Here is an 83887-nt window from a genome sequence, read left to right as displayed (position 1 = left end):
TCTTTTTGGAAAAGACCGCGTCAGGGCCACCAGGTGCTCGCCACAACACCTTCAGCGCCTATGAGATCGAGCGCCGCCCGCGCGGCGCTTCGCGGGACAAGCCCGCTCCCACATTTGTTGCAACGTGCCGAACCTGCCAGGCCATGGTTGCCTGCCTTGGTGCATGTCTTGAGACTGGTGAGGCGGCGGCAGCCGAGAAATTGTGTCAGACCAACAAGGCTGACAACCATGGCCTAACAGACATGGCCACGTTGCAACAAATGTGGGAGCGGGCTTGCCCCGCGAAGCGCCGCGCGGGCGGCGCTCGATCTCATAGGCGCCAGAGGCGCAAAGACAGGCACCCTCCACAGCCAATACCATCTCAAGACAGGCCCATAGCCGCCCTGACGCACCCAACAATCAAAATCCAAACCCCAAAAACAAAGCGGGGAGGCCTGTCGGCCTCCCCGCTTCTGCTTCATCCCTTACAAACTAGGGAAGGCAAACTGCGAAGCCTCATGGCTGGCCCGCTGCGGCCAGCGCTGGGTGATCGCCTTGCGGCGGGTATAGAAGCGCACCCCGTCCGGACCATAGGCATGCAGGTCACCGAACAGCGAACGCTTCCAGCCACCAAAGCTGTGGTAGGCCACCGGCACCGGCAGTGGTACGTTCACACCGACCATGCCCACTTCGATCTCGTCGCAGAACAGGCGCGCCGCTTCACCGTCACGGGTGAAGATACAGGTGCCGTTGCCATACTCGTGATCGTTGATCAGCTGCATGGCCTGCTCCAGGCTGTTCACACGCACTACGCACAGCACCGGGCCGAAGATCTCTTCCTTATAGATGCGCATCTCCGGGGTCACCTTGTCGAAAAGGGTACCGCCGACGAAGTAGCCATCCTCATTACCGGCTACCCGCAAACCACGGCCATCCACCACCAGCTTGGCGCCAGCAGCCACACCATCATCAATGTAGCCCACTACCTTGTCACGGGCAGCAGCAGTCACCAGCGGGCCCATGTCCAGGCCGCACGAGGTACCGGCACCAATCTTCAGTGCCTTGATCTGCGGTTCCAGTTTGGCAATCAGGGCGTCAGCCACCTGATCCCCCACGCACACCGCCACCGAAATGGCCATGCAACGCTCGCCGCACGAACCGTAGGCCGCGCCCATCAGTGCACTGACGGCATTGTCCAGGTCGGCATCCGGCATCAGCACAGCGTGGTTCTTCGCACCACCCAGGGCCTGCACCCGCTTGCCGCGCTTGGTACCTTCAGCGTAGATGTACTCGGCGATCGGCGTCGAACCGACGAAGCTCAGCGCCTTCACTTCCGGCGCTTCGATAAGCGCATCCACCGCTTCCTTGTCGCCGTGCACCACGTTGAGGATACCCTTCGGCAGACCGGCTTCCAGCAGCAGCTGGGCGATGAACAAGGTCGAGCTCGGGTCACGCTCGGAAGGCTTGAGAATGAAGGCGTTACCGCAGGCGATGGCCAGTGGGTACATCCACAGTGGCACCATGGCCGGGAAGTTGAACGGGGTGATGCCGGCAACCACGCCCAGCGGCTGGAAGTCGGACCAGGCATCGATGTTCGGGCCAACGTTGCGGGTGTACTCGCCTTTCAGCACTTCCGGCGCGGCGCAGGCGAACTCGACGTTCTCGATGCCACGCTTCAGTTCGCCGGCGGCATCTTCCAGCGTCTTGCCGTGCTCTTCGCTGATCATCTGCGAGATACGTGCTTCGTTCTGCTCCAGCAATTGCTTGAAGCGGAACATCACCTGGGCACGCTTGGCCGGTGGGGTGTTGCGCCAGGCCGGGAAGGCCGCCTTGGCCGAGTCGATCGCTTCCTGCACGGTCGCGCGGCTGGCCAGCTCGACCTTGCGCACGGCCTGGCCGGTGGACGGGTTGAAGACATCGGCGGTGCGCTCGCCCTTGGTAACCAGTTCGCCGTTGATCAGGTGCTGAACAATGCTCATGCAAAACTCCAGATAAAGAAGGTTGAGGCGGGCGCGCGATGCGTTCACGCGCCTGCCATCAGAATCGGAAAGATCAGTCGATCAGGTTCAGGGTTTCGCCCACTGCGTCGAACAGGCGGTCCAGCTCCTGCGGCGTGGTGTTGAAGGTTGGGCCGAACTGCAAGGTGTCGCCACCGAAGCGTACATAGAAGCCTGCCTTCCACAGTTTCATCGCCGCTTCGTATGGACGCACGATGGCATCACCGTCGCGGGCAGCGATCTGAATCGCACCGGCCAGGCCGTAGTTGCGGATATCGACGATGTTCTTGGTGCCCTTCACGCCATGCAGTAGCTTCTCGAAGTGCGGCGCCAGCTCGGCGGCGGCCTGCACCAGGTTTTCCTTCTGCAGCAGGTCCAGCGCGGCGATACCGGCGGCGCACGCTACCGGGTGGGCCGAGTAGGTGTAGCCATGCGGGAATTCCACGGCGTACTCCGGGGTCGGCTGGTTCATGAAGGTCTGGTAGATCTCGCTGCTGGCGATCACCGCGCCCATCGGGATGGCGCCGTTGGTCACCTGCTTGGCGATGCACATCAGGTCCGGGGTCACGCCAAAGGCTTCGGAGCCGGTCATCGCGCCCATGCGACCGAAGCCGGTGATCACTTCGTCGAAGATCAGCAGGATGTTGTGCTGGGTGCAGATTTCACGCAGGCGCTTCAGGTAACCCTTCGGCGGCGGCAGTACGCCAGCCGAGCCCGCCAGTGGCTCGACGATCACGGCAGCGATGTTGGAGGCATCGTGCAACTCGATCAATTTGAGCATTTCGTCCGCCAGGGCGATACCGCCCTCCTCCGGCATGCCTTTGGAGAAGGCGTTCACCGGCAGCACGGTGTGAGGCAGGTGGTCGACATCCAGCAGCTGACCGAACAACTTGCGGTTACCGTTGACGCCACCCAGGCTAGTGCCGGCGATGTTCACGCCGTGGTAGCCACGGGCACGGCCGATGATCTTGGTCTTGGTCGCCTGGCCTTTCAGGCGCCAGTAGGCACGCACCATCTTCAGCGCAGTGTCGGCACACTCGGAACCGGAGTTGGTATAGAACACATGGTTCAGATCGCCCGGGGTCAGTTCGGTGATCTTCTCGGCCAGCTGGAACGACAGCGGGTGGCCGAACTGGAAGGCCGGGGAGTAGTCCAGGGTGCCAATCTGGCGAGCCACCGCCTCGGTGATTTCCTTGCGGGTATGCCCGGCGCCACAGGTCCACAAGCCGGACAGGGCATCGAAGATCTTGCGCCCCTGGTCATCGACCAGGTAGTTGCCTTCGGCCGCCACGATCAGGCGTGGGTCGCGCTGGAAGTTGCGGTTGGCGGTGTAGGGCATCCAGTGGGCATCCAGCTTGAGCTGGCTGGCGATACCCGCGGTAGCGGTTTCGGGCATGTTCATCGGCGGTTCCTCGGAAGACGATTAGGCAACGATGGATGTTGTTGCCGCTAAGGTGGCATGGCGATAAAGTCTGAAAAAGCCAACATTTCTAATCTTCAGACAGACCCTGACTAAACTAATGAGCCGACGCCCCGATCCACTCGCCCAAGTCAGCGATTTCGACATCCGCCTGCTGAAGATCTACCGCAGTGTCGTCGAGTGCGGCGGCTTCTCGGCCGCCGAGAACGTGCTGGGCATTGGCCGTTCGGCCATCAGCCAGCAGATGAACGACCTCGAGCAACGCCTCGGCCTGCGCCTGTGCCAACGCGGCCGCGCCGGGTTTTCGCTGACCGAGGAAGGCCGCGAGGTCTACCACTCGGCACTTCAACTGCTCAGCGCCCTGGAAAGCTTCCGCACCGAGGTCAACGGCCTGCATCAGCATTTGCGTGGCGAGCTGAACATTGGCCTGACCGACAACCTGGTGACTCTGCCGCACATGCGCATCACCCATGCCCTGGCCGAGCTCAAGGACCGCGGCCCCGATGTGCGCATCCAGATCCGCATGATCGCGCCCAGCCAGGTCGAGCATGGCGTGCTCGATGGCAGCCTGCATGTCGGCGTGGTGCCACAGACCAGCCCGCTGTCGGGCCTCGAGTACCAGCCTTTGTACAGCGAGCGCTCGCTGCTGTACTGCGCGGTCGGCCATCCGCTGTTCTATGCCGATGACCAGCAGATCGACGACGACCGCCTAAACAGCCAGGAAGCCATCACCCCCACCTTCCGCCTGCCGGCCGAAATCCAGGCGCATTACCAGGCGCTGAACTGCACGGCCAGTGCTTCGGACCGCGAAGGCATGGCGTTTCTCATCCTTACCGGGCGCTACATCGGCTACCTGCCAGACCACTACGCGACGTTCTGGGTGCAGCAAGGCCGCTTGCGTGCCCTCAAGCCCCGGCAACGCTTCTATGACCTGAGCCTCAGCTGGGTAACGCGCAAAGGCCGGCGGCCAAACCTGGTGCTGGAAAGCTTCCTCGAAAGCCTGGCTGCGACACGCTGATGCCAGTCTGTGCCGCAAACGCTTGTCACTTCGGCACAGGCAGGTAATCTTGTCCGACAGCCGCAGCCACTGACCCGTACGGAATCGTCCATGACCCTAGAAGTCCCTGCGCATCGCCTCTCCGCCTCGGGCAAGCCCGCGGGCCGCATCCGCCAGAAGAACGAACAGGCCATTATCCAGGCCGCCGAAGACGAGTTTGCCCGCCATGGTTTCAAGGGCACCAGCATGAACACCATCGCCCTCAAGGCGGGGTTGCCCAAGGCCAACCTGCATTACTACTTCACCAACAAGCTGGGCCTGTACATTGCCGTGCTCAGCAACATCATCGAGTTGTGGGACAGCACCTTCAACGCCTTGAGCGTCGATGACGACCCGGGCGAAGCCCTGAGCCAGTACATCCGCACCAAGATGGAGTTCTCCCGGCGCAACCCGCAAGCCTCGCGGATTTTCGCCATGGAAGTGATCAGCGGCGGCACCTGCCTTAGCGAGTACTTCAGTGCCGACTACCGCGAATGGTTCCGCGGCCGGGCCGCAGTGTTCCAGGCCTGGATCGAAGCCGGCAAGATGGACCCGGTCGACCCGGTGCACCTGATCTTCCTGCTGTGGGGCAGCACCCAGCACTACGCCGACTTCGCCACCCAGATCTGCCAGGTCACCGGCCGTAGCCGCCTGACCAAGCAGGACATGGAAGACGCGAGCAACAATCTTATCCACATCATTCTGAAGGGCTGCGGCATCAAGCCCGCTGCCTGACCGTCATTTATGCCTTCTACCCTGCTCGACCTCTGCGAATACCGCGAGGAAATCCGCAAAAGCCGCTTCATCACCCTCGCCGGGCCGATCAGCAGTGCCGCCGAAGCGATGAGTTTCATCGAACGCCATAGCGACCTGGCCGCGACCCACAACTGCTGGGCCTGGAAGCTCGGCGCTCAGTACCGCAGCAGCGATGACGGCGAACCTGGCGGTACCGCGGGGCGGCCAATCCTCGCGGCCATCGAAGCGCAGGACTGCGACCAGGTGGTAGTGCTGGTGATCCGCTGGTACGGCGGCATCCAGTTGGGCACCGGCGGCTTGGCCAGGGCCTATGGCGGCGGCGCCAACAAGTGCCTGCAACAGGCACCCAAGCGACTGCTGGTGCAGCGTAGCGAATTCACCTGCAGTTGCAGTTTCAGTGAACTGGCGCTGGTGAAGTTGCGCCTTGCAGAGGTTGACGGACTGGTCCTGGATGAACAGTTCACTGCAAACGGAGTGGACCTGCTGATTGCGCTCGGTGACGCCCACCTGGCGCCACTGCAGCAGCAATTGGCCGACTTGAGCCGCGGGCGCATTCTGCTCGAAGCACGCTGAACATTGCCCACAACAACTGTGGGTCGGCCTGTGGATAAGCTTGGGGCATTCGCTTGCAGGTCAATGCTTTCAAGGCCTACAGAGCTTTGATCATGTTTTGATCACCGTTTGATGACAGCGGCAAACTGCTGAAAGCCTAGAAGTTATCCCCAGCACGAGGCCAGAGGCGCCAGCCTGCTGCCTCTAGGTTTGCACACAATAACTGTGGAACAGCCTGTGGATAACCCGTGCGCCAACAGGCGAAGTGCCCGCCCAGACAAGGGCGCGGCGCGACTGGTCGTTTTTTAGCCAGCCCGCACGCCGAATTACCCACAGGAGAACGCGATCCTTTGTGGGAGCGGCCTTGCGTCGCGATAGGGCCGCAAAGCGGCCCCGGCAATTTATGGGGTGTTGCTGAAATCCTGGGGCTGCTTCGCAGCCCATCGCGACACAAGGCCGCTCCCACAGGTACTGCACCGCTTTTGAATGAAGGGCCGCAAATTGGCCCCAGTGCATTATCCTCAATACCTTTCCCTGCAAACTGATCACGGAGTGCGTCCACATGGCTAACGCAAAAACTGCACTTATCATCGGCGCCTCGCGCGGGCTGGGCCTGGGCCTGGTGCAGCGCCTGCACGAAGACGGCTGGAACATCACCGCCACCGTGCGCAACCCGCAGCAGCCCGGCGCCCTGGCCGATGTGCCCGGCGTGCGCATCGAGCAGCTGGAAATGAACGACACGGCTCAACTCGATGGCCTGAAGCAACGCCTGCAAGGTCAAGTGTTCGACCTGGTGTTCGTCAACGCTGGGGTCATGGGCCCCCTGCCACAAGACCTGGAAACGGTGCAGAACAAGGACATCGGCGACCTGTTCATGACCAATGCCGTGGCACCAATCCGTGTGGCCCGCCGCCTGGTCGGCCAGGTACGCGAAGGCAGCGGCGTGCTGGCCTTCATGAGCTCGATCCTGGGCAGCGTGACTATCCCCGACGGCGGCGAAGTCTGCCTGTACAAGGCCAGCAAGGCGGCGCTCAACTCGATGATCAACAGTTTCGTCGTCGAACAACAACGCCCCGACCTGTGCGTGCTGGCCATGCACCCGGGCTGGGTGAAAACCGACATGGGCGGTGAAAATGCCGAAATCGACGTGCTGACCAGCACCCGCGGCATGCTCGAACAGATCAAGGCGCAAAGCGGCAATGGCGGCCTGCGCTTCATCAATTACAAGGGCGAATCCCTGGTCTGGTGATTCATCAGGTCGCAGCCTGGCCGGGCGAAATGCCCGGCCAGGCTCTGTAGAATGACGACAACCGTACCTGATTGAGATGACCCCACTATGTATGACTGGTTGAACGCCCTGCCCAAGGCCGAACTGCACCTGCACCTGGAAGGCTCGCTGGAGCCCGAGCTGCTGTTCGCCCTGGCCGAGCGCAACAAGATCGCCCTGCCCTGGGCCGATGTGGAAACCTTGCGCGGTGCCTATGCCTTCAACAACCTGCAGGAGTTCCTCGACCTGTATTACCAGGGCGCCGACGTGCTGCGCACCGAGCAGGACTTCTATGACCTGACCTGGGCCTACCTGCAACGCTGCAAGGCGCAGAACGTGATCCACACCGAGCCGTTCTTCGACCCACAGACCCACACCGACCGCGGCATCCCCTTTGAAGTCGTACTCAACGGCATCAACCAGGCGCTCAAGGACGGTCGCGAGCAACTGGGCATCAGCAGCGGCCTGATCCTCAGCTTCCTGCGCCACCTGAGCGAAGATGAAGCACAGAAAACCCTCGACCAGGCCCTGCCGTTCCGCGATGCGTTTATCGCCGTTGGCCTGGACAGCTCGGAAATGGGCCACCCACCGAGCAAGTTCCAGCGCGTGTTCGACCGCGCCCGCAGTGAAGGCTTGGTCGCCGTTGCCCATGCTGGCGAGGAAGGCCCGCCCGAGTACATCTGGGAAGCCCTGGACCTGCTGAAGGTCAAGCGTATCGACCACGGCGTGCGCGCCATCGAGGACGAGCGCCTGATGCAGCGCATCATCGACGAGCAGATCCCGCTCACGGTGTGCCCGCTGTCGAACACCAAGCTCTGCGTGTTCGACCACATGAGCCAGCACAACATCCTCGACATGCTCGAGCGCGGCGTGAAGGTCACGGTCAACTCGGACGACCCAGCCTACTTCGGTGGCTACGTCACCGAGAACTTCCACGCCCTGTACACCCACCTGGGCATGACCGAAGACCAGGCCCGTCGCCTGGCCCAGAACAGCCTGGATGCCCGGCTGGCCTGAATGACAGACGGTGTTGCGGTCAACCGACCTGCAACGTCGGTACGCGGGCAATGCGATTGATCTGCTGGATACCCAGCGCAGAGATATGCAAGGCCCGCGAGTCCTCGGCCTCACGCATCCAGCCAGATTGCAGGAACAGCCGGAACAAGGCCTGACCCAGCACGCCGCCCAGGTGCGGCCCCTGGTCGTTCCGCTCGGTGCAGCGGCAGATCACACAGCCGCGTTGCTGATGCGGCGCCAAGGCATCGATGTAGACCCCGACCAAAGCCAGCTGCGCCCGCCCCTCCTCGCTCACCATCAGCTGTCGCCCACTACCCTCCAGCCAGCCGGCCACCACCAGACGGTGATACAGCTCACCGGCCAGTTCCCCGCCCAGGTGGTCGCCACAGCGACGCGCCCTGCGTATCGACATGGGCAGTGGTGACACCGGCGCTTTGCTCCGCTCCCCCCTGGCGCTCTCCAGCTGGACACTGGCCAGGGCCTCCACCGCCGCACCGACTTGTGGGGTGGCCAGCCTGAAGTAGCGCTTGCGGCCCCGCGCTTCGTGCCTGAGCAAACCGGCCGACGACAACAACGAAAGGTGAGCGCAAGCCGATGACGAGGTCAGGCCGGTCATTACCGCGAGCTCGTTGGCCAGCCTGGGCGTGCCATCGATCAATGCCCATAACATGGCACTGCGCTTGGGGTCGGCCATCAGGCTGGCGATCTGGCTGATACTGCTGGCTGCGTTCATGTCCCTGTCACTCCCTGCAAGTTCACTGTGTGGATGCGATGGCCAACCCTGGCAGGGAAGCGCCTCTCGCTGGCACTGGCCTGGCTCGCCAGTATATGCCGCAAAAAATGCCATTCAGGCAGCGCCGCGACAGTGGCACCGCAGGAAAAAAGCACTGGGTATGTCTACCCATGGCAAGCAGTGGAACAGTGCGTGAAACCTGCCCGGACCGCGCGGGCAAGCAGCCCGGCACACTTTGGCAGGGGCACGGCAATGACAGGCGGAGAAAACACCGAATGCAACTTCGGACGCGGCCGACAACCAATTTCCGCAAGTAGCGCAAGCCAAAGCGAAGGTTCCACGTGCTTGCGGGCATTGCGCCCCAGGTAGGAAAAAACGTGTCGAAAATGCTCCCGCCGACCGTCAGTCAGGACACTGATACAGGTCGTGGCAGGCAGAAGGGGCAGCGCTACACTTCATCCGCTCCCCCCCTTTGGAGGTATGCCCCGATGAAGATTGTCGTCAGTGCGTCGAGCCGAAACCCCGCCTGCCCCTGGCAGGTCCAGCTCGATCAACACGTGGTCAGTTTCCGCAGCGAGGCCGAGGCGCGTGCCTTCGTCGCCACGCTGGAAACCCGCCTGCAGGCACCCCACCCGCTTATGCGGGAGCCTTGGCCGGCAGGCGTCGGGTCAGCAGCGCGACACTGACCACCAGTGCGCCGCACAGGCTGATCACCAGCGCCATCGGCACTGCACTGCCATCATGCAGCAACCCGACCAGCGCTGCTGCGCCGGCGGCGACGCTGAATTGCAGGCAGCCCATCAGCGCCGAGGCACTGCCGGCCCGCGCACCCTGCCCACTCATGGCACAGGCAGAGGCGTTGGGGATGATGCAGCCGAGGCTGGAGATGCAGACGAAAAGCGGCACCAGCAGTGGCCAAAGCTGTGTGGGCCGCAATGCCGCCACGCCCAGCAACACCAGGCCCGCAGCCAGGTACAACCATACCGCACGCGTCAGCAGGAACGCCGGCCCACGCTTGGCCAGCAAGCGTGCATTCACCTGCGCCATCAGGATAAAGCCGGCAGCATTGGTACCGAACAACCAGCCGTAATGCTCGGCCGGCACGCCGTAGAGCTTGATAAATACGAAAGGTGAACCGGCGATGTAGGCAAACATGCCGGCAATGGCGATACCACCGGTCAAGGCATGGCCGACGAACACCCGGTCAGCGAGCAGGCGCAAGTACTGGCGCAAAGCGCCAGACAGCGGTTGCCGAGGTATGTGCTCGGGCAGGCTTTCCGGCAGGCCCAGGCTGACGGCCAGCAGGCAACTTGCACTGAACAGGCTCAGGGCGAGGAAGATCGATTGCCAACCGGCCAGGTTCACCAGCACTCCACCCAGCATCGGTGCCAGGATCGGTGCCAGGCCCATGACCAGCATCAATTGCGAGAACACCTTGGCCGAGGCCACCGGGTCGCACTTGTCACTGACGATGGCCCGTGACAGCACCATCCCGGCGCACCCGCCCAGCGCCTGGACGAAACGCGCCAGCACCAGAATGTCGAGGTTGGGGGCATAGGCACAGGCCAGTGACGCCAGGGTGAAAAGGGTCACCCCGAACATCAGCGGCTTGCGCCGGCCAAAGCGGTCAGCCACTGGCCCGTAGGCCAGTTGCCCGATGGACAGGCCAAGGAAATAAGCGGCCAAGGTGGCCTGGACGTGTTTTTCGTCGGTGGCGAACGCCTGCGCCATGGCCGGGAAGGCGGGCAGGTAGAAATCGATCGCCAAGGGCCCGAACGCACTGAGTGCGCCCAGGATGAGCACCATTCGCAGGTTCATCAGGGATCCATAGCAGGCTAAGCAAGTGCTTGATTCTACCTGCTGTGGACCCTATCAATGTGAAAACATTTGCAACAATCCCAAGGGCTGCCGCGCTCCTAAAGGTAGGTATTCAGGCAAGTTCGGCCTGATAACCTTCATCGCGAATTGCCGTGAGGATCTGCTCCTGCGCCAACTCACTCTGCACCCGTACCTGTCTCGCCGCCAGATCGACCTCCACCTTGGCTGCGGCATCCTGCTCCTGCACCGCCCGGGTCACGGCTTTCACGCAATGGCCACAGGTCATGCCTTGTACATTGAACACTTGCATGGGGTTACCTCCTTCAGGTTTTCCATGAGTCTCAAGCTTGCCATCGGGGCAAGGTCAAGACCTGCCGGCAACGGCCGGGGTGGAAATCCGCGCGCGGGTCGGCCAAGCTGCGCTTTTGATGATCAGGCAAGCAGGAGATTTTTCATGTTCAGGGCAGCATTGGGCGTCGTCGGGCTATTGAGCACGCTGGCTGCAGTGCCACCGGCCAACGCCGAGGGCAACTCGGACTACAGCGTGCTGATCATTTCCCGGGAGCGCCTGGAAGTGGCCACCAGTTGCGAAATCGGCGTCTACCTCAACGACCAGCTCTCCGGGCGCGTGTTCCAGGAGCAGTCCACCTCGTTCAACCTGCCGCCCGGCCCGGTAGACGTGCGCCTGCGCGTGCTGCCCGGACAAGTGCCGGGCTGCGCCGCGGGTATCGAGGACCAGCGCAGCACACGATTGAACCTGCAGGCGGGCCAGATCAACAAATACCGCATCGCCATGGGGCAATATGGCCTGGAGTTGAAGCGAGCCGGCCTGGGCTATTGACCTTACCTGCGTGGCAAGGTTGATGCTAGAGGCCTGTCCAAGGAGGAGAGCCATGCCCGCATCCACCACATACGACCTGCCGATTTCCGGCATGACCTGCGCCAGTTGCGCTGGCCGGGTCGAGCGCGCCCTGCGCAAGGTCAGCGGCGCTGAACAGGTCAGCGTCAACCTCGCCACCGAACAGGCCCGGGTCCAGGCCCCGGCCAACAGCCTGCCCGCCCTGGTCGACGCCGTACGCGAAGCCGGCTACGGCGTGCCCACCCGCACCGTCGAACTGCAGATTGGCGGCATGACTTGCGCCAGTTGCGTCGGCCGCGTAGAGCGCGCCATCGGCAAGCTGCCGGGGGTTGAGCAGGTCAGTGTCAACCTTGCCAGCGAGCGCGCGCACCTCGAAGTGCTCGCGGCCCTCGATGACAACCTGCTGATCGACGCCGTGCAAAAGGCCGGCTACAGCGCCAGCCTGCCGCAAACCGCCAAGGACGACCAGCCTGCTGCCCAACGCCGCCTGCGTAACGAACGCCTGGCGGTCGGCGCAGCGTTGCTGCTCGCACTACCGCTGGTGGTGCCAATGGTAGTGCAACCGTTTGGCCTGCACTGGATGTTGCCAGCGTGGGTGCAGTTCCTGTTGGCCACACCGGTGCAGTTCGTTCTCGGTGCGCGTTTCTACGTGGCCGCCTGGAAAGTCGTGCGCGCCGGCGCCGGCAACATGGACCTGCTGGTGGCCCTGGGCACCAGCGCCGGTTACGGTTTGAGCCTTTACCAGTGGGCACAGGCCCCCGCCGGCATGGCCCCGCACCTGTACTTCGAAGCCTCGGCGGTGGTGATTGCCCTGGTGCTGCTCGGCAAGTACCTGGAAAGCCGCGCCAAGCGCCAGACCGCCAGCGCCATCCGTGCCCTCGAAGCCCTGCGCCCGGAACGTGCCGTGCGCCTGGTCGATGGCCGGGAAGAAGACGTGGCCATTGCCCAACTGCGCCTCGGCGACCTGGTACTGGTCAAGCCCGGCGAGCGCTTCCCGGTCGATGGCGTGGTCGAAGACGGCAGCAGCCATGCCGATGAAGCCCTGATCAGCGGCGAGAGCCTGCCGGTGCCCAAGCAGCCCGGGGACAGCGTCACCGGTGGCGCCATCAATGGTGAAGGCCGGCTGCTGGTCCGGACACAGGCACTGGGTACCGAAACCGTGCTGGCGCGCATCATCCGCCTGGTGGAAGACGCCCAGGCGGCCAAGGCCCCCATCCAGAAGCTGGTCGACCGGGTCAGCCAGGTATTCGTCCCGGCCGTGCTGGTACTGGCGCTGATCACCCTGGTCGGCTGGTGGCTGGCCGGCGCACCGCTGGAAACAGCGCTGATCAATGCCGTCGCCGTGCTGGTCATCGCCTGCCCCTGTGCCCTCGGCCTGGCCACGCCGGCAGCGATCATGGCCGGCACCGGGGTCGCCGCCCGCCATGGCATCCTGATCAAGGATGCCGAAGCCCTGGAGCGAGCCCATGCGGTCAACCGTGTGGTGTTCGACAAGACCGGCACCCTCACCTCCGGCAGCCCACGTGTTGTCCACAGCCAGGCGCAGGTGGGCAGCAGCGCCGACCTGCACCGCCTGGCCGGCGCCCTGCAGCGCGGCAGCGAACACCCGCTGGCCAAGGCGGTACTGGATGCCTGTGCCGAACAGGGCCTTGACGTGCCTGACGTTGCCGACAGCCAGTCGCTGACCGGGCGTGGTATCGCCGGGCGCGTGGAAGGCCGAGAACTGGCCCTGGGCAACCGCCGCCTGCTCGACGAAAGCGCCCTGCCACCCGGTGACCTGGCCGCCAAGGCCCAGGCCTGGGAAGCCGAGGGGCGCACCCTGTCATGGCTGATCGAACGCGGCGCACAGCCGCGGGTGCTGGGCCTGTTCGCCTTCGGTGACAGTCTCAAGCCCGGCGCCGCGCAGGCGATCGATACCCTGCATGCACAACGCATCAGCAGCCATCTGCTGACCGGCGACAACCGCGGCAGCGCCAAAGTGGTGGCCGACGCCCTGGGTATCGACGACGTGCATGCCGAAGTGCTGCCGGCCGACAAGGCCGCGACCGTGGCCGCGCTCAAGCAGGATGGCGTAGTCGCCATGGTCGGTGATGGCATCAACGATGCACCGGCGTTGGCCGCCGCCGATATCGGCATTGCCATGGGTGGCGGTACCGACGTGGCCATGCAGGCCGCCGGCATCACCCTGATGCGCGGCGACCCACGCCTGGTGCCGGCCGCCCTGGAGATCAGCCGCAAGACCTATGCGAAGATCCGCCAGAACCTGTTCTGGGCGTTCATCTATAACCTGATCGGCATACCGCTGGCTGCGCTGGGTTACCTCAACCCGGTACTGGCCGGCGCCGCCATGGCCCTGTCAAGCGTCAGTGTGGTGAGCAACGCGCTGTGGCTCAAGGCCTGGAAACCTACCAGCAGCAACCAGGAGGCCCCATGAACATCGGCCAGGCCGCCCGCCGCAGCGGGCTCAGCACCAAGATGATCCGTTACTACGAGTCCATCGGCCTGCTAAAACCCGCCACGCGCAGCGAAAGCGGCTACCGCTTGTACCAGGCGGAAGACCTGCACAGCCTGGCCTTCATCAAGCGCTCCCGTGACCTGGGCTTTTCCCTCGAAGAAGTCGGCAAGCTGCTGACCTTGTGGCAGGACCGCCAGCGTGCCAGCGCCGATGTGAAAGCGCTGGCCATGCAGCACATCGATGAGCTGAACCGGCGCATCGAGGAGCTGGTAAGCCTGCGTGACACCCTCGGTGAGTTGGTTTCGCACTGCCAGGGAGACGACCGCCCGGACTGTCCGATCCTCAAGGACCTGGCCAACGGCGCTGCGGGTGGCTGCTGCCACTGAGCGGCCCACCCCCGCTGGTATGCCATATACGTCAAAACACGACCAAATAGTCACCAAAGACAACTTTCCCCAGTAATTACGGGCTTTCCCCTACATAAAACCCGGATCATGCCGATGCAGTTGCTAGCTGCTTCGTGTGTCGAAAAATAACAATCCGGGAGCGTCGATGAACATCAAACAGAAACTGACCTGGGCATTCGCGGTCATCGCCGGCTTGCCCATCGTCCTCGTGGCCACCCTGGTGGTCGTCAACCTGCGCGGCGAAGCTCGCGACGGATTCCTCGATGGCAGCAGCCGGGAAATTCGCCAGGTCAGCAATGCGATGAACATCTTCTTCCAGGGCATCAACCAGAATGTCGAGTACATGGCTGCACAGCCGCTGGTCGCCGCCACGGGGAGCGAGCTGAACAAGTACATGAGCGCTACCCCGTCCTACGAACTGGGTGACCAGGCCAGCAAACTGCTCGACTTCATGACCCGCCTGGCCAATACACATCCCGCCTATGCCTACCTTTCCTACGGGGTGAGTGACGGCGGTTACGTTGGCTGGCCGGCCGGGCAGAAGTTCGTCAATTACGACCCGCGCACCCGCCCCTGGTACCAACTGGCCATGGCCAACCCTGGCAAAACCTTGCGAACCGGCGCCTACTACTGGGCTGCCGACGACGCCGTGCTGGTCAGCACCGTACGCACCGTCGACAACCAACTGGGCAACCCCGGCGGCGTGGTCAACGTCGACGTTTCGCTCAAAGGCCTCACCGAAATCGTCCAGCAAATCAAGCTAGGCGAAAGCGGCTACGTGCTACTGGTGGAAAACAACGGCAACGTCCTGGTCGACCCCCGTGACGCCAAGCATAACTTCAAGCAACTGGCGAGCTTTGGCGACGGGTACGCCGAGCTGGCCAAGCACGGCAAGGGGCTGGCCGAAGTGGAGCTTGATGGCGTGCGCTACATGGCCAACATCTACCCGGATGAACAGTTGGACTGGACCTTGATCGGCCTGATCGAACAAAGCGAAGTGATGCAGACCACCACCCGTCTGACCTGGCTGATCGGCATCGTGGCCGTGGTGCTGGCTGCCCTGTTCGCCGTGGTCGGTGCCACGTTCGCCAAACTGATCGTGCGCCCGATCAACAGCGTCACCAACGGCCTGGAAGACATTGCCCAGGGCGAGGGCGACCTGACCCGCAATCTGGAAATCCGTGGCCGCGACGAAACCGCGCAACTGGCCAACTGGTTCAACCAGTTCCTCGGTGCCATTCGCAGCCTTATCCAGCACATCGGTGCTGCCGCCAGCAAGATCCTCAGCACCTCCAGCAGCTCGACCCGGGTTTCCAGCGACATGGCCGAAGCCGCAGGCCGCCAGCGCGAAGCGGTGGACATGGTCTCCACCGCTTTTCATGAAATGGTCGCCACGGCCAACGAAGTGGCACGCTCCTGCAGCCAGGCGGCGCAGTCGGCCGACAGCGGCCAGCAACAGGCGCGCGAAGGCCAGCAGCAGATCGATGCCGCAGTACATAGTGTCGACCGCCTGAGCCAGGAGATCGAGCAGTCAGCACAGTCGATCCAGCAGCTGGAGCGTGACAGCAACGCCATCCAGTCGATTCTTGGCACCATCCGCTCGATTGCCGAACAGACCAACCTGCTGGCGCTCAACGCCGCCATCGAAGCTGCCCGTGCCGGCGAGCAGGGTCGTGGCTTTGCCGTGGTCGCCGACGAAGTACGGGCGTTGGCCAAGCGTACTGCCGACTCAACCGCCGAGATCGACGGCCTGCTGGGCAACCTGGCCAGCCGCACTGCCGAAGTGGCTGCACAGATGCACGCCAGCCTGGAGGTTTCGCAGCAATCGGTGAGCCGCATCGGCCTGGCCCGTGACAGCTTCGGGCAGATCCGCGAGTCGGTGGATGTGATCCGTGACATGAACACCCAGATCGCCACGGCGGCCGAAGAGCAGCATCAGGTGGCGGAGGACATCAACCGGCACATCAGCCAGATTCACGGCGATGCGCAACTGGTGGCGGAACTGGCCCAGGCGGCGCAGGTGGACTCGGAGAGCCTGGCCGGTTTGTCCAATGAGCTGGATGCACTGGTGCGCAGGTTCCGTACCTGATGTGTTGCCTGCGCTGGCCTCTTCGCGGGTGAACCCGCTCCCACAGGGATCACCGCAGCTTTGCAAGCTGTGCAGTACCTGTGGGAGCGGGCGTGCCCGCGAAGAGGCCGGCACAGGCGACCGATCACTAAAGCTTCAATTCCCCCGGCGTCGCGCCGAACAATTGCTTGAATGCCGCAATGTAAGCCGAGGTGGAGTCATACCCACACCCCAACGCCGCCTCGGTCACACTCTCCCCCGCCTCCAGCAGCGCCAGCGATGACAACAGCCGCATGCGCTGCCGCCAGTTGCGAAAACTCAAGCCCGTCTCCCGCTGGAACAGCCGCATCAGCGTCTTCTCCGAGCACCCCAACTCCCGCGCCCACTGCTGCAAGGTCTGCGGCTGGTCCGGCGCAGCGATCAGGCCATTACACAGCTCCAGCAGCCCAGGGTGCCGTGGCAGTGGCAGCGAAAAACCGACCTCCGGCAGCGTACGCAACTGGTCGAGCAACACGGCCACCAGCCGCGCCTCGGCGCTGTCACCCTCCGGGTAGTCTGCCGGGAACAGGCAGAACTGCTTGATCAGTTCGCGCGCCAGCGGGGTCACTTCCAGCACACGGCACTGCTCCGGTGCCCACGGGCAGGCATCCCGGCGCACGTACAGGCTGCGCATTTCGGCCTGCATCGAGGTGACCACTTCGTGTTCGGCATCGGCAGGGATCCACACGCCCCACTGGGGCGGGGCGAAGTAGCTGCCTTCGTGGGTATACACCCCGAGGACGCCGCTGATGGCGTAGGAGAACTGCACCCAATCGTGCTGATGGCGAGTGGTCCAGGAGCCCGCGCCGAGGCTTTCGGCACGGGCATAGAGCGGCCTGGGCAGGTGGTCCAGCGCCGGGATGGCGCGGGGGTGTCCGATGATCGGCATGGCGGTTTCTTGTTGTGCTGACCAGACAAGCCTAACAGTTGATTCATGATCAAGGCAGGCGCGCGCTCCCACAGGGTTTGCTTCAGCGCTCGACGATAACCGTCACCCCCTGCCCACCCGCCGCGCAGATCGAAATCAGCCCTCGCCCCTTCCCTGCCCTCGCCAGCAACTTGGCCAGGTTGGCCAATATCCGCCCCCCGGTCGCCGCAAACGGGTGCCCGGCCGCCAGCGAACTACCCTTGACGTTGAGCTTGCTGCGGTCGATCGCCCCGAGCGGCGCATCCAGCCCCAACCGCTCACGGCAATAATCGGCATCTTCCCAGGCCTTGAGCGTGCACAGCACCTGGGCAGCAAAGGCTTCGTGAATCTCGTAATAGTCAAAGTCCTGCAGCGTCAGGCCATTGCGCGCCAGCAGCCGAGGCACCGCATACACCGGCGCCATCAACAGCCCTTCGCGGCCAGTAACGAAATCCACCGCAGCGGTTTCGCCATCGACCAGATAGGCCAGCACCGATAGCCCCTGCTGCTCGGCCCATTCCTCGCTGCCCAGCAACACCAGCGAAGCGCCATCGGTCAGCGGTGTGGAATTGCCCGCCGTCAGCGTGCCCTGCCCACTGCGGTCAAAGGCCGGCTTGAGCCTGGCCAGTTGCTCCAGGGTCAGGTCGGGACGCAGGTTGTTATCACGGGTCAACGACAGAAACGGCGTCAACAGGTCATCCTGCCAACCTTCGGCGTACGCGGCAGCCAGCGCCTGGTGGCTGAGCAGCGCCAGTTCGTCCTGTTCGGTACGGCCAATGCACCAGTCCTGGGCCATGCGCTCGCAATGCTCCCCCATCGACAACCCGGTGCGCGGTTCGCCGTTGCGCGGCAATTCGGGTTTCAGGTGGTGAGGGCGCAGCATGAGGAATGGCTTGAGCCGCTCGCCCAGGCTTTTGCCACGGTTAGCCTGCAGCAAGATGTGGCGCAAGCCTTCGTTGACCGCAATCGGTGCATCGGATGTGGTGTCCACGCCGCCGGCAATGCCGCAGTCGATCTGCCCCAGGGCAATCTTGTTGGCCACCAGCAGCGCCGCCTCCAGCCCGGTGCCGCAAGCTTGCTGGACGTCATAGGCCGGCGTCTGCGGCGACAGGCGCGAGCCCAACACGCACTCACGGGTCAGGTTCATGTCACGCGAGTGCTTAAGCACCGTACCGGCCGCCACCTCCCCCATGCGCAACCCGTGCAATCGGTAGCGCTCGATTAGCCCTTCGAGGGCGACGGTGAGCATCGCCTGGTTGCTGGCCGTGGCGTAGGCGCCATTGGAGCGGGCAAAGGGAATTCGGTTGCCGCCCAGGATCGCGACCCGGCGAAGTGAACGCATGCGTTTGTTCCTCCTGAAACAATCTGATCCGTACAGCCTAGGTGTTTTTACCGAATTCGAACGACCTTGCCACAAAGTTGGTCCACACTTTCTAGCTTGCCTTCCGGGAGACCCACTCATGAGCGATCGCTACCTCGGCTTTGCCAACTCCAACCTCGGCCGCCGTCTTGTGGATGCCCTTGGCCTGCCACGCCCGGCGCCGCTGGAGCGCTGGCAGGCCGGCCGCCTGCGCCCGGTCGAAGGCGCCCTGGTACTGGGTGGCGGGCCACTGGCGAGCCAGGTCGAAGCCATTGCCCCGCGCCTGACCGACACGCTTTACAGCTTCAATACCGACAACCTCCAGGCCGAGCCATGGGTGGCTGGCCTGGGACCGAAGATCAAGGCCGTGGTATTCGATGCCAGTCACTTGTCCGACAGCGACGCCTTGAAGCAGTTGCGCGAATTTTTCCAGCCACTGCTTCGCAGCCTGGCGCCGTGCGCACATGTGGTGGTACTGGGCCGTGCGCCAGAGAACCTCGACACCCCGTTGGCCTGCATTGCCCAACGAGCCCTGGAAGGCTTCAGCCGCTCACTGGCCAAGGAGCTGCGCAACGGTGCAACTGCGCAGTTGCTGTATGTCGGCCCCGGCGCGGAGGACCAGCTGGAAGGCGCCCTGCGCTTTTTTCTCTCGCCCAAAAGTGCCTTCATTTCCGGCCAGGTGCTGCGCCTGCAAGCCTGTGCCAGTCAGGTCGAGGACTGGACCCGGCCGCTGGCTGGCCGCCGCGCCCTGGTAACCGGCGCCGCACGCGGCATCGGTGCCGCCATTGCCGAAACCCTGGCGCGGGATGGCGCCGACGTGCTGCTGCTCGATGTGCCGCAGGCCAGCCAGGACCTCGACGCCCTGGCCGCGCGCCTGGGCGGCAAGGCGCTGCCCCTGGACATCTGCGCCAGCGACGCGGCAACGCAACTGCTCGCTGCCCTGCCTGACGGCATCGACATCGTGGTGCACAACGCCGGTATCACCCGTGACAAGACCTTGGCCAACATGACCCCGGAATACTGGGACGCAGTGCTGGCAGTCAACCTCAAGGCGCCACAGATGCTGACCCAGGCGCTGTACGACAACGGTGCCCTCGGTGAAAACACGCGCATCACTCTACTGGCCTCGGTCAGCGGCATAGCCGGCAACCGCGGGCAGGCCAACTATGCCGCCAGCAAGGCCGGGCTGATCGGCCTGGCCCAGGCGTGGGCGCCCCGCCTTGCCGAGCGCGGCGGCAGCATCAATGCCGTGGCACCCGGTTTCATCGAAACCCATATGACCGCCGCCATGCCCATGGGCCTGCGCGAGGCCGGGCGACGCTTGAGCTCGCTGGGCCAGGGCGGTCGCCCGCAGGATGTCGCCGAAGCCATCGCCTGGCTCAGCCAGCCGGGGTCCGGTGCAGTCAATGGCCAGGTGCTGCGGGTATGCGGCCAGGCCTTGATGGGGGCCTGAACATGAGCCTACATTGGCACGACCTGCACAGCCCCGCTTCGCGCGCCAGCCTGTACCTGCGCGCGGCCAGCAAGCGCACCATCAGCGGCGACCATCTGCCGGGCGACGGCCTGCGCTGTTTCATCCGCGTCCAGCCGGACAATCTGGCCGCCTACCGACGGCTGTGCCACTTCACCGACGATGGCCGCCTGCCGGGTACTTATCCACATGTCATGGCATTCACGCTGCAGTTGCAGTTGATGACCGCCACACACTTCCCCTTCCCGCTGCTCGGCCTGGTGCACCTGTACAACCGCATCGAAGTGTTGCGCCCACTGGGCGGTATCGAAGGGCTGCGTTTTGCGGTGTATGCGGACAATCTGCAACCGCACGCCAAGGGCGGCACCTTCGACCTGGTCACCGAGGCCGAAGACGGCATAGGCCTGCTCTGGCGCGAAACCAGCCGTATGCTGGTGCGCGGGCTGAAGCTGGAAAGCGAGGCCGGTGAACCTGCCGAGGACGAACCGCAAGCGTTGCCAGAGGCGACCCGCTGGTACGCCGACAGCGATATAGGCCGGCGTTATGCCAAGGTCTGCGGCGACTACAACCCGATCCACCTGAGCGCCGCCAGTGCACGGCTGTTTGGCTTCCCCACGGCCATTGCCCATGGCATGTGGAGCAAGGCCATGGCCCTGGCGGCACTGCGCGGGCACCTGCCGCACAGTGGCTATGCCTTCGAGGTGGATTTCCGCAAACCGGTGCGGCTGCCGTCGGAGGTGGTGCTCGGTGCCAGTGAAGCGGGGGCTGCGGGAGAGCTGCGGCTGGATGGGCATGGCGGGGTGCTGCACATGGTCGGGCGCTGGGACCGGCTTTGAATCGTGAGGCTGCTTCGCAGCCTTTTCGCGACACAAGGCCGCTCCCACAGGTACCGCATTCGGCTTGATGCCAGTGCCCTCCTGTGGGAGCGGCCTTGCGTCGCGATGGGCCGCAAAGCGGCCCCCTTGCTTTGCATCGGGCCTGCGCAGAAGCTATGCAGCATTAGGAGACCCCCGATGAACCTGCAAGAACTCACCCAACGCCTGCACCAGATCCGTGACAACAACGACTGGCGCGGCTTCCACAGCCCGAAGAACCTGGCCATGGCCGCCAGTGTCGAAATGGCCGAGCTGGTGGAAATCTTCCAGTGGCTGAGCGAAGACCAATCGCGCCAACTGCCCGCCGACAAGCTGGCCCACGCCGGCCAGGAAATCGGCGATGTGGTGCTGTACCTGTTGCTGCTGTGCAGTGAGCTGGGCCTGGACATGGACCAGGTTGTGCGAGCCAAGCTGGCCGACAGCGAGAGGCGCTTCGCCCGATGAACGACCGTCACTTCGATGAGCTGGCCACCCGCTTTGCCCAGAAGATCTACGGCGGCGCCAAGGGCGCGATCCGCCTGGCCGTGCTACAGGCCGACCTGGCCGAAGCCCTGCCCGACCGTCCGCTGCGCATCCTCGACATCGGTGCCGGGTTGGGCCACATGGCCTTGTGGCTGGCCCAGCGCGGCCACCAGCTGACCCTGGCCGAGCCTGCCGCGCCGATGCTCGACGGCGCACGGGCGCGCTTTGCCGAAGCCGGCCAACCGGCCACCTTCATCCAGGCCCCCTGGCAAGACCTGCTCGGCCAGCTGACCGAGCCCTACGACCTGGTGCTATGCCATGCCGTACTCGAATGGCTGGCCGAACCCGAAAGCATCCTGCCGGTACTGCACCAGCTCACGGCCCCCTCCGGGTGGCTGTCACTGGCCTTCTACAACCGCGACGCACTGGTTTATCGCAACCTGCTCAAGGGCCATTTCCGCAAGTTGCGCAGCAACCGGCTGGAGGGTGAAAAGCAGAGCCTGACCCCACAAAAACCGCTTGATCCACGGGAACTCAGGGCGCAACTTGATCCTATGTGGCAGGTTGAAAGCGAAAGTGGCGTGCGGGTGTTCCACGACTACATGCCCAAGGAGTTCCAGGGCAAGGCCGAGCTGCTCGACCTGCTGGAAATGGAACTGGCCTACCGCCGCCACCCCAGCTTCGCCGGGCTCGGTCGCTACCTGCACTGGGTCTGCCGCCCCCGCTGACCCGCCCGCCGGGAGGAATACATGCCGTACCGTCTGTCGTGCCTGGCCCTGCTGCCGCTTGCCCTGGCTGGCTGCCAGGGCAGCAACCCGTATGTGGCCAGCAGCCGCCCCTTACCACCGGCGCCTGCCCAGGCGGCCAGCACCTTCGATGCCAGTGCCTACCCGGCAGCCGCCCGTGATTACGGCCACTATCGCAGTTGGAGCTGGCGCAACGGCCAGTTGCCCAGCGGCTCGGTCGATACCGACCCGGCGCAACTGGCCGATGCCGTCAGCGGCGCGCTCGACCAGCATGGCCTGCGCCCTGCCCGTGGCGGCCCCGGCGACTTGCTGGTCAGCGCCGACATACGCCTGGAAAAGCGCTTGCGCCAGGTACGTGACTACGATGCCTACGACCCCTACTACGGCCCATACCCCTACGGTGGTGTCGGCTATGGCGGCTACCGCCATGGCTACGGGGCCTATGCCAGCGTGCCCATCGTGCGCACATACGAGGTGCAGGTGATGGTGGTGCGTATCGACCTGTACGACGCCCGCAGTGGCCAGCCGGTATGGAGTGCCAGCGCCGAAAGCGGCAGTGACAAGGACTCGCCGCGTGAACGCGAAAGTGCCTTGCGCGCGTCTGTGCACAAGGCGCTCAGCGGCTATCCTCCCAGTTGATATCTAACGGAGAACCATCATGTTGCGCCGTCTCGTTCTACTGTCATTCGCGTTATTGCTCGCCGCCTGCTCCAGCAATAACGTCCAGCAGGATTTCGATGCCAGCCGTGACTTTGCCGCCTACCGCAGCTGGGCATGGCAGGAGCCGGGCCTGCAGTACCGCCCGGACGACCCGCGAATCAAGAGCGACCTGACCGAGCAGCGCATTCGCCAGGCGGTCGCCGGCCAACTCGACCAGCGTGGCCTACGCCCGGTCCAAGGTGGCGCTCGACCGGACCTGACAGTGCGCGCGTACCTGATCGTCGAGCAGCGCCAGCAACAGATCACCACCCACTACGGCGGTGGCTGGGGGGGCTACTGGGGCGGCTACTGGGGTGGCCCGATGTACAACGAAACCCGCAGCGTCGACTACAAGGTGGCGACCATCCAGATCGACCTGTTCGATGGGCGTGACGGCAAGCTGGTCTGGCGCGGCAGTGCCGAGCAGATCATGAACAACTACCCGCCCAGCCCGGAAGAGCGCAACAGCGCCATCCAGAACACCGTGGCCAAGGTGTTGGCGAACTACCCGCCGGGGAGCAGGAAGTAACCCCTGTGGGAGCGGGTTTACCCGCGAAGAAAAAGACGCGGTTCATGGCACCGGCCTTGCCGGTATTCGCGGATGGAACCGCTCCCGCAAGGGTCGCCTGCAAGACCTGTTTCAACAACGACAAAATCCATCCCGGCCACGTCTTTTTGCCTTTCCCACCCCACTCCCCCGCAGGTTCCCGTCTATCTTCACTTAAGGAAACCTGACTGACCGGGTAGATGTGTTCAACATTTGGGAAGGGCGACCTGCCAATGCAAAGCATTGTTCTCCTGCTGTGGCTTGCCTTGTGCTCCGAACAGGACGTGCGTCAGCGCCAGATATCCAACATGCTCACCCTGGGCGTGGCTACCTGCGCCCTGGCCTGGCTTTTCGCCACCGGCCACAGCTGGATCGGCGCCGACGCCAGCGATGCCGGCTGGGCGCTGGCCATCGTCATGTTGCTGACCCTGCCCGGCTACATGCTCGGCCGTTTCGGCGCCGACGACGTCAAGCTGATGGGCGCCCTGGCCCTGGCCACCAGCCCGCAATACGTACTTGGCACCTTCATCGGCGCCGGTGTCAGCGTGCTGCTGTGGCTGCTCACCCGCCGGCGCCTGTGGACCTTGCTCAACCCCAAGGTGAAAAAGCGTTTGCAGGCCCTGACCGAAGAAATGGGCGACAAGCAGGCGTTCGTCCCCTATGTGCTCACCGGCTTTCTTCTGACTGCTGTATGGATCCAATGAGCAACCCCGTGACCCGATGTTTGTACAGGATTTGTACAAATCCGCCACCTGCGACTATTTTTTAGTTTGCCAGAGCACTTGGCCCAGGAGCAGGACCGCATACCAACAGGGAGTTGATCGTGTCCAGAGCATTCAGTGAAATGAAGATATTGGTGGTCGATGACCAACCGGTGATCGTCGAACAACTGTGTGAGTTCCTCAAAACCCACGGCTATCACTGCCTGCCGGCCCACTCCACTGATGAAGCCATCGAACGCTACCTGGCAGACAAGGCCATTGGCCTGGTCATTTGTGACCTGCTCATGCCTGGGCGTGATGGTATAGAACTGGTCCGCGCCCTGAAGGCACTCGGCGGGCAGCGTATGTTCGAGGCCATCATGCTGACCGGCCACGCGGAGAAACAGGACGTGATCCGTGCGTTGCGGGAAGGATTTGCCGATTACTACCAGAAGCCCATGGACCTCGATGAGCTGCTGGAGGGCGTGCGTCGCCAGGAACAGGCCGTGCAGGAGCGCCAGCGCAGTTTCCACGACCTGGGCGGGTTGAACCAGCGTTTGCAAGAGCTGGCAGAGTCCATGGACGAGCTTTACCAGGACCTGGAAAAAGCCCGAGGCCAGGGTATCCACCGACGTGCCGGTGATGTGGACGAGAGTGAAAGCGAGCTGCCAGCAGCATTCGAGAAGCTGTCACCACGCCAGCTGGAGGTGGCGCGCCTGGTGGGCAAGGGCAAGACCAACTACCAGATCGCCTGTGAACTGGGCATTACCGAAAATACCGTGAAACTGTATGTGTCGCAGGTGCTGCGCCTGACGCATATGCACAACCGCACCCAGCTGGCGCTGGCAATGACCCCCACTTCGTCGCCGGTGCATCAGCGCTTTACCACCCATTGAGTGACCGGTCGGCACACCGCTTTTTGTAGGAGCAGCCTTGCGCTGCGAAAGGGCCCTCATGACATGCAAAAGATTGCGCCTGAAATGGCCTCTTCGCAGCACAAGGCCGCTCCTACAGGTCCTCGGTTCACCTGTTACAACTGGATAGCCAGTTGTAACGTCACGCGCGGTCCGCGGTCCAGGCTATCCAGAGCCACATCTGCCAACGGCTTGGCCACCTCCAGCGCCACATTGAACAAGCGCCCATCCCCCAACCGCACGCCAAGCACCGCCGAGGCCAGATGGGCGTCCTCCACCGGCCCCCGGTTATGCCAGGCCTGTGCTGTATCCACCAGCGCATAGGGCTGCACCACTGCCAGCCAGCTACTGCGCATGCTGTAGTTCAACTCGTAAGACACACCCCAGCCCTTGTCTCCATCCGCCTGGTCGCGCGGGTAGCCACGACCGAAGTTCTGCCCGCCAAACCCCGCCCGCTCACTGTCAGGCAACCGATCATCACTCCAGTACAACGCCCCAGACACTACACCCTGCCAGTTGCCCGACAGCACATCACTCTGCAACCCCGAAAGCCGCAACCGCAGAAAATCCAGATCGTAGTCAGCATCGCTGCGCGCCCCCAGGTAATCCAGGCCCTGATAGACACCGGCGCTGACAATACGCAAACGGCCCTCTTCGACCTTGCGCCAGTCGCCCTCGAACGACAGCGCACGCACGTAGGTGTCGTAGTCCCGTGCCACTGGCAGCCCATCCACCCGATCTTCGAAGTGCTCACTGACCGAATAAGCCTGCCCCTGCACCACCATCCATTCATCCGGCCTGACGATCACCGGCTGGCGCAGGCCGATCGCATAGCGATCGCTGTCGCGCTTGCGAGAGATGTCACGGCCATCGTGCAGAGGAATACGCGTACCGAGGTCACTGCGATAGCGCGAAGCCGACAGCAGCAGCTGGCTGCCGCCCGCGTCCAGGTATTGGCTGTAGGCCAGGCGCTGGTAATGCACCTGGTCATCCCCCGGTGGTAGCAACAGGCTGGCCTCGAGTTGTTCGGCAAAGCGGGTCTGGGCGTGGCTGGTTGCCGTCAGCAGTGCCTCCGCGTCGTCACGGTTGCCATCGACCACGGTAACAGCAGCGCTGAAAGGCTTGCGCCGCGCATGCACTGTCAACCGGACGGCGCCATCAGCAGTTCGCGCCACGGCCAGCTGCGGCTCTATCGTCACCCCCGGCAGGCGCTCGGCCAGGCCCAGGTAGCGCTCCAGCGTTTCCCGGGTCAGCGGGCGCTCGGCTGTAAGCCGCTCCAGCAACTGGTGCAAATAGTCGCTGGCCGGGCCTAAATCGCCGTCCACGCGGTAATCATGGATATAACCTTCGACCAGCATTACATTGACCCGGCCATCGGCCACCTCCTGCGGCGGCAGGTAGGCGTACGACAACAGGTAGCCTTCCTGCCGGTAGCGCTGGGTCAGCCGCGCGGTGTACTGCTGCAGTTCGCCCCACGTGGTCTGGCGCCCGATCAGCGGCTGGTAGTGTTCGCGCAGGTCGTTCAAGGGGAACACCGTGCCGCCTTCGAAGCGCACTTTATGCAAAACCAACGGGGTACTCGCAGGCGCCCAGGCGGGGTTGTCGCCATCCGCCCCAGCCAACTGCAGGTGAGCGCTGACCGGGCGGTAGGCGTCTATCGGCAGGTTGGCACCGGGCAGACGGCGTTCGTACTCATGGCTGTCGAGAAAACCGGGCAACGGTTCGGTATGGGCCGCAAGCGCCCAGGGCAGCAACAACAGGGGCACGGCCAGAGGACGCATAGGGCGCTCCATGTTCCCTTGGGTTGCGGGGGGCCAGCCGGTCACACCCGTTACCTGCAAGCGTAGGTGTTGCCTCGTCCCTCGTCGAACGGCTATTCGCTGACCTGGAACGCCACACGTGCCGTCTCTCCGCTTTCATCCAGCGCGCTGATTTCGGCCTGCCCAACCTGTGGCAAGCGCACCAGCAGGCTGTCCTGCCCCTGGGTTTCGCCCAATGGCTGGCCGTTGAGGAACCACCAGCGCCGGCCGCCGCCGCCCAGCGCCGACACATGCAGTTGCAACGGCTCGCTGCTGGTGGCCGGGCGGCGCAGGTTGTCGCCCGGGCGCACGCCCACGATCGACAGTGGTGGCGCGCTGGCCGGCACCTGCGGTGGGCAGCCCGGGTCGATGGCCGGCAGGCGCGCCGCACGCCGCTCGACGCGTGGCAGCCAAGGCTCCAGCGGGGCCGGCCAGAGGGCGATGTCGCGGGCCTTGGCGCCCGGGCAGCTGCCATCGACACGCAGCCCTTGGTCATTGACCCACACACTTTCGCGCAGACCCAGACCGAGTGGCTGGTCGGCGGCCTGCAGGGTTGGCGGTGTGGTGCCGTCCAGGGTCCAGGCGAAACGCTGGCGCCGGCAGTTGGGGTCCTGTTTGTTCATCGGCTGGCCCAGCGGCCAACAGATCGCTGCCACGCCGACATTCGCCGGTACCCGCGCCACCGGCACGCTGATGCCACGCTGGCTGTCACGGTTGCTCAGCAGGTCGTGCACCTGCAGCATCAGCGGCGCTGCCGAAGCCAGTCCGAATTGCCCGGGGACCGGCGTGCCGTCGGGGCGGCCGATCCATACGCCAATCAGATAGCGCGGGCCCACGCCGATCGACCAGGCATCACGAAAGCCATAGCTGGTGCCGGTTTTCCAGGCCAGTTGCGGGCGTTGCACCAACTCGGCATGCGGGTCGCGGTCGGGACGCGCCTGGCCGCTGAGGATGCGCCGGATGATCCACGCCGCCCCAGGTGACAGCAGGCGCCGTTCCAGCAACGGGTCTTGCGGTTGCAGACGCACCCGCGCACTGTTGCCACCCCGAGCCAGCGCAGCGTAGCCACCCACCAGGTCCTCCAGGCGGCTGCCCGCGCCACCCAGGATCAACGACAGGTTGGGTTCGGCCAGAGGCGGCAGTGTCAGCGGCATGCCCGCCATGCGCAGTTGCGCGGCAAAGCGTTTCGGGCCGTAGGCCTCCAGCAGTTGCACCGCCGGCAGGTTGAGCGAAAGCGCCAGCGCCGAACTGGCCGATACTGGCCCGCTGAAACCCATGGAGAAGTTGCCGGGGCGGTAGTCGCCATAGCGTCGCGGCACATCCTGCAGCAGCGACTCGGAATGGATCAGGCCGTCATCCAGCGCCATGCCGTAGAGGAACGGCTTGAGCGTGGAGCCGGGCGAGCGCAACGAACGCACCATGTCGACATGCCCGAAGCGGCGCTCGTCGGCCAGGTCGATGGAGCCGAGGTAGGCACGCACCGCCATGGTTTGCGCCTCGACCACCAGGATGGCGGCGGAGGTGCGCTCCGGCAGCCGTGCGCGCCAGCCCAGCAGCAGGTCTTCGAGGCGCCGCTGCAGCGCGGCGTCGAGCGTGGTGCGGGTCAGCGGCGGGCTGTCGGGGCTGTTCAGGCGTCGGGCCAGCAGCGGCGCCAAGGCCGGTTCCTGACGTGGCGCCAGCACCAGCGGTTCTTCGGCAGCCTCACGGATTTGCTGAGCCGGCCACACCTGGTATTCGGCCAGGCGTTGCAGCACCTTGTCCCGGGCGCGCTGGGCACGTTCGGGGTGGCGGTCCGGGCGCAGGCGGCTGGGCGCCTGGGGCAGCACGGCCAGCAGCGCCGCTTCGGCCGGGGTCAGGTGCATGGGCGACTTGCCCAGGTAGGCCCAGCTGGCGGCTGCAACGCCCTGCAGGGTGCCGCCGAAAGGCGCGCGATCCAGGTAGATCTGCAGGATTTCGCGCTTGGACAAATGCCATTCCAGCTGCGCCGTGCGCCACAGCTGGCGCAGTTTGCCGGCCAGGGTGCGGTCATGCGGATCGAGCAGGCGCGCTACCTGCATCGACAGCGTGCTGCCGCCCGATACCACACGCCCGCCACGCACGTTCAGCCAGGCAGCGCGGACCAGGGCCAGCGGGTTGACCCCGGGGTGGCTGTAAAACCAGCGGTCCTCATAGGTCAGCAGCGCTTGCAGATACAACGGCGAAACCTCGTCGGAGCTGACCGGGTAGCGCCACACGCCATCGGCATCGGCAAAGCGCCACAATGGCGTGCCGTCCTCGGCCAGCACCACCCGGGCCAGGTCGTCGCCGGGCATGGGCAGAGGCCAGAGGCGGTCGGCCAGCCACAACAGGCCGAACAGCACCAGCATGCCGAGCAGCGTGACGCGCAACAGCCTGCCCGCACGGGTACGCGGCCGCGTTAAGCTTGGCATCGGGAACCGACCTGGCCAGGTGATGGCCAAAGGCTTGGGAACGGCAACCTCGCCGATTCGTTCATCAGGAAGCAACTATGCATGTAGAAGGTTTTTTCGAGTGGCTGGGCCAGGCGCTGGGGTCATTGATCCGCTTCATCGTCGACGCAATGAGCGGGCTGTTCAACCTGCTGGCCAGCGCCGGTGGCAATTTCATCGATGGCCTGGCGCGCACGTTGGGCATGGAAACCTCGCTGCTCAGCATCCTTGCCCTGATCATCGGGCTGGTGCTGCTGTACTCGGCAATCCGCGCGTTCATGCGTGCCTCGATCATCCTCGGGATCATCTGGCTGCTGCTGGGGTTGTGGGTGATGAGCTGGGTAATACACTGACATTGAACTGCCCGGCGCGGACCTGTGGGAGCGGCCTTGTGTCGCGAAAGGGCTGCGCAGCAGCCCCAGATTTTCAGCTCCGCCGCTTTGGGGCCGCTTTGCGGCCCTTTCGCGACACAAGGCCGCTCCCACATAGTCCGCGCCTGACAGGCGCTTAGCGGGCTTTTACGGTCATCTCCCCTTGCCCATCCCCCACGGCCTGCAGGTTTGGCCGGTACATCGATTCGACCTGCGGCGGCGGCACGCGGTAGGTGCCCGGGGTCACCGCCCGTGCCAGGTACAGCAGGTGGGTGGTGCCGTAGCTGTCCAGCTTGAGTGCAGCGACATAACGGTCATCGCGATACTCCTGATGCACCACGCTGGCGTTCTGCATCGACTCGCGCCATTCCTTCACTGCACTGCTGGCGTTGTCCAGGCTGGCGGCACTTTGCGCCAGATTCTGGTTTTCCAGCTCAAGGCCTGCCGGCAGCAAGTCCACCACCAGCGCATCCGGTACCCGGTCTTCAGCCTTGAGCGCCAGGTGCACCAGCACCAGGTCGCCGCTGCGCAGGTTGTGCAAGTCCAACGGCTGGCCATTCATGCCCAGGTACTCACGGCGGATCTGCATGCCGTTGCCACCGGCCGCAGGCGCCTGGCGCGGGTAACCCGACAAGGTCAGTTGCTGGTACAGCGTCTCGCTACCCTGGTTCTGCACACTCAGCGGCGAAGCCAGCAACGGGCCTTCGAGCTTCATGCCGGACTCGGCATTGTTGAACTCGCGCACTTCGCCTGCGCTGTCCAGGCGCGCCTGCCACTGGCCTTCCGGCTTGCCCAGCAGGCCACGGCCGGCCAGGAACAGCGCATTGCGCTCCTGGGTCGACAGCCAGCGGTTGGCCGCCAGCTCATCCGACAGGGCGAACAGGCGCTGGTCGACCTGGCGGCTCGCCAGGTTGCTTTCCTGCAGCAGCGCCAGGATCAGTGCCTGGTCGCGCAGGGCGCTACCATAGTCGGCCATCCAGCCTTTACCACGACTGATGCCCAGGCCCGCCTGCAGGGCCTGCTCGGCACGCGGCTTGTCGCCCATCTTGTCCAGCGCCACCGCCAGTTGCACCAGCGGCAGACCAGAGCGGGCGTCGGCGCGGCGCTCGAACAGGCCACGCAGGGCGCCCAACGGCGCCTGCTGGCTGCGCGATAGCACCAACGCCGCATAGGCCTGCACGGCAAAGCGGGTGTGTTCAGCGTTCTCGCTGTAGTCGACTTCGATCAGGTTGCGCTCCTGCAGGTAGCGCAGCAGGCGCTCGCTGGCCTTCTTCAGCGCTTCGGCCGGCACACCATAGCCTTGGTCACGGGCGCGCAGCAGGAAGTCGGTGACATAGGCGGTCAGCCAGTATTCTTCCTCGCTGTCCGAGCTCCACAGGCCGAAGCTGCCGTTGTAGCGCTGCATGCCCAGCAGGTGCTCGATACCCATCTCGATCTTGCGCTTGCGCACATCGGCAGGCTCGCCCTTTATGCCCAGGCGCTTGAGGCTGTCGGCATCGGCGTACAGCGACGGGTAGAGGCCGCTGGTGGTCTGCTCCAGGCAACCGTAGGGGTAGGCTTCGAGGGCACGGATCTGCTCGGCCAGGTTCAGCGGTGGCCGGCTCGACAAGGCCAGGCTGGCTTCCAGGCCAGCGGGTTCAAAGGCGGCCAGGTCTGCTTCAGGCAGGGTCCAAGGCTGGTCCTTCAAGGCCACGCGGTAATGCTTGAGCATCGCCGGGTAGGCTGGGCGCACGCCCAGCGTCCACTCACGCTCGAACGCGCCGGTCGGCTCGTTCGGCAGCTGCAGACCAGTGACCCGCACATGCACCTTGCCCTGCCCCAGGCCACCCTGGGCCTGTACCGGGATCATCAGCGTCGAGCGCTGGCCTTCAGCCAGGGCAACGTTCTGCACGGCGTTGGCCGCCAGGCTCAGCTGCCCTTCGGTGCTGATTTCAACGTTCAGCTGCTGGGCACGGCCCGACAGGTTGGCCAGGTCCAGCGCCAGGCTGGTGCGGTCGCCACCGGCCAGGAAGCGCGGCGCCGAGAGCTCGGCAATCAACGGCGCGGCGACCACGGTCTTGCCTTCGGCCATGCCGAAGTGTTCCTCGGTCCAGGCCTGGGCCATCAGCCGCAGTTCGCCATTGAAGTCGGGGATATCGACCGTGGCCTGGCCCTCGCCCTTGTCGTCCAGGGTCACCGGCAGGCTTTGCTGGGCGACGATGGTCACCGTGGTGTTGGGGCGCTTGCCACCCTTGGCCATCGCCGCGTCACCGCCGAACGCCAGGCTGGCCAGGCGGCCCTGGCCAGCTTCGATCAACTGGCCGTAGATATCCAGCTGATCAGCACCGTAGGCCTTGCGCCCGAACAGGCTGGCGAAGGGGTCGGGGGTCTTGAAGTCGGTGATGTTGAGGATGCCCACATCCACCGCCGACAACAGCACATGCACCTGTTTGGGTACGCTGCCATCAGCATTTGCAGCCTTGATCCTCACGGTCAGCGACTGTTTCGGGCGCATTTTCTCCGGTGCCTGCAGGCTCACCGCCAGCTTGCGCTCGGCGCGGTCCAGCGGCAGGTGCAGCACGCCCACCGCACGTTTCGGCGTGGCGTTGGCCTTGCGCTCGCCGGGGCGGATCACCAGCGCGCTGATGTACAGGTCGTGGCGTGCCCACTGCTTGTCCAGCTGCACGTCGAACGTCTTGCCCTCGGCGGGCACGTCGATCTCCTGCCACCACAGCGGGCCATCGCTGGACTCGATCATCAGGTAGCCACTGCCGGCTGCGGGCGGGGTGACGGTGACCTTGGCGGTAGCGCCGTCGGCGTAGGCCGGTTTGTCCAGTGCCAGCTTGACCTGGTCCGGCCGCACCGCGCCGCCTTCGGCGTTGTCCTGGGCGCGGTAGCCGGCCCAGAAGCGCGCGCTGGACACCAGGCCCGTCTCCGGATCCTCCACCTCGACACGGTACGGGCCCCATTCCACCTGGAAGCTCAGCTTGGCGGTGGAGCCGGCCTTGACGCTCACGGTCTCCTCGCTCTGGGTAAGGAACTTCTCGTTGTAGGCGTAGCTCCAGCCATCGCTCTGCGAGTAGTTCCAGTAGTAATCGCGGCGCTCGCGAACCAGCCGCACTTTGAGGTCGTTGGCCGCCAGCTTGTTGCCTTCGCGGTCGGCCACCAGGAACTCGAACTCCACCGGCCCGTCACTGTCGGTTTCCTCACCGTCGAACAGGCCGCGCAGGCCTGGCAGGCGCTCGGCCGGCCAGATGGGTTGTTCCAGGCGCCGGGTGATCGGCCGGCCACCGGACTCCTGCAGGCTGGCCTGTACGGTCAGTTGCAGCGGTGAGCGGGCTTCGGCCCAGCGGCTTTCGATATCGACCACGGCCTTGCCGGCCTGGTCCAGGGTGACTTCGTCCAGCTCCAGGTCCTGGTTCAGCTCGGTTTCGGTGACCGAGCCGAACTGGTAGCCCGGCAGCGCCGGCACCGCCTCACGCAGCGGGCGAACATAGGCCTGGCCGCTCAGGCGGTTGCCGGCAGCCGGGGCACCATAGAGGTAACGGCCATTGACCTGGATGCGCGCATCCTGGTCCGGAGACAATGGTTTGCTGCTGCCCTTGAGCTCCAGCGCCAGGCGCTCGGGCAAGAAGTCTTCGACGAGGAATTCATACACCTGCTTGCGCCCGCCGCCCAGGTCGAGCAGCAGTTGCCAGCGGCCGGTCGGGGCCTCGCTGGCCAGCTGCAGCTGGTACTGGTACAGGCCGTTGCTGTCGGCTTCCCAGACGAACTTGCGGCTGACCTGCTCATCCGGGCGGCGCACTTCCACGCTCACCGGCTGAGCCTTGACCGGCTTGCCGTCCTGGTCGCGCAGCAGGCCGTTGAGCAACACCGTTTCGCCTGGGCGATACAAGTCACGCGGGCCGAAGATGAAGAACTGCAGCGGGTTGGCCTGCGGGCCGGTGATGTCGAACTCGGCCAGGTCCAGTGCCGCGCTGCTCAGGCGCAGCAAGGTGGTGTGCACCCCCTGGGTGGCGATCAGGGTGTCGGCCTTGGGCGTGATCGGCAGCTGGGCGTGGCCATCGCTATCGGTGCTGGCCTGGGCCAGCAGCTTGCCCTTGTCGTCATGGATCTCCAGGTTGACGCCGTTCATCGCCTTGCCGCCCTCCAGGGCCTGGGCGAACACATCCAGGCGGTCGCGGTAGCGATGCGCGGACACACCGATGTCGCTGAGGGTGAACAAGGTCGCTGGCTGCGAGTAGTCGTAGGTGCCCGAGGCTCGCATTACTGCCAGGTACACGCCTGGCTCCTGCAGCGGCTTGATGCCAGCTATCGGCAGCAGCACGGTCTCGCGGGTGTTGCGTGCGGGGTTAAGGTCGAAGCGGCCGCTGTAGACCAGCTCGGCCATGTCCAGGGTTTCCTTGGACTGGTAGTAGTACAGGCTGCTGTTGCGCCCCCAGTTGACCAGGAAGGTCGAGAGCATGTCCGGCTTCACGCGGAAGAACTCGACATCGACCTTGTCGACGTTGAGGGCAATCACCGGCAGGCCCTCGGCCAGGCGCGTGGGCAACAGCGATCCACGGCTGGCGAAGCCGATGGTCGGCTGCATGTCGCGGGTTTCCAGACGGCTGATCGACTCCTCTTCCAGTTGCCTGCCGTTGACGGCCAGCAGGCCCTTGTCGACGGTCAGCACCAGCTTGCGCTGCGGCTCCAGATGGCGCAGGCGCAGCTCCATCTGGTTGTCGGAGAGTTCCCAGGCGCCGTCGAGCTTGCCTTTGACCGTGTCGACCAGGTGCACTTTGCTGGCGAAGTCCTGCTTGGCATCCAGCGGTGCGGAGAAGCTGATCGACAGCGTTGCAGCGCCATCGAGCTGCACTTCGGAAACATCCAGCACGGTGAGCTCGCGGCCCTCGTAGCGCTTGGCGAGTACGGCCGGGTCTTCGCGCTCGGGCGCCGGGGTGGCGGCGGGCGCAGTGGCCGCCGGCTTTTCGGCTGGCGCCGGTTTGTCCGGCGTCGAAGAGTCACAGGCACTGAGCAAAGCCAGCGCGCAGGCCAGCAACAATCCTTTGTTGAACATGGAGTAGAACTCTTTGGCAGCATGTACGTTGAGGGCAGCAACTATAGCGCAACTATGGTCGCGCGAATTGGCTGCATGGCCGGTACACTGCTGGCAATTTAGAAAAGCGGGGGCGCTTTGCGCCCCTTTCGCGACGCCAGGCCGCTCCCCACAGGTACTGCACAGGCTTCCGGTTTTGGGAGCGGCCTTGTGTCGCGAAAGGGCTGCGCAGCAGCCCCAGGATTTCCCAGGACACCCGATGACCTCACTGACCACCGACTGGCAGCACCGCCCCACCCACCACAAGGTCTGGGCCCTGGCCGCGCCGATGATCCTGTCCAACATCTCCGTGCCGCTGGTAGCCCTGGTCGACAGCACCGTCATCGGCCACCTCCCCCACGCCCACCAGCTTGGCGCCGTGGCCGTGGGGGCCACGCTGTTCACCTTCATGGTCGGCCTGATGGGTTTCCTGCGCATGGGTTCCACCGGCTTCGCCGCCCAGGCCGCCGGCCGTGGCGATGGTGCTGTGTTGCGCCAGGTGCTGGTGCAAGGGCTGCTGCTGGCGGTCGGTTTCGCCCTGCTGATCGGCCTGCTGGCCCTGCCCTTCAGCCAGTTGGCGCTGCACGCGATGCAACCCAGCACGGCCCTGCAGCAGGCCACCGAAGACTTCTTCCACACCCGCCTGCTCGGCCTGCCCGCGGCACTGGCCAGCTACGCGCTGGTCGGCTGGTTCCTCGGCACCCAGAACGCCAGGGCGCCACTGGCCATCCTGCTGACCACCAACCTGCTGAACATCGCCTTGAACCTGTGGTTCGTGCTTGGCCTGAACTGGGGCGTGCTGGGTTCGGCGCGGGCGTCGGTGATTGCCGAATGGAGCGCCGCCCTGCTCGGCCTGGCCCTTACCCGCCCGGCCTTGCGCGCCTACCCGGGGCAGATCGCGTGGGCGGCGCTCAGGCGCTGGCAGGCCTGGCGGCCGCTGCTGGCGGTGAACCGCGACATCTTCCTGCGCAGCCTGGCGCTGCAACTGGTGTTCCTGCTGATTACCGTGCAAGGCGCACGCCTAGGCGAGGCCACCGTGGCGGCCAATGCCCTGCTGCTCAACGGCCTGCTGCTGACTGCCTATGCGCTTGACGGGTTGGCGCATGCAGTGGAGGCCCTGTGCGGCCATGCCATTGGTGCGCGCGACCGCGACACCCTGCGCCGCTCGCTGGTGGTGGCCTGTGGCTGGTCGCTGATCACCAGCCTGGGGTTTGCCGGCTTGTTCCTGCTGGGCGGGCACCTGTTCATCGATTTGCAGACCGACATCGAGAGTGTGCGGGCAGCGGCTTATCCGTACCTGCCGTACCTGGCATTGCTGCCGTTGATTGCGGTGTGGAGCTATTTGCTGGATGGCTTGTTCATTGGCGCGACACGGGCGCGGGAGATGCGTAATGCGATGTTGCTATCGGTGTTGATTGCGCTGCCGATGGCTGTGGCCATGAGCGGGTTCGGCAACCATGGGTTGTGGTTGGCGTTTCTCGGGTTCATGGGCTTGCGGGCGGTAAGTTTGGGGTGGGTGGGGTGGCGGTTGCAGGAAAAAGGGCTTTGGGTTCGGTGACACCGGGGCCGCTTTGCGGCCCATCGCGACACAAGGCCGCTACTACATGGATTGCGGGACGGCCTGGTATCACGATCAACTGTAGGAGCGGCCTTGTGTCGCGATCTGAGGGCAAAGCCCTCACCTGCGGATTCACAGCCACACACAATCCCAATGTGGATAATCACCAGCCCGCCGCACCAGGCCAGCCCGAATGGGATTGGCGATGATATAGCGGGCAGCGGCCTTTACATCCTCCTCCTTGCGCAGCGCCCGGTCGTAAAAGCCGGGTTGCCAGATGTGATGTCGCTCGGCACCTGTACGGTAGAGCGCGCAACTGCTTCGCGACTTGAAGGCACACATGAGTTTGCTCAGGCTGGTCGGGCCGAGCTCGATCAGCCAATGCAAATGGTCCGGCATCAAGACCCAGGCCAGCGAACGGCAACTCCCCTCTCGATCACTCAGCCGCAATTGCTGAATGGCCGAACGCGCAAACCAGAGGTTCTCGAATAACGGGAGGCGATGGCGTGTGATGGTGGTTAGCAGGTAGAGCCGGCCTGGCTCTGAAAAGCGCCCTTGGCGCAAGCGATGGTTGCCGTGACGATCCATGTCGACTTCCTTTGAACGTTGCATTCACAGGATAGGCGTGGCGATGAAATGCAACGCCGATGGATCATTACCGAGTATGACGCGGTGAGGGCTGCGCCCTCAGTTCGCGACACAAGGCCGCTCCTACAACAGATCGCGCCGCGATTTCCCGCGAAACCGCAATCCCATGTGGTTTCGCGGCGCGATGGGCCGCAAAGCGGCCCCGTGGATTACGACGACAGGTACGAAGACCGGGTCAGACCAAGACGCAATGCATCCAGATACTGGGTCCGCTCACGCGCAGTGATCTTGGCGCTGGCCACCTTGTCACGGTAGTGCGTCATCAACTCCTCCGGCGACAGGTGCACGTAGCGCAGCATGTCCTCGATGGTGTCGTGGGTCTCGATACCGGCGTGGTATACGCTACCGTCGGCATTCTGGTAGATGTTCACTGAGTCGGTGTCACCGAACAGGTTGTGCATGTCCCCGAGGATTTCCTGGTACGCACCGACCAGGAACACACCCAGCAGGTAGTCCTCGCCCTCCTTCACCGCATGCACCGGCATGCTGGTCTCGATGCTCTGCTCGTCGACGTACTGGTTGATCTTGCCGTCGGAGTCGCAGGTCAGGTCCTGCAGCACGGCACGACGCATCGGCTCTTCGTCCAGGCGGTGCAGCGGGATGATCGGCAGTACCTGGCCGATGGCCCAGGTGTCCGGCAGGCTCTGGAACACAGAGAAGTTGCAGATGTACTTGTCGGCCAGCTTGTCGTTCAGCTCGTCCAGCACCTGACGGTGCGAGCGCTGGCGGGCTTTCAGCGAATTGTGCAGGCGGCGGCACACAGCGAAGTAGCACTGTTCGGCCAGGGCCTTCTCGGCCAGGCTGATCTTGCCATCAGCATACTGCGCAGCTACGTCACCCATGTAGTGGGTGGCACGCCAGTAGGTCTCGGTGACCATCTCGATGTCGGTCGGGCCGAGCAGGTCGACCAACCATTGCACGGTCTCGGGCAGGGCTTCCTTGTTCTCGATGGTCGGCACGTCGTCGTTGTGCTTCTCGACGTCGGTCACCTGGATCACCAGCATGGCATGGTGCGCGGTCAGCGAACGACCGCTCTCGGAGAAGATGTGCGGGTGCGGCAGGCCCTGCGCGTCGCAGAACTCCTTGAGCATGCCCACCACCACGCCGGCGTAGTCGTCCATGTCGTAGTTGATCGAGCTGGCATTGCGCGAATGGGTACCGTCATAGTCCACACCCAGGCCACCGCCAACATCGATGTGGTCGACCGGCAGGCCCAGCGCACGCAGCTCACCGTAGTAACGGATGGCTTCCTTGAAGCCATGCTGGTAGTCGGCCAGGTTGGCGATCTGCGAGCCCATGTGGAAGTGCAGCAGGCGGATACCCTGGTCCAGGCCGGCATCGCGGAAGCGCTGTACCACCGAGATCAGCTGGGCGGCGGACAACCCGAACTTGGACTTCTCGCCGCCGGTGTCTGCCCACTTGCTCGAGGCCAGCGACGACAGACGCACGCGCAGGCCGACCTGCGGCTTGACCTTGAGCTCGGCGGCCTCGTCGATCACCAGGGCCACTTCCGACTCTTTCTCGATGACGATGAACACGTTGTGGCCGAGCTTCTGGCCCATCAGCGCCAGGCGGATGAACTCGCGGTCCTTGTAGCCGTTGCAAACGATGGTGCCGCCTTTCGGCGCCAGCGCCAGCACTGCCAGCAGCTCAGGCTTGGAGCCGGCTTCCAGGCCAATGGAGACGTTCTGCGTGGCGATGATGTTTTCCACCACCGCTTCCTGCTGGTTGACCTTGATCGGGTACAGCGCGGTGTACTTGCTCTGGTATTCCAGGCGCGCGATGTTGGCGTCGAAGGCGCCGGTCAGCTGGCGCACACGGTCCTGCAGAATGTCGGGGAAGCGCACCAGCAATGGCAGCGACAGGCCGCTCTGGCGCAGTTCGTCTACCTGTTCGAACAGGTCGATCGGTGCACTTTTGGGGCCGTTGGGGCGTACTTCGACGCGCCCGGCTTCATTGATGGCGAAATAACCCGCGCCCCAATGGCGGATGCCATAAACACTGCGGCTGTCGGCCACGGTCCATTGGCTACCATCGTCTTTGCGTGTGCGTCGTACGGACATTCAAGTCCCCTATAAATAAGTCGAAGACACTGCCCCGCAAGGAGGCGGGCGCAGTGTAAAAGCCAAAAATGACGATTCGTCCGTGCCCTGGGGTAGACCCTGGTCACGGCAACGAGTTTAGAAAGCACTGGGCAAAAAATCGCGTGGCCGCATCAGCCGCCGGATTTTTTCGCCTTGAAACCCTGCTTGGTCAGCTCACCGATCAGCAGTTCGACATGGTCGCCCTGGATTTCGATGACCCCATCCTTCAGAGCGCCACCGGTTCCGCAGCGGCGCTTGAGGGTAGAGGCCAGCTCCTTGAGCTGGTCGAGTGGCAGCGGCACGCCGGTGACGGTGGTCACGGTCTTGCCGCCGCGGCCTTTGCTTTCACGGCGCACACGGGCAATGCCATCGCCTTCGGGGATGACCTGCTGCTTGCAGGTACAGGCATCCACCGGCTGGCCACAGTCGGGGCAGTGCCGACCGGCGTCGGTGGAGTAAACGAGACCGCCAAGGGCGGCGAAGGAAGAAGCTTTCTTGGCCACTTTTGTTCCTCTGTGCTGAGGACAAAAACTGGTCGGCCCCAGGGGGTTGAGCCCGACCGCGAAGCCCCACTCTGGCAGGGGCGGCGCTACCACCGCAAGACCTGCGGCAGCCCGAAAAGGGCGCGCAGTTTAACGATAAATCCGGCTGTTGCTAAGTACTGGATTGCGGCATTTTGCGAATGTTTTGCGACCCCTTCGCGGGTAAACCCGCTCCCACAGGTACTGCGCAGGTTTCACGGCCCGTGAAATCCCTGTGGGAGCGGGTTTACCCGCGAAGGGGCCGGCATGGCCCACGCATCTATTTGAGGCTTGCTTTATAGCGCTGCAACGCCGCCAACGAGTCCGGGCAATACGGTTTTGTCAGGCTTTCTTGCTCAGCCTGCTCCAGGCCAATGAAGCGCGCCTCGATCACCTCTTCCGGCTGCAGCCGCAACGGCGCATCCGAAACCGCCGAATATACTGCACACCACAAGCGGTTATCCGGCTGGTCGAAGTAGAACCGTTCATGAAAGCGCAACTCCACCCCGTCGATCCCCAGCTCTTCGGCCAGCTCACGCGCCGCCGAATCGGCATACGCCTCCCCGGCCGTCACCATGCCGCCTGCCGCCACATCCCAATACCCCGGGTACAGCGCCTTGCTTAGGGTACGCCGGTGCACGCACAACTCACCGGCGCTGTTGAACAGCAGAATGAACGTGCAACGCCCAATCAGGCCGCGCGCGCGCAGTTCGGCGCGGGGCAAGGCCCCCAGCACCTGGTCGGCTTCGTCCACCCAGGTGACCAGCTCTCGATCGGAAGCCGCCCGGTGGGCGGCCTCGTTTGGGCTGATAGCCATCATCAACCCTGCGACAGCAACTGGCGCAGGTCGATGACCGCGGCGTTGGCCCGGGAAATGTAGTTGGCCATGACCAGCGAGTGGTTGGCCCACATGCCAAAGCCACTACCGTTGAGCACCATCGGGCTCCACAGGGCTTCTTGCGAGGCTTCCAGCTCACGGATGATCTGGCGCACGCTGACCGTGGCGTTCTTCTTCGCCAACACGTCGGCGAAGTCCACCTCGATGGCGCGCAGCAGGTGCGACAGCGCCCAGGCCTGGCCACGGGCTTCGTAGAACACGTTGTCGATCTGCAGCCATGGGGTTTCCACCAGCTCCTCGTCCACCTGCGGCGCCTGGCCGGCGACCAGCGATTCGGTCTTCAGCGTGGTGTTGAGCTTGACCCGGCCAACGCTGGCCGACAGGCGCTGCGACAGCGAGCCCAGGCGGGTGGCCACGTCACCCAGCCAATTGTTCAGGTTGTCGGCGCGGGTGTAGAAGATCGCGCCCTTGTCGCCGGCAGCCAGACGGGTCTGGTAGCGGGTCAGCGACTTGATGCCCTCTTCGAACTCCGACTCGCTCGACGGCAGTATCCAGCTCTTGTTGTCGAAGTTGAAACGCGGCTCGGCCTTGGCCAGGTCGGCGTCTTCGGTGGACTGCGACTGCGAGCGGGCGAAGTCCTTGCGCAGGGCACGGGACAGGTCGCGCACCTGGACCAGCACGCCATACTCCCAGCTCGGCATGTTGTCCATCCACAGCCCTGGTGGGAAGCGGTCGTTGGAAATGTAGCCACCCGGCTTGTTCAGCAATGTGCCGGCCACGGTCTTGAGGGTTTCAATAGTGGTGTAGCCCACCACCATCTGCTGGCCAGCGCGCTCGGCTGCAGTCTGGGCGTTCTGCTGCACCGGGAACAGCTCCGGCTCCTGGCTCCAGTACCAGCCCAGGCCGATACACACCAGCAGGTACAACCCAATCAGGGTTCCCAGGGCACGGCTCCAGAGGCCGCCAAGGTAGCTACGGGCGGCGGCGCCACGGCCATCGACGCGCTCGCGGGGCTCGGCTTTGGCCTCGCGGTTTTTCCAGTCCAGCATGGCTTTGTCCTTAATCAGTCTCGACGGTTCAGGGCTTGGACCACAGGCCTGCGCCAGGGTGCCACGGCAAGCCCGCGTGGCAGCACTATAAAGCAGACACCGCCCTACGCATAAGCGACCAATCGGTCAGCAACTGAATATTCGTTCTGGCCGCTTTGTTGATGCAGAGCACTCACGCACCTGAAAGGAACTGCTAGCATAGAGCCATCATCGCCCCTGCACATCCTAACCTACAAGTAGCCAGGACATGAGCCAAGCAGTCGAGCCGAGCCCGCCGTGCCCCGTCCAACAGCTGACACGTAGCGGCCTGCGCAAGGGCGACCCGCTCGACCAGGTGCTGCTGCCGCCCCTGCGCAAGCCGGTGTACATCCTGCTGCAGGACCACGAGCGTGCCCAGCGCCTGGCGCAGCAACTGGAATTCTTTGGCCTGGTGGTGCAGGCGCTGGCCAGCGCCGCGGCGTTTAACGCGTCGATCGGCGAATACCCGCCCTCGGCCATCATCATGGACGTCGACTTCAACGGCGCCGGCCAAGGTTTGCTGCTGGCTGCCCAGGTGCAAGAGGGGCTGGCCCGACATATACCGCTGCTGTTCTTCAGCCACCACGAAACCGACACCCCGACCCGCCTGGCCGCCGTGCGCGCTGGTGGCCAGGACTTCCTCACCGGCACCCTGGAAGCCTCCAGCCTGCTGGAAAAGGTCGAACTGCTGACCAATGCCACCCAGCACGACCCGTTGCGCGTGCTGATCATCGACGACTCGCGCACCCAGGCCCTGTACACCGAGCGCGTCCTGGCCAGCGCCGGCATGATCACCCGCAGCCTGACCGACCCGGTCCGCACCATGACCGAGTTGGCCGACTTCCAGCCCGACCTGATCATCCTCGACCTGTACATGCCGGCCTGCACCGGCCCTGAGCTGGCCAAGGTGATCCGCCACAGCGACCGTTATGTGAGCGTGCCGATCATCTACCTGTCTGCCGAGGACGACCTGGACAAGCAGCTGGATGCCATGAGCGAAGGCGGTGATGATTTTCTGACCAAACCGTTTCGCTCACGCCACCTGATCACTACCGTGCGCAACCGCGCCGCCCGTGCCCGGCACCTGAAGGCGCGCATGGTGCGCGATAGCCTGACCGGGTTGTACAACCACACCCATATCCTGCAACTGTTGGAAGACTGCAGCTTCCGCGCCCGTCGAGAGCAGCAGCCGTTGAGCTTTGCCATGCTCGACATCGACCACTTCAAGAAGATCAACGACCACCACGGCCACCCCATGGGCGACCGGGTGATCAAGAGCCTGGCGCTGTTTCTCAAGCAGCGCTTGCGCAAGACCGACTTCATTGGCCGTTATGGTGGTGAAGAGTTCGCCATTGTCATGCCCAATACCGCGCTGGACGCGGCGCACAAGGTGCTGGACGAAATCCGCCAGCGCTTTGCCGAGATTCTCTACCCGGCGCAGCCGCGGGACTTGCAGTGCACCTTCAGTGCCGGGGTGGTGCAGCTGGATGAGGGGCTGGATGCGCTGACCATGGCCAGTGCGGCGGACGAGGCGCTGTATCGGGCCAAGCATGCCGGGCGTAATTGCGTGGTGCGTGTGGAACCCTGAACCAAACTTTGCCTGTGCCGGCCTCTTCGCGGCTGAAGCCGCTCCCACAGGTACTCCACCGGACTGACGGATTGCGCAATCCCTGTGGGAGCGGCTTCAGCCGCGAAGAGGCCGGCACAGGTTAAAATAGAGGCACTGTGCCACTTTTTTATGGTGCCAACCCCCTGCCGTCATCACCCCGTCACAAGATCGCAATAACTTCAGCCACCGACCTCCCCTCCTCCCCGCAGGAAGCTCGCGGCTATGCGCCTGAAGTGGCTGACCAATTTCAACACCCTGTTGCTGGTAACCGTGTGCATCGCCCTGGGCGCCACCTTGTGGTGGTCGCAGCGGGCTCTGGAGCGCCCCTACCAGCTGATGGAACGCTACCTGGGCCTGTCCCAGCAATTCCAGAACCAGGCGGCCCGCAATATCCAGGCGTACCTGGGCAGCGGCGATGCCCTGCGCCACGCCGCAGCGATGCAGGCCATCCAACAGCTGCAGGCCGAGCTGGCCGAGTGGCCCGGCGAACTGGCCGACAAACTGCGCCCCAGCCTGGACAGCCTGCAGGCCTTTACCGGCGAAGAGCTGCTGGCCGCCGGCAAGCTGGCCGGCGACCCGCAAGCCCTGCTGCTGCAGGCCGAGCGGGAACTGGGCGCCAACTTCGAACAACTGGCAGGCTACGCCCGTGACAGCGGCAGCGCCGACGCCAACCGCTACCTGACACCGCTGCTCGACGCCACCGTGCACCTCGGTCGCCTGTCGCTGGCCCGGGACAAGCTGGTCAGCAGCGCCCGCCCGGAACTAGCCGACGAAGTGGAGCGCGAGCTGCAACTGATCCGCGCCCAGGCCCAGACGATCGATGCCTTGCCCTTGCTGGGCGTGACCCGTGCCGCCGAATCCGGTGCCAACGACTTCGCCGCGATGATGGGCCTGGAAAGCCAGGCCAACGCCCGGCAGGAAGACTTGGCCGTTGGCCTCAAGCGCGAACTGCAGAGCCTGCTCAGCCGCTACCCGGCCGAACTGCAACGCACCCGCGTACAGATCGAGCGCCGCGTTGCCCTGGCCGCCAGCACCGGCCAGCGCCTGGAGGCCGTGCAGCAGGCCATCGCGGCGCTGGAGCCCGAGGTGCGCGGCCAGCACGCGAAAATTGCCGCCGAAGTGCGCATCATCCAGGGCCTGATGATCGGCCTGATCCTGCTTATCGCCCTGCTGATCGATACCTTGCAACGCCGCCTGGCGCGCACCCTGACCGGCCTGGCCCCGGCCCTGTCGCGCTGGGCCGAGGGTGACTTCGCCGAGGCCATTGCCATGGGCAAGACCAACCGTGAACTGCGCGACATCCAGGAGTCACTCAACTGCCTGCGCCACTACCTGGTGGAGCTCGTCGGCACCATCCGCCACAACGCCGAACAGGTGGCTGGCAGCAGCCACGCCCTGGCTGGCATGAGCGCCGCCCTGCACGACGGTGCCGAACGCCAGGCGGGCGACACCGGGCAGATTCGCGATGCCCTGGGTGAACTGGAAGCGACCATCCTTCAAGTGGCCGGCGACGCCAGCGCCGCCGCCGACGCCAGCCGCGATGCCGGGCGTGCGGTTGAGCAGGGCCAGGCGGTGATCGGCCAAAGCCTGTCGGGCTTGCGTGAGCTGGTCGATGAAGTGCAGGGCAACGCCCGCATGATCGAACAACTGGCGGAAGAGTCGGCCACCATCGGCGGCGTGCTGACGGTGATCCGGTCGATTGCCGAGCAGACCAATCTGCTGGCGCTGAATGCCGCAATCGAAGCGGCCAGGGCCGGTGAGATGGGCCGTGGATTTGCCGTGGTGGCCGATGAGGTGCGTTCGCTGGCGCAGCGCACCACCGGGGCTACCGGCGAGATTCAGGCCTTGATCGACCGCTTGCAGCAGGCAGCCAGAAGTTCGGTGGCCGGGATGCGCGCGCAGCTCGAACATGCTGAGGCCACGGCCAACCAGGCCCAGGCGGCGGATGGGGCGCTGGACGAGATTGTCTGTGCCATTCGCACCATTTCGGATACTGCGGTGCGGATTGCCGATGTCACGGCGCAGCAGAGCGGTGCCGTGAGTGAGATTCGCGACCACAGCGAGCGGATTCATGAGTTGGGTGAGGACAACCTGCAGCGCATTGGCGAGGGACGTGAGCAAGGCGAGCAGTTGCTGAGTCTGGGGGGGGAACTGAACCGGGCGGTGCGGGAGTTCAGGGTTTGAGCAGGCAGGGGCTCGCCATGATATGTGCGGTGCCTGGGAGATCGAGCGCCGCCCGCGCGGCGCTTCGCGGGACAAGCCCGCTCCCACATCTGTTTCGGGCCAGTTACTCCTGTGCCAGGTGGGTTGCAGCCTTGGTGCATGGCTGGAGATTGATTAAAAGCTGCGATGCAACCTTGGATATCGAAAGGAACAGACAAAGCGGATAGAGGTGACCTCACAGGAGTAACTGGCCCGAAACAGATGTGGGAGCGGGCTTGTCCCGCGAAGCGCCGCGCGGGCGGCGCTCGATCTCCCAGGCACCACACATGCCATGCCAAGAGCTATTGGCCCCAACCTGCACCAACTCCGCTATCATGCCCAGCACGTTCCACCTCGCGAGTCCGCCATGCGCCGCCTGTTTTTCCTGCTGTTCCTGCTGCTGGCCAGCCCTGCCTTCGCCACGGGCCTGCTCGACAACCGCCCCAGCGCCACCCTCGGCGCAGCTTCGCTGGCCAACAACGCCGACTTCCTGCCGGTACACGAGGCCTTCAAGCTCAGCCTGGTCCAGGCCGATGCGCAAACCATCAAGCTGCGCTTCGTCGCCACCGATGGCTACTACCTGTACCGTCACCGCTTCCAGTTCCGCACCGAACCGGCCGACATTGCCCTGGGCACGCCGAACATCCCCAAGGGTGAGGCCAAGCACGATGAGTTCTTCGGCGATGTCGAGGTGTACCACGGCGTGCTCGATATCGAGTTGCCGCGCAACGACCCGCGTGCCTTCACCTTGCTGGTCGGCTACCAGGGTTGCGCCGACAAAGGCCTGTGCTACCCACCGGAAACCGCACGCCTGAGCATCGATGGCGAAGGCGGAGCAAGCACCCCGGCCACCAGTGAACATGCCTGGACCTGGAAGTCGCTGCTGCTGTTCTTTCTCGCCGGGGTCGGCCTGACCTTCACCCCCTGCGTGCTGCCGATGCTGCCGATCCTCTCCGGCGTGGTGCTGCGTGGCCAGGCCGGTGGCCTGCGCGGGCTGGCCCTGTCGCTGGCCTACGTGCTACCGATGGCAGCCAGCTTCGCGATACTCGGCGCCCTGATGGGACTGTTCGGCGCCGGCCTGAACCTGCAGGCGCGCCTGCAGTCGGCCTGGGTGCTGGTGCCTTTCGCGCTGTTCTTCGTGGTATTCGCCCTGGCCATGTTCGGCGTGTTCGAACTGAAACTGCCGCAGGCCCTGAGCAACCGCCTGAACAACGTTGCCAGCCACACCCGGGGCGGCTCGCTGCTAGGCGCGGCAATACTGGGCGTACTCTCCAGCCTGCTGGTTTCGCCGTGTGTGTCGGCGCCCCTGGCAGGTGCGTTGTTGTACATCAGCGCCAGCGGCGATGCCTTGGGTGGCGCACTCAAACTGTTCGCCCTGGGCCTGGGCATGGGCGCGCCGTTGCTGCTGGTGGCCACCGGTGGCGCGGCCTGGCTGCCGAAAAGCGGCCCTTGGCTGAACACGGTGAAAAACGCCATCGGCGTCCTGCTGCTGGGCTTGGCCATCGGCTTGCTCAGCCGCGTGCTGCCAGGTCCGCTGACTTTGCTGTTGGTCGGTTTCCTCGCCGCTGGCGTGGCATTGTTCCTCGGCGCACTCGAGTTCGTCGTCAAGACCGCGCGCCAGCGCCTGGCCCAACTGCTCGGCCTGGCCCTGCTGGTGTACGCCCTGGCGTGCTGGTACGGCGCCCTCAGCGGCCAGGGCGACCCGCTGCGCCCATTACCGCCGGCGACCCCGTTGGCCGCCGGCAACGGCACGGCGGTGCAAGCAGATAGCTGGCAGACCATCACCACTCCCGCCGCACTGGATGCTGCCCTCGCCCAGGCCAAGGCGGCCGGCCAGCCGGTACTGCTGGACTGGTACGCCGACTGGTGCATCAGCTGCAAGGTGATCGAGCGCGAGGTGCTCACCGCGCCGCAGGTACAAACGCAACTGGCCGGGTTCAAGCTGCTGCGATTTGACATCACCGAGAGCAATGCCGAACAACGCAGCCTGCTCGACCGCTACCAGCTGTTCGGCCCTCCCGCCTTGTTGTTCTTTGCTGAAAACGGTAGCGAAATAACCGCTGATCGAGTCATTGGCGAGATAAATGCCAGTGAATTTGCGCAAATTCTGACACGCGTGCGCGGCAAAGTCGGTCTATAACTTCCCGCGAGCTGTGATAAATCCTCAAATCAGTGACCAAATTTAATTATTTGGTCACATACTTCGCGCGAACCTCGGACATCGTGCTGGCTATTGCCGGGAACTGGACACTTGCCGTCGCTTTACGGCACACTCGCCGCGCTGTGTCGAATTGCCCTACAAATCCAAGGAATCCGCAGATGGCAACGCTACTGGTGCTCCACGGCCCCAACCTCAACTTGCTCGGTACCCGCGAGCCTGGCCACTACGGCGCCGTGACCCTGGCCCAGATCAACCAGGACCTGGAGCAACGTGCCCGCGCCGCAGGCCACCATCTGCAGTACCTGCAGAGCAACGCCGAATACGAACTGATCGACCGCATTCACGCCGCACGCAACGAGGGTGTGGACTTCATCCTGATCAATCCGGCTGCTTTCACCCACACAAGCGTCGCATTACGTGACGCATTGCTTGCGGTGAGCATCCCATTCATCGAAGTGCACCTGTCCAACGTGCATAAACGCGAACCGTTCCGCCACCACTCCTACTTTTCCGATGTTGCCGTAGGGGTGATCTGCGGCCTGGGCGCCAGCGGTTATCGCCTGGCCCTGGAGTCCGCGCTGGAACAACTGGCTGCCAACGCACAGCCCAAATGATGAAAACCCTGGCCTCAGTGGGCCAGGGTTCGAGAGAAACGTTTCAGATACGTTTTTTTATATTTCGCCCCCTGACCGAACCTTTGGGAGTTGATGATTAATGGATATCCGTAAAGTCAAGAAACTGATCGAGCTGCTGGAAGAGTCTGGCATCGACGAACTGGAGATCAAGGAAGGCGAAGAGTCGGTCCGTATCAGCCGTCACAGCAAGACTCCAGCTGCCCAGCAGTACTTCGCACCGGCTCCGGTAGCCGCTGCCCCTGCTGCTGCCCCGGTCGCCGCCGCTGCCGCTCCGGCCGCTGAAGCCGCTGCCGCTGCCCCGGCCCTGAAAGGCACCGTGATCCGCTCGCCGATGGTAGGTACCTTCTACCGCAAGCCTTCGCCGACCTCGCCGAACTTCGCTGAAGTTGGCCAGACCGTGAAGAAAGGCGACACCCTGTGCATCGTCGAAGCCATGAAGATGATGAACCACATCGAAGCCGATGTTGGCGGTGTCATCGACGCCATCCTGGTAGAAGACGGCCAGCCGGTTGAGTTCGACCAGCCGCTGTTCACCGTCGTTTGAATCGCGGAGAGCCAACGATGTCTGGGAAGCTCGAAAAAGTCCTGATCGCCAACCGCGGGGAAATTGCCCTGCGGATCCTGCGTGCCTGCAAAGAGCTGGGTATCAAGACAGTCGCCGTGCACTCCACCGCCGACCGTGAACTGATGCACCTGGGCCTGGCAGACGAGTCGGTCTGCATCGGCCCTGCATCGTCCAAGGATTCCTACCTGCATATCCCGGCGATCATCGCTGCCGCCGAAGTGACCGGCGCCACCGCGATCCACCCGGGCTACGGCTTCCTGGCCGAAAACGCCGACTTCGCCGAGCAGGTGGAAAAATCCGGTTTCGCCTTCATCGGCCCGAAAGCCGACACCATTCGCCTGATGGGCGACAAGGTTTCGGCCAAGGACGCGATGATCAAGTCGGGCGTACCGACCGTGCCGGGCTCCGACGGCCCACTGCCGGAAGATGAAGAAGTCGCCCTGGCGATTGCCCGTGACGTCGGTTACCCGGTGATCATCAAGGCCGCCGGTGGCGGTGGTGGTCGCGGCATGCGCGTGGTGCACAAGGAAGAGGACCTGATTGCCTCGGCCAAGCTCACCCGTACCGAAGCCGGTGCAGCCTTCGGCAACCCGATGGTTTACCTGGAGAAGTTCCTGACCAACCCACGCCACGTGGAAGTACAGGTACTGTCCGACGGCCAGGGCAACGCCATCCACCTGGGCGACCGCGACTGCTCGCTGCAGCGCCGTCACCAGAAGGTACTGGAAGAAGCGCCAGCCCCGGGGATCGACGAGAAAGCCCGTCAGGAAGTGTTCAAGCGCTGCGTCGATGCGTGCATCGAGATCGGCTACCGTGGTGCGGGTACTTTCGAGTTCCTGTACGAGAACGGCCGCTTCTACTTCATCGAGATGAACACCCGCGTGCAGGTTGAACACCCGGTGTCGGAAATGGTGACCGGTATCGACATCGTCAAGGAGATGCTGAGCATCGCCGCTGGCAACAAGCTGTCGTTCCGCCAGGAAGACGTGGTCATCCGTGGCCATGCGCTGGAGTGCCGTATCAACGCCGAAGACCCGAAGAAGTTCATCCCGAGCCCAGGCAAGGTGAAGCACTTCCACGCCCCGGGCGGCAACGGCGTGCGTGTGGACTCGCACCTGTACAGCGGTTACTCGGTTCCGCCGAACTACGACTCGCTGATCGGCAAGCTGATCACCTACGGCAAGGACCGCGACGAAGCCATGGCGCGCATGCGCAATGCCCTGGACGAGATCGTCGTCGACGGTATCAAGACCAACATCCCGCTGCACCGCGACCTGGTGCGTGATGAAGGTTTCTGCAAAGGTGGCGTCAACATTCACTACCTCGAGCACAAACTGGCTAGCCAGGAGTGATCGTGTAGTGTGATGTACCGAAAACCCCGGACTTGTTCCGGGGTTTTTTATGGGTCACTGGTTTGGCAGAAGTCCTGTAGGAGCAGCCTTGTGCTGCGAAGAGGCCATTACTACCCACACAAATTTGTTGCCCATGCCGGCCCTTTCGCAGCACAAGGCTGCTCCTGCCGGTCTGCGTTACTCAGCCCTTCATCCGCGGCATCTCGATGTGATGCTCATGAACCCGCCGGTACAAGGTCGCCCGCGATATCCCCAATGCGCGCGCCGCATCGGCCGGCTTCCAGCGATGGCGGATCAGTGCATCCAGCAACAACTGCCGCGCCGGGCACGACACCCCGCTTTCAGCCGAGCCAACCGCTTCCCCCCGCACCTCCTGCGGCAGGTCCTGCAACTGCACCCGCCCGCCATCACTCACCGCACAGGCATAGCGCAACACCTGCCGCAGCTGGCGCAAGTTCCCCGGCCAGCGGTAAACCAGCAGCGCCTGCAGCGCATCATCCGCCAACACCACCTCGACCCCGCAGGCCTCGGCCTCCTCGGCCAGCAACTGGTGAATCAACCCCAAGCGGTCCTCACGCTCGCGCAGCGGCGGCAACTCGAAGCGGGCATTGGCCAGGCGGAAGTACAGGTCCTCACGAAAACGCCCATCCTCCACCATCGCCGCCAAATCGCGGTGGGTCGCGCAAATAACCTGGATATCCACCCGCGCCCGCCGCGCCGCGCCCAGCGGCGCCACTTCACCCTCGGCCAGCACGCGCAGCAACCGGGTTTGCAGGTTCAGCGGCATGTCGCCGATTTCGTCGAGGAACAGCGTGCCGCCATCGGCCTGCTGCAACAGCCCCTGCATGCCTTTGCTGGAAGCCCCGGTGAAGGCCCCGGCCACATAACCGAACAGCTCGCTCTCGATCAGGCTTTCCGGAATGGCCGCGCAGTTCAGGGTGACGAACGGGCCATCGCGACGCAGGCTTTGCTGATGCAACTGGCGGGCGAACACCTCTTTGCCGGCCCCGGTCTCACCCTGCACCAGCACCGCCAGGTTGCAGTCCTTGACCCGTGTGGCCAGCCGCAAGTGCTGCTCGATGCGGGCATCCTGGGCCTGGTGCAACGGCTGTGCACGCTGGCGCTGGCGGGGTGCGCTGACCCGGCCGTACAGCCCACCCAAGCCCGGCAGGCGTTGGGCGGACGATGCATTCACGCGGCGCAGCTGGTCCATGTCGAACAGCTCACCAATGTGCTCGGGCAATCGCCCCAACTGCTCCACCAGCCGCTGGCGCGCCAGGCTGTTGATCGCCTGCAGGCGGCCATCGGCATCCCAGGCCAGCAGGTAGTCGGGCTGGCTTTCCACATAACCCGGCGTGCCATGGGCACGCATAACCCAATGGCCCTGGGCGCTGTGCATGAAGAAGGCGTTCTCGATCTCGCGGGCAGTCTGCTCGACCAGTTGGCGGATCAGGTGCTGGCTGCGGCGGTCGTCCGGCGACTGCAAGGCCGAAACATCCACCACGCCCAGCAGCTCGCCCAGCGGGTCGAACACTGGTGCCGCCGTACAGGTCAGGCCAATGAACGCAGCGCGGAAATGGTCACGCTTGTGCACCGTCACCGGGGCCTTGCTGGTCAACACCGCCGCCACGCCGCAGGTGCCCTCCTCGCCCTCCGACCAGCAGGTGCCCAGGTACAGCCCGGCCTTGCGGCAGTCGTTGCGGATGGCCGACTCGACCCGGTAATCGATGGTACGCCCCAGGGCATCGGTGAGCAGCACGCAATAGTCGGCACCGCGTACTCGCTCATGCAGGCGGGCCACGGCATCGCTGGCGATGCGCAGGAACAGTTCGGCGCGTTCGCGGCATTCGTTGAGCAAGCTTTGGGACAGGATGCGCGGCCCCTGCTGGGACCCAGGGTCGAGGCGGTACAGCTCCATGGAACGGCGCCATGAATCGAGGATCAGCGGTGGCACCGGCACCTGCGGCAGGCGGTCGGCATTCTTCAACACCCTGCTGACGCAGTCGACATGGGCTCTGGAGTTCGCGGCAAGCATTCAGGCCCTCCGGTTCTCGTTGCTGTTTTTGTCGTTGTCCGGCCATTAAGCGCTTCCGGGCATGCCCCGACAAGCACTGCGTGATTACCGGCCGGCTTGAGACGCAGCGTCTCAGCGTCTCGGCAACGTCGGCCCCGGGCTGGCACCGGGCGTCTCGCCAGCCCAACCATCAGCCTCTGCCGAAGCGCAAGAAAACCTCTCTATTGCGGGCACTTCAGCCAATTCAGAAGAAGCTGGCACCGTGCTTGCTCCTGCCCTGGCAAACAAAAATATGAGGTGCGCCATGCCGCTACCCGCCCCGATCGTCGGGATCATTGCCAACCCTGCCTCTGGCCGCGACCTGCGCCGCCTGACCGCCAACGCCGGGCTCTATTCGAGCACCGACAAGGCCTCGGCGATCCAGCGTCTGCTCGCCGCCTTCGGTGCCACCGGCATCGGCCAGGTGCTGCTGCCCAGCGACATGACCGGTATCGCCGCCGCCGTGCTCAAGGCCAGCCTGGGCCCGGCAGCCCGTGACCAGCACTGGCCGACCATCGAAATACTTGACTTGCCGCTGACCCAGACCGTTGCCGATACCCGCCTGGCCACCCGCCGCATGGTCGAGCGCGGTGTGGCGATGATCGCCGTGCTCGGCGGTGACGGCACCCACAAGGCAGTGGCCGCCGAGGCCGGTGACGTACCACTGCTGACCTTGTCCACCGGTACCAACAATGCCTTCCCCGAACTGCGTGAGGCCACCAGCGCCGGCCTGGCCGGCGGCCTGCTTGCCGGCGGTCGGGTGCCAGCCAGCATAGGCCTGCGCCGCAACAAGCGCCTGCTGGTGAAGGTGCCCGAGCAGCGAATTGCCGAATGGGCCCTGGTGGAGGTGGCGGTGTCGCCCCAGCGCTTCATCGGCGCTCGGGCCCTCAGCCGCAGCGAGGACCTTTGCGAAGTCTTCGCCTGTTTCGCCGAACCCCATGCCATCGGCCTCTCGGCCCTGTGCGGCCTGTGGTGCCCGGTCTCGCGCCAGGAGCCGCATGGCGCCTGGGTACGCCTGAACCCCGGTGCCGAGCAGGCATTGCTGGCGCCACTGGCACCCGGCCTGCTGCAAGGCTGCGGCATCACCGCCAGCGGCCCGCTGACGCCCGGTGTCGCCCACCGCCTGAGCCTGGCCAGCGGCACCCTGGCGCTGGACGGCGAACGCGAAATCGAATTCGCCGAGCACGACACCCCCACCATCACCCTCGACCACCAAGGCCCGTTGAGCGTGGAAGTCGAGGCCGTCCTGGCGCATGCCGCCCGTCATCACCTGCTGGCCGTACCGCGCGGCCACCGGTTGCACCCTGCAAACCCGTGTTGAGACAACCCTGGAGAACAACAAGATGTCCAATCAACTCAGTACCGAACAATTGCTGCATGCCTATGAAGTGATGCGCACCATCCGCGCCTTCGAAGAACGCCTGCACGTGGAGTTCGCCACCGGCGAGATCCCCGGCTTCGTCCACCTGTATGCCGGCGAGGAGGCTTCCGCTGCCGGGGTCATGGCCCACCTGCGCGACAGCGACTGCATCGCCTCGACCCACCGTGGCCACGGCCATTGCATCGCCAAGGGCGTGGATGTGTACGGCATGATGGCCGAAATCTACGGCAAGAAAACCGGCGTGTGCGGTGGCAAGGGCGGCTCGATGCATATCGCCGACCTGGAAAAAGGCATGCTCGGCGCGAACGGCATCGTGGGTGCCGGTGCACCGCTGGTGGCCGGGGCCGCACTGGCGGCCAAGATCAAGGGCAACGACGATGTGTCGGTCGCCTTCTTCGGCGATGGCGCTTCCAACGAAGGCGCCGTATTCGAAGCCATGAACATGGCGTCGATCATGAACCTGCCGTGCATCTTCGTGGCCGAGAACAACGGCTACGCCGAAGCCACCGCCTCGACCTGGTCGGTGGCCTGCGACCATATCGCCGACCGTGCTGCCGGTTTCGGCATGCCAGGCGTCACCATCGACGGTTTCGACTTCTTTGCCGTGTACGAGGCTGCCGGCGCAGCCATCGAACGCGCACGCTCCGGGCAAGGCCCGTCGCTGATCGAGGTCAAGCTCAGCCGCTATTACGGCCATTTCGAAGGCGATGCCCAAACCTACCGCGCCCCCGATGAAGTGAAGAACCTGCGCGAATCCCGCGACTGCCTCATGCAGTTCCGCAACAAGACTACCCGTGCCGGCCTGCTTACAGCCGAGCAACTGGACGCCATTGATGCTCGCGTCGAGGACCTGATCGAAGACGCCGTGCGCCGCGCCAAGTCCGATCCCAAGCCGCAGCCCGCCGACCTGCTCACCGACGTCTACGTCGCCTACCCCTGAGCCGCGGATTACAAGAACAACAGGAGAACCACCATGGCAAGAAAGATCAGCTACCAGCAGACCATCAACGAAGCCCTGGCCCAGGAAATGCGCCGCGACAACACGGTGTTCATCATTGGCGAAGACGTCGCCGGCGGTGCCGGCGCCCCCGGCGAGGATGACGCCTGGGGTGGCGTGCTGGGCGTGACCAAGGGCCTGTACCATCAGTTCCCGGGGCGCGTGCTCGACGCGCCGCTGTCGGAAATCGGCTACGTCGGCGCCGCCGTCGGTGCTGCGACCCAGGGCCTGCGCCCAGTGTGCGAGCTGATGTTCGTCGACTTCGCCGGCTGCTGCCTGGACCAGATCCTCAACCAGGCCGCCAAGTTCCGCTACATGTTCGGCGGCAAGGCGGTCACCCCACTGGTGATGCGCACCATGTACGGTGCCGGCCTGCGCGCGGCGGCCCAGCACTCGCAGATGCTCACCTCGCTGTGGACGCACATTCCCGGCCTGAAGGTGGTCTGCCCGTCCTCGCCGTACGATGCCAAGGGCCTGTTGATACAGGCGATCCGCGACAACGACCCGGTGATCTTCTGCGAGCACAAACTGCTGTACAGCATGCAAGGCGAAGTGCCGGAAGAGGTCTACACCGTACCCTTCGGCGAAGCCAACTTCCTGCGCGATGGTGACGACGTAACCCTTGTGACCTACGGCCGCATGGTGCATGTGGCACTGGAGGCCGCCAACAACCTGGCTCGCCAGGGCATCGACTGCGAGGTGCTGGACCTGCGCACCACCAGCCCGCTGGACGAAGACAGCATTCTGGAAAGCGTGGAAAAGACCGGCCGCCTTGTGGTGATCGACGAAGCCAACCCACGCTGCTCCATGGCCACCGACATTAGCGCGCTGGTGGCGCAGAAGGCCTTCGGTGCGCTCAAGGGCCCGATCGAGATGGTCACCGCCCCGCACACCCCGGTGCCGTTCTCCGATGCCCTGGAAGACTTGTACATCCCTGACGCGGTGAAGATCGAGGCTGCGGTACGTAAAGTGATCGAAGCCGCGAGGAGTGCCGCATGAACCAGATCCATACCCTGACAATGCCCAAGTGGGGCCTGTCGATGACCGAGGGTCGGGTAGACACCTGGCTCAAGCAGGAAGGTGACGAGATCAACAAGGGCGACGAGGTGCTGGACGTCGAGACCGACAAGATCAGCAGCAGCGTCGAGGCGCCGTTCAGCGGTGTGCTGCGCCGTCTGGTAGCCCAGCCCGATGAAACCCTGCCGGTTGGCGCGCTGCTGGCGGTAGTGGTTGAAGGCGAAGCCGATGAGTCTGAGATCGATGCCGTGGTCCAGCGCTTCCAGGCCGAGTTCGTCGCCGAGGGTGGCGCCGACCAGGCCCAAGGGCCAGCGCCGCAGAAGGCGGAGGTGGGCGGTCGCCTGCTGCGCTGGTTCGAGTTGGGCGAAGGCGGCACGCCGCTGGTGCTGGTGCACGGTTTTGGTGGTGACCTGAACAACTGGCTGTTCAACCACCCGGCGTTGGCAGCCGAACGGCGAGTGATCGCCCTCGACCTGCCGGGGCATGGTGAGTCGGACAAAATCCTGCAACGTGGCGACCTGGATGAACTGAGCGAAACCGTACTGGCCCTGCTCGACCACCTGGACATCGCCAAGGCCCACCTGGCCGGCCACTCCATGGGTGGCGCGGTCAGCCTGAACGTGGCGCGCCTGGCACCGCAGCGGGTGGCCAGCCTGAGCCTGGTGGCCAGCGCCGGGCTGGGCGAGGCGATCAACGGGCAGTACCTGCAAGGCTTCGTCGCTGCCGCCAACCGCAATGCCCTCAAGCCGCAGATGGTGCAGCTGTTTGCCGACCCGGCATTGGTCACCCGGCAGATGCTGGAGGACATGCTCAAGTTCAAGCGCCTGGAAGGGGTGGACGAAGCGTTGCGCCTGCTGGCATCGGCCATCGCCGACGGCGACCGGCAGCGCCACGACCTGCGCGGGGTGCTGGGGCAACACCCGGCATTGGTGGTGTGGGGCGGCAAGGACGCGATCATCCCGGCCAGCCATGCCGAAGGGCTGGAGGCTGAAGTGCTGGTGCTGCCTGAGGCCGGGCACATGGTGCAGATGGAAGTGGCCGAACAGGTCAACCAGCAACTGCTCGCGTTCCTGCGCAAGCACTAAGCCCTTTCCGTGAGCCTGGAGAAAGACAATGAACGACCTGAGCCATACCCACATGCGCGCCGCCGTCTGGCATGGCCGCAATGACATTCGCGTCGAACAGGTGCCCTTGCCGGCCGACCCTGCGCCCGGTTGGGTACAGATCAAGGTGGACTGGTGCGGCATCTGCGGCTCCGACCTGCACGAATATGTCGCCGGCCCGGTATTCATCCCGGTGGAGGCACCGCACCCGCTGACCGGCATCCAGGGCCAGTGCATCCTCGGCCATGAGTTCTGCGGTCAGATCGCCAAGCTGGGCGAAGGCGTGGAAGGTTTTGCGGTCGGTGACCCTGTGGCTGCGGACGCCTGCCAGCATTGCGGCACCTGCTACTACTGCACCCACGGCCTGTACAACATCTGCGAACGCCTGGCCTTCACCGGCCTGATGAACAACGGCGCCTTCGCCGAGCTGGTCAACGTGCCCGCCAACCTGCTGTACCGGCTGCCACAGGGCTTCCCGGCAGAGGCCGGGGCACTGATCGAGCCGCTGGCGGTGGGCATGCATGCGGTGAAAAAGGCCGGTAGCCTCCTTGGCCAGACCGTGGTGGTGGTCGGCGCCGGCACCATCGGCCTGTGCACCATCATGTGTGCCAAGGCAGCGGGGGCGGCGCAGGTGATCGCCCTGGAAATGTCCTCGGCGCGCAAGGCCAAGGCCAGAGAGGTTGGCGCCAGCGTGGTGCTGGACCCCAGCCAGTGCGACGCCCTGGCGGAAATCCGCAAGCTGACTGCCGGGCTGGGAGCGGATGTGAGTTTTGAATGTATCGGCAACAAGCACACGGCCAAGTTGGCCATCGACACCATCCGCAAGGCGGGCAAGTGCGTGCTGGTGGGCATCTTCGAAGAACCCAGCGAGTTCAACTTCTTCGAACTGGTGTCCACCGAAAAACAGGTGCTGGGGGCGCTGGCTTACAACGGTGAGTTTGCCGATGTGATTGCCTTTATCGCTGACGGCAGACTGGACATCCGCCCGCTGGTGACCGGGCGGATCGGGCTGGAGCAGATTGTCGAGCTGGGCTTTGAAGAACTGGTGAACAACAAGGAGGAGAACGTGAAGATCATCGTTTCGCCGGGCGTGCGCTGATTGCATCTCAAAGGCTAAACGGAACCTGTGGGAGCGGGCGTGCCCGCGAAGCAGGCGACGCGGTGCCTGGCACCGGCTTCGCCGGTGTTCGCGGCTAAAGCCGCTCCCACAGGTATTGCGCAAAGCTGAAAGTCACCGCTGGACCTGTGGGAGCGGGTTTACCCGCGAAGAAGACCACGCGCTGCATGGCACCGGCGTCGCCGGTGTTCGCGGGCACGCCCGCTCCCACAGGGACCGTGCCAGCTTTTCGATGCAGTGCAGGCTCGAGCGCTGCGCCAGCACGTGCGTTCGCTGTTTCAGGATCCCATTCTGCGTCATACTCGGCAGACTTTTTGCCCGGTTCTCGCCATGCGTCCACTGCTCCCCATCACCCTGGTCCTGCTGCTCGCCGCCTGCGGCGATGGCGAATCGCTGCTCCCGCCTGACGCGCGCCTGCCTGACGGTGGGCGGTACCGGGGGCAGGTGGTCGATGGCCTGCTGCAAGGCGAGGGCCGGATCGACTACCCCAACGGCAGTTGGTACGCCGGCAGCTTCAAGGATGGCCAATGGCACGGCCAGGGCGAGTGGCACGGCCGCAACGGCGAGGTGTACCGTGGCCAGTTCGCCGCCGGGCTGTTCCAGGGCCTGGGTGAGCTGACCACCCCGGGCAGCCACTATGCCGGCACCTTCAGCCACGGCCGCCGCGACGGCGAAGGTACCCTTAAGCAAGCCGACCAGACCTACCGCGGCCAGTTCAAGGACGACCTGTACGAAGGCGCCGGCGAGTTGGAGCTGGCCGACGGAAGCCGCTACCAGGGCCTGTTCGCCAAGGGCAAACCCAATGGTGCCGGGGTACGCAGCGACGCCAGCGGCAACCAGTTCAGCGGCCACTTCATCAATGGCCAGCTGGAAGGCAGCGGCACCTACGACAGCGTCGATGGCGAGCAATACATCGGCGAGTTCAAGGACAACCGCCTGGAGGGCCGTGGCCGTTACGAAAACGCCGATGGTGATGTATGGATCGGTGAGTTCAAGGACGGCTCGCTGGTCGGCGAAGGCGAACTGCTGGGCAGCGACGGCAGCCACTACAAGGGCACCTTCGCCGACTGGCGCCTGTCGGGCCAGGGCAGCCTGCAACTGGCCGACGGCAGCAAGTACATCGGCGGCTTCCTCAACGATGCCTACCATGGCCGTGGCCGGCTGATCCTGGCCAACGGCAAGGTCGAAAGCGGCACCTGGAGCAACGGTGTGCGCATACGCGACCAGAACGGCAAGCTGTTGCCCGACCCGCTGGACCTGGCTTTGCTCAATCAGGGCCGGCTGCTGGACGAGGCGCTGGCACGGGTACCGCGCTCGGCACCAGCGGTCCAGCTATACAGCCTGGTGGTGGCCGGCGATGGCCAGCAGAGCGTGTTCCTGCGCGAAGCCGACTACGTCAGCAACATGCTCAAAGTGCGCTTTGGCGCCCGTGGCCAGGTGACCTTGGTCAACCACCGCGACCAAATGACCACCCGCCCCATGGCCACACGCGAGAACCTCACCCGCGCCGCCCGCACCCTGGCCGAGCGCAGCGGCCCCGAGGACCTGGTGTTCATCTACCTCACCAGCCATGGCAGCCAAGACCACCAGCTGGTGCTCGACCAGCCGCGCCTACAGCTGGCCGACCTGTCCGCCGATGAGCTGGCAAGCGCCCTGGCCCCGCTGAAAGACCGCGACAAGGTCATCGTCATATCCGCCTGCTATTCAGGGGGCTACATCGCACCGCTCAAGGATGAGCGCACGGTGATCATGACCGCCGCCCGAGCCGACCGCGTGTCCTTCGGTTGCTCGGAAGAAGCCGATTTCACCTACTTTGGCGATGCCCTGTTCGCCGAGGGGCTGAACCAGACCGACGACCTGAAACAGGCGTTTGAACTGGCGCGAGCCAGCGTTGCCGAAAGAGAACAGAGGGAAGGTTTCGAGGCCTCCGAACCGCAGCTGTGGGCGCCGCCGAGAGTACTTGAGCACTGGCAGCAGCTGCGCCGGCAACAGGCCGAAGAAGCGTTGCGTAACGCCGCACAGGCCAACATGGGGGAACAGGCGAAAATGCCCGGCAGCCACTAAGCTTGTGTGTAACAAGGGAGAGACATCATGTATTTGACGCCTCAGCATGTCCTGCTTGCCGGTGCCACGGGTCTGACAGGTGAACACCTGCTCGACCGCCTGCTCAACGAGCCCACCATCACCCGCGTACTGGCGCCTACCCGCCGGCCACTGGCCGAGCACCCGCACCTGGAAAACCCGGTCGGCGACCCGGCGGTGTTTCTCCCGCAGCTGGCCGGGCGGGTCGATATCGCCTTTTGCTGCCTGGGCACCACGCTGAAGCAGGCCGGCTCCGAATCGGCCTTCCGTGCGGTAGACCTGGACATGGTAGTGGCGTTCAGCAAGCGTGCCCGGGAGATGGGTGCGCGACATCTGCTGGTGGTCAGTGCACTGGGCGCCGACCCGAAATCGTCGATTTTCTACAACCGGGTCAAGGGCGAGATGGAAGAGGCACTCAAGGCCCAGGATTGGCCGCAGCTGACCATCGTGCGGCCATCGTTGCTGCTGGGCGAGCGGATCCAGCCGCGGCTCGGGGAAAAGCTGATGTCGCCGTTTTCCAGGCTGATACCCGGGAAATATCGTGGGATCGAGGCTTGTACCTTGGCCCGGGCGCTGTGGCGGCTGGCGCTTGAGGAGGAAGACGGGGTGCGGATCGTGGAGTCGGATGAGTTGCGCAGGTTGGGCAAAAAATAGCCTTCACCTGTCAGGGCCTCTTCGCGGGTAAACCCGCTCCCACAGGAGTTGCACTATCTCAAGACTGGTGCAATACCTGTGGGAGCGGGTTTACCCGCGAAAGGGCCCTCACAACCCACCGGTGGCCTGAAAACCAATACCGGCCGCAGTGAGCAACGACAACGGCAGCAACAGGGTATCGAGCAGCATGCTCCCGGGCAGGTCCAGCCCCGGGTACGCCGGGGCATCAGCCCCATAATGATCACGCGGACAACACCCGCCATTGATCACATACAAATCCAGCCGGGTACCGGCATACACCACCGGCGCCCCGGGCTTGTTGGCATCCAGCGTGCGCACCGTGGCGCAGCCACCGAGCAGCACCAGCGCCAGCACACCCGCCAGCGTTCGCTTCAATCATCCACCCCGAAGTGGTGCTCACCCCAACGCGGCAACATATCCTGGGGAATGTTCAGCAGGTTGAGAATGCGCGCCACGACAAAGTCGACTAGGTCGTCGATGGTCTGCGGCTGGTGATAGAAGCCCGGCGACGCCGGCAGGATCACCGCGCCCATTTGCGACAGCTTGAGCATGTTCTCCAGGTGGATGGTGGAGAATGGCGCTTCGCGGGGCACCAGGATCAGCTGGCGACGCTCCTTGAGGGTGACGTCGGCAGCACGTTCGATCAGGTTGTTGCAGGCACCGGTGGCAATCGCCGACAAGGTGCCGGTGGAACAGGGTACCACCACCATCGCCGCCGGGGCGCCGGAGCCCGAGGCCACCGGGGACATCCAGTCTTCCTTGCCATACACGCGAATCTGCCCGTCGGCAGCGCCGGTGTATTCGGTGAGGAAGGCCTGCATCGCCTGCGGCTTGGCCGGCAGCACCACGTCGGTCTCGGTGGCCATCACCAGTTGCGCAGCCTTGGAGATCAGGAAGTGCACCTCGCGGTCCTCACGCACCAGGCAATCGAGCAGGCGCAGGCCATACTGGGCGCCAGAGGCGCCCGTCATGGCCAGGGTGATGCGCTCCGGCCCGCTCACTTCAGGGCCTCGGCCAGCTTGCCGTGCAGGCCGCCGAAGCCGCCGTTGCTCATGATCACTACATGGGTGCCTGGGCGAGCCTGGCCCTTGACCCGCTCGATGATCGCTTCGAGGCTGTCGGCCACCACGCTGGGCACTTTGCATTGCGCGGCGGTGGCAGCCAGGTCCCAGCCAAGGTTGGCCGGGGCGTACCAGATCACCTGGTCGGCGTCGTTGACGCTTTCCGGCAGGCCGTCACGGTGAGCACCGAGCTTCATCGAGTTGGAGCGCGGCTCGATCACCGCGATCACCGGGGCCTCGCCAACGCGCTTGCGCAGGCCGTCGAGGGTGGTGGCGATGGCGGTCGGGTGGTGGGCGAAGTCATCGTAGATGGTCACGCCTTGCACTTCGGCAACCTTCTCCATGCGCCGCTTGACGCTCTTGAAGGCGCTCAGCCCTTCGATGCCCATGGCCGGCACCACGCCCACATGGCGTGCTGCTGCCAGGGTAGCCAAGGCGTTGGCAACGTTGTGCTGGCCGGTCAGCGCCCAGTCCACCACGCCCTGCACTTCGCCGTCGAACAGCACTTCGAAGCGCGAGCCATCGGGGCTGAGCAGGCGGGCTTGCCATTGGCCACCTTCACCGGTGGTCTGCACCGGGGTCCAGCAGCCCATGCCGATCACCCGCTCCAGCGCCAGCTCGGTGGTGGGATGGATGACCAGGCCTTCGCTGGGGATGGTGCGCACCAGATGGTGGAACTGCCGCTCGATCGAGGCCAGGTCGGGGAAGATGTCCGCGTGGTCGAACTCAAGGTTGTTGAGGATCGCCGTGCGTGGGTGGTAGTGGACGAACTTCGAGCGCTTGTCGAAGAAGGCGCTGTCGTACTCGTCGGCTTCGACCACGAAGAACGGCGTATCGCCCAGGCGCGCCGACACCGAGAAATTCTGCGGCACACCGCCGATCAGGAAGCCCGGGCTCATGCCGGCGTGCTCCAGCACCCAGGCCAGCATGCTGCTGGTAGTGGTCTTGCCGTGGGTACCGGCAACGGCCAGCACCCAGCGGCCCTGCAGCACGTGGTCAGCCAGCCACTGCGGGCCGGAAACATAGGGCAGGCCCTTGTTCAGCACGTACTCCACCGCCGGGTTGCCACGCGACATGGCGTTGCCGATGACCACCAGGTCTGGCGCCGGGTCCAGCTGCGCCGGGTCATAGCCTTGGGTCAGCTCGATGCCCTGGGCTTCGAGCTGGGTGCTCATCGGGGGATAGACGTTGGCGTCAGAGCCAGTGACGCGGTGGCCAAGTTCCTTGGCCAGCACCGCCAGCGAGCCCATGAAAGTGCCGCAAATACCGAGAATGTGAATATGCATGGTCGACCTCGCAAAACATCGAGGCAGGGTAGCCCAGGGCGCGATAAATCGCACCAGATGTTTCGCTCAGTCGGCCCTGGTGATGCCGTGTTTGCGCAGTTTTCGATACAAGGTATTGCGGCTGATGCCCAAGTGCTCGGCGACACGGGTGAGGTGCCAGTGTTTTGCCTCTAGCGTCTCCAACAATGCTTGCCGCTCCGCATCCTGTAGGAGCGGCCTTGTGTCGCGATCGGGCTGCACAGCAGCCCTGGCGGTTTGAGCTGCGCGGTTGAGATCCTGGGGCGGCTCTGCGGCCCATTCGCGACACAAGGTCGCTCCTACAAGGGCCGGCGTGTTGCGAACAATGGCGGGGAGATCAGGGAACATGATCCGGGAGTCTTCGCAAAGTGCCACCAGCGTACGCAGCACGTTGCGCATCTGCCGCACGTTGCCCGGCCAGGCGAAGTCGAGCAGTGCCTGTCGCGCCCTGGGCTCGATATCGATCGGTTCTCCCTGTGCCTCCTGACGCAGCAGAAAATCCAGCAACTGCGCCTTGTCACTGCGCTCGCGCACTGCCGGCAATGCCACCTCCAGGCCATTCAGGCGGTAATACAGGTCCTCGCGGAAACTGCCCTGCTCCACCCGCTCCAGCAGGTCACGGTGGGTCGCGCTGACGATGCGCACGTCGACTGCCTGCGGCTCGCCACCGATCGGTACCACCTGGCGCTCCTCCAGCACTCGCAGCAGGCGGGTTTGCAGGGCCAGTGGCATGTCGCCGATCTCGTCCAGCAGCAAGGTGCCGCCGTCAGCCTGCAACAGCTTGCCGCGCATGCCTTCCTTGCGCGCACCGGTAAAGCTGCCGCCGCGGTAGCCGAACAGTTCGCTCTCGATCAGGCTCTCCGGGATCGACGCGCAGTTGATGGCGACGAACGGCTTGCTACGCCGCTCGCTGGCCTGGTGCACAGCCTGGGCGAAGGCCTCCTTGCCACAGCCGGTCTCGCCGCGCAGCAGCAGCGGCACATCGCGCTCGAACACCCGTACGCTACGGCGGAAGTCGTTCTGCAAGGCCGGGTCGAGCAGACAGATTAGCGGCTCCGCTTGCCGCACGGGGCGCGGCTGGGCGGCTGGCACCGACCACACCGGTGCGCGCGCCTGGCCACGCAGGCTGGCGAACACCTGGCGCCCGTCCAGGGTATGCAGCGGCCAGGCCGTGCTGCCTGCGGGCGTGGCGCGGCTGAACAGTTCGTCGTGGCTGCAGGCAAAAAAGCGTTCCAGCGGTTTGCCCAGCACGCCACCGCGCACCGTGCCCAGCAGGTTCAGCGCGCTCTGGTTGGCGGCGCAGATGCGCCCGTCACCGTCGAACGCCAGCAGGCCTTCGCTGAACAGGCCGACCGACTCGGCTTGCAGGTGGAAACGCAACAGCCATTGCTGTTCGAAATGGCGCAGGAAGTAGCAGCTTTCGATCATCTTCGCCGACAGGTTGACCAGGGCCATGGTATGGAACTGACTCTGCCGGGAAACATCAGGCCGTGCCGAAGACACATCCAGCACCGCCAGCAACTCGCCATGCGGGTCGAACACCGGGCTGGCCGAGCAGGTCAGGCCAGTGTGGCGACCACGGAAGTGCTCGTTCTGGTGAATGGTCAGCGCCTGGCGCTCGACCAGGCAGGTGCCGATGCCGTTGGTGCCCTCCCGCGCCTCGCTCCAGTCAGCGCCCAGCCACAGCCCGGCGCGCTCGAAACTGCGCCGCTCGGTCGGCGCGCTGACGCAATTAAGGATCACCCCACGGGCATCGGTCAGCAGCACCGCATGGCCAGCTCCCGAAAGCTGCTGGTGCAGGCTGTTCATTTCATGGTCGGCAATCTGCAGCACCTGCCGCAGACGCTCGCGGCTTTCCAGCAGGCGCCCGTGTTCGAGCACCACCGGGGCCTCGATCACCGACGGGTCGAGGTGGTAGTCCTCCAGGCAGCGCAGCCAGGAGCGGGCGATGGACGGGTCACTGCCGCCCTCCCCGGCCCCACCATGGGCGACGGTATGGACTTGCTGGGCATGGCGACTGAAATGATTGCTCTGCATTGTTGTAGTTCTCCGCAGATAGAGAGTCCCGCCAGCATCCTCCACCCGGGAAGGCTTTGCAATGCACCCTCCGGTTACGTGTCGCAAATGGCACAAAGTGTCACGCCCGCGCGTACCGGCACTGGCACAGTGACCGTTGGCCAGGCCCTTGGAACCGAGCCAAGCCCTTGATTTGCCTGATACTCGAAACGCTGGCCCAACCTTTGCTCTACGCTTTCCAACTCCCTAACAAACACAATAGCCAGGAGACACACCATGCGTTACGCACATCCCGGTACCGAAGGCGCGAAGGTTTCCTTCAAGAGCCGCTACGGCAACTACATCGGTGGTGAGTTCGTTCCTCCGGTAAAGGGTGAGTACTTCACCAACACCTCTCCGGTGAACGGCCAGCCGATCGCCGAATTCCCCCGCTCCACTGCCGAAGACATCGAAAAAGCCCTGGATGCCGCCCATGCCGCTGCCGACGCCTGGGGCCGCACCTCGGTACAGGACCGCTCCAACGTCCTGCTGAAGATCGCCGACCGTATCGAACAGAACCTCGAACTGCTTGCCATTACCGAGACCTGGGACAACGGCAAGCCGGTCCGCGAAACCCTCAATGCCGACATCCCGCTGGCGGTCGACCACTTCCGCTACTTCGCCGGCTGCATCCGCGCACAGGAAGGCGGCGCCGCGGAAATCAACGAAGGCACCGTGGCCTACCACATCCACGAGCCACTGGGCGTGGTCGGGCAGATCATCCCGTGGAACTTCCCGATCCTGATGGCCGCCTGGAAACTCGCCCCGGCCCTGGCCGCCGGCAACTGTGTGGTGCTCAAACCGGCCGAGCAGACTCCGCTGGGCATCACTGTGTTGCTGGAAGTGATCGGTGACCTGCTGCCAAAAGGCGTGCTCAACGTGGTGCAAGGCTATGGCCGCGAAGCAGGTGAAGCCCTGGCCACCAGCAAGCGCATCGCCAAGATCGCCTTCACCGGCTCGACCCCGGTGGGCTCGCACATCATGAAGTGCGCCGCCGAGAACATCATCCCCTCCACCGTCGAGCTGGGCGGCAAGTCGCCGAACATCTACTTCGAAGACATCATGCAGGCCGAGCCGAGCTTCATCGAGAAGGCGGCCGAAGGCATGGTGCTGGCGTTCTTCAACCAGGGCGAAGTGTGCACCTGCCCGTCGCGCGCGCTGGTACAGGAGTCGATCTACCCGCAGTTCATGGAAGCGGTAATGAAGAAGGTGCAGCAGATCAAGCGCGGCGACCCGCTGGACACCGACACCATGGTCGGCGCCCAGGCTTCGCAACAGCAGTTCGAGAAGATCCTGTCGTACCTGGAGATTGCCGAGAAGGAAGGCGCCGAACTGCTGACCGGCGGCAAGGTAGAGAAACTGGAGGGCTCGCTGGCCACCGGTTACTACATCCAGCCGACCCTGCTCAAGGGCAACAACCGCATGCGCGTGTTCCAGGAGGAGATCTTCGGCCCGGTGGTCAGCGTCACCACCTTCAAGGACGAAGCCGAAGCGCTGGCGATTGCCAACGACACCGAGTTCGGCCTGGGTGCCGGCGTGTGGACCCGCGACATCAACCGTGCCTACCGTATGGGCCGTGGGATCAAGGCTGGCCGGGTATGGACCAACTGCTACCACCTGTACCCGGCGCATGCCGCGTTCGGTGGCTACAAGAAGTCGGGGGTCGGGCGTGAGACCCACAAGATGATGCTCGACCACTATCAGCAGACCAAGAACCTGCTGGTGAGCTACGACATCAATCCGTTGGGCTTCTTCTAATCCGCGTCGCCTTCTTCGCGGGTAAACCCGCTCCCACAGGTACTGCGCCTGCTTAAGGTGCTGTACACCCCCTGTGGGAGCGGGTTCACCCGCGAAACGGCCAGGCCTGCTTACACAAAACCCAGAGCGGCAACCGTGCACCAACAGCTCTGGCTCGCTTCCTGCACTAACTATCACCATCGGTCCGGAACCCGTCCGGCCACCAAGAAAAACAACAGGTGAAACTATGCCAAGCGATCATTCCGCCGGCTCGCCGGCAGGCTCTTCCGTCGACTTCGAAAAAGTCGGCTCGGACTATTTCCAGCAACGTGAACTGAAAAAAGGCGCCGCCGGCTGGGTCCTGCTGGTCGGCCTGGGCGTGGCCTACGTCATCTCCGGCGACTATGCCGGCTGGAACTTCGGCCTGGCCCAGGGCGGCTGGGGCGGTATGTTCCTCGCCACCCTGCTGATGGCCACCATGTACCTGTGCATGTGCTTCTCGCTGGCCGAACTGTCGTCGATGATCCCCACCGCAGGCGGCGGCTATGGCTTTGCCCGCAGCGCCTTCGGCCCCTGGGGCGGCTTCCTCACCGGGACGGCGATCCTCATCGAGTACGCCATCGCCCCCGCCGCCATCGCAGTGTTCATCGGCGCCTACTGCCAGTCACTGTTCGGCATCGGCGGCTGGATGATCTACCTGGCGTTCTACATCGTGTTCATCGGCATCCACATCTTTGGCGTGGGTGAGGCGTTGAAGCTGATGTTCATCATCACCGCCATCGCCGCCATCGCCCTGGCCGTGTTCCTGGTGAGCATGGTGCCCCATTTTGATGCAGCCAACCTGTTCGACATCACCAAAACGGACGCTGTGGGCGCCAGCAGCTTCCTGCCGTTCGGCTATGTCGGCGTGTGGGCGGCCATCCCCTACGCCATCTGGTTCTTCCTCGCCGTAGAGGGCGTGCCACTGGCCGCCGAAGAAACCAAGAACCCCAAACGCGACCTGCCTCGCGGCCTGATCGGCGCCATGCTGGTGTTGCTGGCCTTCGCCCTGCTGATCCTGGTGGTCGGCCCCGGCGGTGCAGGCTCCGAAGCACTGAAAGCGTCCGGCAACCCGCTGGTAGAAGCCTTGTCCAAGGCCTACGGCGGTAGCACCTGGATGGGCGGCTTCGTCAACCTGGTCGGCCTGGCCGGGCTGATCGCCAGCTTCTTCTCGATCATCTACGCCTATTCCCGGCAGATCTTCGCCCTGTCGCGCGCCGGCTACCTGCCGCGCAAGCTGTCGGAAACCAACAAGAGCAAGGCTCCGGTACTGGCCCTGATCATCCCCGGCATCATCGGCTTTGCCCTGTCGCTGACTGGCCAGGGTGACTTGCTGATCCTGGTGGCGGTGTTTGGTGCCACCCTGTCCTACGTGCTGATGATGGCTGCACACATCACCCTGCGCATCCGCCGGCCGAAGATGGAGCGCCCGTACCGCACCCCCGGTGGCATCTTCACCTCGGGCCTGGCACTGGTACTGGCCTGCATCGCCGTAGTCGCCGGTTTCCTGGTCGACCCACGGGTGGTAATTGGCGCCGCGGTGATCTATGCGGTATTAATTGCCTACTTTGCTTTCTACAGCCGCCACCACCTGGTCGCGGGCACACCGGAAGAGGAATTCGCCGCGATCCAGAAGGCCGAAGAGGCCCTGCACTGATCGCCGCCACCCGCCGCGGGGCAACCCGCGGCTCTGGAGAGTCTGTATGGCAAGTTTCGTACACACGGTCGGCCACCTGGTCTACCGCTTCGACAGCCTCAAGGAAGTGATGGCCAAGGCCAGCCCCGCCCGCTCGGGGGACTACCTGGCGGGCGTAGCGGCCAGCAACGACGGCGAACGGGTCGCCGCGCAGATGGCTCTGGCCAATATCCCGCTGACGCATTTCCTCAATGAAGCACTGATCCCCTACGAAGATGATGAAGTCACCCGCCTGATCATCGACACTCACGATGCCCAGGCCTTTGCCCCGGTCAGCCACCTGACCGTGGGCGGCCTGCGCGATTGGCTGCTGAGCGAAGAGGCCAACGAGGACAGCCTGCGCGCCCTGGCGCCCGGGTTGACGCCGGAAATGGCCGCAGCGGTGTCGAAGATCATGCGCGTGCAGGACCTGGTGCTGGTGGCGCAGAAGATCCGCGTGGTCACCCGGTTCCGTGGCACCATGGGCCTGCGCGGGCGCCTGTCGACCCGACTGCAGCCCAACCACCCGACCGACGAACCGGCCGGCATCGCCGCCAGCATTCTCGACGGCCTGCTGTACGGCAACGGTGACGCCATGATCGGCATCAACCCGGCCACCGACAGCATCGCCTCGATCTGCGCCCTGCTGGAAATGCTCGACGCCATCATCCAGCGCTACGACATCCCCACCCAGGCCTGCGTGCTGACCCATGTCACCACCTCGATCGAGGCGATCAACCGTGGCGTGCCACTGGACCTGGTGTTCCAGTCCATCGCCGGCACCGAGGCGGCCAACGCCGGGTTCGGCATCAACCTGAACGTGCTGCAGGAAGGCTACGAAGCGGGCCTGTCGCTGAAACGCGGTACCCTCGGGCAGAACCTGATGTACTTCGAAACCGGCCAGGGCAGCGCGCTGTCGGCCAACGCCCACCATGGCGTCGACCAGCAAACCTGCGAAACCCGCGCCTACGCCGTGGCCCGCCACTTCAAGCCGTTCCTGGTCAACACCGTGGTCGGTTTCATCGGCCCGGAGTACCTGTACAACGGCAAGCAGATCATCCGCGCCGGCCTCGAAGACCACTTCTGCGGCAAGCTGCTGGGGGTGCCGATGGGTTGCGACATCTGCTACACCAACCACGCCGAAGCCGACCAGGACGACATGGACACCCTGCTGACCCTGCTGGGCGTGGCCGGGATCAACTTCATCATGGGTATCCCCGGCTCCGACGACATCATGCTCAACTACCAGACCACCTCGTTCCACGACGCGCTGTACGCGCGCCAGACCCTGGGCCTGAAACCCGGCCCGGAATTCGAGGCATGGCTGGCCCGCACCGGCATCTTCACCCAGGCCGATGGCCGGGTGCGCTTTGGTGACAACCTGCCGCCGGCCTTCCGCCAGGCCTTGGCACAGCTTGCATAGGGATGACCATGGACCACCGCACGCCTACTCCCGACAACCCCTGGCTGGCCCTGCGCAACCTGACCCCGGCCCGCATCGCCCTGGGCCGTACCGGCACCAGCCTGCCGACCGGGGCACAGCTGGACTTCCAGTTCGCCCACGCCCAGGCCCGTGACGCCGTGCACCTGGCATTCGACCATGCAGGCCTGGCTACCCAGCTGAGTGACCGCGGGCGCGAAAGCCTGGTGCTGCACAGCGCCGCCAGCGACCGCAACCAGTACCTGCAACGCCCGGATCTGGGGCGACGCCTGAACGAAGATTCGATTGCCGCGCTGCGCCGACACGCGCAGGCCAACCCTGGCGGGGTCGACCTGGCCATCGTCGTCGCTGACGGCCTGTCGGCCCTGGCCGTACACCGCCATACCCTGCCGTTCCTGGCGCGCTTCGAGGAACAGGCCGCCGCCGATGGCTGGACCAGCGCCCCGGTGGTGCTGGTGCAGCAGGGCCGCGTGGCAGTGGCCGACGAGGTTGGTGAGCTGCTGGGCGCACGAATGACGGTGATGCTGATCGGCGAACGCCCGGGGCTCAGCTCGCCCGACAGCCTTGGCTTGTACTTCACCTACGCACCGAAGGTCGGCCTGACCGATGCCTACCGCAACTGCATTTCCAACATCCGCCTGGAGGGCCTGAGTTATGGCATGGCGGCGCACCGCTTGCTGTACTTGATGCGCGAAGCCTGCCGGCGCCAGCTTTCCGGGGTGAATCTGAAGGACGAAGCCGAGGTCCATAGCCTGGAGAGTGAACACAGCACCAGCCAGAAAGGTAACTTCCTGCTCGGCAAGGGGTAAAAAACATGTCACGGAAGGCGGATTGCACTTGCGCTGCGCATTGGGCAGCATGCCCTTGAAAGCTGCTGGCAATCCGCTGTTTCCCCTAATGGACTCTGAGGGCCGCACATGCGCATCATCAAGGCAACCCTGGAACACCTCGACCTGCTTACGCCGATGTTCGTCAAATACCGCGAGTTCTATGGGCAGCTACCCTACCCCGACAGCTCGCGCAGCTTCCTGGAAAAGCGCCTGAAGCGGGATGAGTCGGTGATCTACCTGGCGTTACCCGATGATGACGACGGCAAACTGCTGGGCTTCTGCCAGCTGTACCCGAGCTACTCGTCGCTGTCGCTGAAGCGGGTATGGATTCTCAACGATATCTACGTGGCCGAGGATTCGCGGCGCATGCTGGTGGCCGACCACCTGATGCGCGAAGCGAAGAAAATGGCCAAGGAAACCAACGCCGTGCGCATGCGGGTGTCGACCAGTGCGGACAATGAGGTAGCGCACAAGACTTACGAATCCATCGGGTTTCGTGAGGATAACGAGTTCAAGAGCTACATCCTGCCGATCAGCCAGGATTGACCTGTACCGGCCTCTTCGCGGGTAAACCCGCTCCCACAGGCATAGCGGCGCATCTGAAGCCAGTGCTGTACCTGTGGGAGCGGGTTTACCCGCGAAGAGGCCGGTACAGGAATACCCCCTGCCGTAACCCCCCGCTACAAACTCCCCGGGCATGATCCTGACTTAGCCGTATAATGGCCCACCTGTCATGTGTGAAAATTTACCCATCCCCAGGTAACCGAGCCTACGCCCAAGAACACAGGTGCTGTACATGGATTTCAACCCGCTGGACCTTATCCTGCATCTCGATGCCTACCTCGATCTGCTGGTCACCAACTACGGTCCCTGGATCTACGCCATCCTCTTCACCGTGATCTTCTGTGAAACCGGTCTGGTGGTCATGCCCTTCCTGCCCGGTGATTCGCTGCTGTTCATCGCCGGCGCCGTGGCCGCCGGTGGCGGCATGGACCCGCTGCTGCTGGCCGGCCTGCTGATGGCCGCCGCCATCCTCGGCGACAGCACCAACTACGTGATCGGCCGCACGGCCGGCGAGCGGTTGTTCAACAACCCCAATTCGAAGATCTTCCGTCGCGACTACCTGCAGCGGACGCACGACTTCTATGAACGCCACGGCGGCAAGACCGTGACCATGGCGCGCTTCCTGCCCATCCTGCGCACCTTTGCACCGTTCGTCGCCGGCATCGCCCACATGCACTACCCGCGCTTCCTCGGTTTCAGCGTTGCCGGTTCGCTGCTGTGGGTCGGCGGCCTGGTAACCCTGGGCTACTTCTTCGGCAACGTGCCATTCATCAAGCAGCACCTGTCGCTGATGGTGGTGGGCATCATCATCCTGTCGCTGGTGCCGATGATCCTCGGCCTGCTGCGTGGCCGCCTGGGCCGCACGGCCAAGGCGCACTGAAACCTGCCGATGTGGTCGTTCAGCGCCTGGCGGCGCAAGCGCACCCTGGCGCGCTACCCCATCGCCCCCCAGCAATGGCAGGCCGTGCGCGAGCGCCTGCCGATGCTGGACGGCATTACTGACGAAGAAGATCGCTGGTTGCGTGAAGCCAGCATCCTGTTCCTGCTCGACAAACACCTCACCTGCCTGCCCGGCGTCGAGCCGGACGACGAGCAGCGCCTGTTGCTGGCGGCCCAGGCCCAGTTGCCCCTGATGCACCTGGGCGAGCTGAACTGGTACCAGGGCTTCCACGAAATCATCCTCTACCCAGACGACTTCAAGAGCCCCCAGCGCCACCGCGATGCCAGTGGCGTGGAGCACATATGGGACGGCGAGCACAGCGGCGAGGCCTGGCAACAGGGCCCGATCATCCTCGCCTGGAACGGCGTGCTGGCCAGTGGTGGCTGGGAGGCCTACAACCTGGTCATCCATGAGCTGGCGCACAAGCTCGACATGCTCAATGGCGATGCCAACGGCCTGCCGCCACTGCACAACGGCATGCCTGTGGATGAATGGGCAACAGCCATGCAACAGGCCTATGACGACCTCAACCGCCAGCTGGATGCCAACCCCGACGTCGAAACTGCAATCGACCCGTATGCCGCGGAGAACCCGGCGGAGTTCTTTGCCGTCACCAGCGAATACTTCTTTAGTGCCCCCGACCTGCTGCAACAGGCTTATCCACAGGTCTACCGCCAGTTGTCGCTGTTCTACCGCCAAGACCCGCTGGCGCGCCTGTGCCGGCTGCAGGCCGAACACCCGGAATACCGCGAAAGCCACGCCTGACGGGCCCGCACATCAGGCCAGGCGTGGCATGCCCATGCAGAATGTGCCTATAATCGCCGCCACTTTTTTGGTCAAACACGGGGGCACTGCCCAATGAGCTACAGCAAGATTCCGGCGGGCAAAGACCTGCCGAACGACATCTACGTCGCCATCGAGATCCCGGCCAACCACGCGCCGATCAAATACGAGATCGACAAGGACAGCGATACCCTGTTCGTCGACCGTTTCATGGCTACCCCGATGTTCTACCCAGCCAACTACGGCTACATCCCGAACACCCTGGCCGACGACGGTGATCCGCTGGACGTGCTGGTCGTTACCCCTTACCCGGTAGCCCCAGGTTCGGTTATCCGCGCCCGTCCGGTCGGCGTGCTGAACATGACCGACGACGGCGGCGGCGACGCCAAGGTCATCGCTGTTCCTCACGACAAGCTGTCGCAGCTGTACGTCGACGTGAAGGAATACACCGACCTGCCAGCCCTGCTGATCCAGCAGATCGAGCACTTCTTTGCCAACTACAAAGATCTCGAGAAGGGCAAGTGGGTCAAGATCGAAGGTTGGGAAGGCGCCGACGCTGCCCGTGCCGCGATCACCAAATCGGTTGCTGCCTACAAGGGCTGATACCGGTTGCATGAAGAACCCCGCCCTGGCGGGGTTTTTTATGCCTGATGGATGGCTGTCACGCTCCCACAGCGACCGCACCAACGTCTAGCGCGGTAAAAAATCCTACGCAGTCCTACTCCAACGCCCTACAAACAGGCGCTCTTCACACAAATCCCATCAACATCCGGTTCATATCCTTGCTGGCACCCCGCCGCTACACTCGCCGCCATGAACACATCCGGCGACCGTCTCAAAGCCCTGCTCCACGAATGTGGCCTGACCCCTTCCGATTTCGCCGCCCAACGCAGCGTCACCCCCCAGCACGTCAACAACTGGTTCAACCGCGGCGTGCCTCTGGCCCGTCTGGACGAACTGGCCGACCTGTTCTGCGTGCGTCGTCGCTGGTTGCGCACGGGCGAAGGCCCCAAACACCCCAACCCGATCCTGCGCAGTTGCCCGCCTGGGCCGCCACCTGCCAACCCGCCCACGCCACTGTCGGCGCAAGGCGGCCGGGCACTGAAGGTGCCCTTCTACGAACTGCAGAACGGACTGCTGTCGCCCGTGCCCAGCAAGCACCTGTGCCTGCCCGCGAAAGCCTTGAAAGGGTTGGGTGTGCATGCCGACAAGGCCATCTGCCTGGCCATGCCCGCCAGCAACATGACCCCGCTGATTCCGCTGCAGGCCACCCTGGCCATCGACCTGGGCATGACCCAGGTGGTCGAGGGTGAAACCTATGCCCTGCTGCACAACGGCGCGCTCAGGGTGAACAACCTCAGCCTCGGCCAGCACGGCACGCTTTACCTGCACAGCCACGATCGACGCAACTATGCAGTCGAACGCTATACCGCCGCCCAGCGCCAGGCACAAGGGCTGGAAATCCTGGGCTGGGTGTTCCACTGGTCGCATTTTCGCCAGCAACGGCCCGGCTGAAACAGCCTGTGCCATTTTTTGCTGGGCATCCTGCGCGCGCCCTTGTATGCTACGCCGCACATTTAGCCCCCGACCGGCGCGAGCCGCGGTCCAGAGGGCTCGGCGATATCCCACACGGGCATCTGCCATCTCTTTCCGGCCCTTGATGGCCACACAGTTAAGGCGATTGCGGCTTACCATAAATTAGTCGGAAGCGTCCCCGAGAAGCCGGCCACAAGCCGGCTTTTTAATGCCCGAACAAAAGCCATTCTTGAAACTTTCTGCAGCCTTCCCATGGCTAGGAAATCGCGGCTGCGAGAGCGAAACAATCAAATTCGCCATTTATCTGACACTATCATGACACCCATCTGATAATCGTCGGATAACTGACGGCTTGCATGGAGCTTTCACCCTCCTGATCTAGGCTCAAGCCATATGGGAGGAGGTACAGTCCATGCGCAGATTATTGATTGGCTCGTCGATACTGGCCTGTCTGGTAGTGCTGGGCGGCTGGTTGAGCCGACCACAGCCATTGCCGGTCAGGCTGCTGGAAGTTGAGCGGGGGCCGGTGGAGACAGTGGTGGCCAATACTCGCGCGGGTACGCTGAAGTCCTGTCGACGCTCGCACCTGTCCTTCAATGTCGGCGGCCAGGTTGCCGAGTTGCTGGTCAGCGAGGGCCAGCGGGTCCAGCCGGGCCAGGTGCTGATGCGCCTGCGGCAGGACGAACAACAGGCCAGGCTGCAGGAGGCCGAGGCGCGGCTGGAGGCCCAACGCAACAGCCGCGAACAGCGCTGCCAGCAGGCTCATCTGGACCGGCGCGACCTTGATCGCCTGGGCCAGTTGGCCGACCGCAAGTTGATTGCCGCCGATCGCCTCGATCAGGCCACGACCAAAGCCAACCTGGCGAAGTTGATGTGCAGTGCCAGTGCCGTGCTGATTCGCGAGGCCGACGCCAGCCTGCAATTACAGCGTTCACTGCTGGAACAGACGACCCTGCGTGCACCTTTCGCCGGCATAGTCGCAGAAATCAACGGCGAACTCGGCGAGTTCGTCACCCCTTCACCACCGGGCATTCCCACGCCGCCGGCGGTCGACCTGATCGACGACAGCTGCCTGTATGTCGAGGCACCGATCGATGAGGTGGACGCTGCCCGGGTTCGCCCCGGAACCGCCGTGCGGATCAGCCTGGATGCCTTCCGTGGCCAGCATTTCTCCGGCCGCGTCAGCCGCATCGCGCCCTATGTGCGTGAACTGGAGAAGCAGGCGCGCACCGTCGATGTCGAGGTGCGCTTCGACCAGCCTCCGGCGGATCTGGCCTTGCTCACCGGCTATAGCGCCGATGTCGAGATCCTACTGGAGCAGCACGCAGGTGCTTTGCGCATCCCCACCGAGACCCTGCTGGAGGGGCAGCGTGTGCTGCGATATGACCCGAGCGCCCGGGTGTTGCGCGAGGTGCAGGTGCAAACCGGGTTGAGCAACTGGCGCTGGACCGAGGTGCTCGCAGGGCTGGACGAGGATGCGCGTATAGTCGCCAGCCTCGAGCAGGAAGGGCTCAAGGATACCGTGGCGGTGATCCCGGTGGATGCCGCGGAGACTGCGGAGACCGCGAAATGATCCGCCTGCGCGGCGGCAGCCGCAGCTTCCAGCTGGGCGAACAGCAGGTGATGGGGCTGGACAGCCTGGATCTGGACATCGCCGCCGGAGATTACATGGCAGTGATGGGCCCGTCGGGCTCGGGTAAGTCGACCCTGCTGAACATCCTCGGTCTGCTCGATGCACCGAGCGCCGGCGAATACTGGCTGCAGGGCGAGGCTACAACGGCGCTGAGCGAGGCACGGCGCGCCCAGTTGCGCAGCCGGCTGATAGGTTTCGTGTTCCAGTCCTACCACCTGATTGCACGGCTGACGGTGCTGGAAAACATCGAGCTGCCGATGGTCCTCGCCGGTATCGGTGCGGCACAACGGCGCAAACGCAGCAGCCAATTGGTGGCGCGCCTGGGGCTGGGCGAGCGCATTGCCCACCGCCCGGCCGAGCTGTCCGGTGGTCAGCGCCAACGCGTCGCGATCGCCCGGGCGATGGTCATGCAACCGGCGCTGTTGTTGGCCGACGAGCCCACTGGCAATCTCGATAGCCAGGCCGGTGCCGAGGTCTTCACCCTGCTGGAGGAGCTCAACAGCGAGGGCCTGACCCTGATAGTGGTGACCCACGACGCCAGCCTGGGCGCCCGCGCACAGCGCCAGCTACACATGCGTGACGGGCGCATCCACAATATTGCGCCGCAGCGGGCGCTGGCCTGATGCGCGCTGCCGATGCCCTGGGCTTCTGGCTCGGCGCTTTGCGTGGGCACCGCTCGCGCAGCCTGATGCTACTGCTGGCCATCGCCATCGGGGTGGTGGCGGTCAACCTGCTCACCGGCCTTGGCGCTGGGGCGCGGGCCTTCGTGCTGAACGAGTTCTCGCTGCTCGGGCGCGACATCCTGATCGTTTTCCCGGGCCGCAAGGAAACCACGGGGCGAATGCCTCCGCTCACCGGCCTGACGCCGCACGAATTGACCTTGCAGGATGTCCAGGCCATCACCCGGCTGCCGGGCATCCGCCGGGTCGCGCCGCAACAGGCCGGGCAGATGGAGGTGATAGTCGGCAACCGCAATCGTGAGGTGCTGACCCTGGGCACCACCCGGGACTTCTTCGCCATTCGCCAACTGACGGTCGTCCAGGGCCAACCCCTGCCGGCGCTGGCCCCTGAACAGGCCGAGGCCGTCTGCGTGATCGGCGGCAAACTCCGGCGCGAGCTGTTCGGTGCACGCCCGGCCCTGGGTGAATGGTTGCGCGCCGGCGACCGGCGCTTCCGGGTGGTCGGTATCCTCGGTGAGCGGGGCGAATCCCTGGGCATGGATTTCGCCGAGATGTTGATCATCCCGGTGGCCAGTGCCCAGGCCTTGTTCAATAGCGAGGGGTTGTCGCGGGTGTTTGTCGAGGTGCATGGTCCGAGCGTTCTCGACCGTAGCAAGCGCCTGATACTCGCCGCGCTCAAGGAACGCCACGAGGGTGAGGAAGACGTCACCCTGGTCAGCCAGGACAGCCTGCTCAGCGCCTTCGACCAGATACTCTCGGTGCTGACCTTGGCGGTGGCCGGGATTGCCGCGATCAGCCTGGTGGTGGCAGGCATCCTGATCATGAACGTGACCTGGATTGCGGTGAGCCAGCGCAGCGCCGAGATCGGCCTGCTCAAAGCCATAGGTGTGACGGCGGCGCAGCTGCGCCTGCTGTTCCTCGGCGAGGCGGCGCTGCTGGCCCTGACGGGGGCGCTGGCGGGGCTGCTCCTGGCCGAAACCTTGCTCTGGCTGGGACGCCTGGCGTTCGATCTGCCGCTCTATGCACCCTGGTGGGCACGGGCTGGCGCAGTACTGCTGGCACTCGGCACAGCACTGCTGTTCGCCTGGCTGCCGGCCGCTCGGGCCTCGGCGCTGGAGCCGGTGGCGGCGCTACGCCCGCCGGGAGCGCACTGATGCGCTGGCAAGATGGTCTCCGGCTGACCAGCTCGGCGCTGACCTGTCGCCCCTTGCGCAGCCTGCTGACCCTGCTCGGGGTAGCGATCGGGATAGCCGCCGTGGCGCTGCTCACGGCCATCGGCGAAGGCGTGCGCGGCTATGTGATGGAGAACTTCTCGCAGTTCGGTACGCGGATCATCACCGTGCGCCCGGGCAAGACCCAGACCAGCGGCCTCGGCGGCCTGCTCGGCAGCGTACGGCCACTGACCATCAGTGACACCGACGCCCTGCGGCGCTTGCCGCATGTCGAGGCGGCGGTGCCGATCATTCAGGGCAGCGGGGATATCCAGTTCGGCCAACTGAGCCGGCGCAGCGACATTCTCGGTGGTGGCCATCAGCTGACGCAGGCCTGGCGCATGCAGCTAAGCCTGGGCGAGTTCCTGCCCGCGGCCCGTGACGGTCGTTCGCCGCCCTATGTGGTGCTCGGCCATCAATTGCGTACCGAGCTGTTCGGTGCGCGCAATCCGCTGGGCGAGTTTATCCGCGTCGGCGGCGTGCGTTTCCGGGTGATCGGCGTGATGGAGAAGAAGGGCCAGTTGCTTAGCTTCAACCTCGACGATATCGCCTACATCCCGGTGGACTGGGCGCAAAGCCTGTTCAACCGCACCGGGGTGGTCAAAGCCCATGTGGTGTTCGGCGCAGGTACAACTTCACGGGCATTGAGCCGGCAGATTCGTCAGGTGCTCGGCGAACGGCACGGCACCGAGGACTTCAGCCTGACCACCCAGGACGACATGCTGCGCAGCTTCAACCGTGTTCTCGGCACCTTGAGCCTGGCGATCGGTGCCTTGGGGGGCATTTCCCTGTTGGTCGGCGCTGTCGGCATTCTCACCATCATGACGACCACTGTGGGCGAACGCACGGCGGAAATCGGCCTGCTGCGGGCGATTGGTGCCAGTCCGCGGCAGGTGCTCGGGCTGTTTCTCGCCGAAGCGACGCTGTTGTCACTGGCCGGTGGCCTGCTTGGCCTGCTGTCGATGGGCCTTCTGCTGGGGCTACTGCACCTGGCCATGCCGAGCCTGCCCTTGGCGCTGCATCCGCTGTTTCTGCTACTGGCGCTGCTGCTGGCGGCGCTGCTCGGTATTCTCGCCGGCCTGGCGCCGGCACTGCGGGCCGCCCGCCTGCATCCGGTGGCGGCGCTGCGCAGTGAGTAGCGGCCAAGCCAATGAGCCTGCCGAACTAGCGGTACGCCGCATGAGGATTTCTACAGGCTTTGCAGCCCTTCGCAGGCACGCCCGCTCCCACAGGGTGCGCGGCGCGCTTACTGAATTTGACCCACCGCAAGCTGACAGAAAAGTAATCTGAAGCTCAGCCAGCTGACAGCGCAGGTCAGCTAGCGTTAAGGAAGATTGTGGGGCTTCTCGACCCACAGGCTGGGCATTCACCCGCCTGAATACCAGCAACTTTTCGACTGACTGGACGCAACGGCATGCAAAGCAGAACCACCAGACGCTCCTTCGTCAAAGGCCTGGCCGCTACCGGACTACTTGGCGGGCTGGGCATGTGGCGCACGCCGGTCTGGGCCGTGACCAGCCCCGGCCAACCGAATGTGCTGAGCGGCACCGACTTCGACCTCTACATCGGTGAGCTGCCGGTCAACATTACCGGCGCCGCGCGTACAGCGATGGCAATCAACGGCTCCGTGCCCGGGCCCATTCTACGCTGGCGCGAAGGCGATACCGTCACACTGCGTGTGCGCAACCGCTTGCAGCAGGACACCTCCATTCACTGGCACGGCATCATCCTGCCAGCGAATATGGACGGCGTGCCGGGCCTGAGCTTCCATGGCATCGCCCCCAACGGCATGTATGAGTACAAGTTCAAGGTCCAGCAGAACGGCACCTACTGGTACCACAGCCACTCCGGTTTCCAGGAGCAGGTCGGGGTGTACGGCGCCTTGGTCATCGATGCGAAAGAGCCTGAACCGTTCACCTATGACCGCGACTATGTGGTCATGCTCAGCGACTGGACGGATGAAAACCCTGCCCGGGTGCTGTCCAAGCTCAAGAAACAGTCTGACTATTACAACTATCACAAGCGCACGGTAGGTGATTTCGTCAACGACGTGAGTGAAATGGGCTGGTCCGCCGCTGTAGCCGACCGCAAGATGTGGGCCGAGATGAAAATGAGCCCCACCGATCTCGCCGATGTGAGCGGCTACACCTACACCTACCTGATGAATGGCCAGGCACCGGACGGTAACTGGACGGGCGTGTTCAAGCCGGGCGAGAAAATCCGCCTGCGCTTCATCAACGGCTCGGCCATGACGTATTTCGATGTGCGAATTCCCGGCCTGAAGATGACGGTTGTCGCGGCGGACGGGCAGTATGTCAAACCCGTTTCGATCGACGAGTTCCGCATCGCCGTTGCCGAAACCTACGATGTCATCGTAGAGCCCGAAAGCGAGCAGGCTTACACCATTTTCGCTCAATCCATGGACCGCACCGGGTATTCCAGGGGCACCCTGGCTGTGCGCGAAGGCTTGCAAGCCCCTGTCCCGGCTGTCGATCCACGGCCACTCATTTCCATGAGCGATATGGGAATGGACCATGGCGGCATGGGCGACATGGACCACGGCAGCATGGCAGGCATGGATCACGGCGACATGGCGGGCATGGACCACGGCAGCATGGCCGGCATGAACCATGGCGACATGGCTGGCGCCAGCGCGGCCATGCAAAGCCACCCAGACTCCGAGACCAACAACCCCCTGGTCGACATGCAAACGATGACCCCGACGCCAAAACTGGGCGATCCAGGCATCGGGCTGCGTGACAACGGCCGCCGAGTGCTGACGTATGCGGACCTGCGCAGCACCTTCCCGGACCCGGACGGCCGCGCCCCTGGTCGCACAATCGAACTGCACCTCACCGGCCACATGGAAAAGTTCGCCTGGTCCTTTGACGGCATCAAGTTTTCCGATGCCGAGCCACTGCGCCTCAAGTATGGCGAGCGCCTGCGCATCACCCTGGTCAACGACACCATGATGACTCACCCCATCCACCTGCATGGCATGTGGAGCGACCTGGAGGATGAGAACGGCAACTTCATGGTGCGCAAACACACAATCGACATGCCGCCTGGCTCAAAACGAAGCTACCGCGTCACTGCAGATGCTTTAGGACGTTGGGCCTATCACTGTCACCTGCTGTTCCACATGGAAATGGGCATGTTCCGCGAAGTCCGTGTGGACGAATGAACTGGAGATCCGAGATGAGCAAACCAATGAAACGAAGCGCGTTTTTCCTTTCTGCCGTGATGGCCGGCCTGCTTGCCGTATATGCCCCGTCGTCGTGGGCTGGCGACAACAACCAGCCGCCTGGCGATGCCGCAAAAGCCAAGGGCAGCCAAGGCATGGACCATGCTGCGATGAAGGGCATGGATCACGGCGCCATGAAAGGGATGGATCACGGCTCGATGAAAGGTATGGACCATGACGCCATGAAGGGTATGGACCATGGTTCGATGCAAGGCATGGACCACGGCAAGATGATGGAATCCCATGGCAGCGACAAAGCCAAGGCAGGGAAAGATGCTCAATAGCCTGGCACGACCATCGCTGCTGGCATTGGCCGTTTCGCTCGGCGTGCTGGGTACTGCGCCCAGCTTCGCCGCTGAAGAAATGGACCATTCGATGATGGACCACGGCAAGATGGATCATGGCAGCATGCAGGGCATGGACCATGGCGCCATGGATCATGGAGCTATGGATCATTCGAAAATGAACCACGGCTCGGCGGATACGACGAACAGCCGCACCCCGATCCCGGTACTGACCGATGCAGACCGCCAGGCGGCCTTCCCCCCGTTGGGCGGGCATCACGTGCATGACAGCGCGCTCAACAGCTTCTTTCTACTGGATCAGCTCGAGTACCAGGATGCCGATGAAGGCAGCACGCTGGCCTGGGATGCTTCTGGCTGGATAGGTGGTGATATCAACCGGCTGTGGATCCGCTCCGAAGGTGAACGCACCAACGGTGTCACCGAGGATGCCGAATTGCAGCTGCTGTACGGCCGCTCGATCAGCCCATGGTGGGATGTAGTTGCCGGGGTCCGCCAGGATTTCAAGCCTGAATCCCCCCAGACCTGGGCGGCGTTCGGCATCCAGGGCATGGCGCTTTACGACTTCGAAGCCGAAGCCACCGCGTTCATTGGCGAGAACGGCCAGACTGCCGCACGCCTGGAAGGCGACTACGACATTCTGCTGACCAACCGCCTGATCCTGCAGCCAACCGCTGAAGCCAATTTCTATGGCAAGAACGACCCCGGGCGCGGCGTGGGTTCCGGCCTGGCCAATACCGAGGTCGGGCTGCGCCTGCGCTATGAAGTTGTCCGTCAGTTCGCCCCCTACATCGGCGTCACCTGGAACCGCTCCTACGGCAAAACTGCCGATTTCATCCGCGACGAGGGTGGTGATGTGGATGAAGCGCGTTTCGTGGCCGGTATTCGCATGTGGTTTTGAGAACCAGACATGAAAAAAACAATAACAACGCTTGTTGCAGCAGGCGCAGTGGCCAGTGTGGCCGTGCTGGGTGCCGCGTACTCCGGCCTGGTCAACGTCGGGGCCGATGATCCCCATTTCCCCGCCGTGCATGCCTTTCTGGCCATGGCACGGGAGCGCTCGATCGCAGTGCGGGCCAGGGACATCGAGGTGCCAGACCTGAAAGATGAAGCGCTGATTCGTACCGGCGCCGGTAACTACAATGCCATGTGCATCGGTTGCCACCTTGCCCCTGGCGTCGAGAAGACCGAACTCAGCCAGGCTCTGTATCCATCACCCCCAAACCTTGCCAGGAGCGGGATCAGTGGCGACCCCGCTGCTGCGTTCTGGATCATCAAGCACGGCATCAAGGCCTCCGGCATGCCGGCCTGGGGCAAAAGCATGGGCGATGAATACATCTGGGGTATTGTCGCCTTCCTGGATCAACTGCCCCAGTTGAACGCCCAACAGTACAAGACAATGGTCGCGGCCAGTGGCGGCCACCAGCATGGTGGTGGCGAAAGTGAAATGCACAATCATGAAGGCCAGCACCGCGGCAACGTGCCTGACCACCATGGTGAGCAGGCCTCGGGCGCAGGCCATCATGATGAGGGGCATTCAAAGGCGCATACTCATCGCGATGGCAAGCAGCACATGCATAACGACTGAAGGCAGGGTACGCAGCACGCGATCCGCCAGGTCCAGCGGGCCAGCAGGTGTATACCGACAGGTTTGCAGCGCCTATGAGACCGAGCGCCGCCCGCGCGGCGCTTCGCGGGGCAAGCCCGCTCCCACATTTGTTGCAACGTGGCCATGTCTGTGAGGCCATGGTTGTCAGCCTTGGCGCACGACTCAAGATAGGTGGGGCGGCAGCAGCGCCAACGGGGAGATATCGCCAGTCCAACAAAGCGGGCAACCATGGCCTGACAGGTTTGGCACGTTGCAACAAATGTGGGAGCGGGCTTGCCCCGCGAAGCGCCGCGCGGGCGGCGCTCGGTCTCATAGGCGCTGAAATTGCCAAGGCGAACACCTTGCAGCCCTCATGCGAACTGAAGGCAAGCACTCACTGCTTCATGCCCAACTCAGCATCATCCATCAGCGCCTTGGCCATCGCACTCAGGTAGTGCGCAGCCCAGATCATCATCGGTTTCTCATCCATCAGGCCGGTGATGGTCAGTTCGCGTACATAGCCCATCAACTCTGAAGACTGTTCGCGGGTGTCTCTGCACGGGATGCCGGGCTCGATGCGGAACAGTGGGTGGGTGCCGTTCTCGCCCTGCTAGAAGGTGGTTTTGCCGACGGTGAACTGGGTGTCTTCTGTGGTCATTGTTGAATCCCCCTGAAATTTCTCGGGTGCCTGGGCCGGCCCTTTCGCGGGTGAACTGTTCTGGTCAAGTATTTCCGGACACCGGTTACGGTGATCAAGCCGCCTGCTGCTCCATAGCTATTGGTGACAGGTAGTCGTTGTAGCTGTGGAGCCTGATTCGGTTGTAGCGCATGAAGAAGCTGG

At 64.2% G+C, this 83887-nt stretch carries 70 protein-coding genes and 1 pseudogene; 50 read left to right on the top strand and 21 right to left on the bottom strand.

Annotated elements, in window-relative coordinates:
- Positions 1 to 464 precede the first annotated feature (464 nt).
- Together CAY82_RS22710 and CAY82_RS22705 are read right to left on the bottom strand one after the other, a co-directional pair.
- Complete coding sequence (locus CAY82_RS22710) at positions 465 to 1958, bottom strand: CoA-acylating methylmalonate-semialdehyde dehydrogenase (RefSeq protein WP_087503153.1); 1494 nt, start codon at positions 1956 to 1958, stop codon at positions 465 to 467.
- Positions 1959 to 2031: 73 nt separating this feature from the next.
- Positions 2032 to 3378: an aspartate aminotransferase family protein gene (locus tag CAY82_RS22705; protein WP_075044513.1), complete on the bottom strand. Its 1347-nt coding sequence runs from the start codon at positions 3376 to 3378 to the stop codon at positions 2032 to 2034.
- 118 nt (positions 3379 to 3496) lie between these two features.
- On the opposite strand from CAY82_RS22705, the gene CAY82_RS22700 reads away from it, so the two are divergent.
- The 5 genes from CAY82_RS22700 (at position 3497) to CAY82_RS22680 (ending at position 8024) form a co-directional block, all read left to right on the top strand.
- The gene (locus CAY82_RS22700; RefSeq protein WP_025337589.1) at positions 3497 to 4414 is read left to right on the top strand and encodes a LysR family transcriptional regulator; all 918 of its coding nucleotides are present in this window, start codon (positions 3497 to 3499) and stop codon (positions 4412 to 4414) included.
- 90 nt (positions 4415 to 4504) lie between these two features.
- Entirely contained in the window at positions 4505 to 5167 is a 663-nt protein-coding gene (locus CAY82_RS22695) for a TetR/AcrR family transcriptional regulator (RefSeq protein ID WP_003257076.1), read from the top strand.
- Between the two features lie 9 nt (positions 5168 to 5176).
- Complete coding sequence (locus tag CAY82_RS22690; protein ID WP_012270359.1) at positions 5177 to 5761, top strand: YigZ family protein; 585 nt, start codon at positions 5177 to 5179, stop codon at positions 5759 to 5761.
- Between the two features lie 541 nt (positions 5762 to 6302).
- On the top strand, positions 6303 to 6989 hold the full coding sequence (locus tag CAY82_RS22685) for an SDR family oxidoreductase (protein ID WP_087503152.1): 687 nt from the start codon (positions 6303 to 6305) through the stop codon (positions 6987 to 6989).
- Positions 6990 to 7076: 87 nt separating this feature from the next.
- The gene (locus tag CAY82_RS22680) at positions 7077 to 8024 is read left to right on the top strand and encodes an adenosine deaminase (protein WP_087503151.1); all 948 of its coding nucleotides are present in this window, start codon (positions 7077 to 7079) and stop codon (positions 8022 to 8024) included.
- A gap of 19 nt (positions 8025 to 8043) precedes the next feature.
- On the opposite strand, the gene CAY82_RS22675 is transcribed toward CAY82_RS22680, so the two are convergent.
- A complete protein-coding gene (locus tag CAY82_RS22675; RefSeq protein ID WP_087503150.1) occupies positions 8044 to 8757 on the bottom strand; it encodes a helix-turn-helix transcriptional regulator in 714 nt (237 codons plus the stop codon).
- Positions 8758 to 9245: 488 nt separating this feature from the next.
- On the opposite strand from CAY82_RS22675, the gene CAY82_RS27165 reads away from it, so the two are divergent.
- Positions 9246 to 9443 (top strand): hypothetical protein, encoded by a 198-nt coding sequence (locus CAY82_RS27165; protein WP_087503149.1) that lies wholly within the window; start codon positions 9246 to 9248, stop codon positions 9441 to 9443.
- Here CAY82_RS27165 and CAY82_RS22665 read toward each other — a convergent pair.
- Both CAY82_RS22665 and CAY82_RS22660 read right to left on the bottom strand, forming a co-directional pair.
- Positions 9394 to 10575, bottom strand: coding sequence for a multidrug effflux MFS transporter (locus CAY82_RS22665; protein WP_087503148.1), 1182 nt, complete (start codon positions 10573 to 10575; stop codon positions 9394 to 9396). The two genes, CAY82_RS27165 and CAY82_RS22665, sit on opposite strands and share 50 nt — an antisense overlap.
- 112 nt (positions 10576 to 10687) lie before the next feature.
- Positions 10688 to 10885: a heavy-metal-associated domain-containing protein gene (locus CAY82_RS22660; protein ID WP_087503147.1), complete on the bottom strand. Its 198-nt coding sequence runs from the start codon at positions 10883 to 10885 to the stop codon at positions 10688 to 10690.
- Between the two features lie 144 nt (positions 10886 to 11029).
- Here CAY82_RS22660 and CAY82_RS22655 point away from each other — a divergent pair, with 144 nt between their 5' ends.
- The 4 genes from CAY82_RS22655 to CAY82_RS22640 all read left to right on the top strand — a co-directional run bounded on the left by CAY82_RS22655 (position 11030) and on the right by CAY82_RS22640 (position 16385).
- Positions 11030 to 11416 (top strand): hypothetical protein, encoded by a 387-nt coding sequence (locus CAY82_RS22655; protein WP_087503146.1) that lies wholly within the window; start codon positions 11030 to 11032, stop codon positions 11414 to 11416.
- Between the two features lie 52 nt (positions 11417 to 11468).
- Positions 11469 to 13868, top strand: coding sequence for a heavy metal translocating P-type ATPase (locus CAY82_RS22650; protein WP_087503145.1), 2400 nt, complete (start codon positions 11469 to 11471; stop codon positions 13866 to 13868).
- Positions 13865 to 14275, top strand: a complete 411-nt coding sequence (gene cueR / locus CAY82_RS22645) for a Cu(I)-responsive transcriptional regulator (RefSeq protein ID WP_087503144.1) — start codon at positions 13865 to 13867, stop codon at positions 14273 to 14275. Before CAY82_RS22650 ends, cueR begins: the two co-directional genes overlap by 4 nt.
- 166 nt (positions 14276 to 14441) lie before the next feature.
- Complete coding sequence (locus tag CAY82_RS22640; protein ID WP_087503143.1) at positions 14442 to 16385, top strand: methyl-accepting chemotaxis protein; 1944 nt, start codon at positions 14442 to 14444, stop codon at positions 16383 to 16385.
- Between the two features lie 127 nt (positions 16386 to 16512).
- Here the strand turns inward: CAY82_RS22640 and CAY82_RS22635 are convergent, their stop codons facing one another.
- Together CAY82_RS22635 and CAY82_RS22630 are read right to left on the bottom strand one after the other, a co-directional pair.
- Positions 16513 to 17292, bottom strand: a complete 780-nt coding sequence (locus CAY82_RS22635) for a helix-turn-helix transcriptional regulator (protein WP_087503142.1) — start codon at positions 17290 to 17292, stop codon at positions 16513 to 16515.
- 82 nt (positions 17293 to 17374) lie between these two features.
- Complete coding sequence (locus CAY82_RS22630; protein WP_087503141.1) at positions 17375 to 18652, bottom strand: acetyl-CoA C-acetyltransferase; 1278 nt, start codon at positions 18650 to 18652, stop codon at positions 17375 to 17377.
- 118 nt (positions 18653 to 18770) lie between these two features.
- Between CAY82_RS22630 and CAY82_RS22625 the strand changes: the two genes are divergently transcribed.
- The 8 genes from CAY82_RS22625 (at position 18771) to CAY82_RS22590 (ending at position 25067) form a co-directional block, all read left to right on the top strand.
- Positions 18771 to 20123: a 3-oxoacyl-ACP reductase gene (locus tag CAY82_RS22625; protein WP_087503140.1), complete on the top strand. Its 1353-nt coding sequence runs from the start codon at positions 18771 to 18773 to the stop codon at positions 20121 to 20123.
- Between the two features lie 2 nt (positions 20124 to 20125).
- Positions 20126 to 20977, top strand: a complete 852-nt coding sequence (locus tag CAY82_RS22620; RefSeq protein ID WP_087503157.1) for a MaoC/PaaZ C-terminal domain-containing protein — start codon at positions 20126 to 20128, stop codon at positions 20975 to 20977.
- A 177-nt stretch (positions 20978 to 21154) separates the two neighbouring features.
- The gene (locus tag CAY82_RS22615) at positions 21155 to 21460 is read left to right on the top strand and encodes a MazG-like family protein (protein WP_013970728.1); all 306 of its coding nucleotides are present in this window, start codon (positions 21155 to 21157) and stop codon (positions 21458 to 21460) included.
- The gene (locus CAY82_RS22610; RefSeq protein ID WP_087503139.1) at positions 21457 to 22206 is read left to right on the top strand and encodes a methyltransferase domain-containing protein; all 750 of its coding nucleotides are present in this window, start codon (positions 21457 to 21459) and stop codon (positions 22204 to 22206) included. The genes CAY82_RS22615 and CAY82_RS22610 overlap by 4 nt, the downstream gene beginning before the upstream one ends.
- Positions 22207 to 22227: 21 nt before the next feature.
- Positions 22228 to 22863 (top strand): DUF4136 domain-containing protein, encoded by a 636-nt coding sequence (locus CAY82_RS22605; protein WP_087503138.1) that lies wholly within the window; start codon positions 22228 to 22230, stop codon positions 22861 to 22863.
- A 19-nt stretch (positions 22864 to 22882) separates the two neighbouring features.
- Entirely contained in the window at positions 22883 to 23452 is a 570-nt protein-coding gene (locus CAY82_RS22600; protein WP_087503137.1) for a DUF4136 domain-containing protein, read from the top strand.
- 251 nt (positions 23453 to 23703) lie between these two features.
- Positions 23704 to 24174: a prepilin peptidase gene (locus CAY82_RS22595; RefSeq protein WP_087503136.1), complete on the top strand. Its 471-nt coding sequence runs from the start codon at positions 23704 to 23706 to the stop codon at positions 24172 to 24174.
- A gap of 119 nt (positions 24175 to 24293) precedes the next feature.
- Positions 24294 to 25067, top strand: a complete 774-nt coding sequence (locus tag CAY82_RS22590) for a response regulator transcription factor (protein WP_087503156.1) — start codon at positions 24294 to 24296, stop codon at positions 25065 to 25067.
- Between the two features lie 134 nt (positions 25068 to 25201).
- Here the strand turns inward: CAY82_RS22590 and CAY82_RS22585 are convergent, their stop codons facing one another.
- Both CAY82_RS22585 and pbpC read right to left on the bottom strand, forming a co-directional pair.
- Entirely contained in the window at positions 25202 to 26866 is a 1665-nt protein-coding gene (locus tag CAY82_RS22585; protein ID WP_087503135.1) for a ShlB/FhaC/HecB family hemolysin secretion/activation protein, read from the bottom strand.
- 92 nt (positions 26867 to 26958) lie between these two features.
- A complete protein-coding gene (gene pbpC, locus CAY82_RS22580) occupies positions 26959 to 29313 on the bottom strand; it encodes a peptidoglycan glycosyltransferase PbpC (protein ID WP_087503134.1) in 2355 nt (784 codons plus the stop codon).
- A gap of 77 nt (positions 29314 to 29390) precedes the next feature.
- Between pbpC and CAY82_RS22575 the strand changes: the two genes are divergently transcribed.
- A complete protein-coding gene (locus CAY82_RS22575; RefSeq protein WP_087503133.1) occupies positions 29391 to 29684 on the top strand; it encodes a hypothetical protein in 294 nt (97 codons plus the stop codon).
- A gap of 154 nt (positions 29685 to 29838) precedes the next feature.
- Here the strand turns inward: CAY82_RS22575 and CAY82_RS22570 are convergent, their stop codons facing one another.
- Positions 29839 to 34740, bottom strand: coding sequence for an alpha-2-macroglobulin (locus tag CAY82_RS22570; protein WP_087503132.1), 4902 nt, complete (start codon positions 34738 to 34740; stop codon positions 29839 to 29841).
- Positions 34741 to 34978: 238 nt separating this feature from the next.
- On the opposite strand from CAY82_RS22570, the gene CAY82_RS22565 reads away from it, so the two are divergent.
- Entirely contained in the window at positions 34979 to 36316 is a 1338-nt protein-coding gene (locus CAY82_RS22565) for an MATE family efflux transporter (RefSeq protein WP_087503131.1), read from the top strand.
- Between the two features lie 132 nt (positions 36317 to 36448).
- On the opposite strand, the gene CAY82_RS22560 is transcribed toward CAY82_RS22565, so the two are convergent.
- From CAY82_RS22560 to CAY82_RS22540, 5 genes are all read right to left on the bottom strand, one after another.
- Entirely contained in the window at positions 36449 to 36904 is a 456-nt protein-coding gene (locus CAY82_RS22560; RefSeq protein ID WP_087503130.1) for a transposase, read from the bottom strand.
- Positions 36905 to 37113: 209 nt separating this feature from the next.
- Positions 37114 to 39027 carry an arginine decarboxylase gene (speA, locus tag CAY82_RS22555; RefSeq protein WP_013970716.1) on the bottom strand — a complete coding sequence of 638 codons (1914 nt, stop codon included), beginning with the start codon at positions 39025 to 39027 and terminating at the stop codon, positions 37114 to 37116.
- Positions 39028 to 39179: 152 nt separating this feature from the next.
- Complete coding sequence (locus CAY82_RS22550; protein ID WP_085626093.1) at positions 39180 to 39551, bottom strand: translation initiation factor Sui1; 372 nt, start codon at positions 39549 to 39551, stop codon at positions 39180 to 39182.
- A 298-nt stretch (positions 39552 to 39849) separates the two neighbouring features.
- Positions 39850 to 40386: an NUDIX hydrolase gene (locus tag CAY82_RS22545; RefSeq protein ID WP_087503129.1), complete on the bottom strand. Its 537-nt coding sequence runs from the start codon at positions 40384 to 40386 to the stop codon at positions 39850 to 39852.
- Between the two features lie 2 nt (positions 40387 to 40388).
- Positions 40389 to 41456 (bottom strand): DUF2333 family protein, encoded by a 1068-nt coding sequence (locus CAY82_RS22540; RefSeq protein ID WP_087503128.1) that lies wholly within the window; start codon positions 41454 to 41456, stop codon positions 40389 to 40391.
- A gap of 247 nt (positions 41457 to 41703) precedes the next feature.
- Between CAY82_RS22540 and CAY82_RS22535 the strand changes: the two genes are divergently transcribed.
- The 6 genes from CAY82_RS22535 (at position 41704) to accC (ending at position 49998) form a co-directional block, all read left to right on the top strand.
- Positions 41704 to 43062: a diguanylate cyclase gene (locus CAY82_RS22535; RefSeq protein ID WP_087503127.1), complete on the top strand. Its 1359-nt coding sequence runs from the start codon at positions 41704 to 41706 to the stop codon at positions 43060 to 43062.
- A 243-nt stretch (positions 43063 to 43305) separates the two neighbouring features.
- Positions 43306 to 45267: a methyl-accepting chemotaxis protein gene (locus CAY82_RS22530; RefSeq protein WP_087503126.1), complete on the top strand. Its 1962-nt coding sequence runs from the start codon at positions 43306 to 43308 to the stop codon at positions 45265 to 45267.
- A gap of 385 nt (positions 45268 to 45652) precedes the next feature.
- Complete coding sequence (locus CAY82_RS22525; RefSeq protein ID WP_087503125.1) at positions 45653 to 47425, top strand: protein-disulfide reductase DsbD; 1773 nt, start codon at positions 45653 to 45655, stop codon at positions 47423 to 47425.
- A gap of 179 nt (positions 47426 to 47604) precedes the next feature.
- Positions 47605 to 48060 (top strand): type II 3-dehydroquinate dehydratase, encoded by a 456-nt coding sequence (aroQ, locus tag CAY82_RS22520; protein WP_003255330.1) that lies wholly within the window; start codon positions 47605 to 47607, stop codon positions 48058 to 48060.
- A 100-nt stretch (positions 48061 to 48160) separates the two neighbouring features.
- Complete coding sequence (accB, locus tag CAY82_RS22515) at positions 48161 to 48625, top strand: acetyl-CoA carboxylase biotin carboxyl carrier protein (RefSeq protein ID WP_087503124.1); 465 nt, start codon at positions 48161 to 48163, stop codon at positions 48623 to 48625.
- 17 nt (positions 48626 to 48642) lie between these two features.
- Entirely contained in the window at positions 48643 to 49998 is a 1356-nt protein-coding gene (accC, locus tag CAY82_RS22510) for an acetyl-CoA carboxylase biotin carboxylase subunit (RefSeq protein WP_046615992.1), read from the top strand.
- 181 nt (positions 49999 to 50179) lie between these two features.
- On the opposite strand, the gene CAY82_RS22505 is transcribed toward accC, so the two are convergent.
- A complete protein-coding gene (locus CAY82_RS22505) occupies positions 50180 to 52033 on the bottom strand; it encodes a sigma-54-dependent Fis family transcriptional regulator (protein WP_087503123.1) in 1854 nt (617 codons plus the stop codon).
- Positions 52034 to 52316: 283 nt separating this feature from the next.
- Here CAY82_RS22505 and CAY82_RS22500 point away from each other — a divergent pair, with 283 nt between their 5' ends.
- The 7 genes from CAY82_RS22500 to CAY82_RS22465 all read left to right on the top strand — a co-directional run bounded on the left by CAY82_RS22500 (position 52317) and on the right by CAY82_RS22465 (position 60402).
- Entirely contained in the window at positions 52317 to 53372 is a 1056-nt protein-coding gene (locus tag CAY82_RS22500; protein ID WP_087503122.1) for an NAD(+)/NADH kinase, read from the top strand.
- Between the two features lie 22 nt (positions 53373 to 53394).
- Positions 53395 to 54372 (top strand): thiamine pyrophosphate-dependent dehydrogenase E1 component subunit alpha, encoded by a 978-nt coding sequence (locus CAY82_RS22495; protein WP_087503155.1) that lies wholly within the window; start codon positions 53395 to 53397, stop codon positions 54370 to 54372.
- A 33-nt stretch (positions 54373 to 54405) separates the two neighbouring features.
- Positions 54406 to 55428 carry an alpha-ketoacid dehydrogenase subunit beta gene (locus CAY82_RS22490; protein ID WP_087503121.1) on the top strand — a complete coding sequence of 341 codons (1023 nt, stop codon included), beginning with the start codon at positions 54406 to 54408 and terminating at the stop codon, positions 55426 to 55428.
- Positions 55425 to 56531 (top strand): acetoin dehydrogenase dihydrolipoyllysine-residue acetyltransferase subunit, encoded by a 1107-nt coding sequence (locus CAY82_RS22485; protein WP_087503120.1) that lies wholly within the window; start codon positions 55425 to 55427, stop codon positions 56529 to 56531. The genes CAY82_RS22490 and CAY82_RS22485 overlap by 4 nt, the downstream gene beginning before the upstream one ends.
- A 52-nt stretch (positions 56532 to 56583) precedes the next feature.
- Positions 56584 to 57648: a 2,3-butanediol dehydrogenase gene (locus CAY82_RS22480; protein WP_256576327.1), complete on the top strand. Its 1065-nt coding sequence runs from the start codon at positions 56584 to 56586 to the stop codon at positions 57646 to 57648.
- 348 nt (positions 57649 to 57996) lie between these two features.
- Positions 57997 to 59730 (top strand): C13 family peptidase, encoded by a 1734-nt coding sequence (locus CAY82_RS22470; RefSeq protein WP_087503118.1) that lies wholly within the window; start codon positions 57997 to 57999, stop codon positions 59728 to 59730.
- A gap of 27 nt (positions 59731 to 59757) precedes the next feature.
- On the top strand, positions 59758 to 60402 hold the full coding sequence (locus CAY82_RS22465) for an oxidoreductase (protein WP_087503117.1): 645 nt from the start codon (positions 59758 to 59760) through the stop codon (positions 60400 to 60402).
- Between the two features lie 108 nt (positions 60403 to 60510).
- On the opposite strand, the gene CAY82_RS22460 is transcribed toward CAY82_RS22465, so the two are convergent.
- The 4 genes from CAY82_RS22460 to CAY82_RS22445 form a co-directional block, all read right to left on the bottom strand.
- Positions 60511 to 60798 carry a YceK/YidQ family lipoprotein gene (locus CAY82_RS22460; RefSeq protein WP_087503116.1) on the bottom strand — a complete coding sequence of 96 codons (288 nt, stop codon included), beginning with the start codon at positions 60796 to 60798 and terminating at the stop codon, positions 60511 to 60513.
- Positions 60795 to 61424 carry a flavin prenyltransferase UbiX gene (gene ubiX, locus CAY82_RS22455; protein ID WP_087503115.1) on the bottom strand — a complete coding sequence of 210 codons (630 nt, stop codon included), beginning with the start codon at positions 61422 to 61424 and terminating at the stop codon, positions 60795 to 60797. Before ubiX ends, CAY82_RS22460 begins: the two co-directional genes overlap by 4 nt.
- Entirely contained in the window at positions 61421 to 62770 is a 1350-nt protein-coding gene (gene mpl / locus CAY82_RS22450) for a UDP-N-acetylmuramate:L-alanyl-gamma-D-glutamyl-meso-diaminopimelate ligase (RefSeq protein ID WP_063911089.1), read from the bottom strand. The genes ubiX and mpl overlap by 4 nt, the downstream gene beginning before the upstream one ends.
- Before the next feature lie 66 nt (positions 62771 to 62836).
- A complete protein-coding gene (locus CAY82_RS22445) occupies positions 62837 to 64825 on the bottom strand; it encodes a sigma-54-dependent Fis family transcriptional regulator (protein WP_087503114.1) in 1989 nt (662 codons plus the stop codon).
- Between the two features lie 255 nt (positions 64826 to 65080).
- Here CAY82_RS22445 and CAY82_RS22440 point away from each other — a divergent pair, with 255 nt between their 5' ends.
- The 17 genes from CAY82_RS22440 to CAY82_RS22360 all read left to right on the top strand — a co-directional run bounded on the left by CAY82_RS22440 (position 65081) and on the right by CAY82_RS22360 (position 83046).
- Positions 65081 to 66601: an aldehyde dehydrogenase family protein gene (locus CAY82_RS22440; RefSeq protein ID WP_087503113.1), complete on the top strand. Its 1521-nt coding sequence runs from the start codon at positions 65081 to 65083 to the stop codon at positions 66599 to 66601.
- 226 nt (positions 66602 to 66827) lie between these two features.
- Positions 66828 to 68276 carry an ethanolamine permease gene (gene eat, locus CAY82_RS22435; protein ID WP_087503112.1) on the top strand — a complete coding sequence of 483 codons (1449 nt, stop codon included), beginning with the start codon at positions 66828 to 66830 and terminating at the stop codon, positions 68274 to 68276.
- Positions 68277 to 68322: 46 nt separating this feature from the next.
- Positions 68323 to 69717 carry an ethanolamine ammonia-lyase subunit EutB gene (locus CAY82_RS22430; protein WP_087503111.1) on the top strand — a complete coding sequence of 465 codons (1395 nt, stop codon included), beginning with the start codon at positions 68323 to 68325 and terminating at the stop codon, positions 69715 to 69717.
- Between the two features lie 8 nt (positions 69718 to 69725).
- Positions 69726 to 70544: an ethanolamine ammonia-lyase subunit EutC gene (gene eutC, locus CAY82_RS22425; RefSeq protein ID WP_087503154.1), complete on the top strand. Its 819-nt coding sequence runs from the start codon at positions 69726 to 69728 to the stop codon at positions 70542 to 70544.
- Between the two features lie 108 nt (positions 70545 to 70652).
- Positions 70653 to 71111 carry a GNAT family N-acetyltransferase gene (locus tag CAY82_RS22420; protein WP_003257044.1) on the top strand — a complete coding sequence of 153 codons (459 nt, stop codon included), beginning with the start codon at positions 70653 to 70655 and terminating at the stop codon, positions 71109 to 71111.
- A gap of 250 nt (positions 71112 to 71361) precedes the next feature.
- Positions 71362 to 72009 (top strand): DedA family protein, encoded by a 648-nt coding sequence (locus CAY82_RS22415; protein WP_025337547.1) that lies wholly within the window; start codon positions 71362 to 71364, stop codon positions 72007 to 72009.
- A 9-nt stretch (positions 72010 to 72018) separates the two neighbouring features.
- Positions 72019 to 72834, top strand: a complete 816-nt coding sequence (locus tag CAY82_RS22410; protein WP_087503110.1) for a zinc-dependent peptidase — start codon at positions 72019 to 72021, stop codon at positions 72832 to 72834.
- Positions 72835 to 72927: 93 nt separating this feature from the next.
- The gene (ppa, locus tag CAY82_RS22405; RefSeq protein WP_087503109.1) at positions 72928 to 73455 is read left to right on the top strand and encodes an inorganic diphosphatase; all 528 of its coding nucleotides are present in this window, start codon (positions 72928 to 72930) and stop codon (positions 73453 to 73455) included.
- 210 nt (positions 73456 to 73665) lie between these two features.
- Entirely contained in the window at positions 73666 to 74367 is a 702-nt protein-coding gene (locus CAY82_RS22400; RefSeq protein WP_087503108.1) for a helix-turn-helix transcriptional regulator, read from the top strand.
- 433 nt (positions 74368 to 74800) lie between these two features.
- Positions 74801 to 75961: an efflux RND transporter periplasmic adaptor subunit gene (locus CAY82_RS22395; protein ID WP_087503107.1), complete on the top strand. Its 1161-nt coding sequence runs from the start codon at positions 74801 to 74803 to the stop codon at positions 75959 to 75961.
- Entirely contained in the window at positions 75958 to 76644 is a 687-nt protein-coding gene (locus CAY82_RS22390; protein WP_087503106.1) for an ABC transporter ATP-binding protein, read from the top strand. Before CAY82_RS22395 ends, CAY82_RS22390 begins: the two co-directional genes overlap by 4 nt.
- The gene (locus tag CAY82_RS22385) at positions 76644 to 77855 is read left to right on the top strand and encodes an ABC transporter permease (protein ID WP_087503105.1); all 1212 of its coding nucleotides are present in this window, start codon (positions 76644 to 76646) and stop codon (positions 77853 to 77855) included. Before CAY82_RS22390 ends, CAY82_RS22385 begins: the two co-directional genes overlap by 1 nt.
- Complete coding sequence (locus CAY82_RS22380; protein ID WP_087503104.1) at positions 77855 to 79051, top strand: ABC transporter permease; 1197 nt, start codon at positions 77855 to 77857, stop codon at positions 79049 to 79051. The genes CAY82_RS22385 and CAY82_RS22380 overlap by 1 nt, the downstream gene beginning before the upstream one ends.
- 275 nt (positions 79052 to 79326) lie before the next feature.
- On the top strand, positions 79327 to 81096 hold the full coding sequence (locus CAY82_RS22375; RefSeq protein ID WP_087503103.1) for a copper resistance system multicopper oxidase: 1770 nt from the start codon (positions 79327 to 79329) through the stop codon (positions 81094 to 81096).
- A 14-nt stretch (positions 81097 to 81110) separates the two neighbouring features.
- On the top strand, positions 81111 to 81440 hold the full coding sequence (locus tag CAY82_RS22370; protein WP_087503102.1) for a hypothetical protein: 330 nt from the start codon (positions 81111 to 81113) through the stop codon (positions 81438 to 81440).
- Entirely contained in the window at positions 81430 to 82359 is a 930-nt protein-coding gene (locus tag CAY82_RS22365; RefSeq protein WP_087503101.1) for a copper resistance protein B, read from the top strand. The genes CAY82_RS22370 and CAY82_RS22365 overlap by 11 nt, the downstream gene beginning before the upstream one ends.
- 9 nt (positions 82360 to 82368) lie before the next feature.
- Positions 82369 to 83046, top strand: a complete 678-nt coding sequence (locus tag CAY82_RS22360) for a c-type cytochrome (protein ID WP_087503100.1) — start codon at positions 82369 to 82371, stop codon at positions 83044 to 83046.
- A gap of 394 nt (positions 83047 to 83440) precedes the next feature.
- Here CAY82_RS22360 and CAY82_RS22355 read toward each other — a convergent pair.
- Positions 83441 to 83704 (bottom strand): annotated as a pseudogene (locus CAY82_RS22355) (DUF3077 domain-containing protein).
- Between the last annotated feature and the right edge of the window lie 183 nt (positions 83705 to 83887).

It is taken from the genome of Pseudomonas sp. SID14000, from assembly GCF_002165135.1.
Taxonomy (GTDB): domain Bacteria; phylum Pseudomonadota; class Gammaproteobacteria; order Pseudomonadales; family Pseudomonadaceae; genus Aquipseudomonas.
The sequence above is the reverse complement of the archived record's forward strand: the minus strand, read 5'-3'. Positions and strand labels throughout refer to the sequence as shown.

Bases quoted from the DNA above. Each gene is read 5' to 3' on its own strand.
- CAY82_RS22710 (WP_087503153.1), bottom strand. From the start codon at position 1,958: ATGAGCATTGTTCAGCACCTGATCAACGGCGAACTGGTTACCAAGGGC.
- CAY82_RS22705 (WP_075044513.1), bottom strand. From the start codon at position 3,378: ATGAACATGCCCGAAACCGCTACCGCGGGTATCGCCAGCCAGCTCAAG.
- CAY82_RS22700 (WP_025337589.1), top strand. From the start codon at position 3,497: ATGAGCCGACGCCCCGATCCACTCGCCCAAGTCAGCGATTTCGACATC.
- CAY82_RS22695 (WP_003257076.1), top strand. From the start codon at position 4,505: ATGACCCTAGAAGTCCCTGCGCATCGCCTCTCCGCCTCGGGCAAGCCC.
- CAY82_RS22690 (WP_012270359.1), top strand. From the start codon at position 5,177: ATGCCTTCTACCCTGCTCGACCTCTGCGAATACCGCGAGGAAATCCGC.
- CAY82_RS22685 (WP_087503152.1), top strand. From the start codon at position 6,303: ATGGCTAACGCAAAAACTGCACTTATCATCGGCGCCTCGCGCGGGCTG.
- CAY82_RS22680 (WP_087503151.1), top strand. From the start codon at position 7,077: ATGTATGACTGGTTGAACGCCCTGCCCAAGGCCGAACTGCACCTGCAC.
- CAY82_RS22675 (WP_087503150.1), bottom strand. From the start codon at position 8,757: ATGAACGCAGCCAGCAGTATCAGCCAGATCGCCAGCCTGATGGCCGAC.
- CAY82_RS27165 (WP_087503149.1), top strand. From the start codon at position 9,246: ATGAAGATTGTCGTCAGTGCGTCGAGCCGAAACCCCGCCTGCCCCTGG.
- CAY82_RS22665 (WP_087503148.1), bottom strand. From the start codon at position 10,575: ATGAACCTGCGAATGGTGCTCATCCTGGGCGCACTCAGTGCGTTCGGG.
- CAY82_RS22660 (WP_087503147.1), bottom strand. From the start codon at position 10,885: ATGCAAGTGTTCAATGTACAAGGCATGACCTGTGGCCATTGCGTGAAA.
- CAY82_RS22655 (WP_087503146.1), top strand. From the start codon at position 11,030: ATGTTCAGGGCAGCATTGGGCGTCGTCGGGCTATTGAGCACGCTGGCT.
- CAY82_RS22650 (WP_087503145.1), top strand. From the start codon at position 11,469: ATGCCCGCATCCACCACATACGACCTGCCGATTTCCGGCATGACCTGC.
- cueR (WP_087503144.1), top strand. From the start codon at position 13,865: ATGAACATCGGCCAGGCCGCCCGCCGCAGCGGGCTCAGCACCAAGATG.
- CAY82_RS22640 (WP_087503143.1), top strand. From the start codon at position 14,442: ATGAACATCAAACAGAAACTGACCTGGGCATTCGCGGTCATCGCCGGC.
- CAY82_RS22635 (WP_087503142.1), bottom strand. From the start codon at position 17,292: ATGCCGATCATCGGACACCCCCGCGCCATCCCGGCGCTGGACCACCTG.
- CAY82_RS22630 (WP_087503141.1), bottom strand. From the start codon at position 18,652: ATGCGTTCACTTCGCCGGGTCGCGATCCTGGGCGGCAACCGAATTCCC.
- CAY82_RS22625 (WP_087503140.1), top strand. From the start codon at position 18,771: ATGAGCGATCGCTACCTCGGCTTTGCCAACTCCAACCTCGGCCGCCGT.
- CAY82_RS22620 (WP_087503157.1), top strand. From the start codon at position 20,126: ATGAGCCTACATTGGCACGACCTGCACAGCCCCGCTTCGCGCGCCAGC.
- CAY82_RS22615 (WP_013970728.1), top strand. From the start codon at position 21,155: ATGAACCTGCAAGAACTCACCCAACGCCTGCACCAGATCCGTGACAAC.
- CAY82_RS22610 (WP_087503139.1), top strand. From the start codon at position 21,457: ATGAACGACCGTCACTTCGATGAGCTGGCCACCCGCTTTGCCCAGAAG.
- CAY82_RS22605 (WP_087503138.1), top strand. From the start codon at position 22,228: ATGCCGTACCGTCTGTCGTGCCTGGCCCTGCTGCCGCTTGCCCTGGCT.
- CAY82_RS22600 (WP_087503137.1), top strand. From the start codon at position 22,883: ATGTTGCGCCGTCTCGTTCTACTGTCATTCGCGTTATTGCTCGCCGCC.
- CAY82_RS22595 (WP_087503136.1), top strand. From the start codon at position 23,704: ATGCAAAGCATTGTTCTCCTGCTGTGGCTTGCCTTGTGCTCCGAACAG.
- CAY82_RS22585 (WP_087503135.1), bottom strand. From the start codon at position 26,866: ATGCGTCCTCTGGCCGTGCCCCTGTTGTTGCTGCCCTGGGCGCTTGCG.
- pbpC (WP_087503134.1), bottom strand. From the start codon at position 29,313: ATGCCAAGCTTAACGCGGCCGCGTACCCGTGCGGGCAGGCTGTTGCGC.
- CAY82_RS22575 (WP_087503133.1), top strand. From the start codon at position 29,391: ATGCATGTAGAAGGTTTTTTCGAGTGGCTGGGCCAGGCGCTGGGGTCA.
- CAY82_RS22570 (WP_087503132.1), bottom strand. From the start codon at position 34,740: ATGTTCAACAAAGGATTGTTGCTGGCCTGCGCGCTGGCTTTGCTCAGT.
- CAY82_RS22565 (WP_087503131.1), top strand. From the start codon at position 34,979: ATGACCTCACTGACCACCGACTGGCAGCACCGCCCCACCCACCACAAG.
- CAY82_RS22560 (WP_087503130.1), bottom strand. From the start codon at position 36,904: ATGGATCGTCACGGCAACCATCGCTTGCGCCAAGGGCGCTTTTCAGAG.
- speA (WP_013970716.1), bottom strand. From the start codon at position 39,027: ATGTCCGTACGACGCACACGCAAAGACGATGGTAGCCAATGGACCGTG.
- CAY82_RS22545 (WP_087503129.1), bottom strand. From the start codon at position 40,386: ATGGCTATCAGCCCAAACGAGGCCGCCCACCGGGCGGCTTCCGATCGA.
- CAY82_RS22540 (WP_087503128.1), bottom strand. From the start codon at position 41,456: ATGCTGGACTGGAAAAACCGCGAGGCCAAAGCCGAGCCCCGCGAGCGC.
- CAY82_RS22535 (WP_087503127.1), top strand. From the start codon at position 41,704: ATGAGCCAAGCAGTCGAGCCGAGCCCGCCGTGCCCCGTCCAACAGCTG.
- CAY82_RS22530 (WP_087503126.1), top strand. From the start codon at position 43,306: ATGCGCCTGAAGTGGCTGACCAATTTCAACACCCTGTTGCTGGTAACC.
- CAY82_RS22525 (WP_087503125.1), top strand. From the start codon at position 45,653: ATGCGCCGCCTGTTTTTCCTGCTGTTCCTGCTGCTGGCCAGCCCTGCC.
- aroQ (WP_003255330.1), top strand. From the start codon at position 47,605: ATGGCAACGCTACTGGTGCTCCACGGCCCCAACCTCAACTTGCTCGGT.
- accB (WP_087503124.1), top strand. From the start codon at position 48,161: ATGGATATCCGTAAAGTCAAGAAACTGATCGAGCTGCTGGAAGAGTCT.
- accC (WP_046615992.1), top strand. From the start codon at position 48,643: ATGTCTGGGAAGCTCGAAAAAGTCCTGATCGCCAACCGCGGGGAAATT.
- CAY82_RS22505 (WP_087503123.1), bottom strand. From the start codon at position 52,033: ATGCTTGCCGCGAACTCCAGAGCCCATGTCGACTGCGTCAGCAGGGTG.
- CAY82_RS22500 (WP_087503122.1), top strand. From the start codon at position 52,317: ATGCCGCTACCCGCCCCGATCGTCGGGATCATTGCCAACCCTGCCTCT.
- CAY82_RS22495 (WP_087503155.1), top strand. From the start codon at position 53,395: ATGTCCAATCAACTCAGTACCGAACAATTGCTGCATGCCTATGAAGTG.
- CAY82_RS22490 (WP_087503121.1), top strand. From the start codon at position 54,406: ATGGCAAGAAAGATCAGCTACCAGCAGACCATCAACGAAGCCCTGGCC.
- CAY82_RS22485 (WP_087503120.1), top strand. From the start codon at position 55,425: ATGAACCAGATCCATACCCTGACAATGCCCAAGTGGGGCCTGTCGATG.
- CAY82_RS22480 (WP_256576327.1), top strand. From the start codon at position 56,584: ATGCGCGCCGCCGTCTGGCATGGCCGCAATGACATTCGCGTCGAACAG.
- CAY82_RS22470 (WP_087503118.1), top strand. From the start codon at position 57,997: ATGCGTCCACTGCTCCCCATCACCCTGGTCCTGCTGCTCGCCGCCTGC.
- CAY82_RS22465 (WP_087503117.1), top strand. From the start codon at position 59,758: ATGTATTTGACGCCTCAGCATGTCCTGCTTGCCGGTGCCACGGGTCTG.
- mpl (WP_063911089.1), bottom strand. From the start codon at position 62,770: ATGCATATTCACATTCTCGGTATTTGCGGCACTTTCATGGGCTCGCTG.
- CAY82_RS22445 (WP_087503114.1), bottom strand. From the start codon at position 64,825: ATGCAGAGCAATCATTTCAGTCGCCATGCCCAGCAAGTCCATACCGTC.
- CAY82_RS22440 (WP_087503113.1), top strand. From the start codon at position 65,081: ATGCGTTACGCACATCCCGGTACCGAAGGCGCGAAGGTTTCCTTCAAG.
- eat (WP_087503112.1), top strand. From the start codon at position 66,828: ATGCCAAGCGATCATTCCGCCGGCTCGCCGGCAGGCTCTTCCGTCGAC.
- CAY82_RS22430 (WP_087503111.1), top strand. From the start codon at position 68,323: ATGGCAAGTTTCGTACACACGGTCGGCCACCTGGTCTACCGCTTCGAC.
- eutC (WP_087503154.1), top strand. From the start codon at position 69,726: ATGGACCACCGCACGCCTACTCCCGACAACCCCTGGCTGGCCCTGCGC.
- CAY82_RS22420 (WP_003257044.1), top strand. From the start codon at position 70,653: ATGCGCATCATCAAGGCAACCCTGGAACACCTCGACCTGCTTACGCCG.
- CAY82_RS22415 (WP_025337547.1), top strand. From the start codon at position 71,362: ATGGATTTCAACCCGCTGGACCTTATCCTGCATCTCGATGCCTACCTC.
- CAY82_RS22410 (WP_087503110.1), top strand. From the start codon at position 72,019: ATGTGGTCGTTCAGCGCCTGGCGGCGCAAGCGCACCCTGGCGCGCTAC.
- ppa (WP_087503109.1), top strand. From the start codon at position 72,928: ATGAGCTACAGCAAGATTCCGGCGGGCAAAGACCTGCCGAACGACATC.
- CAY82_RS22400 (WP_087503108.1), top strand. From the start codon at position 73,666: ATGAACACATCCGGCGACCGTCTCAAAGCCCTGCTCCACGAATGTGGC.
- CAY82_RS22395 (WP_087503107.1), top strand. From the start codon at position 74,801: ATGCGCAGATTATTGATTGGCTCGTCGATACTGGCCTGTCTGGTAGTG.
- CAY82_RS22390 (WP_087503106.1), top strand. From the start codon at position 75,958: ATGATCCGCCTGCGCGGCGGCAGCCGCAGCTTCCAGCTGGGCGAACAG.
- CAY82_RS22385 (WP_087503105.1), top strand. From the start codon at position 76,644: ATGCGCGCTGCCGATGCCCTGGGCTTCTGGCTCGGCGCTTTGCGTGGG.
- CAY82_RS22380 (WP_087503104.1), top strand. From the start codon at position 77,855: ATGCGCTGGCAAGATGGTCTCCGGCTGACCAGCTCGGCGCTGACCTGT.
- CAY82_RS22375 (WP_087503103.1), top strand. From the start codon at position 79,327: ATGCAAAGCAGAACCACCAGACGCTCCTTCGTCAAAGGCCTGGCCGCT.
- CAY82_RS22370 (WP_087503102.1), top strand. From the start codon at position 81,111: ATGAGCAAACCAATGAAACGAAGCGCGTTTTTCCTTTCTGCCGTGATG.
- CAY82_RS22365 (WP_087503101.1), top strand. From the start codon at position 81,430: ATGCTCAATAGCCTGGCACGACCATCGCTGCTGGCATTGGCCGTTTCG.
- CAY82_RS22360 (WP_087503100.1), top strand. From the start codon at position 82,369: ATGAAAAAAACAATAACAACGCTTGTTGCAGCAGGCGCAGTGGCCAGT.